This window comes from Flavobacterium chryseum, from assembly GCF_004362015.1.
Lineage (GTDB): Bacteria > Bacteroidota > Bacteroidia > Flavobacteriales > Flavobacteriaceae > Flavobacterium.
In genome coordinates, this window is the sequence record NZ_SNWW01000005.1 from 57,672 (window position 1) to 173,014 (window position 115,343).

The following is a 115,343-nucleotide window of genomic DNA, read 5'->3' on the forward strand; positions in this document are numbered from 1 at the left end:
CATCAAATAAGGGATGCCTGTTGCGACTCATTTTAAGATCTAAATTGAGAACAAGTTCATCAAAGGCAACCATTTGATTCTCTTGTGCATCTATAACACTTTTCTCTACTTTATGCAGTAAACTTATAAAATCACTGTTTTCATTGAATACAGTACGCAAAGGAACCGTATTGATATAAAGTCCGATTTGGTCTTCAAGATCTGTATGTATTCTTCCTCCAATTGGTGTTCCTACAGTAATATCCTGTTGATTGGTATATTTGTATAATAGAGTTTTAACCAAAGATAGAAGTCCCGTAAAAACGGTGATGGAATAGCTCTCACAGAATTTTTTGAATTTTGAGAAAGTTTCTTTTTCTATTATAAAATCAACCGAATCTCCCTGATAGGCATTAATTAATGCTCTAGATTTATCTGTTGGAAAGTCTAATACTGGCACTTCTCCTTCAAACTTTTTCAGCCAATGCTGCAGCTGATTTTTATAATCGTCTGTTTGAAACTGATCTGTTTGCCATTGCGCGTAATCTTTATACTGAATTTTTAAATCATTATTGGCAACTGTGTTTTCTTTGCTTAGCGTTTGATAATTAGATACAAATTCTTTTGTCAAAACATTCATAGACAATCCGTCGCTTATTATATGATGCATCACGAAAGAAAACATCCATTGATTGTCTTTTATCTGATATAACTTTAATCGCAATAAAGAATCTTCTTCCAGATTAAAAGACTTATCTATTTCCTGACCAATTTTATTATCTATAATTTCTTGAGAATATTGATTTTGTGTGAAATCTTCAATTGTCAAATTCAGTAAACCTTGATTAAAAGGTTGAATGTATTGCTTAACAATGCCATTTTTATCTAATCTAAAAACGGTTCTTAAGCTTTCATGTCTCTTTATTACTGCGAGAAAAGCTTCTTTAAATACAGAAATATTTAAAATTCCGTTAAACATAAAAACTTTGTACATGTTTAGCGCCACACTGGCATCATCTAAGTGAGACAACAACCATAATCTTTTCTGGCCAGACGAAAGCAGGTAATTGGTACTTTCCGGAACTTTTTTAATTTCCTGAAAGATAGTAATATTAGACTCGCATATTTTTGTTGCTAAACTCTGAATATTTCTGTTTTCGAAAATATCTCTCAGATTAATTTTTACATTAAATTCTCTGTTTATTACATTTGATAAATGTGTCGCACTAAGACTGTGTCCGCCCAGTGTAAAAAAGTCTTCGAGAATACCAATTTTAGAGTTGTTTAGCATTTCTTCCCAAATAGCGACAAGTTTTTGCTCTGTATCATTTTGGGGAGCAACATAAGCAACTGTTGTTTTGATACTTATTCCTTCAATACTGCGTAATTTGTTTCTATCAACTTTGCCGCTATTGGTTAACGGAATTGCATCAACCACAACAAAATTAGACGGAATCATATAAATAGGAAGTTTATTGCCCAACCATACATTAAGTTCTTCCTTAACCAGTTCAGTATTGGCAACAAGATATCCTACAAGATATTTATCACCATTTGTTTCGTGTGTATGATCTAAAACTACCGAATTTGTAATTTGAGGATGCTTGTTTAGGGCCGTTTCTATTTCTTCGAGTTCGATTCTAAATCCTCTAATTTTTACCTGAAAATCTTTTCTGCCCAGATATATTATATTTCCATCTGGAGACCACATTCCGAGATCTCCGGTTTTGTACATTTTTTCTCCGGGATGAAACGGATTGTCTACAAATTTTTGATTGGTTAACTCCGGATTATTTAAATATCCAAGAGCTAATCCTTTTCCTGCAAGGCAAATTTCGCCCGTTAAACCAATTGGCTGAACGGTTCCTAAATCACTTAAAATATAAATCTGCGTATTCCAGATTGGTTTCCCGATTGGGATAATTTCATTGCCTTTGGCCGTATTAAAATACGTAACGTCTATAGAAGCTTCTGTTGGTCCGTAAAGATTATAAATTGGTGCAGCAGCTATTTTGATGTACCAGTCATTAACCGTTTTTGGTGTTAAAGCTTCTCCGCTGGTTATAACCGCACGCAAACTAATTAGTTTATTGGCTATTTTATCTGTATTTTCCAAAGATGTTATAAACGTATTAAGCATACTTGGAACAAAGTGCAGCGAGGTTACAGCATGAGTTTCTATCAAATTTAAGATGCGGTGAGGAGATGAAATATCTTCCTGCTCGCAAAGTACCATTTTGGTTCCCCAGCACAAAGGCATAAAGATTTCCCATACAGAAACATCAAAAGTAAAAGTGGTTTTTTGTAAAATAACATCATTATAAGAATAGTTATATTCGTTCCACATCCAGTCTATTCTATTGGTAACTCCTTCATGCGTAATCATACATCCTTTAGGGTTTCCCGTAGATCCTGATGTATATAAAACGTATGCTAAATCAGTAATTGTATTCGTGCTTTCAGGATTTTCTTTTGGGAAAGAAGCCAATTGTTCTGAAATTTTTTCTAATATCTCCTCATCAATTACAAATTTGCATTGACTGTCTTTTACGATAAATGTTATTCTTTCTTCCGGATATTGTGGTTCTACCGGAATGTAAGTTCCTCCTGCTTTGATTATGGCCATAAGGGCAATAATCATGTGCTCGCTTCTTGGTAATTTTACCACTACAAAATCACCTTGTTGAATGTTTTTTACTTCACGTAAATAATACGCCAGCTGATTTACTTTTTCGTTTAATGCTGTAAACGTAAATTCTTTGTCTTTGAAACTAAGTGCTGTTTGGTTCGCTAACTTTTCTACCTGTTTTTCAAATAAAACATTTAAGGGAGTGCAAACCTGATCATTGTATTGCGTGTTATTAAAATCTACGATTAGTTTTTTCTTTTCTTCATTACTAAGAAGAGAAAGATTTTCGATTGTTTCTACAGGAAATGAAGTAATTAAACTTAATAAATATTCAAAATGAACCGTCATTTGATCAATAAAAAAAGTATCATACAAATCTGTATTATAAACAATACTCAATTCTAAATTTTCATCAACCTCAACAAAATTAAATAGTAAATCAAATTTGCTTGTTTTGTTTTCTGTTTCTAAAGCATCAACTGTTAAATTGTTTCCAATCGTTTTTACATTTACATTTTCGGTGTTTTGTAAAATCAAGAAGATATCAAACAACGGATTTCTACTTAAATCTGTTTCTAATTTTGCATCTTCTATTAATTTATCAAAAGGATACGATTGGTAATTATAAGCTTTGAGCGTTGTGTCTTTGATTTTCTTTAAAAACGATTCAAAATTATCTTTGGCATCTATATTAGAGCGTAATGCAATGGTATTTAAGTACAATCCTAATTGATTGTGAAATACTTGTGTCTCACGTCCGGCAATAGGAGAACCAACAATAAGATCTGTTTGACTGGTATATTTATAAAGCAATATTTTTAAGGCTGTCAATAACCCCATAAATAATGTACTTTCGTTATCAAGACAAACTTTCAGGAACTTCGCACTAACATTTTTGTCTATTTTTCTATAAACCGTGTCACCGTTATAGGTTTTTAATACAGGTCTTCTTTTACCAAAAGGAAAATCAAGTTTTGGAATTTCTCCTGAAATCTGCGATGTCCAGTACTCTTTATGTGCTGCAAAGTAACCGTCATTCAGTAATTTTTGCTGCCATACTGCGTAGTCTTTGTATTGTATGTTTAATGGTTCTTTAGCAACTGAATTTCCTTTTTCTAATGCTATATAATTTTCTAATAATTCGCTTATTAGTACACCCATAGACCATCCGTCACTAATAATGTGATGAATCATAAAAAAGAAAATCCATTTATTATCAGCGATTTGATAAACGGTACTTTTTAAGAGAAAATCTTTTTCTAAATCAAAAGAATAAGACAGTTCACAGCTTATTAATTCATTTACATTAGTTACTGCATTTCTAAGATCAATGTTGGCTACCTGAAATTTTACTTCTTCAAAAGGAATTATTTTTTGTGCAACGGTGTTTTCGTTGTTTACAAACTGAGTTCTTAAAATTTCATGACGTTCTATAACAAGCTGAAATGCATTTTCTAAAGTTTTTACATTCAGATTGCCTTCAAAAGTATATATAGCTGGAACATTGTACGCTAAATTAGATTCCTGCATCTGGCTTAAAATCCACATTCTGTATTGAGAAGAAGATAATGGATAGCATTCTAAATCGGCTGATTTTAAGATTTCGGGCAATGCAGGTTTTAATGACTGTAGGTTTTTATTGCTAAGCAAAAATGCTGTCAGCTCTTCTTTATGCTTTTTTATTTCTTCAATGAGACTATTGTCTATAGTAGATTTTTCAGCAAAAACTTTCAGCTTATGGTCAACCATTTCAAGTAAAATTCCTTCTCCCTGTAATTTATCAATTAATTTTTTCATTGTTTTATTTTAATTTTCAGAGGATAATTTTCAATTTTAAAGTATAATGTAGGGTATGATTATCGGGCTTTATATTCTCGACAGTATTATAGGTCGATATCTATTTCCTGAAGATCTTTTTTGTTTGCCGTTAACTGCTCTTGTTTTTGGCTGAAATTAAGCTGTTCGGCCATTGTTTCGATAGTTCTAAATTGAAATACATGTCCGATACTTATTTCAATACCAAAACTTTCCTGAATCATATTGGCTAATTTTACGGCTCTCAAACTATGCCCGCCTATTTCAAAGAAATCATCTGTTATGCTGATTTTTTCGATACCAAGTACTTCGGTCCAAATTTCAGACAGCGTTTTTTCGATTTCGTTTCTGTGCGATACATATTCCCTTTCTAGCTGGGTTAAATCAAAATCCGGAAGAAGGTCTTTATCAATTTTTCCATTTTTATTTAAAATGAAATCATCTACCTGAATAAAATAGGTTGGAATCATATAAAAAGGAAGCCTGTCGCCCAAATAGGCTTTAAGATCTTTTTTATTTATTTCATCATCTGCCTTTACGTAAGCAATGATAAATTTTTCTTCGACTGCTTCAGCTACTTGCTTTAAAACCACTACAGCTCCATTTATATTCGGATGAGTGCTTAAGGTTTTCTCAATGTCATTCAATTCAATTCTATATCCGCGAAGTTTTACCTGACTATCTTTTCTTCCAAAAAATTTAATATTACCGTCTGGCAGCCATAATCCTAAATCGCCTGTTTTATAAACCCTTTCATTGTTTAAACTACCCGGATTAAGGAATTTTTCATGATTTAATTCTTCTGCATTTAAATAGCCTAAAGACAAGCCATCACCTGCCAGATATATTTCTCCAATAACTCCTAAAGGGCATAAATGCAAATTCTGGTCTAAAATATAAGCCTTAGAATTGTTGATTGGTTTGCCAATCGGAATATCATCTCCTACGGGTGATGTAATTTTGTATGTTGCCGAAAACGTCGTGTTTTCCGTAGGTCCATAACCGTTAATTAGGTTTACTGCAGGGAAAGTTTCGAGTAATTTACTAATGTGTTTAGATGATAATTTTTCGCCTCCTGCAAGTATATTTGTCAGGTCTTCAAAAAGCATTATATCCTGATCTACAAACTGGTTTAATAATCCGGCTGTAAACCACATAGTATCTACTTTTTCTGATTTTATTAATGCCGAAAGTTTTTTTGTATTTAATAAATCTTCTTTATCACATAAGACTAACTTTTTACCATTCAGCAAGGCTCCCCAAAATTCGAATGTAGAGGCATCAAAAGATACTGAGCCTGTGGACAATATGGCGTTTACAGTATTAAAATCAATATAATTGGTGTTCTTAACCAGTCTAGTAACGCCTTTATGTGATACTAAAACCCCTTTTGGATTTCCTGTAGAACCGGAAGTATACATTATATAAGAAGGGTCTTCAGGCTGATTTTTATTTTGCTGAACTAAAGCACTTTCTAAAGAATCTAACTGAACGTCTATGGCGACAATATTTCCATCAAAAAAATCAAGATCAAACATATACTCCATTTGAGTAATGATTGTGTTGGTATCAATATCGTTTGCAATAAATTTTTTTCTAATCTGAGGACTTTCTACATCAATAGGAACATATATGGCGCCTGCTTTTAAAACGCCAAGTATGGTCGCAATCAAAAGCTCTGATTTATCTAAGATGATTCCGATTTTGTCTCCCTTTTTTACTCCATATTCTGTACTTAATAGATGAGCTACTTTATCAGAATTGTAGTTTAATTCCTGATAGGTTAATTGTGTGTTTTTATACACAACTGCGATATGATCAGGAGTCTTATTTACCTGTTCCTGAAATGCATCAATAATATCCAGACAAACTTCAGGGTTAAAAACTCCTGAACTAAAGTTTGATGAAAGAAGCTGTGTTTCGCCAATTGATAAATAAGGAATCGCTGCAATTGTGTGATTTGGATTAACTGCTGCTGCCACCAATAAGCTTTCGAAATGTTTTTCAATTTGATGAATAAAAACTTCATCAAAAATATCTGTATTGTAAACTAAAGTAAACTCCAGCCCATTTATTGTTTCAACAAAATTGAAAGAAATATCAAATCGGCTAACTGATGCTTTAATCTTTTCATACAATGCTATTTCAAGACCTTCACTACTTAAAGCATTTATTTTTTTATCTAAATCGGCATTTTGTAAAACAACCGTTGAATCAAACAAAGGATTTCTGCTAATATCATGTGTCAGGTCAAGATTTCCAATTAATTTATCGAAAGGATAAATTTGATGTTCGTATGCTTCCTGAGTCAGCTTCTTTACATTCCGGAATATGTTTACTAAAGAATCTTCCCCTGAAAACTGGCAACGCAGTGGCAGTACATTAATAAAACATCCAATTTGTTTTTCTAAGTCGGCATGATTTCTTCCTGTAATCGAACTTCCCAGAATAATATCTTCCTGATTAGTATATTTATAAATCAATACGTTTACCATAGATACGAGTCCCATAAACAAAGTCAGGTTTTCGCTATCTAATACATTCTTGAAATTTTGTAAAGTTGTATGATCAATGTTTACAGTAAGAGTCTCGCCGTTATATGTTTTAATTTTAGGACGAATTTTACTTTTTTGAAGATTTAAAACTGGTAACTCGCCAGAGAATTTTTCGATCCAGTAAGCTTTATGAACCTGTAAAGTTTCATCCTTTAATTCTTCATTTTGCCACGCTGCAAAATCTTTGTACTGTATTCTCAGCGGTTTTAAATTTGTTGGAGTATTATTTTTATGAGCCTGATATAAATGCAACAGTTCTTCAATAAAAACCTCCATAGATAATCCGTCACTAATAATGTGATGCATAACGCATACCAGAATCCATTTGGAATCCTGCACTTGCACTAAACTCACTTTTAAAAGCGGTCCTTCGGACAAATTAAAAACTACCTGAATTAAATTACGAATTGTATTTTCTAATTCATTTTCTGTACGATCTCGCAAATCAATGCAATCAATAGTAAAATTATCGTTTTCATGTGATATAATTTGTCTTAATTCCTGATTTTCATTTTCTTTAAAAGAGGTTCTAAAACTCTCATGTCGTGCTACTATTGTTTTAAAAGCAAAAAATAAGGCAGGCTTGTCCAGATTTCCTTCAAAAACGTAAGTACTCGGAATTGTATAGGCTTTGTTGGCTTCATGAAATTGACTTAATGCCCAAAAACGTTGTTGAGATGATGAAAGCGAATAACTTAGTTGCTCCTGTAAAGCTTCTATTTCTTTAAAATAACTTTTCTTGGCTAATAATATGGTTTCTGAAATTGCTTTAATATTTCTGTCTTCAAAAACATTACCGATATCAATTTTCACATTCAGGTTTTTATGGATCATTGATACCAGATTCATCGCTTTAATACTATGTCCGCCAATATCAAAAAAATCATCTGTAATGCTTATATCTTCTTTATCAAATAGTTCTGTCCATATTTGATATACAGCTTTTTCAATTTCAGTTGTAGGCAAAACCAATTCTCTTGTTGCTTCTTTCTTAGATTTTGCCAGTTTGACTAATTCTTTTTCATCTGTTTTCCCGTTTCTGTTTAATGGTATTTGCGGCACTTGTGTAAGATGCGACGGAACCATATATTTAGGAAGTTTTTGAATTAGATAAGAATGAAGTTCATCGGTACTGATATTAATATCTGCAACAAAAAAAGCACTCAAAAATTTGACATCATGAAGGTCTTTGTTTACCAAAATCACAGCTTCGCAAATGGTGCTAAAACTCGTTATTTTACGTTCTATTTCTCCTAATTCTATTCTGAAACCTCTAATTTTCACCTGCTTATCTCTTCTGCCTAAGATTTCTATACTACCATTTGACAGCCATTTGCAGATATCTCCTGTTTTATACAATAAAGAATTTTTCGAATACGGATTTTCGATAAAACTTTTTGATGTAAGTTCTTCTTTATTTAAATATCCCGCTGCAACTCCTTCTCCGGAAACATAAAGTTCACCTGAAATACCAATAGGCTGCAATTTCAAACTTTCATTAAGAATATAACATTGTGTATACGAAATTGGTTTTCCTATCGGAATGTTTTGTGCTTCTTCCAAAACTTGATCTACAGTATGAAATGTTGAGAAAGTGGTATTTTCGGTAGGACCATAAACGTGTATTAATTTTCCACTTCCGTTATGATTGATAAATTTTCGAACATGCGATACAGAAACCATTTCTCCGCCAAAAAGAATTTTTCTCAATTTTTTAAGGCTTTCAATATCAGTATCAACCATGGAATTGAACAAGGCAGTAGTCATAAAAACAACCGATATTTCGTTTTGTGTAATGGTCTGAAACAGTAACTCAAAATTTAATACCAGATCTTTCTCCGGAATGTGTAAAGTAGCTCCATTTAATAATACACCCCAAATATCAAATGTAGAACCATCAAAAGCAGGATTTGAAATGGCCAAAATACGATCCTGAGGTTCAATTTTGATGTAATTGGTTTCTTTTACAAGTCTTACAATGCTTTTCTCTTTTACCACAACACCTTTAGGCACCCCCGTTGATCCTGATGTGTACATAATGTAGGCAATGTCTCCTTTAACATTTATGTTTTCCCGATTTGTGTTGGGAATATTTTCTTCATTTAGCATCACATCTACACTAAATAAAGGAATTGAATAATTAATAATATGGCTTAAATATTCTAATTGAGTTATAATAACTTTAGGTTGGGTATCAGACAACATATAATCCAGTCTTTCTTCTGTAAGATTATAATCTAAAGGCAAATACGCCGCGCCGATTTTTAAGGCAGCAATAAAAGCGAGGATTGTATAATCCGAGTAATCTGTCATTACTCCAATAATATCACCGGATTTAATTCCGTAATCTTCCTGCAGACAATACGCCAAATGATTGGCTTTGTGGTTCACCTCTGCATAAGTATATTTTTTTCCTTTATGCACTAAGGCTATATTACTTGGCGTTGTCAAAACCTGCTGGTGAAAAACAGTTATAACACTTTCTTCAATTCTTTTTTCAGATTCTCCCGAAAATTCAAGTAATTGCTGTTTTTCAAAAGCCGTAATAAATTCAATTTCACTGATTTTAGTATCAATTATATCGCTTATATTTTCAAGTATATAATTGTAATGATGTGTTAGGTTCTCGATAAAAAACCTGTCGTATTTTGCAGTATCGTAATGGATTTTTATTGATAATCCCTTAACATTTTTATCATCTATTTCCAGGCAAAGTTTTGCCTGAGCCGTTAGCGTATTTTTACTGTTTAGTTCTTTATAGATAAAGGCATAATGAAGGTATTCTTCCTGAGTTACTTCAATATTCGAAAATTCATTATGAATTAATTCAAAGGAAATAGCATCATAAATAAGCGTTTCTTCGATTTCTTTTTTGGTCGCATTTACAATATCTTTTAGCGAGTTTTCATTAGATACCGGTGTCTGAAAAAACACTACTGTATCTTTTTCGAGTTGTATTTTCTGTAAATGAAAAGGAGATGAAGCCACCCAAATTACCTCATTATTGGTGTATCTTTTTAGTAAAGCATCAAAAACAGACAGATAAATGGTACCAGCAGCAATGGCGTTTCCTCCTGATAATTTATTGACTTTATCTAAACATCGGTCATTTAAAAAAATACTATACTCACCAGAAGGTGTTTGCTCATATTGGCTAAGTAAATGATTGATATCATTACTGTATTGCTTTATTTTATTAAACCAATAATCTTGTATGATCTTTTTATCCTTCATGATGTCGTATTATTAATGGAATTAAAAACAAAAGGTTTGTTAGGTATGTACTAATGAGGTGAACTATGTTCTAAAAATTTATTTCGATATTTATTCTGGAAGATTCTAATTGCTTTTCGCTTTGGGTTTTAAAACTGTATGAGGCTATTTCTCCTGCTGTGTTTTTTGATAATGCTTCTAAAAACACTAAATATCGTTCTACAAGCAAGTCTATACTATCTCTGCTAAAAAGATCTTTTCTATATTCAAGGATAAAATTTGAACCGTTTGATATTATCCACAAATCATATTTAACCTGTTCTGTAAATACATTTTGAACTTTTGCAGTAAGATTTTCGTTGATTCTAAATTCATCATGGGCAAGGTTATTCCAGGTAAAACCAGTATTGATAAAATTGGTTCCTCTTTCTCCCCTTTCAAATTCTAAATCTCTTAAAATTAAATCGATAGGGTACATTTGATTTTCGAAAGCATTTGATAATTTATCCTGAACCATCTTAATTATAGTCTCGAAATTTTCATTTTCATGAAGATGTAATCTTATCGGCAACAGATTTACATAATAGCCCAATTGATCTTCTAAATTGGCATGAGCACGACCCGCAAACGGAACGCCTAATATGATATCTGTTTCTGCTGTTTGTAAGTTTAAAAAACTGAAAAATGCCGCTAAGTGAAATGTAAATTCAGTAACATTAAGTTTTTTAGCAATTTTTTTGATAGACAAATTAGCCTCCGTATTCAGGAAAAAATCTACTTTTCCGCCCTGATTATCAGCGTTCGTTTGTGGCAAATAATCATAATTAAGTTTTAATGGTCTTAAATATCCCTGCAATTCATTCATCCAATAAGTATTGGTAATCGCATTTGTTTTCATTTCATTCTTCAACCAATAGCTATACTCTTTATATTGAATAGCCAATGGAGAAGAATCCACAACTTGTTTTTTTAATATTGAATTATAATTAGCACTTATTTCTTCTATCAGAAGCTGTAGTGACCACGCGTCTGATATTATATGATGGATGACGAATAAAAAAGCATAATGTTCATTACCTAAACAGACTAATTTTGCTTTGAATAATGGACCTCTAAATAAATCAAATGCAAAACCGGCTGTTTGCTGAATTTCATTTTTTAATAGTAATTCTTTATCGGTATTAGTACTAAAATCTTCATATCCTACTGAAAATTGAAATGCTGAAGATGGAATAATAAACTGTTTGATGTTTTTTTCTTCATCTTCTTTAAAAACGGTTCTTAATATTTCATGTTTTAGGATAACGAGATAAAATGCTTCTTTAAAAGCCTCAATATCAAATTTTCCATGAAAATGATATGCTGCCGGAATATTATAAGCGATCTCTTTTCCTTTAAACTGGCTCACCATCCAAAGGCTCTTTTGAGCATATGACATTTCATAGGAAGTCTCATTTGGCACAGCATCAATAGACATGTAATTATTTGAAAACGAATTTTTTATCAGTTCAGCCTGATCTTTTAAAACCGAGTATTCAAATAATTTTTCAAAAGAAACAGTAACCTGAAATTGTTCATTTATTTTATTAATTAACTGACCTAATTTAAGACTATGTCCTCCTAAACTAAAAAAATCATCTGCTGAACTTATGGTTTCAAGTCCTAAAACATCTTTCCAGATAAGAGCTAATGTTTTTTCGATTCTTCCTGTTGGAGCAATAAGTCCATTACTAATTTCTGTATTTCCATCAATATCCGGAAGTGCTTCTTTGTCTGTTTTTCCGTTTGGTGAAAGCGGGATAAACGGAACCTCAACATAATATTGCGGAATCATATAACCGGGCAATATATTTTGTAGATATTTTTTAAAATCATTTTTAGAAATACCTTCACCTCCGGTATAATAAGCCACCAGAATATCAGTGCCTTTAAAATGCTTTACAACGACGACAACTTGTTTTACAGTATCTGAAATTTGTAATAAACTATTTTCTATTTCCTCCAGTTCTATTCTGTATCCTCTTAATTTTACCTGATGATCTTTTCTGCCCAAATATTCGATATTTCCGTCAGGAAACCATTTTACCAGATCGCCTGTATCATACATGATACTGTCTTTGATAAATGGATTTTTTATAAATTTAGTAGCGGTAAGTTCTTCTTTGTTAAGATAGCCGAGCGCTACTCCTTCACCTGCTAAATATAATTTACCAACAATACCAAGAGGTATTAACTGCAAATTTTCATCTAATATATAGGCCTGTGTATTAGCAATAGGTTTGCCTATAGGGATTGATTTATATATTTTGTCTTTTTCTAATTTATAAGTTGTACTGTAAGTTGTATCTTCAGATGGTCCGTACAGGTTTCTAATTTCTGCCGCAGTATTTAGTAATTCTCTGGCGATATCTACAGGAAATGGTTCTCCTGCTAAATTGATAATGTTTGCATTTTCTAAAGCTGAAAAATCTTCCGCAATCAGACTTCTGATGCTTGAAGGAACTGTGTTGATTAAAACTCTTTTATCCTTTTTTAATTCTTTGCTTATTTCCAGAGCATTGCCTAATAATTTTATCGTTTTTCCAACAGATAAAGTAAAAAACATTTCATAGGCAGAAAGGTCAAAACAATGGGATGTGGCAGCATAAACTAAATCAAAACTACCGGTATTAAATTCTTTTTTGGCCCAGTATAAAAATGCTGTAACATTTTTATGGGTAATAAGAACTCCTTTTGGTTTACCCGTAGTTCCCGAAGTATAAATAACATAGGCCAAATCTCCGGCTTTGTTTATTTTTTGAAGATTTTCTTTAGCGGAATTTTGCTTTTTTACAAGAAACTGATCCAATTCTTTTTCATCAATTACAACTTTGCAATTGCTATCTTCTATAATATAATTGATGCGTTCAACTGGATAATTAACATCTATTGGCACATAGGCTGCTCCTGATTTAAGGACCGCTAAAATGACAATTACTAAATGTTCATCTCTTTTTAAACGTACTCCTACTAAATCATTTGGTATGATATCATAATTTTCTCGAAGATAATACGCTAGTTGATTTGATTGCTCATGAAGTTCTTTGTATGTCAATTGTACATCATTAAAAATCAAGGCACAATAGTCTGGTGTTTTATCTGCCTGTAATTCTAACAAATCAACAATAGTAGCTTCTTTTGGAAAATAGATTTCATTTTCGTTGAATATCTTTAGCAACAATTCTTTTTCACTTTCCTCTAAATATTCTATGGCATCAATCGTAACATTGGCATCGTTAAAGGCAATAGTTAAAAGGTTTTCAAAATGTTTGAATATGGCATTAATCCAAAACTCATCATATATATCTGTATTGTATTCAAGGCTTAAAAGCAGTTCTTCTTTTTTCTCTGTAAAAACAAAACTAAGATCAAACTGAGATGTATTTCTTTTAATTTCAAATGGCTCTACAGCAACTCCTTCCATCGGAGCATTTGTGTGTATAGTTTTTAATTGTGCCTGATTTTGCAACACGACAAACACATCAAATAAGGCAGATCTTGAAGCGTCTCTTTTTAGATTAAGCTTATTTACTAAACTGCTAAAAGCATAATTTTGATGTTCGTATGCGTCGATTAACGTTTTTCTTTGTACATCTAATAATGCCGAAAAGCTGTCAGTTCCTGTTATTTTGGTTTTAATGGCCAAAGTGTTTAAAAATAAACCAAGCTGATTTTCCAGATCCGGATGTTCTCTTCCTGCCATTGGAGTTCCCAAAATAATATTATTTTGATTGGTATAGCGGTATAATAAAGCATTGACTCCGGCCATTAAAGTCATAAACGGCGTTGCGTTATTCGTTTTAGAAAATTGCTTTAATTTTGATAAAAAAGCTTCTGAAAAGGAATATGTTAGCGTATTACCACTATAGGTTTGTTTTGCCGGTCGGCTCTTATAAATTGGTAATTCTAAAACAGGAATTTGTTCTTTAAACACAGATAACCAATATTCTTCTGAATCTAAAACTGATTTTTCGTTTTCCTGAGATTGCATCCATACGGCATAATCTTTGTATTGAATTGTTATTGAAAAATCAATTATATTTCCCTGAACCAGATTATTGTAAGTCGTAACAATTTCAGAAATTAATAATTCTAAAGACCAGCCATCTCCAATAATATGCTGCATCACCAAAGAAAGGATATGTTCGTTTCCTTCGATTTTTAAAAGAGCTCCTTTTAGTAATGGCGCATTTGTTAAATCAAAAATGGTAGCTTGTTGCTCATTTAAATATTGAGAAAGTTCTTCTTTACCTTTATTTGAATAATTTTCCTGAATAAGGTTAAATTTCCATTGTCCTTCTTCTAAAATATATTGGCTTATTTCTCCATCATAACCTGCTTTAAAATAGGTTCTTAAAATTTCGTATTTAGCAATCAAAAGATTAAAAGCTTTTTCTAGTTTTAAAACATCTACATCGCCTGTTAATTTTACGGCACCATGCATATTATAAGCACTATTACCGCCTTCAAACTGACTCAAAACCCACATTTTATGTTGTGACGCTGTTAGCGGATAATAGTTTTGAACCTCGGTTTTAGGAATTGACTGATAGTTTTCTTTTCTTATTTTTTGACTTATTTGTGCAATAGTAGGTGCAAGAAAAAGCTCTTTATAAGAAATCGTACCGTTAAGTCTTTTGTAAATATTGTTGATCACCTGCCCTATCATTAAGCTGTGACCTCCTAAATCAAAAAAGTTATCTTCGATTCCTATTTTTTCAATACCCAGAATTTCCTGCCAAATAGCAACTAATGTCTTTTCTATTTCATTTCCCGGAGCTACATAATTAGCATTTGATAGCTGATGAAGCGGCAAACTTTCCAGAACTTTTCGATCTGTTTTTCCATTTGGTGTTAACGGAATTTTATCTAAAGCGATAAAATAGTTCGGCACCATATAAGCAGGCAGTTTTTCTTTCAGATAACTTTTTAGTGTTTCTTCATCAATTCTTTTGTTTTTAGTGAAATAAGCAACTAAATTTTGTACTGCATTATTTTGCAATACCAGAACAACAACCTCAGTTACGTTTTCTGAAAAAGATAGAATTGCATTTTCAATTTCTCCAAGTTCAACTCGATATCCTCTTAGTTTTACCTGATAATCTTTTCTTCCTAAAAAGTCAATAGTACCATCCGGAAGCCATTTGGCCACATCTCCAGTATCGTACATTAAAACGCTGTCACTAAAAGGATTTGTAATGAATTTTTCTGCCGTTAATTCAGCACGATTAAGATATCCTTTTGATAAACCATCTCCTGAGATATATAATTTTCCGGCTACACCAACAGGCAATAATTCCAGATTTTTATCTAATATGTAAACCTTCGTGTTCGATATGGCTTTACCTATCGAAACTGATTTCGTGTATTCTTTTTGTGCAGATAATTTATACACCGTACTGTAAGTCGTATCCTCAGAAGGTCCGTATAGATTTCTTATTTCAGCATTTGTATCCAGTAATTTTTTAGAAAGATCAACCGGAAATGGCTCTCCTGCTAAGTTGATTATAGTAGTATTTTTTAAACTATATCCACTTTCAATAATATGCCTGATACTTGAAGGAACCGTATTGACCAATACTTTTTTATCATGCTGAAGCGCTTCTCCTATTTCCAAAGCATTTTCAAGAATTCTTATTTTTTTTCCGATAGATAAAGGATAAAACAATTCATAAACAGAAAGATCAAAACAATACGAAGTTGCCGCATAAACAATCTCAAAAGCGTCTGCATTATATTCTTCCTGAGACCAGTAAATCAAAACAACCGCATTTTGATGCGATATCATAACTCCTTTTGGATTTCCGGTTGTGCCAGAAGTGTAAATAATATAAGCTAAATCTCTGTGGTGATTTATTACTTTAGGATTATCTGTGTTATTAGAATGGTCTGGATCATTAAGATAATTTCTTAAATGATTTTTATCAATCACCAGTTTACACTGACTGTCTTTTTCTATGTATTGAATGCGTTCTTCAGGATAATTAATTTCAATAGGCACATAAGCAGCTCCCGATTTAAGTATTCCTAATAAAACTATTGGTATAAATTCGTTTCGCTCCAATTTTATTCCTACCAGATCATTCGGCTGGATGCTGTATTTTTTTCTTAAATAATGCGCTAATTGATTGGCTCTTTGATTAAGTTCTTTATAAGTCAGTTCTTTATTTTTAAAAATAATAGCCGTATTATCAGGTGTTTTTACTGCTTGTTCTTCAAATAATTCAACCAAAGTTTTATTTGCATAATCTTTTGCAGCAGGATTAAAATCATGAAGTAATTGCTCTTTTTCTAATAACGAAACAATGGCTATTTTATCAACAGTTTCGTTAATATAAAGATCCAGATGCAATAACCAATTTGCATAAGAATTTAAAAAATGATCTGCTACACTGTCTTCTACAAATGAAGAATCATACGAAATTATTAATTCTAATGCTGTATCGTTTTTAGTTACTGATAATGAAAACGGAAAATTGTGGTTTGTTTGCGCAGTTTTCGAATTATAGAAAAAACCAAAAAGCGCATATTTAGAAAAGGGATAATTTTTCTGTAATTTATCTTCGTATTCTGAATAGGTGTATGCTTCCTTTACTTCTTTTTTAATTTCCTGCAAATAATCCTTAAATGACTTGCCAGACGCTTCAGTATTTTTGTACAACAAAGTTATTTCATCGTTATTAACCTTCGATGAAAAAATAAAACTTTCAATTTCAAAATAGCGTTCTAATAAAGCATTAAAAACGGCCAGTAAAACAGTTAATTCTGCTGTAGTATTTTCATTGGTAAGCTTGCTGAAAAATGAAATACTATTACGATCAACTTGTATACTCTTAATTTTCGGGTTTTCTATCTCAACACTATTAACCAGAGGACTATTTTTAACTTTTTTTATCCAATAGTTCGAAATGCTTTTTTGTTCTATGTTTGTCATTTAAAAATCTTATAATTAGATAAACATTCAACTTCTTCAAAATCTTATGAAGGAATTATTGTAGTACTTTTTTGTTGTAAAAAATATTTTCTTTAAAAAATAACTGAAAAACGTGTAATGGTTTTAAAGTCGATTATCTACATAGAAAATATAGATATTATAAATAGTATTTTTCCCTATAAAATAGTAAGTCCCTAAAAATTAATTTGATAAAATTTATCTACAATGCTAAAGCCGGGTTTTATAGCTTTAATTTTGTAAATAATAGGAAGGAATCGTAGCGGTGATATTTTTTTGTAAGGAATCGATTCTAACAACAATTTTATTGATATTATTTGTATTTAAAACCTGGCATTCTAATCCGCTTAATGCACCGTAAGAGATTGTTTTAAAGTCACCAACTCTGAAATTTTCAACATTTGTTTCAATCTCAGTTAAATCATTACCTAATAGAAAAAGTTGAATTTTTTTAATTTCTTCGTCACTTACTTTGGCATACTCCATTCCAAAACGTATGTACATGCATGCTCCATTAACCGCAAGTGTTTTGTAAAAGTCTAGTGAAGAATTAATCTTTACAAAAATATAAGACGGAAAAAGTAATTTCTGAATATTCTTTTTTCTGTCTGTACGCTTACTCTCAACCTCAATTGTGGGTAAAAAAGCCTTAATAGACAACTGTCCAAGTACATCAAATACTTTTTTTTCATGATGGCATTTTACATATAAAACATACCAACCATTGTGAGCTGATTTCATAAATATTAAGGTTCTTTTAATAGCTACGCTGTTCTCGGTTACGAGAATCTTTTTCTAATTACTGGTTTGAAAAACTAAAAAACGCATCAGATTTATCGCTAAATTAAGAGGAGTGTGAACATAAAAATTACGGACTTTTCAGATAAAAACTACGGACTTTAAACAAAAACATAAAATATTGATAATAAAACAAATACGTATGTTATTTTAATATAGAAGAGAATATTTTATATTAAAATAACAAAGATTAACACGAACGCCGTTCTAAATAAGACATAAAGATTTATATCTTTTTAAATCAGTTAATGAAATAAAACATGTGGAGTTTACAAATGAAAAATTACCGCAGAGAACATTACGTTTTTACTCTTAACTTTTATAAAAAGACAAAGTTCGCAAAGCTTTGTATTGATTTAGCTTTGCGAACTTTGTCGTTTCGAGGTAAAAAATAATTAGTAATTATATTTTTTTTTATGTTTCTCTATAACATTTAGTATTATTGATCTCAAATTAAGTTAGTTCCTCAAGATTAAATATAACTTCTATTTTTGTTCCTTTTCCTATCTCTGATTCTATATTAAAATAACCTTTTAATGAGTTTGCCCGCTCTTTCATATTACTTAACCCAATACCCTCTTTTTTGCTTTTTATATCAAAACCTTGTCCATCATCAATAATCGACATTTTTAAAAGTCCATTTTTTTCTGATTGAATTTTTACTTCGCAATTTAAAGCACCAGCATATTTGTTTAAATTTAAAGTAGCCTCTTGGATAATGCGATATAAGTTGATCTTATATACATTTTGAATAGTTGACCATTCTAGGTTTTCATCGGTTAAATATGTAAATTGAGTATTACCTGTAACGTTTTGATTTTCTACTAAAGTTGATAGCAGAATATTAAAATCATTACCATCTAAAAAAGAATTACGGCCTAAGTCATGTGATATCGTTCTGATTTCATTTTCTATATTCTGAAGTTCAAAAATATACTCTTTTCTTTTTTCGATTATTTCATTTTCTACTTTCGAATTAAAAAATCCCAGATTCATTCGAACACCATAAATTCTATTCATTATTCCGTCATGCAGTTCTTTTGCAATTTTGGATTTTTCATTCTCTTTTGCATTATTTATTTTTTCATGCTGCTCCATTAACAGCAGGTAAATTTCCTCGTTTGCTGATTTCTGTTTCTTTAAAAACTGCAATTCTTTATTTTTATATTTCGAATATCTCAATATAACAATGATAAGCAATAGAAAAACTAATGCAAATGAAATGGTTAAAATATAGAAGTTTTTCGTCGTCAAAATTTTATTTTCATCTTCAATTCTTGAAGTTTCGTATTCGATTCTTGCATATTTATTATGTGCATTTTTTTGAACAACATTAATACTGTCACTCAAATTAATGTATTCATTTGCATAATAAAAACTATTCTTTTTATCTAGAGTATAAAGCAGTTTTAATGACGTTAAAATTTCATTACTATTCTTAATTCTGGTTGCCAGAACATTGGCTTCCTTAAGAATATTAATTGCTCTAAAAGTATCTTTTTGTGTTAAGAAATATTCGCCAATATGGATTTTTTTGTATAGAATATCTGATTCATTTCCGTTATTTTTTAAAATTTCTAATGATTTTGAAAACATTGCGTAAACATTGCGATAGTCTCCATTTTTCATCTTAGAATACGCTAGATTACTAAGAACATTGGCATATAATCTAGGCCATTTTTCTTCTAAATTGTTAGAAAGTAAACCTTGTAATTTTGCGATAGATTTTGAGTATTCCCCTTTTAAATCATAAAGATTACAGATATTGATACTGGATGCGATATAATAATTATTCTCTTCTTCTTTATCAATACCTGTAATCTTCATTTTTTCTAAATTATTTAAAGCTTGCTGGTGATACCATAATGCCTTGTCATAATTGGCCAGCTTTTCTAAACATGTCCCCATCAATGTATTGCAGGAATAGCTTAACCTCTGATCCTTAGAATCTCTTAAATAATGAAGGGCCTTAGAAATTTGAACTTCGCATTCTGTATAATTTCCGTCATAAAACAAAACATACGCTTTATTAAATAACATTCGTGCCATATTACTATAATCAGATAACTTATAATATAATTTTTCTGCCTGTAAATAATAAAAATAGGCGCTATCTTTTTTTACACTTCCATAACTATCTCCGATATAATAAAATGCTTTGGCCATTCCCTCTTTATCATTAACCTGTTTTGATAATTTAAGAACCAATAAGCTTACATCCAAAGATTTTTTTAGATTGTTATTATAGTAATACTCAGTAGACAACTTAAAATAAAAGTTTCTAACAACAGAATCATTCTCCTGAACCCGCAATACATTAAATATTGAATCTAAGTATTTTTCTTTTTTTTTGCTTTCTAAATGAGTATTGTCAAATGAAAGAGTTGTTTTAATTTTTGAACTCGTTAATTCTGTTTTCTTACATGAAAAAAATATCAGTACCAGAATTAAACAAATTATTTTATAAGGTTTCGCCAAAAGTTTAAGTATTATTTTACAATTTCAAATATAGCGTTTTGAAATAAAAAGACTATAAAATTTAAAAATAATAAAACACTACTTCTTAAAAATAATGGCAATTAATCTTTTCTTGGTGGTCTTGGAATAATAGGATCTCCTTCTGTAAGGTTATTTACTTGCGGAAACGTATCATTGCTGATTGAGTCTCCAACTTTTGCAGTTGCATTCAATTTTTGTAATTGCTCTTTTGTTACCGTTTTTGATTGGTTGCCGCTATTTGTTTCAACTTCGTAATCATCATTTGTACATGAAAAAGTTAACAATGAAATAGAAATAAGTAAACCTGGAATAAAAAATTTGCTTTTCATAAAAATAATTTTAATTTGTTGTTAAGACAAAAAAACAGCTTACTCCGAATTAAAATGTACGGTAAATCCGTAATATTTAGTTTATTATATAATAAAAGTAGGATTTAAACTAATTGTAAGTCAATACGTAAACTTCATTGTAAAACAATTAAATCCCTATTACGGAAAATCCGTAATATTTCTTACATTTGTTCAAATCGAATTTAATAAATTATGGATCTTAATATTTTGATCGTCGACGATCATCCGATGACGGTGGATAGTTATGTTAACCTTTTATCTGATGGGGAGTTTCAAGAAAATATTCCAAACTTTATAAAGAGTCATAATTGTGAAGATGCTTATAATAAGATTATATTTCACCTCAAGCAAAATATTAATATTGATCTTGCTCTTCTTGATATTAATTTACCTCCTTATAAACCATTAAATATCAATAATGGTATTGATTTGGCATTTCTACTTAAAGAAAAGTTACCCAATTGTAAAATAGTACTTCTCACAATGCGTAGTGAACCATTGACAGTAGATAAAATAATAAAAGGTATACAGCCTGAAGGTTTTATATCAAAAAGTGATATCAATTTTGAATTATTTCCTGTAATCTGTAAAAACATCATTAATGGTGAAATATTCAGAAGTAATACAATAGTAGAATCACAAAGAGAGCTATTTAAGAAAAATATAAATTGGGATAATCATGATAATCAAATTTTAATATTAATTTCTGAAGGTGTAAAAACGATAAACCTTCCTGATTATATACCTCTTTCGATGAGTGCAATTGAAAAAAGAAAAGCAAACATAAAAGATCAGTTACTAAAAGGAAAAGGAAGTGATAAAGATTTGATTGAAAAAGCGAAAGATTTAGGATTATTGTAATTTGTTTTTATGTGTAAAATTCAATGATGTTGACCATCTGTTTACAATTTAAAGTGACCAACTAGTTTAGATTTGAATTGTCCATCAAATTTCGTGCAAACTGAGCAACTCGATTTATTTCAAAAAACCTCTAATAATACTAGTGTTCAGTAAGATCCTTTTCTGTTCCATTCCTGTTAAATAGATATTATATCCAAGATGTTCTATGTAGTTTTAAAATTATAAATCTTAATGTGAAGTGCGCGTTTACAGGCATTCACTAATTTTTCTGTAGCTGCTTTTTTTTCAAAAGATAATGTCCCTAAACAGCTTTTACAGGTCTGCTCCGGGTGATTCCTTTTATCTGCATAATATATTCTCCTACAGCCGAATCAATACTATTTGCCCAATCAATAAATCTTAAGGCGTGCCATTGAGATACAAATTGATGTGTGCTTCCCAGATGTTCAGGATTTGTAGATGTAGGCTTGTGATTTCTGATGTGAGTAGCTATACGATTCTATTTGAAGTAGATTTATGCTCTAGAGTTTGTGTACAACAGTTTTACTTTTTTCTTTAAATATTGATAAAATTCACTGTAATAATTCTTATCTTGACTTACTTGAATATGTTCATTCTGCATAACTGTTGCCAGAGACTGGTATTTAATCTCAAAGCGTTCCATTTTTGAAAATCAGATTGCAATATCTAAAAGCAAAATTTCAAATAAAAAAAATCCCAAATTCCAATTATGAAATTGGAATTTGGGATTTATAAAAATTGATTTTTATACGTCTTTAATCTAAAACAAAACTAACACTTACGTTTGCTGTAACTTCAATTTCTCCAATTGCTAAAGTTTCGTTTGTTGATTCTGCATTGCTATCCATCGACATAGATTTCATAGCATACATTGGTTGTGGGTGATAAACCTGAGTGTTATCAGAAATCGTATACGCTTTACCCACTTTTTGTCCCAAAACCGAAACATAGTCTTCTGCTTTTAATTTCGCGTCTTTAATGGCTAATTTTCTAGCTTGTGTTTCAATTTGAGCTAATTTAGATGTTTCAAAAGAAACTTTGTCTATGCGGTTAATCCCTTGCTGAACCAGACCTTCCATTAATTCATCATATTTTGATAAATCTTTCAAGATTACTTCTACTGTCTGAACAGCATTGTAACTGGTTTTCTTTTTCTCATAATCGTATTGCGGATTAAGAGCAACTTGTTTTGTTCTGAAATCTGCTGCCGGAATATTCATTTTTTTGATGAATTTTAAAACAGCATCCATTTTTTCGTCGTTTTGCTTTTTGACGTCTTTAGCATTATTTCCTTTTGTTTCAACAGTAGCTGAAATACAAACCTGATCAGGTGCTACTTTTACTTTTCCTTCTCCATTTACATTGATTTGCGGAATTTGTTTGGTTTCTTGGCCGTAAGACATAGTCATAAACATGATTGTTAAAAATAATACTAGTTTTTTCATTTTTGTTATATTTTAAATTGTTTGATAAAGGCTTTTCAAAAGTTATGCCAGCATTATAATTTCCCCAATTTTGCCATTACAAAAAGTATTACAATTGGAATTGCCAATAAAATAACCATTAGGCTATGATCAACAATTAATGAAGGTTCTTTTACTAAGGTAATCAAATAACCGCCTATAGCGCCACCAAAATGAGCGGTATGACCAATATTATCATTTTTGGCTTTCATTCCATAAATTGAATATAATAAATAAAGAATTCCAAAAAGATAAGCCGGGATTGGAATAATACCAAAAATGCCCAACATCATATCCGGTTGTAATAAAATCGCAGAATACAAAACGCCTGTTACCGCGCCCGAAGCACCAACTGCTCTGTAACTATAATCGTTTTTGTGGAAAAACATCGTAAGTAAACTTCCGAAAATCAAACTTCCGAAATAAACTAAAACAAAGGAAAAATTGCCTAACCAATTTAAAACAACAGGGGCAAAAAACCAAAGTGTTAGCATATTAAAAATTAAATGCATCATATCGACATGTAAAAAACCGGATGATAACATTCTGATTTGTTCTCCGGAACGAATGCTTCCTACATGAAATTCGTATTTTCTCATAAAAGAATAATCTTCAAAACCTTTCCAGCTAATCAATACATTGGCGACAATAATCCCAATTAAAATGGTATTCATAAAAAATATTTAATGTGAATTGTAAAGATAGTCAATCTTAAAGATATGTTAGCGTCAATCCAAAATATCAATGGTTATTCATTTTTCTTTTATATTTGTAAAAAAATTTAGATGCAATTTCTCGTTTATATATTAGCCTTCCCTATTCTTTGGCTTATTTCTATTCTTCCTTTTCGAGTATTTTATTGGTTTTCAGATTTTGTGTATTTTATTATTTATCGAGTTGTAGGATATCGCAAAAAAACAGTGCGTGAAAACTTAGCACTGACTTTGCCGCACTTAAGTAATGCCGAAAGAAAAGACATCGAAAAGAAGTTTTACCATCATATGTGTGATATGTTTTTGGAGATGATCAAAACCATGAGTATTTCACCGGAAGAAATGGAAAAAAGATTTACTGTTACCAATATTGAAGTTCTTAACGAATATGCAAAAAAAGGTAAAAGTATTGTTCTTGTTGCTTCGCATTATGCGAGTTGGGAGTGGCTTTTGACTATTAACAAACGTATGGCTTTTAGAGGAATTGGTGTTTATAAAAAAATAGCAAATCCTTATTTCGATAAATTAATTAGAAGAATAAGATCTAAATACGATGCTGAATTAGTCGAAACTAGAAAAACGATTCCGATGATGGCACAAAACCAACGCGACGGAATTTTAAGTCTTTACGGATTAGCAAGTGATCAGTCACCAAAACTGGATCGGATTTTTCATTCGATGAAATTTATGGGAGTTGAAGTTCCTGTACACACAGGAGCCGAAATGCTTGCTAAAAAATACGATTTGAGCGTTGTTTTTGTTAAAGTAAAAAAAGTAGCGAGAGGTTATTATGAAGCAACAATTATTCCTATTGCAGATAATTCTAAAGAATATGAAAATTTTGAAATTACAGAAAAGTATTTGAGAGAAGTAGAAAAACAAATTCTTGAAGCTCCTGAATATTATTTATGGACTCATAAAAGATGGAAACACAGAATTGAAAAATAATTCTGAAACAAATTAAAATCCAAAAGACAGTAATTGTTTTTTGGATTTTTTTCATTTAAAGCAAATCATTAAAAACATAAAAAAGGTTATGATGGGTTTTTGTAATATTTTATTTTGATAAGATTTATACGATAGATTGTATAAAAACATATATTTGAAATTAGAATTAACCCAAATCTAATTTTACCTACTTATGATTAAAAACCTATGTTTTTCAATTTTAGTAGTTTGTTTTTCTATAACTTCTTCTGCGCAAAGCCCAAAACGCGGAATAGCTTACGGAAACAATTCTACTGCCGATTTATTAGCGCTAAAACCCGGAATTTCTTGGTGGTACAACTGGGGATCATCTCCGGAAAATGACACAAATGACAATTATGAATCTATTGGAGTAGAATATGTTCCGATGGCGTGGCGAGAAGTTAATGATGCCGATGTACAGGCATTTATAAACAAAATAAAGCCCGGCGCGAAATACCTTTTAGCTTTCAATGAACCCAATTTTAATGATGGCTCAAGATTAACGCCTATAGATGCCGTAAATGCCTGGAAGAATATCGAGAAAATAGCCGCTGCAAAAAATTTAGAAATTGTAAGTGCCTCACCGGCGTTTAATGGTCCTAAAAATTATGGCGGTTATTCGAGCCCAATTGCGTGGCATGATGATTTTTTTCTTTTATGCCCTAATTGCAAAGTCGATTATATTGCTTTTCATACGTATGACAGTTCTTCCGGTTCTGTTATTGGCGTTACTGGACTTCTAAAAAAATACAATCGGCCAGTATGGGTAACTGAATTTGCCAACAGAGTAATTCAGACTGCGGATCAAAAAACGACGTTTATGAAAGAGATCATAACTAATTTTGAAAATGATCCTGATATTTATCGTTATTCATGGTTTACCGGAAGAATTAAGCCTGAATGGACAGATATGGCGGAAGGCCCATTATTAGATACACAAAGCGGTGTTTTAAGACCTATTGGAACTGAATATATAAATACTACTTATACATCTAAAAAGATGAATGTTCCCGGCAGAATTACAGCCAACAAACATTATCGCAGAAAAGGTACCAGCCTGCAGAACACAACAGATTCCGGAACAACTCAAAATGTAAGTTTAATAAATGAAGGGGACTGGAACGAATTTCTGATTAATGTTGCTAATGCCGGAACTTACAAACTTACTTTTAGAGTTGCTTCAGCAACTATTCCTGGAAAATTTGACATTCTTGTAAATGGAGAGACAGTAAAATCAGATGAAACCTTTGCTGCAACTGGCGGATTGCAAACTTTTACTGATAAAGTTGTTAACGGAGTTACATTACCAAAAGGAGAAGTTTTATTGAAAATTAAATTCAAATCGAATGATATGAGTTTTAATTTTATTGATGTTGCCGTTTCGAATTTAGGTGTAAACGATCCAACAATTGAACAAGATTCTTTTACCGTTTATCCAAATCCAATTAAGCAACAATCTATACTTCATATAAAATCATCAATTACAGAACCTGTGAATTTAAAAATAGTCGATATGAAAGGAAGTATTTGTTATGCTTCTGATACTTTCAACACTAATGAAGATATTAAAATTGGAGAAAAACTTTCGAGCGGAATTTATATTGTAACGGCAGTTTATGGTTCTATTACAAAATCAATCAAAATTATTAAAAATTAAAAACTTCAATTTTAGAATAAAAAAAAACTCTTTCAAATTAATGAAAGAGTTTTTTTTTTATTGAAAATGCTGAAAATTAAATTCCCGCAATTGCTTTTATTTCGTCTATAATTCGAAGTGCCAAAACATCTGCTTCTTCCTGAGATGGAGCTTCAGTATAAATTCGGATAATAGGTTCTGTATTTGATTTTCTTAAATGAACCCATTCCGTAGCAAAATCAATTTTTACACCATCAATTGTGGAAATGTCTTCATTTTTATATTTTTCAGTCATTGCAACCAAAATTGCATCAACATCTATTTGAGGTGTTAATTCAATTTTATTTTTGCTCATATAATATTCAGGATACGAAGCTCTCAATGCCGAAACTGACATTTTTTTATTCGCTAAATGCGTTAAAAACAATGCTACTCCAACCAAACTATCACGTCCGTAATGCGATTCAGGATAAATAATTCCGCCATTTCCTTCACCACCAATAATAGCATTATTTTTTTTCATCAATTCAACTACATTCACCTCGCCTACAGCGCTGGCTTCGTAATTTCCTTTATGACCAACAGTTACATCGCGCAAAGCACGTGATGATGACATGTTCGAAACAGTATTTCCGGGAGTTTTACTCAAAACATAATCAGCGCAAGCGACCAAAGTATATTCTTCGCCAAACATTTCTCCGTCTTCACTGATAAATGCCAAACGATCTACGTCCGGATCTACAACAACTCCTAAATGGGCTTTTTCTTTTACAACCAACTCAGAAATATCCGTTAAATGTTCTTTTAAAGGTTCCGGATTGTGAGGAAAATGTCCGTTCGGTTCGCAATATAATTTTACAACTTCAACGCCCATTAATTCTAATAATCTCGGAATAATAATTCCACCAGATGAATTTACTCCATCAACAACAACTTTAAATTTCGCCGCTTTTACAGCTTCAACATCAACTAAAGGCAAATTTAAAACCTCGTCAATATGAATATCCATGTAAGCGTCGTTTACGGTAATTTCACCTAAATTGTCAACATCAGAGAAATCGAAAGCTTCTGCTTCAGCAATTTCAAGGATTTTAGCTCCTTCTGCACCGCTTAAGAATTCACCTTTTTGATTCAATAATTTCAATGCATTCCATTGTTTTGGATTGTGAGACGCTGTTAAAATAATTCCACCATCCGCTTTTTCTAACGGAACAGCAATTTCAACCGTTGGCGTTGTCGAAAGTCCAAGATCAATTACATTAATTCCTAAACCGATTAATGTATTTACAACCAGATTGTGAATCATTGGTCCGGAAATTCTAGCATCGCGACCAATTACAACCGTTAATTTTTCTTTTGAAGTATTATTTTTCAGAAAGGTTCCGTATGCCGATGCAAATTTTACAGCATCAACAGGAGTCAGGTTATCTCCTACTTTACCTCCAATAGTTCCACGTATTCCTGAAATTGATTTGATTAAAGTCATTTTAATGAGTTATGGTTATTTATTACAAATATAAAAAAGTTACTAAGGTTCTGAGGTACTAAGGCGCTAAGATTTTAAAAAAAGTTGTTAAGATGCTAAGAGACTAAGTTACCGAGATTTTTAATAAAATTAAGTATCGAAGCCGTACATCACTAAAATGGTATGAAAAAGTTTTCATACTTTTACTAAAACAACTTAGTGTATAAGCTGCTTAGCAACTCTAAAAAACTTAGAACCTTAGCAACTTAGAACCTTAGCACCTTAAAAAAATGAATTTCCTAGCACACATATATCTTTCTGGCGATAATGATTTAATAAAAATCGGCAATTTTATGGCCGATGGTATTCGTGGAAAACAATTTGAACATTTCCCCGAAGAGGTTCAAAAGGGAATCATTTTACATCGCGCCATAGATACGTATACAGATTCGCACGATATTTTCAGACAGAGTACCAAGCGTTTGCATGACAGATACCATCATTATTCGGGAGTAATTGTAGATATTGTTTACGATCATTTTTTGGCCAAAAACTGGACTTCATATTCTGATGAAAAACTGGAAGATTTCATTAACCGATTTTATAAATCATTGCATGAAAATTATGCTATTCTTACTGAAAAAACGCAAAGTATCATGCCGTATATGATTGAGCGAAACTGGCTTTTAAGCTATCGAACAGTTGAAGGAATTCATCAAATTTTGACACAAATGGATCGAAGGTCAAAAAATGCATCAAAAATGCAATTTGCAAATGAAGAATTGGTAGAATTTTATTCTGAGTTTGAAGAAGAATTTACAACCTTTTTTGAAGATCTAAAACAGCATTCAAAACAAACATTACTTTCGTTATGAGAAAACTTTCACTTCTATTCACCCTTGTATACATAAGCTGCACAGCACAACAAACTTTACCAAAACCAACCGGATTGGTTACGAATAAAGCAATGGTTGTTTCGGCACGTGAAGAAGCTTCAAAAATTGGAGCAGATATCATGAAAAAAGGCGGTAATGCGTTTGATGCGATGGTAGGTACGGAATTGGCTTTGGCAGTAGCTTTTCCGTATGCAGGAAACCTTGGTGGTGGCGGTTTTATGGTGTACAGAAAAGCAAATGGTGAAGTTGGATCTATAGATTATCGTGAAAAAGCGCCCTTGGCAGCCACAAAAGATATGTATCTGGATAAAGAGGGAAATGTAATAAAAGGAAAAAGTACAGAAACCGCTTTAGCAATTGGAGTTCCGGGAACTGTTGCCGGAGTTTTTGCAGTGCATAAAAAACTAGGTTCTCTGCCAATGTCAGAAATATTAAAACCTGTTATTGCCCTTGCAGAAAGAGGCGTAATTGTAACTATCAAACAGCAAAAACAACTCGAAGCTTATCATGATGCAATCGTAAAAGTAAATGGACCAAATACGCTTATGGCGGGAAAATTTAAAGAAAACGATACCATAAAATATCCGGCTCTTGCCAGTACTTTAAAACGAATTTTAAAGAACGGAAAAGACGAATTTTACAAAGGTGAAACGGCTAAAATTTTAGTAGACTATCTAAAGAAAAAAGGTGGCATTATTACGCTAAAAGATTTGGCAACCTATGAAGCAAAATGGAGAAAACCGCTTCAGTTTGATTATAAAGAATTAAAAATCACTTCGATGTCGCCTCCAAGCAGCGGAGGAATTTGTCTGGCTCAAATTATGAAAATGATTGCGCCTTATGATTTATCGAAAATGGGACATAATTCTGAACAATCGATTCAGGTTATTGTTGAGGCAGAACGAAGAGCTTATGCTGACAGGAGCCAGTTTCTGGGTGATCCTGATTTCGTTAAAATTCCGATTAAGGCTTTATTAACTGATGCTTATTTAAAAGACAGAATGTCAAATTTCGACCTTAACAAAGCCAGTTTATCCTCTGAAATAAAAGAAGGAAAAGTAACCTATAACGAAAGCCTTGAAACAACACATTATTCTATTGTTGATGCGCAGGGAAATGCCGTTGCAGCCACAACAACCATAAATGATGGTTTTGGGTCTAAATATTATTGCGATGAGTTAGGTTTCTTTTTAAATAACGAAATGGACGATTTTAGTGCAAAACCGGGATCTCCAAATATGTTTGGACTTGTTGGAAATGAAGCCAACAGTATTGCGCACGGTAAACGAATGTTAAGTTCAATGACGCCAACAATTGTCGAAAAAAACGGAAAACTATTTATGGTTGTTGGTTCTCCCGGAGGATCAACTATAATTACAAGTGTTTTGCAGGCTATTTTAAACGTTTATGAGTATAAACTAAGCATGCAGGAAGCTGTAAATGCCCCACGTTTTCACCATCAATGGTTGCCGGATTTAATAACTTTTGAACCAGATGCATTTGATACTGCCACAATTGATAAACTTAAAGCAAAAAGTTATTTGATTAATGAAAAAACAACTCCTGTAATTGGTAAATTAGACTGTATTTTGGTTTTACCGGATAATAATCTTGAGGCAGGCGCCGATTTTCGTGGTGACGACAAAGCTGTCGGATTTTAAAATAAAAACATTTACGCCCGAAAAATGGCACAAATTTGAATTTTAAAAACTAAATTTGCAAATTCCCTAACTTTTTAAAGAGATAATGTTAAGAAAACTTTTTCGAAGACTAGAAAGCATTATTGCTTTAGCACAATCCATATTGACGCCAAAGCAGTTCATTTTTTTATCAAGCGTTTTAGTTGGTATTTCGTGTGCTTTTGCTGTAATTATTCTAAAGACTTTTGCGCATAGTGTTTTCTCTTTTGCTACTTACATCAACGGAGTTTTAAAATTAAACTTCATTAATGGGATCTTACCTATTATTGGTATTGTACTGACCGTATTTGTAGTTCAAAAAGTTCTAAACGGAAGTATTCAAAAAGGAACTTCTCAAATTTTATATGCAGTTGCCAAAAAAGCAAGTATCATTCCGAAGAAACAAATGTACGCTCAGATCGTTACCAGTTCCTTAACGGTTGGACTTGGTGGTTCGGCAGGACTTGAGAGCCCGATTGTAATTACCGGTGCGGCCTTTGGATCTAATTATGCCCAAAATTATAAATTAGCTTATAAAGACCGAACGTTACTTATTGGTTGTGGAGTTGCAGCAGGAATTTCGGCAGCTTTTAATGCTCCAATTGCGGGCGTTCTATTTGCTATTGAAGTTTTACTGGTTGATGTTAGTATTTCGGCCTTTACTCCCATTATGATTTCGGCTGCGACCGGTGCGTTGGTTTCTGCCATTTTATTAGATGAAAGCATTTTATTATCCTTCAAACAACAGCAAACATTCAATTATCATAACATTCCTTTTTACATCCTGTTAGGAATTCTAACTGGTTTTGTAGCGGTTTATTACGCCCGAAATTTTCAAAGAGTTGAGCATTATTTTTCTAAATTAAAAATGGGTCCGTATAAAAAAGCACTAATTGGTTCTTCTTTATTAGCATTACTTATTTTTATTTTTCCAACGCTTTTTGGAGAAGGTTATGAAAGCATTAAATCCTTATCTGAAAACGATCCCGGGCAAATATTAGACAATACTTTATTTGCCGATTTCAGAAACAATCAATGGATTTTACTTCTGTTTGTTGGATGTACGATGATGGTAAAAGTTTTCGCATCCGGGCTAACACTTGGAAGTGGAGGAAATGGAGGAAATTTTGCTCCTTCTTTATTTATGGGATCTTATTTAGGCTATTTCTTCTCAAAATTTATTACTTTGATTGGTTTATCAAAACTACCAATTAGCAATTTTACGATGGTTGGAATGGCGGGTATTTTAAGTGGATTATTTCATGCGCCGCTTACTGCTATTTTCTTAATTGCAGAAATTACCGGTGGTTATGGTTTGATGATTCCGCTTATGATTGTTTCTTCTATTAGTTTTGCGATTTCAAAACGTTTTGAAAAATATTCTCTTGATGTTAAAAATCTGGCTAAAAAAGGACATGCTTTTACCAGCAATAAAGATTCTAATATTCTCTCGACTTTAGATATTGACACCATCATTCAATGCGATTATCTAACCGTTCATCCTGACGAAAATTTAAGCAAATTGGTTGATTTGATTTCACATTCAAATCAGGTTGTTTTTGCCGTGGTAAATAATGAAAGAGAACTTGTGGGAATTATTCATTTTAATGATATACGAGAAATTATTTTTAACTCTTATCGCGTAAAATATACGTTGATTAAAGATGTTATGAAAACCCCTCCCGCCACTATATCCTCTTTTGATACCATGGAAATTGTTATGAGTAAGTTCGAAAAATCAAAATCGGCTTTTCTTCCTGTTATACGAAACGAAAAATATCACGGTTTCATTTCCAAGTCTATAGCGCTCGAAGCTTACCGAATGAAACTGCGTTCTATGACAATTGAATAGAGCTTAATATCGGATAGGTTAATATTTTGGATTATCCGATATTAAGAATTACCTTTGTCGTATCATGTGGAATATAGACCTAACGTACAGAACAGAATCTCAATCAACATTTGATCGATTATATCAAAAAAGGCTTGATTTGCAAAATAGCAGACCATTGCCCAATATTGCTTTGCATAAAATTCGCGAGAGTTTATCTTTAGAATGGACCTACAATTCGAACAGTATTGAAGGAAATACAATGAGTTTGCGCGAAACCCAAATGGTTATTCAGGAAGGTATTACCATTAAAGGAAAATCACTTCGAGAACATTTTGAAACCCATAACCACGACAAAGCAATCGATTATTTATATTCAATTGTTGATGATAATTACAAACTTCGAAGTATTGATATTCTTTCACTTCACGGATTGGTTTTGCGTTCTATCGAAGATGATTTTGCAGGACGATTACGAAATGGAGGCGTTCGAATTTCTGGAGCTAATTTTATGCCTCCAAATGCCAATAAAGTTTCAGATTATCTCGATGAATTAATTGATTTTATCAATACAAATCCTTTAGGTTTAAACGATATTGAACTTGCCACAATTTACCATCATAAATTAGTCTGGATTCATCCTTTCTTTGATGGAAATGGCCGAACTGTTCGTCTAAGCATGAATCTGTTGTTGATGCGTTGTGGTTTTCCGCCGGCAATTATTCTTAAAAATGACCGAAAAAAATATTATGAAGCACTTAATCAGGCTAATAATGGTAATTATCAAAAACTAATACTCTTGATGTGTCAGGCTTTAGAACGAACACTTAATATCTATTTAAGTGCGATGCCTGGAAGCAGTTATGATTATCAAAGTATTGCAGATATTGTGAGCGAGCCACAAGCTCCATACGGCCAGGAATACGTAAGTTTACTCGCCAGAACAGGAAAAATTGATGCTTATAAAGAAGGCCGAAACTGGTACACAACCAAAGAAGCAATCGAAGAATATATGGCAACCAGAAAGAGAAAACGCTAGTGAAAGCTAGCGTTATTTTGTTACAATTTTTAACATAAACTTCTATTCTCTAGTACTAAAAGAACAAATCAAAGTGGTAACTTTGCGTTTTGCTCAAATTTATGCTAGATAAAGACAATACTATTGAAGTTCTTGGTGCAAGAGTTCATAATCTAAAAAATATCGATATTTCTATTCCGAGAGAAAAACTTGTAGTAATTACAGGTCTTTCCGGTTCGGGAAAATCCTCTTTGGCCTTTGATACTATTTATGCCGAAGGACAGCGTCGTTATGTCGAAACTTTTTCGGCCTATGCCAGACAATTTCTTGGAGGTTTAGAGCGTCCGGACGTAGATAAAATCGACGGACTTTCGCCAGTAATTGCCATTGAACAAAAAACAACCAGTAAAAGTCCTCGTTCTACCGTTGGAACTATTACTGAAATATACGATTTCCTGAGACTTTTATACGCTCGTGGCGCTGACGCTTTTAGTTACAACACAGGCGAAAAAATGGTTTCTTATTCTGATGACCAAATTAAGGATTTGATCATGGAAGATTTTAATGGAAAACGTATTAATATTTTAGCGCCAATTATTAGAGCCAGAAAAGGGCATTATGCTGAATTATTCCAACAAATTACTAAACAAGGATTTCTAAAAGTCCGTGTAAATGGTGAAGTTCAGGATTTGGTTTCAGGAATGAAATTAGACCGTTACAAAACCCACGATATAGAAATTGTCGTTGACAGAATGTTAATTGAAAACACCGAAGACAATCAAAAAAGATTATCAGAAAGTATCAATACAGCGATGCATCACGGCGAAAATGTTTTGATGATTTTAGATCAGGATACGAATGAAGTTCGCTATTTCAGTAGAAATTTGATGTGTCCTACAACAGGAATCTCCTATCAAAATCCGGAACCGAATTTATTTTCATTTAACTCTCCAAAAGGAGCTTGTCCGCATTGTAACGGATTAGGAACGGTTCATGAAATCAACATTAAAAAGATTATTCCAAATCCTAAATTATCGATTAAAGGCGGTGGTTTTGCTCCGCTTGGCGAATATAAATCTTCCTGGATTTTTAAGCAGTTAGAAGTTATTGGAGAAAAATTTGGTTTTAAAATCACAGATCCGATTGAGAAAATTTCGGAAGAAGCCATGAATATGATTCTTCACGGAGGAAAAGATAAATTCACTGTAAACTCAAAAGATTTAGGCGTTACCCGTGATTATAAAATAGATTTTGAAGGAATCTCGCATTTCATTAAAAATCAATATGATGAAAGCGCTTCGACCACTATAAAACGTTGGGCAAAAGATTTTATGGATGAAGTAAACTGTCCCGTTTGTGATGGTTCTCGTTTGAAAAAAGAAGCACAGTTTTTTAGAGTAAACGGCAAAAATATCACCGAATTGTGTGATATGGATATATCTGATTTAACGGCTTGGTTTGCAGATTTAAATAGTCATTTATCAGACAAACAGCTTTTGATTGCTTCAGAAGTTGTAAAAGAAATTAAAGATCGTTTGAACTTTTTGATGAATGTTGGTTTGAATTATTTGGCTTTAAGCCGAAGTTCAAAATCACTTTCTGGCGGAGAAGCGCAACGTATTCGTTTGGCAACACAAATTGGTTCGCAATTGGTTGGTGTTCTGTATATTTTAGATGAGCCAAGTATTGGCTTACACCAAAGAGACAATGAAAAACTGATTCATTCGTTAGAGCAATTACGCGACATAGGAAACTCGGTTATTGTGGTCGAACATGATAAAGACATGATCGAACGTGCCGATTATGTAATTGATATAGGCCCAAAAGCGGGAAAATACGGTGGCGAAATCATTAGTATTGGAACTCCTGCAGAAACTCTAAAATCGAACACAATTACTGCTCAATATTTGAATGGTAAAATGAAATTAGAGATTCCGAAAGAGCGTCGTAAAGGAAACGGAAAGTTTTTAAAACTAACCGGAGCAACCGGAAACAACCTGAAAAATGTTTCAATCGAATTGCCTTTAGGACAAATGATTTGTGTTACAGGAGTTTCGGGAAGTGGAAAATCGACTTTGATAAATGAAACGCTCTACCCTATTCTAAATGCTTACTATTTTAATGGCGTAAAAAAACCACAACCTTATAAAAAGATTGAAGGTTTAGAACATATTGATAAAGTTATTGATATAGATCAAAGTCCGATTGGGAGAACGCCACGTTCAAATCCGGCGACTTATACAGAAGTTTTTACCGAAATTAGAAACTTGTTTACCATGACTTCTGAGAGTATGATTCGTGGTTATAAAGCCGGACGTTTTAGTTTTAACGTAAAAGGCGGACGCTGCGAAACCTGCGAAGGTTCCGGAGTTAGAACTATCGAAATGAACTTTTTACCTGATGTTTATGTGGAATGTGAAACCTGTCAGGGAAAACGTTTTAACAGAGAAACCTTGGAAATTCGATACAAAGGAAAATCAATTTCGGATGTATTGAATATGACGGTTGACGAAGCAGTTCCGTTTTTTGAAATGATTCCGAAGATTTACCGAAAAGTAAAAACGATTCAGGATGTTGGTTTAGGTTATATTACACTTGGTCAGCAAAGTACAACACTTTCGGGCGGAGAAGCGCAACGTATAAAACTAGCGGGAGAATTGTCTAAAAAAGATACCGGTAATACTTTTTATATTCTTGACGAACCTACTACAGGTTTGCATTTTGAAGACATTCGTGTTTTGATGGATGTCATCAATAAATTAGTCGATAAAGGAAATACAATCCTGATTATCGAACATAATATGGATGTTATTAAACTTGCTGATTATATCATTGACATTGGCCCTGAAGGTGGAAAAGGCGGCGGACAATTAATCGCAAAAGGAACCCCTGAAGAAGTAGCTAAAAATAAAAAAAGCTATACGGCTAAGTTTTTGAAAAAGGAATTGGAAGCGTAAGATGTTTGCATCGACACCTTTGTCAAAGTTTTAAAACTTTGACAAAGGTTCAAACAATTATTATTCAATCTACAAATAACGCATCAAATCCTTCTCTAGGATACCTCTCTAACATCTGACGGATTAAAATCCGTCTCTACAATATAGATCAAGCCGAAGGCTCTTTAAGTTAAAGTTTATAACAAAATCATTTAATGATCATGAAAGAAGACATTGAAATTCCTATTGAACATCAAAAAATAGTTTTAAGCAGAATTGGAAAAAGTAAAACTTCACCCAAAAGAATGTTAGATTGGGACGAGGTTTCAGATGAAGTTATTAAATATAAATAATCCCTATCAAGGACAATTCTATAAGAATAGATCTTAATTCTATGATGCGTTTTGCTTTGCAATAAAAAATTCAACACGTTGATAATATAATTTCAACAAAGATGCAATTCCACAGAAACACATATATCTTATTGCTGTAATGAAATATCAGATTTAATACGTTGATAATGAAATCCTAATCAAAACCAAACGTTTAAAATTGTTACATTTCAATTAATAAGTGCGCATTTTTGTGTCAATTCTTAAAAAAAGCACTAATTTAGTACGCCCTTTTTGTCAAAGCTTTTTTGATTTTGAAAGGTTAAGAGAAACGCTATGAATCTAAAAGAAAAATTAAGTAATGTTGACCACTATTTTTCGCCTAAAATAATTGATGAAGTAAACGATCAATATATTAAAGTCGCTAAAATAAAGGGTCAGGAAGTGCCCTGGCATAATCATGAGAATGAAGACGAATTATTTTACATTGTCGACGGTGAACTTTTAATGGAAATTGAAAACGAACCTTCATTTACCATGAAAAAAGGCGATTTATTTGTCGTAAAAAAAGGTGTAAATTACAGAGTTTCATCTGTTGAAGAATGTCACATAATGCTGATTGAATCTAAAACTACTGAACATACCGGAAAAGTAAAAAGCAACATTACTAAATCTATTGAAGACCAAACGTATTAATTAAAAGAGATTTTTTCCTTTTATAAAATAATGTTTCAATTGAAAACTGATGCCCTAGCCCTGATGGGAGCGGCATCCTTTTTCTGGCTTCTTTAGCCAGGAAAAGATATAGCGGACAGCAGGAAACAGCTCCTTCTCTGACTTCGCTCAGGAAGACAACTTTAAAAGACACAACTTAAATAAAAATATAAATAAATTAAAATACCTAAAATGAGATTAGAAGATTTTGATAATGATGAAGATAAAGTAATTCAGGATCGTTTGAAGCAAAAAACGTGGAATGAAATTAGGACTAATGACAGCTGGGCGATTTTTAAAATCATGGCCGAGTTTGTAAACGGTTACGAAAGCATGGGAAGAATTGGTCCGTGTGTATCGATTTTTGGATCTGCGAGAACAAAACCGGACGATAAATATTATTTATTGGCAGAGAAAATTGCTTATAAAATCAGTAAAGCGGGTTATGGTGTGATCACAGGAGGTGGTCCCGGAATCATGGAAGCAGGAAATAAAGGTGCGCATTTAGGCGGCGGTACTTCGGTTGGTTTAAACATCGAATTGCCTTTTGAACAGCATTTTAACCCTTATATCGATCACGATAAAAACCTGAATTTCGATTATTTCTTTGTGAGAAAAGTAATGTTCGTTAAATATTCACAAGGTTTTGTAGTAATGCCGGGAGGTTTTGGAACGCTGGATGAAATGTTTGAAGCGATCACTTTGATTCAGACGAAAAAAATTGGAAAGTTCCCAATTATCCTGGTTGGGGTTGAATTCTGGTCAGGACTGATTGACTGGGTAAAAACGGTTTTGGTTGAAAAAATGCAAACGGTTAGCCCTGATGATTTAAACTTATTCAAGATTGTTGATACTGAAGATGAAGTAGTTGAAGCTTTGGATAAATTCTATAAAAAATACGATTTGAGTCCGAACTTCTAATATTTTTTTTAACCATATAAGTCATGTAAGATAATTTAAGCTGACGTTAAGTAACGCTTAAATAATATGAACTTATATCACTTATATGGTAAAATTACATTAAGTATTACAAAAAATGAAAGCTGTTTTTTTAAACAGCTTTTTTTGTAGTATTTTTACAAAAAACCAAAACAACTTTATACTCGTAACTTAAGATATAGCCATTAATTTTTAAGCCATCCTTGAAATCATTTTATAAAATTATATTCTTCATTTTAGTTTTATTGAGTTCGATAAAACAATACGCGCAGCATCAATCTAAGATGGAAGTTGCGGTAAATCTCGAACTTAAAACTTTGAATGTAAAACAGGATATTACGTTTTATAATACTTCTACTGATTCATTGGCTACAATTGTTTTGAATGATTGGAACAATGCTTTTTCTGCTAAAAATACGCCTTTGGCAGAACGTTTTTCGGATGAATTTTACAGAGGTTTTCATTTGGCTAAAACCGAAGAAAGAGGAAATACAACCATTTTGAATTTGACGAATTCTGAAAATTTAGCTTTAGAATGGGAAAGAACAGATAGAAATCCAGATTTTATTGTAATACGATTAAATCAGAAGTTAGCTCCTGGTGAAAAATTCGATATTCACCTTACTTACATTGCTAAAATTCAGAGCGATAAATTTACTCATTATGGTTACACGCAGAATGGCGGAATGAATTTAAAAAACTGTTTTTTGAGTCCGGCGCGTTATGACAATCATAAGTTTACAACTTACAATAATTTCAATCTGGAAGATATCGCAAATGCCAGTACTGATTATGAAGTTGAAATTAAAGTTCCTGCTAATTATTCGATAACGACTGATTTAAATTCGGTTTCAACAGATACGAACCCTAGTTTTAGTACATATTCTTTTTCAGGAATCAATAGAAATGATTTTAATTTGATTATTGAAAAACAGAATAGTTTTAGGAGTTATAACAACGGATCATTAGAAGTTTTATCAGATTTAAAAGCTAAAAAACTGACCGAAATTCAAAGAGCGATAATCATAAATCGGGTTACTTCTTTTGCAAATAATTTCATTGGAAAATATCCACATCAAAAAATAACAATTTCTCAGGCAGATTATGATCGAAATCCTTTTTATGGATTGAATCAATTACCGTCATTTTTTAGTCCGTTTCCGGATGAATTTATCTTTGAAATTACATTTTTAAAAACGTATTTGAATAATTATCTAAAAACCAGCCTTCGTTTAGATCCGAGAAAAGACAATTGGATTTATGACGGAATTCAGATTTTCACGATGATGAAATACATGGAAGAAAATCATCTGGACAAAAAAATGCTTGGCAGGCTTTCTCAAATGAAACTGTTTAAAAGTTACAACATTACCAATCTAACTTTTAACGAGCAATACAGCTATTATTATATGTTAATGGCTCGAAAAAATCTGGATCAGCCGCTTGGAGACCCAAAAAATACGCTCATAAAATTCAATGAACAAATTGCCAGCAAATACAGAGCGGGCTTAAGTTTAAGTTATCTGGATGATTATTTAGATCAGAATATTGTGCCTCAAAGTATTCAGGAATTTTACAATTTAAATAAAACAGAACAGGTAAATCGTTATGATTTTGAAAAAATACTGAATAAAAATACGACCAAAAATATCGATTGGTTTTTTGAAACTATAATTGATTCTCGAGATATAATCGATTATAAATTTTCGAATGTTTCGAGAACAAAAGATAGTGTGCAATTTTCGATAAAAAATAAAACAGGAATATATGCTCCGGTTCCGGTTTATGGCCTTAAAAAAAATGAAATTGTTTTTAAGGAATGGATTGAACCTAAAACAGCAGATTCTGTTTATCATTTTGACAGAAAAAATGCGGACAAAATTGTTCTGAATTATAATAATGAAGTTCCGGAATACAATCAGAGAAATAACTGGAAATCACTGAAAAATCTGGTGATTACAGAGCGTCCGATAAAATTTAATTTTGCTAAAGATCTGGAAGATCCGTATTACAATCAGATTTTATATATTCCAACGCTTACCTATAATTATTACGATGGATTCACGCCCGGATTTCGTTTTCACAATAAAACGATATTAGACAAACCGTTTACTTTTGATATAAATCCGGCTTATTCTTTAAAAGCGGGAACAATCTCGGGATCATCTGCTTTTTCGTATAGTCAGTATTATAGAAATAGCACCTTATATAATGTAAAATATTCTATAAGCGAGAATTATTACCATTATGCTCCGGATGCCACTTATTTAAGATTGAATCCGATGGTTCAGTTTCGAATTCGTGAAGAAAATTTTAGGGATAATCGAAAACAGCTGATATTATTTCGCCAGATAATTGTAAATCGTGAAGCCAGTCAGTTTATTACGGATAACTCAAAACCGAATTATTCTGTTTTTAATGCCCGATATATGAATACCAAAACGGAACTGATTAACCACATAAATTTTATGGGTGATGTTCAGTTTGGAGGAAATTTTGGAAAACTATCCGGAGAAATAGAATACAGGCATTTATTTGAAAACAATCATAGATTGAATTTAAGACTTTATGCCGGAAGTTTTTTATACAACAACACAAATTCTGACTATTTTAGTTTTGGTTTAGACCGACCGACTGATTATCTTTTTGATTATAATTTTCTGGGAAGATCAGAAAGCACGGGGATTTTCAGTCAGCAATTTATAATGGCCGAAGGTGGTTTTAAATCAAAATTAGAACCATCCTATGCCAATAAATGGATGACAACGCTAAACGCGAGTTATGCAATTTGGGACTGGATTGAAGCTTATGGAGATGTTGGTGTGATGAAAAATAAGCATGAAAAAGAATATTTTGCGTATGACAGCGGTATTCGATTAAATTTTGTTCCGGACTACTTTGAACTCTATTTTCCTATTTATTCTAATAATGGATGGGAGATCTCTCAAAATAAATATAACGAAAAAATAAGATTTGTGATAACTTTTTCACCTAAATCATTAGTTACACTTTTTACCCGAAAATGGTTCTAATTGAATAAATTTTAAATAAAAACGTAAATTATTTTTAATTAAAACAGAAAAACCTTAAATATTCAATAAAAAATATACGTAGTTTTAGCAATTTACTTATAGATAATTAAATTATATTTATTTTAATGAATTATGATTATTGATACTTTTTAAGTAATTTTGCCGCATAACATGACCCATTCCAGATTATGATTACAGAAAAAAACAATACTACATTAACATTCGAAGATTTCAAAACCGAAGTATTAAGCGATTACAGAATTGCTGTAACGAGCCGAGAATGTAGCCTGTTAGGACGTAAAGAGGTATTGACAGGAAAAGCCAAATTTGGAATATTTGGTGATGGAAAAGAAGTGCCGCAGCTTGCTATGGCAAAAGCTTTTAAGAATGGAGATTTCCGTTCTGGTTACTACCGCGATCAGACTTTTATGATGGCGATTGGTGAATTGACACCAAAGCAATTTTTCGCAGGTTTATACGGTCATACTGATTTAGATTATGATCCGATGTCTGCAGGAAGACAAATGGGCGGGCACTTTGTAACGCACAGTCTGAACGAAGACGGTTCATGGAAAGACTTAACAAAACAAAAAAATTCAAGCGCAGATATATCGCCAACAGCCGGACAAATGCCAAGATTATTGGGATTGGCTCAGGCTTCTAAAATTTACAGAAATGTTGATGGAATTACCATTAAAGACAAATTCTCTGTAAACGGAAATGAAGTGGCCTGGGGAACTATTGGAAATGCCAGTACATCTGAAGGTTTGTTTTTTGAAACTATAAATGCTGCCGGAGTTTTACAAGTTCCGATGGTGATGAGTGTTTGGGATGATGAATACGGAATTTCGGTTCATGCTAAACATCAAACTACTAAAGAAAATATTTCTGAAATTCTAAAGGGATACCAACGTGATGAAGATTCTAACGGGTATGAAATTTTCAGAGTTAAAGGCTGGGATTATGCAGAACTGGTTTCTACTTATGAAAGAGCTTCTGCCATTGCCCGCGAACAACATATTCCTGTTTTAATTCACGTAAACGAATTAACGCAGCCGCAAGGACACTCTACTTCTGGTTCTCACGAACGTTACAAAAATGGAGACAGACTGGCTTGGGAAAGAGATTTTGACTGTATTCGCCAAATGCGTTTATGGATGATTGCTATTAATATTGCATCGCCGGAAGAATTGGCTGAAATTGATTTTGAATTGAAAAAAGAAGTTCTTGAAGCTAAAAAAGAGGCCTGGAATTCTTTCATCAATCCGATAATTGAAGATCAAAAAAATCTTTTGGTTTTATTGGAACAAATTGCTGAAGCAAGCATCAACCATAAAGAAAGAATTAGAAAATATATTTTTGAATTAAGCGCCATTAAATCGCCGCTTAAAAAAGAAATGCTGGTAATTGCAAGAAAGATTCTTCGTTTTATTGAAGTTCCAAACAGCAAGGTTTTACTTTCAAACTGGATTACCAATTATATAGAAATTACGCAACCAAGATTTAGCAGTAATTTACATTCTGATTCAGATCAAAATGTATTTTCAGTTGAAAAAGTACTTCCTAAATATGCTGAAAATGCCAAACCGGATTTAGACGGACGTATGATTCTTCGTGATAACTTCGACGCTTTGTTTACCAAATATCCTGAAACTTTAATTTTTGGTGAGGATGTTGGAAACATTGGTGATGTAAACCAAGGTCTGGAAGGAATGCAGGAAAAATACGGAGAACTTCGTGTTGCCGATGTTGGTATTCGTGAAGCTACAATTATTGGTCAGGGAATCGGGATGGCTTTAAGAGGTTTACGCCCAATTGCTGAAATTCAGTATTTAGATTATTTATTATACGCAATTCAAATCATGAGTGATGATTTGGCAACGTTACAATACAGAACTGTTGGAAAACAAAAAGCACCATTAATTATCAGAACTCGCGGACACCGTTTAGAAGGTATCTGGCATTCTGGTTCTCCTATGGGAATGATTATCAATGCTATTCGCGGAATCCACGTTTTGGTTCCGAGAAATATGACTCAGGCTGCAGGTTTTTACAATGCGCTGTTAGAGACTGATGAACCGGCTTTGGTAATTGAATGTTTGAATGGTTACCGTTTAAAAGAAAAAACTCCTTTGAATTTTGGTGAATTCAAAACGCCAATTGGTGTTGTAGAAACGCTAAAAGAAGGTACGGATATAACGTTAGTTTCTTACGGATCGACATTAAGACTGGTAGAACAAGCAGCAATTGAGTTGCAAGAATTAGGAATTGATTGTGAAGTAATTGATATTCAATCACTGCTTCCGTTTGATATTAATAAAGATATTGTAAAAAGTATTGCCAAAACAAACCGTCTTTTAGTAATCGACGAAGATGTTCCTGGTGGAGCTTCGGCTTTTATCCTGCAACAAATTTTGGAAGAACAAGATGCTTACCAATATTTAGACAGTAAACCGCAAACTCTGGCTGCAAAAGCACACAGACCTGCGTACGGAACTGATGGCGATTATTTCTCTAAACCTTCGGCAGAAGATATTTTTGAAAAGGTTTACAGTATGATGAATGAAGTTAATCCTTCTAAATTTCCTGATTTGTATTAAGGATTTAGAATGTTTTAGATATAAAAAAAGCTTGTAAACAATCGTTTACAAGCTTTTTTATTTTGTCAATAACATCAAATCAGTATTAACATCTCGTTTGTCATCCTGAGCGAAGTCGAAGGCGCACCAATTGGAACGTGGGCTTCGACTTCGCTCAGCCTGACAAAAAATGCGCATAAAATAATCCGTGTAAATCCGCGTTTTCGCGTTAGCGAATCCGCATCATCCGCGTTCTATTCTCAAACTAAGACTTTAAAATAGCCCTGGCCTTTTCTAAATCTTCTGCCGTATCAATTCCAATTCCAACATGTGTGGTCTCCACCATTTTAATACGTTTTCCGAATTCTAAATAACGAAGTTGCTCTAGCTTTTCAGAAGCTTCTAAAGATTTCATTGGCAAGCTGTAAAAATCTAATAAAGCCTGTTTTCTAAAAGCATAGATCCCGATGTGTTGAAAATAACGAACACCAACGTCCTTATCTCTTGGATACGGAATTACAGATCTTGAAAAATACAATGCAAATTGCGATTGATCTACAACCACTTTTACGTTATTCGGATTATTGATTTCGTCTTCATCTGTGATTTCCCGCATTAATGAAGCCAAATCAATCTTTTTATCTTCATCATTTCTAAAAACAGATAAAACCTGTTCTAAAGGTCCGGCTTCGGTAAAAGGTTCATCGCCTTGTACATTTACAACAATATCAACATCTAAATTGGCAACGGCTTCAGCAATTCGGTCGCTTCCTGATTCGTGTTCTTTGATGCTCATAATGGCTTTTCCTCCATTTGAAACAATTTCATCATATATCAAACTAGAATCGGTTACTACAAAAACATCATCAAATAATTTTGTAGCTACAGAAGCTTCGTACGTTCTTAATATTACAGTCTTTCCTCCCAAATCCTGCATTAGTTTTGCAGGAAAACGTGTTGATGCGTATCGCGCTGGAATTACAGCTATTATTTTCATTCTACTATCTTTAATTTATTATTTTTTTCTCTGTGACTCTTTGTGTAATTCCTTTGCGAATCTCTGCGGTAAAATTATAACGCAAAGTTGCACAAAGATTTACGCGGAGATTCACGAAGTTTTTACATGATTTTTACCGATGTCATACTTAATGAACCAGCCAATAATTTATCATTAAACAAACTTAATTCTTCTGAATCTTTTTTTAAACCTAAAGTATACAATAAAGGCAAATAATGATCAGGCGTCGGAATCGCCAATTGAACCGCTTTATTCATTCTTTCGAAATCAATTAACGGCTGAAAATTTTCGTCTAATAAATAATTATTAACAGTTTCACGAGCTTCAATCGCCCAATCGAAACCATAATTATCTTTATCAAAATTTCTAAAATCTACTAAACGTAAATTGTGCACGATATTTCCGCTTCCAATAATCAAAACACCTTTGTGACGCAAGGATTGTAACTTCTGAGCCAACTCAAAATGATATTGACCTGATTTTGTATAATCAATACTCAACTGAATTACCGGAACATTTGCTTCGGGATATAAATGTTTGATGACGCTCCACGCACCATGATCTAAACCCCAATGTTCATCTAAGTCGACATGAACAGGTTCTAATATATTTTTAGTTTCAATTGCTAATTCAGGGCTTCCTTTTGCAGGATACTGAACATCAAAAAGTGCTTGCGGAAAACCTCCAAAATCATGAATAGTTCTCGGCATTTGCATCGAAGTAACTTTGGTTCCGTTGGTAAACCAGTGCGCCGAAATACACAAAATAGCATTGGGTTGCGGCAGTGTTTTAGCCAAATCCCGAAAACCCGCAACAAACTGATTTTCTTCAATGGCATTCATTGGACTACCATGTCCTAAAAACAAAACCGGCATTTTATCTGTATTCGAAAACGTTGACGAAATCGAATGTAAGTCGTTTAGTGTTGTCATTGTAAATTGTTTTCTTTTTCGCCACGAATTACACGAATTAGCACAAATTCTCTTGTATAGATTTAGTAATTAGTGAAAATTCGTGGCAAAAAATTATTCCTCAAAACTCTCATCTTTAAATCCTATCAAATATAATTTATTTTTGGCACGCGTCATCGCCGTGTAAAGCCATCTAATGTAATCGCGATCAATTCCGTTTGGCAAATACGGCTGCTCGACAAAAACCGTATCCCACTGCCCTCCTTGCGATTTATGACACGTAATGGCGTATGAAAATTTCACTTGTAAACCGTTAAAATATTCGTTGGCTTTTACTTTCTGGAATTTCTGGTATTTCGTCGATTCACCTTCGTAATCTTTCATCACTTCTTCGTACAAACGATTTGATTCTTCGTAGGTTAATGATGGAGATTCACTTTTTATGGTATCTAAAATCAAAACCGTTTCAAAAGGTTTTTGGTCCGGGTAATCTACCATTCTAATCTTTACTTTGGCAAAATTAAATCCGTATAATTCTTTGATTCCGAAGAGTTCCAAAACTTCAATAATATCTCCATTGGCAATAAATCCCGCTTCGTCTGTTTCTTTTAGCCAGAAATAATTATTCTTTACGACCATCAAAAAATCACCAACCGAAAGTTCACTTTCTTTAAATAAAATCCTGGTTCTTATTTGTTCGTTATACTGATTTGCCCTTTTATTCGAACGAACAATAAATGCTGTATCTTCAATACTATAATTGCTGTACGCCGTATTTATGGCATCCTGAATATCATAACCATCGGTTAAACGAACGATGTCTTTGAATTTTTTTACTTTGAATTTAAACTCCGTTATAAAAGTGTCTTTCAGCAATTCGCGCAATTCAGTCGCGTTAAACAAAATCCCTGAATTTTCTTCCTGACGCATTACTTCATCAAGTTCGATATGCTCGATTTCTTTGTCATAATGAACGCCTAAGGTTTGCACATCAAGCGCTGGACTAATATCTAAATTTACGGGAGGAAGCTGCGCTGTATCTCCCAATAAAATCATTTTGCAATTGGTTCCGGAATAAACATACGAAATCAAATCGTCTAAAAGCGATCCGTTATCGTACAGTTTCGAATCAGAATTGCTGTCTGAAATCATAGACGCCTCATCGACAATAAAAATGGTGTTTTTATGTTTGTTGATTTGTTTAGTAAATGCTACGCCTCCACTAGCTGATTTCTTCGGAAAATATATTTTTTTATGAATGGTAAAAGCAGGCGTATTCGAATAATTAGCAATTACTTTTGCCGCGCGGCCCGTTGGTGCCAGCAAAACAAATTTCTTATTGATATTGCCCAGATTATTTACAATTGTCGAAATTACCGTTGTTTTTCCCGTACCTGCATATCCTTTCAATACAAAAATTGTATCGTTATGGGTATCAGTTAAAAAAATAGCGATTTTTTGAAAAAAGATATCTTGTTTGTAAGTTGGTGCAAATGGAAATCTTTTTTGTAAAACGCCGTAAAACAGGGATGAATTCATAGGGAAAAATTGAAATACAAAGTTCGGCTTTTTTAATGGCATTGTCAATGGCAAAAATCAATTTCAAAAATCAATATCAATTTTAATTGCTGCACTTTACAAACTATCGGCATTGATTTTTGATATTGCAATTTATATTTTCATTGCTATTGAATTTTTGAAATTGAAATTGATTTTTGATATTGACATTGACTTTTGACATTGATAATTGATATTGAAATTATTATTTGTAAGTTTGTGTTCGAATTAAATTCTTTCCTGACACTAAAGCAGGTAACGAATTGAAAATCAAATTATGTCATTGCAAAACACCAATATAACATCAAAAAAATACAAAAAACTTTCTATTCAGGTTTCGCTGAGCGGATTCTCATTTTGTTGTTTTGATACCTTAAATAATACGATTACTTCCTTTAATGAAGTCTTGTTCGATCCTTCAGTAAAAAACATAAAAATTGAAGATTTGTATCATGATAATTTCAAAAAATACCCTGAATTAAAAGATACTTACGATGATATTATGGTTATTCATAATAACAATCTTTCGACTTTTGTGCCTACAGCACTTTTTGACGAGCATTATCTTGGAAGTTATTTACAATATAACACTAAAGTTTTTGAAACTGATTTTTTTACATACGATCAGATTTCAAATTACCAGATGAATTCCGTTTACATTCCGTATGTAAACATCAATAATTTCCTGATCGATCAAGTTGGCTCGTTTGATTACAAGCATTATAACAGTATTTTGATCGAGAAAATTCTGGAAGGTTCAAAGAATAATGATGATAAAAAAATGATTGTCAATTTCAACGTTGGCCATTTTGAAATTATCGTTGTTCAGAATCAAAAATTGCTGTTGTTTAATTCTTTTGAATATCAAACACCGGAAGACTTTATTTATTATTTGCTTTTTACAGCCGAACAATTGAGTTTAAATCCAGAAAGTTTTCCACTCGAATTATTAGGCACTATAACACAAAACGATGCTTTTTATGCCATTGCATATAAATACATTCGTAACGTTTCTTTTTTGGATGTAAGCACCTTACAACAAAAAAACAGCTTTTCAACTGCTCAAAATCAAAAACATTATATCTTATTTCAATCATGAGAATCATTTCAGGAAAATACAAAGGGCGCCGCATTTTTCCACCAAAAAACCTTCCTGTAAGACCTACGACTGACATGAGTAAAGAAGCATTATTTAATGTTTTGAATAATCATTTTAGTTTTGAAAGCTTAAAGGTTTTAGACTTATTTTCGGGAACCGGCAATATTAGTTTTGAGTTCGCTTCACGCGGAAGTGCTCCTATCACCTCTGTCGATGGCGATTTTGGATGCGTAAAATTTATCAAACAGGTTTCATCAGAATATGATTTTGATATTGCAGCGACCAAAAGTGATGTTTTTAAATTTCTGGAAAACTGCAAAACGTCTTACGATATTATTTTTGCCGATCCGCCGTACGGATTGGATCAGGCTACTTTTGAAAAAATTGTTTTATTGATTTTTGAAAGAGAATTATTGAATGAAGACGGAATGATGATTATCGAACATTCTAAATATACAAAAATGGAGCATTTGAGTAATTTCTCTTTTCAGAAAAATTACGGTGGTTCCTTTTTTAGTTTCTTCGAATTGAATTCTACTGATGACGACGAGGAACTTGATAATTTATCAGCTAAAGCTACAGAAGAAGACGAAGGATAATTTCGTTTTATTACTAAGCATTTTTTTACCGCAAAGAACGCTAAGTTTTTATGTAAAAGACATCCCGAAGCCTCGGGACGCAAAGCTTTGTGGACTTAAATTGTGTAAAGACAACTTAAACCTTAGTGGAACTCTGCGAAAAACCTTGTGTTCTTTGCGGTAAATTAATCCTAATTAACTCTATGTTGATTTTCGTCGTTGTTTTTTTCTTTAAATTCGGTTTTTATATTCCCGAAAGAATAGCGAATTGAGAACGAGATTTCATGATTATCGACCACATATCTTGCATTAGAATTAATAGTATTGATCGTGAATTTTTCTGTTTGAATATTATTTTTAAAAACATTATTAAAGCTTAATGTACAATTCCATTTTTTTGAAAATGTTTTTGAAACCGCCATATCAACTCTAAACATGGGATTTGTTTCGAATACGCCGGTATTTTGCTTTGTCAATCCCCAAAAATTGAACATAAAAGAATATTCTTTCGGAAGTTTAAATTCATTATTTGAAATATAATATAAGTACGGTTTTGAAGCCATAAATACAGCAGATTCATCTTCGATTTTTTCTAAAATAAAAATCAAAGAATTCGTTGTTGTCCAGAATTTATACGTGAAAGGCAATGCAAAATCAACTGTAAATCCGGAACTTTTATCAAAATTAATGTCTTTAAAAGTCATGATATTATTTTGATCATCAAAAGAAAAACTATTATAAACCGGGTCTTTCGCCTGGTAGAAACTCAACTTAACCGACTTATCATGATATTGAAAAGTAGTCGAAATTTCATCCGTAATTGTTGGTCCTAAATTAATATTTCTGGCATATAAAAAATACGGATTAATATAAGTCGAACCTTGACTTAAAGATGAATAATTGGGTCTCGAAATACTTTTCGCGTAGTTTACAGAGATATTTTTAGTGCTGTCAATTGCAAATGATAATTGCATTTTCGGAAAGAAATTCGCGTAGTTTTTATCCAATAATGGTAATTCATCTGTTTTAAATTTCCCTAAAATAGTTGAGTTTTCAACTCTAAAACCAAGTGAGAAATCGACCTTTTTAATTTTCCCTGACAATTGACTATATGCAGCTAAATTCTCTTCTCTAAAATCATAAAAACTTATTTCATTTTGATTGGTTGCATGGTAAAAAATGTCAACATCTGATTTTGAATTTGCCGATGAATATAATCCGCCGATTTCAAATTTCATTTCATTTTTAAACTTTTTCTCCACATCAATTCTTCCTGAAAAGTAATTAATTTGAAATTTCTGATCTCTTATTTGTGTCAATTCAGATTGTGTGTTATTATAATTATCATTTACTTCCGTAAATAATCTTTGATCGAAATTAAAATATTGAAAGCCCGTAAAAACCTGTGTATCAATCGATTTTATTTTATTTTGATAATTTAAAAAGGAGTTAACGAAATTCTTTTTACTATCATTATCAGTCAAAGTCAGAACGTTATTGATGTCATCTTTATTCTTATTATATGTGAATGTGTTAATGTCAAAAGTATCATTTTGCAGTTTGCTGTTGATACTAATCGAAAAATAATCATCTTCATTTATTTTATAAAATAAACCTCCGCCAAAAACAAATTGATTTCTTTTTGTAGAAGCGCTAACATCATAATCTGACGCAATATTCGCCTGTGGAATTTGATATTTAATACTGTGACTTTCCCAAGGCTGCAATTTATTGTAGTTGAAATTCGCTTTCCATTCCAGTTTATTTTTTTTGAAATTTGAATTGAATCCGAGGTAATTGTTATAGTCTTTTTTGAAAGAGGCAACTTCAGAAATTTCAGTTCTAAAACTGTCTTTTTTACTAAATTTTCTGGTAATCAAAATTACCGCGCGACCGTCAGCTTCATATTTCGAAGACGGATTCTGAATAATTTCGATCGATTTAATATCGGCGACAGCCAAAGCATTCAAATCGTTAATTCCAACTTTTTGATTGTCAATATAAATAAGCGGATTTCCTTTTCCGATAAGCGTAATACTTTCTTTATCAGAACTAATTTGAACCGTTGGCAGCTTTGATAGTAAATCTAAAGTATTCGGAATTGAATTGTAAATTGAATTGGCAACATCTAATTTTATATTTCCGTTTTGGTTTGAAAATGCTTTCTTATTTTGGTTAACAACAACTTCATTCAATTCATTTGAAATGCTGTCTTTTGGTGTTTCATTTTGTGCGTTTGCGACTAATGAAAAACAAAAAAGGAACAGAATAAGAAAAAGCTTTACAGGCAAATAAACATTCATTTTAAAAAAGTTTTTAGTTTGAGATGCTGCAAAAATGCTTCTAAAAAAGTGTTGCGAAAGTTAATTGGAGGTTAATGCGGAGTTAATGCCTTATTTGTATCATAAAATCTTTATTTTTGAATGGAATTATTTTGCTGTATGAAACAAAGAATCAATTTATTAATCGCTTTTTCCGTTATCGCCCTGATCGTTTTATCGACTGTGCAATGCTATTTGGTAAAAACAACTTACGATTATAAAGTGGCGCAGTTTCATACTGAAATCAAAAATGAAATTGGTCAGATCTCGAACAATTATAGTGATATTGATTCGGTTATAGTTTCAAAAAAAGAAGCACTTTACAAGCAATTGACAGAAAATTATATCCAGGGAAAAAATACTAAAGCTGACATTAAAAAAGGTGTTCTTGAAAATGCATTTCGAGATGCTTTAACGCTAAAAATTCAGCAGAAGTTTGAAAGAGAACTTCCTAATCTTAAAATTGATTTTGCGATTGTACTCAATAAATTTATCCTGTATCAAAACACCAAAAAAACAGATACCATTTTCTCTGAAAAGCCTTTTATCCAAAATAAATTATACGGCAATCTGGCTTCGTTAAATCATGCTTTTCTGGTTCGGAATTATGTTGGAACGACTAATGTAACCTATCAAAATCAGGAGTATAAATTATTGACCGAAGATTCGATGTACGTTTCTGTTATCGATTGGGAAATGATTATTTTAAAACGAATGGCCTTTATTCTCGTTTTGTCTTTATTATCTATTTCAACGCTCATTACACTTTTTGTAATCGCGCTAAAAGCTTTAATAAAACAAAAGAAAGTGAGCGATATTAAAACCGATTTCATCAATAATATTACGCACGAACTCAAAACGCCTTTGGCGACTTTAAGTATTTCGACTAAAATTTTAGAGCAGAAAGACATCCGTGAAAACGAAGAGAATTTCAATGCTATTATCAATACGATTTCACGTCAGAACAATCGCCTTCAGCATTTAATCGATCAGGTAATGGCAAATTCATTGGCTGAAAATGAAATTGAATTACAGAAAGAAAAGATCAATACAGAAGCTTTTCTGCTTTCCATCGTTGAAGATTTTAGAATTGCTAATCCAAAAATTACAATTGAAACTAATTTTCAATCCGAGAAAACGATTTTGGTTTTGGATAAATTTCATTTAACAACGGCCATTTTAAATGTATTGGAAAATGCTGTAAAATACGGTTCAAGCAACATTTGTGTAAAAACTAAAACTATTGAAAATCAATTTTCTGTAAGTATTGAAGATGATGGAATTGGAATTTCTAAAAACAAACAATCGCTTCTTTTTGAAAAATTTTATCGCGTAGAACAGGGTAATCTTCACAATACAAAAGGACTTGGACTGGGGCTTTATTATGTTGACCAGATTATAAAAGCACATCAGGGTTCGGTTGCTGTTATCAGTGAATTGGGAAAGGGTGCTGAATTTACTTTTATGTTTAAAGTTTAATTGATTTTCCATTGAAAAAGATTCTTTTAGCCGAAGACGATACCGATTTTGCCAATGTTTTAAAGCAATATTTAGAACTTTATAAATATGAAGTTACTTGGGCCCAAGATGGCGAAATAGGTTTGGAATTCTTTAAAAATCAAACTTTTGATATTTGTGTTTTTGATGTCATGATGCCTAAATTGGACGGCTTTTCATTGGCAGAAAAAGTCATTAAAATAAACCCCGAAATTCCGTTTATCTTTTTGACTGCCAAAAAATTAAAGGAAGATAAAATCATAGGTTTAAAATTAGGCGCTGATGATTATATCGTAAAACCTTTTGAAGCGGAGGAATTGATTTTACGCTTGCAAAACATCTTAAAAAGAAGTCAGCAAAAAGATATTTTGACTCAAAATACGATAATCGAAATAGGATTATATTCTTTTGATACCAAACGGCTTTCTTTAAAAATCGACAATAATACGCAGCAACTTACAGAGAAAGAAGCGGCATTAATTCATTATTTTTATCTGCATCAAAATCAATTGCTTAAAAGAGAACAAATCTTAAAAGCCATTTGGGGAAATGATGATTTTTTCTCGGGCAGAAGTATGGATGTTTATATTAGTAAGATTAGAAAATATCTTAAAGCTGATGCTGCTATTACTATTGAGAGTCTCCGAAATATTGGTTTGGAATTTAAAATACAAAAATAATCTACTGCAAATCATATAAGATTTATAAGCAATTGTATAACATTGAAAAAGTATTTAGTAAATACATTTGTTATCAACCTTAAAAACATAAATCATGAATCTAAAGAGATTATTTGGAGGACTACTTACCCTGTTGGGGATTATAGGACTAATTTATACTGCTGTAATTTTTGCCGGAACTTCTGGAGAAACGAGAGATATTAAGTCGCTAATTATTTACGGAATATTGGGAATTGTATTTTTCATGTCCGGAATTAGTTTAGTTCGTGCTACAAAAGACGAATCGTAGATGCTACAATAAAGTATTTGCGATTTTTTCATAAAGTGGAGTTTTCACATTATGCTTTATTCCTTCATTTACAACAAATTGCGTTAGTGAAATAGCTTCAATATTTTTGCCGGCTAATAAATCTCTGTGCATAGACGAAGTCGCTTCTTTAGGCGATTTTTCTAATTTCAAAATAGTCTGGTTTACAATATCCTCTGGTAATTGTAAACCTTTCGCTTTTGCAACAGCTTCGATTTCATGTAACAATTCGATATAAATCTTTTTCGATTTTGGGTTACTTATAATTTCACCAATATTTTGATTTAAATAAGATGTTGCAGAAGCTAATGCAGAAATAAAAATAAATTTCTCCCAAACGGTTTCTTCGATATTTTCAACTAGATAACTTTCTATTTTAGCTTTCTGAAAAATCGCATTCAATTCTTCAAGTTTTGTAGCTGAAGCTGTGTTTGAACCAAAAAACAACTTTTCGAAAAAACCAATCTTGCGAATCGTTCCCGGCGAAAAAATCATCGAAACAATATAAACACATCCTTGCAGAACAGTACTTTTAGGATAAATTTTCTGGATTCTTTCCGGAGCGTCAACTCCATTATACAAAGGTAAAATTACCGTTTCCGGCGTAATGCATTTTTTCAACGAAAGTAAACTTTCTGCAATATCATACGTTTTTGTGGCACAAATTAAATAATCTAATACACCAATTTCTTCGGGATTATTTGAAACTAATTTAGGAAAAACAATTGTTTCAGAAGTATCTGTTACGATTTTCAAACCGTTTTCTGCAATTGCTTTTTGAGTTTCACCACGCGCAATAAAAATTACTTCAACTTCACTTGATTTATAATATGCTTTCGCTAAAAGTCCGCCAAAATAACCACCTACTCCACCTAGTCCTAAAATTCCTATTCTCTTCATAAATTCTAATTAAAAAATTCCAAATTTCAATAAATAAAGTAACCATTATTTGTCATTTCGACGGAGGAGAAATCACATCCAGAGAGCAACGAAACTGAATTCCGTTATGTGATTTCTCCTCCGTTGAAATGACATAAAATGAGGTTAAACTTAACTTTTCGTTATTCGCAATCAGCGTTATATGATTTACTTCGTCTGTTCGCTATCGCTCGAGTCTCGTTCCTCGTAATGACACAAAATCAGGATAAAAATCCGTTTAAATCTGCGTCTTCGCTTTAGCGAATCCGTATCATCCGCGTTCGATTACCCGCAAAACAATTCACTCCTCTACAACAACATCCAAATTCAACTCCGTAAAATCATGTTCGGTTTTCGAAATAATAATCGTTGCAACCGTATTTCCAATCAAATTTGTTATTGCTCTCGCTTCGCTCATAAATTTATCAACTCCTAACAAAAAAGCCAAACCTTCTACCGGAATTTTATGCAACGCTGTTAAAGTTGATGCTAAAACGATGAATCCGCTTCCGGTTACGCCTGCAGCTCCTTTTGAAGTAATCATCAAAATTCCGATTACACTCAGAATTTCAAAGAAACTCAAATGAACGTCATATAATTGCGCCAGAAATATTACTGACATCGACAAGTAAATTGAAGTTCCGTCAAGATTAAAAGAATATCCGGTCGGGATCACTAAACCCACAACCGATTTACTGCAGCCCATTCTTTCTAGTTTTACCATAATACTTGGCAAAGCAGCTTCAGAAGATGAAGTTCCGAGAACTAATAAAAGTTCTTCTTTAATGTATTTTAAAATCGAAAGAATATTGATTTTGTAATAACGCAAAATAGTTCCCAGTATTAAAAATACAAACAAAGCCATTGTGAGATAAACACATAACATTAATTTACCAAGCGGAATTAAAGTTTCTAATCCGAATTTACCAATGGTGTACGCCATTCCGCCAAAAGCACCTAACGGAGCGAGATACATCACATATTTTAAACCGAGGAAAACTACTTTAGAAAATCGTTCTAAAACTAAAATTGTTTGTTCTCTTTTCTGATAAAAATTCAATGCAACACCACAAACAATTGCGGCCAATAATACCTGTAATGTAAAGTTTGAAAGAAAAAAATGCCACCACGAAAAGTGTTCCGCAGCGTTATTGGTATATTTACTCGGATCTTGCAAAGTCAAACCTGATTTGTCTATTTTTCCCGGCTGAAAAAAATAGGCAACTCCCACTCCTATTGCTAAAGCTACAGTCGAAACTACTTCAAAATAGCCTAAAGCTTTTATACCAATTCGGCCTACTTTTTTAAGGTTTCCCATTCCGGAAATTCCCAAAACAATCGTCAGGAAGATAATCGGACCAATAAAAAGTTTGATAATATCGACAAAAGTTTTCCCGATAATTTCCATTTTCACACCATTTTCAGGAGAAAAATGTCCGAGTAAAACGCCAGCGATAATCGCAATCAAAACCCAAAAAGTAAGATTGGTGATTACTGCCTTAAAAGTACTTTTCTTTGGTTTGTTAACAGGATTTGGGGTTGAAGGTATATTCATGAAAGTAAGTTAGTTTCACAAATATATAAAAAATGCAGACCTATAAGCCGGATTCTGTCCCTGATAAATCAGGGCCTTATCATTTATCTAGATCATGCATTACTGCATGACTCGAGCTACCCACCCTTCAACAACGGACGAGAAGCCCTTAAATGCTGATATACTTGGTATTTCACCGCATAGAGTTTACCTGGTTTCACTACAGCATTACCTGTACATACTTTCTGTTGCACTTGTCCTAATCCCGATAAATCGTGACCGACGGGTGTTACCCGCTATGCTTCTCTGTGGTGTCCGGACTTTCCTCCCCCCAACGAATTGAGCGACGATAAGGCGGTCTGCGCGGCAAAAGTAGCGATTTATGAACGAAGAAACGAGCTTTTAAATTTCTGTTTTTTATAAAATTTTCGTAATGATTTAATTTTAAATTGGTTACCTTTAAAATCCATAATTTTTAAATTCTTTTATTATGAATAAAATGTATCATTACGCAACTGTTTCAAAGGCTTTAGATGAATTGCACGAAAAAGGATTTACTTGCGATTTTAATATCAACTCTGATATGATTAAAAAAAATCCTGAGAAATTTGAAATTGTACATGTGTATCGATACGAAGGGGAATCTGACCCGGGCGATGAGGCAGTTGTATACGGAATTAAATCAACAACAGGTAAAAAAGGCGTTTATGTAGCAGGTTTCTCTGCTGATTCAGATCAGGAAACCGAGAAGTTTTTATTTGCTTTGAGTATTAAGGGGAGGTGAATTAAAAGCTATTCCATAAAGTGTGTCATTTCGAGGGACGAGAAATCACATAAAGTTGATTACACAATTTAGAATACTGGATGTGATTTCTCGTCCCTCGAAATGACACAAAAATCCGAAACAAAAAAAAGCCCATCACAAGGACAGGCTTTTCAAAACAACACAACTAAAAAATTATGCCGTTGGTATTTTCAAATTCCAACCTGGTTGAATAAGGTCTGGATTTTTAATAACATCTTTATTGGCTTCGTAAATTGCCTGCCATGAAACGCCGTGATCTTTTCCAATTTTAGATAAAGAATCACCGCTTTTAACAGTATATTGAGTTGTTGTTCCCTGAGAAACCTCAATATTCATCACAACATCAGCTGATCTAAATTCAGGATCAATTTTTCCGTAAGCATCCCAAAGTTTTTCTTTGTCATCTGCTGATTTCGCTGTTCCGTCAACGTATAAAACATTATCTTGTTCTCTTACTTGTAAATTAGCTATTCCTAAGTTAGAAGCCAAATCTGTTAACTCTTTGTATTTATCTTGTAAACTCATGATTTCTTATTTAATAGTTAACTTATTTTCCACTTTTTTAGGTTTCAATTCCTGAACACTTTTTATCAAATTTGGTAATTGATCTCTTTTGATAGTTCCTGAAAGCGTTACTACACCATTTGCAACAGTAGCAGTTACACCATCATAAGTTTTTACTACTTCATTTATCGAAGTATTTAAAACGCTATCTGTATTAATTTCAACTGGAGCTGCTGTAACTTCAGGTTCCGGAGCTGGAATTTCGCAGTTATTTACAACAGATTTAACTCCTTTAACTGATTGTACAGTACGTTCAACATTTTGTTTAACAGCATCGTCTTTACAAGTACCCAAAATAGTAGCAACACCATCAACAACAGTTACCTGAACTCCTGGAGTATCAGCAATTTTGGCAGCGATTTCTTTCTGAATATCTGCATCTTTCGGGGTACAAGCGAATAATGAAAAGGCCAAAACCGTTCCCAATAAAATAGATTTAATTTTCATAACGATATTTTTTAATTAATTTATAATAAAGTTAAAACGAATTAATTAATCAAATATTACAAAATAATCCTACATTTTTTACATTTTTCCCATTAGAAGGATTTGGGTTGGGAATTGAGATATTGTTTTAAAAAAAAATTTATTTTACTGTTAGCATATCCTGAAAATAGCCGATTAACTGATCCGGAATTTTAACCAATGCATTTTGATCATAGTCTGTTAGATAAACTTCGTTTTCCGTCATTCCGCTTTCAATCCCTTTTTTCATTGCTTTTATATCTCCCTTTTTTACTGCAATGATTTCATAATATTGATTATCGTTTTTCAAAGTTATTGTATTAAAATCAGATAATTGCGGGTCATTATTTATATTTTTTTGTCCAATGTCTGAAGCCAAGTAAACCTCAAACTTCTTAAAATCATAATACGGATTGTTATTGTCAAAATTTCTATAGGTCTTTTGATTTCCTTCTTTTAAAATAAAATTTTTAACACGCTCAAAATCTTGCACTGAAAATTGATTTGTAATTTTTATGAAATGATTTTGAGTTTTTGAATTCATTTTTTGGGCTGTAATTTCAGGAAAACTAATTACCATCAAGAAAAAAAGAAGGTGTTTTATTGACATGAGTTTAAATTTTTGATTGCGCTGCTATTTCAATACTCTTAAAATAAATCATTTATATTTTTGGTTTTTGGTTGTGATTTTTGATTATTATGACATTTTAATAAATATCAATTGTCAAATAAATTATTGCTAAAATAATCTTTTTCATGATAAACTATTCATCAACATTGATTATCTATTTGAACCTTAGTAAAAATCCAATCCCTTACTAGCGTTATAAGATTGCTTCGTTCCTCGCAAGGACTTAAATTGTCGATTATAACCTTCGATTATGATTGCGATCCTTCGACTTCGCTCAGGAAGACAAACAATGCTGTAAGAAAAAATCAGCTTAAATCCGCGTTTTCGCGATAGCGAATCCGTTTTATCTGCGTTCAATTCCGTCAACAAATTATTAAAATTTATCCATTTGAAACTCTTACTTTCTCATATTCAAAACACTCAAAAATCACCATCATAAATGTTGTTTTCAGATTTGTGATTTGGTAATTTTCAGCCTATATTTGCTATCGAATAAAAAGAATATGGAACAATTTGTAGTATCGGCTCGTAAGTATCGCCCACAGACCTTTAAGGATGTTGTAGGCCAGAAAGCCATTACCAACACTTTGCTGAATGCCATAGAAAGTAATCACCTTGCTTCTGCCCTTTTATTCACTGGACCGCGTGGCGTTGGAAAAACAACTTGCGCACGTATTTTGGCTCGTAAAATAAATCAGCCTGGATATGACGATCCAAATGAAGATTTTGCTTTTAACGTTTTTGAGCTAGATGCGGCATCCAACAACTCGGTTGATGATATTCGCAGCCTTATCGATCAGGTTCGAATTCCGCCACAAACCGGGCAATACAAAGTCTATATTATTGACGAGGTTCATATGTTGTCTTCGGCAGCTTTTAATGCTTTTTTGAAGACATTAGAAGAACCGCCAAAACATGCTATTTTCATTTTAGCAACTACAGAGAAACACAAGATTATTCCAACGATTTTATCACGTTGTCAGATATTTGATTTTAAAAGAATTACGGTAAAAGATGCTAAAGAACATTTAGCAGAAGTTGCAGCAAGTCAGGGAATTAATTTTGAAGACGATGCTTTGCACATTATCGCTCAAAAGGCTGATGGAGCGATGCGTGATGCTTTATCGATTTTTGACCGTGTAGTTTCATATTGCGGAACTAACTTAACGCGTCAGGCTGTAACTGAAAACTTAAACGTTTTAGATTACGAAACTTACATCAGCATTACTGATTTACTTTTAGAAAATAAAATTCCGGACCTTTTATTGGTTTACAATGATATTCTTTCAAAAGGTTTCGACGGACATCATTTTATTGCCGGTTTAGCTTCTCATTTTAGAGATTTATTAGTTAGCAAAACTCCTGCTACACTAAGTTTACTAGAAGTTGGCGAACAAGCACAGCAAATGTATGGTGTACAAGCTCAAAAATGCTCGAAAGACTTTTTATTAAAAGGAATTGACATTGCAAACGATTGTGATTTAAAGTATAAATTAAGCCAGAATCAGCGTCTTTTGGTCGAATTATGTTTGATGCAATTGGCCTCTATCAACTTTGATGGAGAAAAAAAAAAAGTTGAGCAATTCATAATTCCGCCTACTTATTTTAAAAATAGTGGTTATTCTATAGTCGAAAGTCCAAAGGCGAAAGAATCTGAAATTCCAAATATTAAATCCCAAATTCCAAATGCGGAGCAGAATGTTAATGTCAATCAAAATGACAATGTCAATGTCAATGTTGAAATAAAAAATGAAACTACTACAGTTGAAACTCCAAAGGCTGAAACTCCTGTAACTCCACGAGCTGAAATTAGCGGCGAACCGAAAGTTTCTGCGTTTTCTTTGGCGAGTATTCGTGCGAAGAAGGCAATGGAAGAAAGCAGCAAGTCTTATGTAAAACCTTCTACTGTTTTACCCACGGAAGAATTTACAGAAACTGAAATGTTAGTGCAATGGAATAAATATGCGCAGCGTTTAGGAGACAAAGGTTTGAAAATTATGGAATCGTTATTGTTGATAAACGATCCAACTTTGAACGGAACCGTAATCACACTTCAATTGCCAAACGAAGGTTCTAAACTAGATTTTGAAAGTCAGGTTAATGGACTTTTAGGCCATTTAAAAGGACATTTACACAATCATGACATTACTATTGAAGTTGTAGTAAATGAGGCTGTTGAAAGCAAAAGAAGTTTCAACGATCAGGATCGATACAATCGTTTACTAGAAATTAATCCAAATATTGAACTTTTGCGTTCCACTTTTGGACTGGATTTACATTCTTAATTCTTTTTACAGATTTTATTATCTACTAAACAAAAATCATTTTTTTTGAATTTCAATCGTTTAACAAAATAATCATCTAAAATAATCTACTAAACTTTGAGTTAAAAATTTAGTAGATTATTATGTTAATAATAAATTCTAATTGAAAAATTATTGCTTTAAAATCTTACCAGTAAATATTTCATTATTAATATTCTTAAGAATATAAACATATAATCCACTCATTAAATGAGATGGCAAATCCCACTTATAATTAAATTGTTCGTTTTCAAAATTAACTGAATCAATTTTTAATCCAATTATATTATACACTGATATTTCCTTTAAACCTATTTTACTTTCAAAATTTAAATAGTTTCGCATTGGATTTGGATAAACAATTAAACTATTATTTTTGTAATTATTATCAATGACAGATAAAGTTTGTCCATAACTTCTTGCACCAATATCAACTATACTTTCATCTGAATCTTTACGCCCAGGATCTCCAGCATTAATAGCTTTGGAAGAAGATAATAACTCACAAAAGGATTTATCAAATGGGGAAGTAGAAGACAATTCCGGATTAGAAATTAAATTGAAATATGTATCTGAAGGAGTCCCATTCTTATTTATTGTAATTATTGTACCAGTACCTATTGGTAAATTATTATTACCTATTAAATTATTTCCATAAAATAAATTATAAATAACCTGAGAAGGTTTTGGTTTACCTTCCGAATAAATTGCATATTTAGAATTATAAGCAATAATATTAGAGTTTATTTTGGGAGAAGTATTTGCTATTTCATTGTCATTCAAATAAATTCCAAAATCGCAAGAAATTATAGTATTATTAATTATATTAGGGCTATTTTGACCTGAATAAATTCCATAATAAGAATTGTATACAATGTTTTTTTCTATAACAGTATTATTTCCAATGAGCCAATACATTCTTGCCCACAATTTCCAAGAATATTATTTTTTAATGTGGTATTTTTAGTATCACTTCTATCTAAAATCCCTCCAAGTCGTGTATTACTAATTTTGTTATTAAAAATATTAAAAACACCTGAACCCGCTACTATACTTGCCCAATCTGAATTATAAATTTCATTATTACTTATAATAACATTTTCACTAGAAGAGGCTCCAATTGCTGTACCATTAGTTTCTCTAATTATAGAATTTGTAATTTCTGCCTTCCCTCTTATCTGGAGCATTCCATTCCAATCTGAGTTTTCTTTTCCATATTCTATTATAGAATAGTTAAACATAGCTTCACCACCTTGATCAACTACAACCTGATTCCAATCATCTTTAGTTGGAGGATTTTTAAATGATGAGAATTTAATATAACTACCTGTTTTTCCATTTGCAAATAATTTTCCATTTATAATCAGAGAATATTTACCAGCAAATTTTATTTCTGTACCTTCTTCAATTGTCAAAACTTTACCAACAGCAACAGTTGCATTTCCAACAATTTTATAAGTATTTTCTTTTGTCCAATTACCCTCAACATTGCCCGATATTTCAATTAAAAGGTTTGAAGATAAAGTAGCATTATCCAAAATAACATCTGTGCTAACAAACACATTATTAATCTGAAGGTTTTGATATTGATCTTTTGAATAGATTATATTGTAAATTCCATTATCTACTTGTGTTGTAAAACTTCCATCATTTTTGGAGTAGATCTCTTTAAAAACTGCACTTGGAGAAACTGGCGAGAAAGTAATTTTTATATTTTCAAAATTTGAATTATTGTCTAAATAAACATTTCCTGATACTTCAGAAGAATAGACGTTTAAACAAATAAAAAATGTAATAATGTAAAGTATTTTTTTTTTCATATTTAAATTTTATAATGGTTCTATAATTAAATTAGGCTATTAATTACTTTTTCTTATCAAAAGCTCTTTCAATTCTTTTATCGGGAATTAACCAAAGCATAGCAACAATAAAATAGGCAGCACCGGAAATCCATTCGTTATAAAAAGACAAGATGATTCCAACAAGATATAAAATCGATGACGCCTTTCCTTTTAGATCTTTACCAATAGCTTTTGCCAATATCGAATTTTCGCCTTCATTAACGATTACAACTCTTTGCAAAATAAAATAAGCTATTGAAGATAAAAACAATACAACGCCGTATAAGGTCATTGATGCTTTCGCAAAATTATGTTCGCCCATCCAGCCTGTTGATACGGGAATTAAAGACAGCCAGAAAAGTAAATGCAAATTGCTCCAAAGTACTTTTCCGTTTACTTTTGTCAAACCGTGAAAAAGGTAATGGTGATTGTTCCAATAAATTCCAACGTAAATAAAACTTAAGATATAACTTAAAAACTTAGGTATAAGTGGTTTTAAATCCGCAAACTCGTGTCCTTCAGGAACTTTAATTTCTAAAATCATAATGGTTATTATAATCGCTAATACACCATCACTAAAGGCTTCGAGTCTTGTTTTGTTCATTTATTGTTTATTAAAAGTTTACCACGAATTTCACGAATTTACACGAATTATTATTTTATTATGCATAAAAATTTGTGTAAATTCGTGAAATTCGCGGCAAAAAAAATATTAAATTTTACCGTAGTACATTGCTTTTACAATTCCGTCTGAAAGCCCGATTTTAGGAACGTAAATTTGGCGTGCTCCGCTCCATTTCATTGCATTCAGGTAAATTCTGGTGGCATGAATAATTACGTCGGCACGGTCAGAGTTTAAACCTAATTCGGCGATTCTTTGTTCGTAAGTTAAAGAGTTTAAAAACGCGTATTGTGAATTGATATAAATATATGAAAGCGGTTTTTCCTGTTGCTTTCCAGACATTTTAAACAATTTATTAATGTTTCCGCCAGAACCAATTAAGGTAACTTCATCATAATCTGCCGTGTTGGTTTTAATCCATTTTTCAATTTCATCCCAAACAACATCGTGAACCATATTGTTTAATAAACGAACAGTTCCAGCTTTGAAGGATCTGGAATTGATTAATTTTCCATCAGAAAATAAAGTAAATTCCGTACTTCCACCGCCCACATCAACAAAAAGATACGTTTCGTCTGATTTTAATAAATGATGTAAATCTGTTGAAGCAATAATTGCAGCTTCTTTTTTACCATCAATAATTTCAATTTTAATGTCGGCTTTTTTCTTAATCAAAGCCACAACTTCTTTCGCATTGTAGGCTTCACGCATTGCCGAAGTTGCAAACGCCATATAGCGTTCTACTTTATGTACTTTCATCAAAAGGTTAAATGCTTTCATGGCATCAACCATTCGATCTATATTTTCTTCTGAAATTTCACCTACCGTAAAGGCATCTTGTCCCAAACGAATTGGTACACGAACAAGCGAACTTTTATTAAATTGGGGTTCTTTTCCATCTTGTTCTACAACATTGGATATCAGAAGCCTCATAGCATTTGAACCGATATCTATTGCTGCAAATTTCTTTATATTAATCATGCTCACTTATGATTTGAAATTGTTTTTTTTATTTTATTACTCTATTTTCTGCGGAACCTCTTCTAACATCAAGATTTTGTTCTGATAATATTTATAGGTTTCCAATTGAGCTCTAAATGGGGCATGATGATTTCTAGGCTTATATTTATTATCTAATTTATAGGAATGATATCTCACTTTAACATTCCCTTTCCATGCAATATTAAAATTATCTATTAATTCTTTTTTGATTTCAAGATCATATATTGGGCAGGTTACCTCAACTCTTCCATCCAGATTTCTGGTCATAAAATCGGCAGATGAAATATAGACTTCGGTTAAACCAGCGTTTCCAAAAATATATACTCTCGTATGTTCCAGATAATTATCGACAATACTAATGGCTTCGATGTTTTCGCTCATTCCCGGAATTCCCGGAATCAAAGAGCAAATTCCTCTTACCTGAAGCTGAATTTTTACTCCGGCATTACTGGCTTCATATAGTTTATCGATCATTTTAAAATCAGACAAACTATTCATTTTAAGTTTTATATGCGTTTTTCTACCGGCTAAAGCATGCAGAATTTCGCGATCTATCAACTTAATAAATTTTGTTCTCGTATAATGTGGCGATACGATTAAATGCTTGTATCTGTGTACTCTATAATTTATGTCGAAAAATTCGAATATTTTAGAAATATCTTTTAGAATTCCCTGATTGCATGTAAACAGCGTAACATCGGTATAAATTTTTGCGGTTGCTTCGTTAAAGTTTCCGGTAGAAATAAATCCGTAGCGACGGCTTTTACCGTCTTCTACTCTTTCGATTACACAAATTTTACTGTGAACTTTCAGCCCTTTAATTCCAAAAATAAGTTCAATTCCTTCGGTTTGCATTTGTTCGGCATACGAAATATTAGATGCTTCATCAAAACGTGCCTGAAGTTCGATTTGTACGGTTACTTTTTTACCGTTTTTAGCCGCATTAATTAAGGAACTAATAATTTGAGAATTCTTAGCTAAACGATATAATGTAATTTTTATACTAGTTACTTTTGGATCTAAAGCTGCTTCACGCAAAAACTTCGTCAGGTATGAAAACGACTGATACGGAGCATGTAATAAATAATCTTTTTTGTTGATTTTCTCTAAAATACTTCCTCCCAAACTCAAGCCCGGAATTGGTAACGGATCGTTTGTTTTATAAAGCAGATCGTATCTTCCTAAATTTGGAAAACTCATATAATCACGACGGTTATGGTATCTTCCTCCCGGAATGATACTGTCTGTGGCTACAATTTTCATTTTATCTAAAAAGAAACGCAACGTATCATCTTCGATCAAGCTGTCGTATATAAAACGAACGGGCTCACCTATTCTTCTGTCTTTTACTGATGTTGCGATTTTTTCGAGCATACTTTTACTCAAATCGCTATCGATATCTAACTGTGCATCTCTGGTAATTTTGATCATGTGTGCTGAAACACTTTTATAATCGAAAATATTAAAGATGTTTTTCAGGTTATGACGAATAACATCATCTATTAAAATAACATAATGTTTTTCATCGTGCGATGGCAATACAACAAACCTGTTTATGGTTTTAGGAATTTCGATAACGGCGTATCGAACCTCATCGTTTGTATTCATTTCTAAACGAATCGCAAGGTATCCTAAAGTGTCTTTAAGAACCGGAAATTCTGCTAAATCGTTCAAGATAATAGTCACTAATTCCGGACTTAATCTTTGAACAAAAAAGTCTTTTAGAAATATTTCCTGTTCAACGGTAATTTGATCTTCATTAATAATAAAGATATTTTCGGCTTCTAATTCAGATTCGATATTGCCTAAAATTCGTAAACTTTCAGATTGTTGCTGAATTACGATTTCGGTAATATCCTTAATTAATTGATGCGCTGAAACTCCGCCAAGATATTTTTCACCAGAAATCCCGGAAAGGCTTAATCTCCGAATAGCGGCATAGCGAACTCTAAAAAATTCATCTAAGTTGTTAGAAAAAATTCCAACAAAACGCAACCTGTCTAAAAGCGGCACCGTATTATCTCCAGCTTCCTGAAGTACTCTTGCATTAAACGCTAACCAACTTTTCTCTCTATCGATATATTTCTGCTCGTACACTATATTTATTTTAAATCTTTGGGGAAAATAGTTTTTTGGGTTTTGCCTTTCTCGATTGTATTCCAGGCATCGCTGTCAAATTTAAGTGAAACGAAGCCGGAAGTAGGTACATTTTCGATAAAAACATCCCCAAATTTATTAACAAAATTTGTAATAGCCTCGTTATGTCCAAAAAGAATAACGCTTTCTAAACTATTATCACATGATTTGATAATTTTTTCGAGCTGTTTATCATCAAAAGTATAAAGATCGTCTTTGTAAATAATGCTTTCTATAGGATAAGAAAGATTTTGAGCAAAAATAAGCGCTGTCTCAGAGGCACGTGCAGCAGTACTACTCCAGATTATATAGGTTTTAGGTAGAAATTTTGAAATATTGGTTGATACTTCGTGTGCATCTAAGATTCCTCTTTTCATTAAAGGTCTGTCAAAATCCTTTAAAGGTGCTTCCCAACTCGATTTTGCATGACGTATTAAAATTAAATTTTTCATAAATGGACGGATTTAGAAACTTTAATAAGAAGTTTCTCTTTATTGAAGTTCTAATTTACAAAAGAATTTCTAATACTTCTCCATTTTTTGACTCTGTTAACATTAAAAGAGTTTTAACAGGATTATAAAAAGTCTACTGCTCAAAAATATAAACAAACAAGAATTAAATTTTTTAACAATTTGTGTACTTCATCTGCTAAAACCATCACTTAGTCGATTTTTATGGATTATTAAAAAATTAACTAATTATCTGATTATTAGATATTTATAATATTTTAAAAAGCACTTTTTCCGTCAAAAAATTAAAAAAATGACGATTTTTTATTTGTTAGAAATCACATTAAAAATCATTTTTCAGACATTTTCGTAACAAAAAAGGACGTTTCAACGGTTTTTCAGGTTAGTTGCAGATAAAAAAAATCAATATTAAACTGGCGACATAACTTTGATTATGTTAAAATTTTAAAAATAATGCAAAAAAAAATATTAAGTTATGAGAACAAAATTTACTCTTAGAAAAGCACTAAAATTTTTAAAAAATTGTAAGTCTGTTTTATCTTCCAGAAAAGCGATATTTCAAAAAAATATTTTTCCTATACTGTTTTGTTTAGCATTAAATATTTCATTTGCTCAATCCGGTTGTAAGGCTACTTTGATTGTTGAAAATAATGGAAATGTAAGAAGTACGCCTCTGGATGGAACTTACTACTCGATGGTTCTGACAAATAACGGTTCGTCGGTCGATACTTATTTTCTTAGTTCAAAAAACATTAATTCTTCGTGCAGCAATACTGATGATAGTGCTGTAACATCAAATGTAATTCTTACTGCTGATTTCATCGATTCTGAAAAAAACGCCATTAGTGAAATCACTTTAAGTGCAGGACAAACCCTGAATTTTTATGTACACATTATAGTGCCCGTTGGTACGGCTGTAGAAAAATGGTCCTGCAATCAGATTATTGCCTCCTCAAAAAACTGTACCAATTATTCGGTAGAAACTGTTTTACACACGTACATCATTAATCCGGTTAATGATTAAATTTTATATCAAGCACGATCTTAAAATAATTTAAAATGAAAATAACTATACTCGCCTTTAGCCATTATTTATGTGATATAAAAAGAATATCTTTTGCAGTATTACTCCTTTTGGTCAGTTCATTAGGTTTTGCGCAAACGGTTACCACTAACAAAACAGTAACTGCAAATACCAGTAGTTGCGGCATTGTAAATGTAAAAGTTGATATTACAGGTTCTGACCCAATCACAAGAAACTCTGATATAATTTTAGTTATTGATGTATCCGGAAGTATGGGAAATACAATCTCTGGCGATACAAAAACATCAATGGATTATGCTAAACTAGCTGCAAAATCTTTTATTACGCAGGCATCAGCCAACACCAATAATCGAATTTCAATTGTTTCATATACTACAAATGCAAAACTCGAAATTGGATTAACGTATTTGAATGCTGTAGGTGTTACTGCCTTGAATGCAAAAATAAATGCACTTACTGCGACTAACAATACGAACATTCAGGATGGAATTGTAAAAGCAGAAAAGGAATTAGAAACGAACGGCCGTTTTGATTGTGCTACCGGAAGAAGTATTATTTTACTAACTGACGGAGTTGCAAACCGAACCGGAAGTGTTGGAAGTACTTCGACTTGTAATAATGTAAGTACTTCATCTACTTGCGTTACTTCTGCTATTACTGCTGCAACCAATGCAAAAACAACTGTAAAATCGAGTATTACTTATAACAATCAGATTTTTTCTGTTGGTTTATTTGGCGGAATTCCCGGTAATATCAATACGGTTGGAAGTGATAAATATGTTGCCAAATATACTTTGGATGGCATTCAGGGAAGTCCATCTTATATTACTCAAAATGGTGCCAACTTAACGGCTATTTACAATCAGATTGCTACTCAAATTTCGTGGATTGCCCAAAGTTTGATTGAAAAAGAAACTATTATTCCGGGTTTTACAATAGGTTCAATTTCGGTTAGTAAGGGTACAACTTCTGTTTCCGGACAAGTAATTACGTGGAATACTGATTTCTTGAATTCAGAAACTATCACATTAAACTATCAATTAACACCAACCGGAAGTGCTTGTGGCAATCAGACGGTTAGTACATCTACTTTTAGTTATCAAAATACATCTTGCTCCAGTGATTCGAAAACTATTACAAGCCCGAGTTATTTTGTTCCTTGTTTGCCTTTAATAACGGGAATGCTAACTGCATGCGGATCGACAACATTAACGGCTTCTACAAATGCAGCTTCTCCTACGTACGTTTGGTACAAAGATGATGTTATTATAACAGAACAAACGGCACCAACACTTGTAGTAACCGCAAGTGGAGCGTATAAAGTAACAGTAAAAAATGGAAGTACAAATTGTGAATTAACTTCTGCCGCATCTACCATAACCATTACTCCGGCAGCGGCTCTTGTTGCACCGAATAATGTTACGATTGAAGGATGCAGCACAGCTTCAATTACGGGATTGGTGTACAAAACGACAGATACTGCTATTACCTTAGCACAATTAAATACTGCAGGAGGCTCTCTTGCAAACAGTGCAAGCCTGGGAACTTATACAATATCCTATTCTGATACTGCTTCCGGAACATGTCCGATTGTGGTAAACAGAACATTTAAAGTTACAACTGGCTGTGGCATAATTACAAAAAATCAAATAATTACAATTCAGGATACGACTGCACCAAATTGGACAACAACTGCAAATGCTCTAAACGTAACTTTACAATGCAGCGATTCAGCAGGATTGGCTTCAGCTCAAAACCAAGCGTCAGTTGCAACCGATAATTGTGGAGGAACAATAATCTACACCAAAACAAGCGGAACTTTTGTTGCAGGTTCTTGCGCCAATTCTGGAACTTATACCAATACGTGGATTACGAAAGATGTTTGTTTGAATTCTTCTACTACTTTCACACAAATAATAACTATTCAGGATACAACCGCTCCAACCTGGACAACAACTGCAACTGCTTTAAATGTAACTTTACAGTGCAACGATTCAGCAGGATTAACTTCCACCCAAAAACAAGCGCCAGTTGCGACCGACAATTGTGGAGGAGCAATAATCTATACCAAAACAAGTGGTACTCTTATAGCTGGTTCTTGCGCCAATTCCGGAACTTATACTAATACGTGGATTGCTAAAGATGTTTGTTTGAATACTTCTACAACTTTTACGCAAGTTATAACAATTGAGGATACAACCGCGCCAATATGGACAACTAATGCAACTGCTTTAAATGTAACTTTACAATGCAACGATACTTCAGGATTAGCTTCGGCTCAAAAGCAAGCGCCCGTTGCAACGGACAATTGTGGAGGAACAATAACCTATACCAAAATAAGCGGAACATTCGTTGCAGGTTCTTGCGCCAATTCCGGAACTTATACCAATACCTGGATTGCCAAAGATGTTTGTTTGAATGCTTCTACCATTTTCACTCAAGTGATCACAATTATTGACAATACTGCGCCGACATGGACAACTACTGCAACTGCTTTAAATGTAACTTTACAGTGCAACGATTCAGCAGGATTAGCCTCGGCTCAAAACCAAGCGCCAGTTGCAACCGATAATTGTGGAGGAACTATAATCTACACCAAAACAAGCGGAACTTTTGTTGTGGGTTCTTGCATTAATTCCGGGACTTATACCAATACGTGGATTGCCAAAGATATTTGTTTGAATTCTTCTTCAGTTTTTACGCAAATAATAACTATTCAGGATACTACTGTGCCAACTTGGACAACAACTTCTTCAGATTTGAATGTAACTCTGCAATGCAGCGATTCAACAGGATTAACTTCAGCACAAAACCAAACGCCAGTTGCAACCGATAATTGCGGAGGAACTATAACGTACACCAAAACAAGCGGAACATTCGTTGCTGGTTCTTGTGCTAATGCCGGAACTTATATCAATACGTGGATTGCCAAAGATGTTTGTTTGAATACTTCTTCAGCTTTTACTCAAGTGATAACAATTGAGGATACTGCTGCGCCGACATGGACAACAACTGAAACTGCTTTAAATGTAACTTTACAATGTAGTGATTCATCAGGATTAACTTCTGCTCAAAACCAAACGCCAGTTGCAACCGATAATTGCGGAGGAACAATAATCTACACCAAAACAAGCGGAAGTTTTATTGAGGGTTCTTGTTCAAATTCCGGAACGTACACTAATACGTGGATTGCCAAAGATGTTTGTTTGAATACTTCTACGACTTTCACGCAAATAATAACTATTGAGGATACAACCGCTCCAACTTGGACAACGACTGCGAATGCTCTACACGTAACTTTACAGTGCAGTGATTCAGCAGGATTAACTACTGCTCAAAATCAAGCACCAGTGGCAACTGATAATTGTGGAGGAACTATAATTTACACTAAAACAAGCGGGACTTTTGTTGCAGGTTCTTGCGCTAATTCCGGGACATATACCAATACCTGGATTGCAAAAGATGTTTGTTTAAATTCTTCTACAGTTTTTACGCAAGTGATAACAATTGAAGATAATTCTGCACCAACATGGACAACAGCTTCTTCAGATTTGAATATAACTTTACAATGTAGTGATTCATCAGGATTAACTTCAGCTCAAAATCAAGCGCCAGTTGCAACTGATAATTGTGGAGGAGCAATAACATACACTAAAACAAGTGGAACTTTTATCGCAGGTTCTTGTGCAAATTCTGGGACTTATACCAATACGTGGATTGCAAAAGATGTTTGTTTGAATACTTCTACGACTTTTACGCAAGTGATAACAATTGGGGATACTGCTGCGCCAACATGGACAACAACTGCAACTGCTTTAAATGTAACTTTACAATGTAGCGATTCAGCAGGATTAACTACTGCTCAAAACCAAGTGCCTGTTGCTACTGATAATTGTGGAGGAACAATAACATACACCAAAACAAGCGGAACTTTTGTTGCGGGTTCTTGCGCCAATTCCGGAACTTATACCAATACGTGGATTGCGAAAGATGTTTGTTTGAATACTTCTTCAGTTTTTACGCAAGTAATTACAATTGAAGATACAATCGCGCCAACATGGACAACAGCTTCTTCAGATTTGAATGTAACTTTACAATGCAACGATACTTCGGGATTAACTTCAGCACAAAATCAAACGCCAGTTGCAAATGATAATTGTGGAGGAACAATAATCTATACCAAAACAAGTGGTACTTTTATAGCTGGTTCTTGTGCAAATTCTGGAACTTATATCAATACCTGGATTGCGAAAGATGTTTGTTTAAATTCTTCTACAGCTTTCACTCAAATAATTACAATTCAGGATACTGCTACGCCTACATGGACAACAACTTCTTTAGATTTGAATGTAACTTTACAATGCAGTGATTCAGCAGCATTGACTTCAGCACAAAACCAAGCGCCAGTTGCAGCCGATAATTGTGGAGGAACGGTAACCTATACTAAAACCTCAGGAACTTTTACTGCGGGTTCTTGTGTCAATTCCGGAACTTACACTAATACATGGATTGCGAAAGATGTTTGTTTGAATACTTCTACAGTTTTTACGCAAATCATAACTATTCAGGATACAACCGCGCCAACTTGGTCAAATCAAACTGCTTCTTTAAATAAAACTATAGAATGCAACAATCAGGAAGCTTTGGCATCGGCACAAGACTTATTTCCAATTGCAACAGATTCTTGCGATTCTGACGTTTCGAATCTTGTGAAAGTAAGCGGAAGTTTTGTAACTTCTGAAGGATGCTCAAATGCAGGAACTTATACCAATACCTGGACTGTAAAAGACGATTGCGGAAATACTTCACAAACTTTCACGCAAATAATTACAATTCAGGATACAACCGCGCCAACTTGGTTAACTGAAACTACTTCTTTAAATAAAACTATCGAATGCAGTAATCAGGAAGCTTTGGCATCGGCGCAAGCTTTGTTTCCAACTGCAACAGATTCTTGCGATTCTGATGTTTCGAATCTTGTGAAAATAAGCGGAAGTTTTGTAGCTTCTGAAGGATGTTCAAATGCTGGAACTTACACCAACACTTGGACTGTAAAAGACGATTGTGGAAATACTTCACAAACTTTTACGCAAGTAATTACAATCCAGGACACAACTGCGCCAACTTGGTCAACTCAAACTGCTTCTTTAAACAAAACAATCGAATGCAACAATCAGGAAAGTTTGGCATCGGCGCAAGCCTTATTTCCAACTGCAACAGATTCCTGCGACTCGGATGTTTCGAACATTGTGAAAATAAGCGGAAGTTTTGTAGCTTCTGAAGGATGTTCAAATGCAGGAACTTACACCAACACCTGGACTGTAAAAGACGATTGTGGAAATACTTCTGAAACTTTCACGCAAATAATTACAATTCAGGACACAACTGCTCCAACTTGGTCAACCGAAAATGCTTCTTTAAATAAAACTATCGAATGCAGCAATCAGCAAGCTTTGGCATCGGCGCAAGCCTTATTTCCAATTGCAGCAGATTCTTGCGATTCTGATGTTTCGAATCTTGTAAAAATAAGCGGAAGTTTTGTCGCTTCTGAAGGATGTTCAAATGCGGGAACTTACACCAACACCTGGACTGTAAAAGATGATTGTGGAAATAGTTCTGAAACTTTCACGCAAATAATCACAATTCAGGATACGACCGTACCAACATTTATTGGTGAGTTGCCGCAGAATAGTACCGTTTCCTGTGATGCCGTTCCGCAACCTGCCAATTTACAGGCTTCTGATAATTGCAATGGAGCTTTACCAATAGTATATTCTCAAACTAAAAGTGCAATTCAAAATGAATGTGATACAAATTACACTTTAATCCGTAAATGGACCATTAGCGATTGTAGCGGAAACACCGTTTCACATACTCAGATCATAACGGTAAGAGACACTACTCCTCCTACAGGAACAGCTCCTGCGAACATTGTTGGTTTAGTAAGTATTGCTGATATTCCGATTGCAAGCACTGATGATGTAAAAGATGTTGCTGACAATTGCAGTAATAATGTAAGCATTACTATAAGTGAATCAAACAATGGAGGAAGCGGTTGCGAGGGTAATCCTTACATAGTAACAAGAACCTATACTTTAACTGATTGTGCTGGTAATTCAACAAATTTAGTACAAACCATTACTATCGAAAATCAAGTTCCTCCTATTAGTATTATAAATAGTGAGGCTTGTAATGATGATGCTACTCTTGTTAACCTGCTTAATTTGTTGCCAGCAAATACAACAACTACTGGAATCTGGGTTGACACCAATGGAACAAATGCACTACAAGGAAACATATTCAATCCGTTTGGTCTTGCATTGGGCAATTATACATTTGAATATAAAATTAATCATGCAAATTGTCCAAGAAGTATTCTGCTTACTATGGAAATTAATGATGACTGCATCGTGTTAGCCTGCGGAAATGTCCTCATACACAATGCTTTCTCTCCTAACGGTGATGGAATGAATGATATTTTCAAAATTGATAATATCGACGAACTAACCTGCTATCCCGGAAACACTGTTGAAATTTACAATCGCTGGGGAATATTAGTATTCGACACCATTGATTACAATAATACGACGAATGCATTCGACGGAACTTCCAGAGGCAGAACGACTATTAAACAATCGGAAGGCTTACCAACGGGAACCTACTTTTATATTGTCAATTACCAATCTTTAGACGTGAATAACGCAATTCAAATGAATAAAAAAGAGGGTTATCTGTATTTATCAAAATAAGCTTATCAACACCATTCATAAAATCAATAAAAATGAATGGTGATATTAGAAAGTCCTTGATTTTGAGTAAATACGAATTGGCTTAATGTTAGGATTTCATTTCTGAAAAAATCATTAGTAATAATTGAAATAATAATACTATGGGAACAAAATTATTTTCCTTCGCTATAATGTTGGTTACCATTGCAGGTTATGCACAACAAGATGCACAATTTACGCAATATATGTACAACACTATCAACATAAATCCTGCTTACGCAGGTTCTCGTGGAGCCTTAAGTATTTTTGGCTTATATCGTACGCAATGGGTTGGGCTTGATGGAGCACCCGAAACCAGCAGTTTTTCTGTCAATACACCTATCAATAACAGTAATGTGGGAGTTGGAGTTTCTTTGGTCAATGATAAAATTGGGCCAACAAACGAAAACACTTTTTCTGTAGATCTGTCGTATACCATTCAGACATCGGCAAGCTTTAAACTTTCTTTTGGTATTAAAGGAACAGCGAATTTATTCAATCTTGATGTTGATAAACTAAATCCGGAATTTCAGGGAGATCCTCAATTTCAGGATCTCGACAATAAATTTTCTCCTAATGTTGGAGCCGGAATTTATTGGCATTCTGATAAAGCATACCTCGGTTTATCAATTCCGAATTTTATCGAAACCGATCGTTACGACGATAATGATATTGCCATTTTTAAAGAAAAAATCAATTACTATTTTATGGCAGGTTATGTATTCGATTTAGACAAATATCAATACATAAAATTTAAACCGGCCGCTTTAGTTAAAATGATTGAAGGCGCGCCATTGCAAGTTGATGTTTCGGCCAATTTTATGTTCATCGATAAATTTGTAGTGGGTGTTGCTTACAGATGGAGCGCTTCTTTGAGCGCAATGGTAGGTTTTCAAATTACAGACGGCCTTTATTTAGGATACGGATACGATCGCGAAACCACAAACCTAAATAATTATAATTCAGGATCGCATGAAATATTTATGCGTTATGAATTCTTAACAAACAATAAAAAATTGTCAAATCCACGTTTCTTCTAAAAATAATTATTATGAAAAATCATATTCTCTTTTGCATAACAATTGTTATCGTTTTTACATTTGACATCTATTCGCAGCAATCAAAAATGGATAATGCCGACAAAAAGTACGAAAGCTACGCTTATATTAACGCTATAAAAACATATGAAAAAGTGGCCCTTAAAGGATACAAATCTGAAGATCTTTTTAAGAAGCTGGGCAATTCTTATTACTTTAATTCACAATTTGAAAGTGCTGCAAAATGGTACGGCGAATTATTTAAAATGAATACAGCTGTTGAATCTGAATATTATTACAGATATGCACAATCTTTAAAATCGATTGGAGAAACGGCAAAAGCCAACAAACTGATGGATGAGTTTAATGCCAAATTTAAAGATGATACGAGAGGAATACTTTATAAGGAAAATGTAAATTATCTCGACCAGATTAAAGCAAATTCCGGGCGTTATAACATTGAAGATGCCGGCGTAAATTCTCCATATTCAGATTACGGATCTTTTGTTTACAATAAGAAACTATACTTTGCATCGACAAGAGATACCGGAAATTTTTCGAAGCGAAAACACACCTGGACTGGTGAATATTTTTCTAATTTGTATGTCGCCGATATTGATTCTGCTAAAGTAAAAAGGTTCAAAGCTGCTTTAAACTCTAAATTTCATGAAACCGCACCCGTTTTTACAAAAGATGGAAAGACAGTTTACTTTACAATAAACAATTACCTAAACGGAAAAAGAGGAAAAAATGAAAACAAATTTACTTTAATAAAAATATACAAAGCAACGCTGGAAGATGATAAATGGACTAATATAAAGGCGCTTCCGTTTGACAGCGACAATTATATTACGGCACATCCTGCACTAAGTCCCGACGAAAAAACATTATATTTTTCGTCTGATATGCCGGGAACTTTCGGAAATGCTGATGTTTTTAAAGTCAGTATTAATAGTGACGGAACTTATGGCCCTCCTCAAAATTTGGGAAAAACAATAAATACCGAAGGTAAAGAAACCTTTCCCTTCATCACCAGCGAAAACGAAATTTACTTTGCTTCAGACGGATATCCCGGGCTTGGCGGTTTAGATGTTTTTGTGGGGAAACTTGAAGAAAACGGAACGGTAAGTAACATTCAAAATGTTGGTCAGGATATCAATTCTCCGCAGGATGATTTTGCTTATATAATCGATCCCGTTTCACAAAAAGGCTATTTTAGTTCTAACAAAACCGGAGGAAAAGGTTCTGATGATATTTACAAGTTTCTGGAAACTAAAAAGCTACAATGCATTCAGGAATTAAGCGGCGTTATTACTGATGCAGAAACAGGAATTATTCTGCCTCAGGCAAAAGTAACGATTTATGAAGGACAAACGTTAATAAGCACCGCTATTGCTGATGCAACGGGAATTTATAGTTTTCCGGTTTACTGCGGAAAAACATATATTGTAAGAGCAGAAAAAACAGATTATACAACTAAAGAAGTAAGTGTGACGATTGCAACAACAAGCGGAAAAACCGATTTGCCAATTGCTTTAGACAAGGCGATTTGCAAAGTTACAGTTGGAGATGATTTAGGAAAATGTTTTGGTATAAAAATGATTTATTTCGATTTGGATAAATCTAACATTCGCACAGAAGCAGCAATTGACTTGGAAAAAATACTCGACGTTTTAAATGATAATCCAACCATGAAACTTGATATTCGTTCGCACACTGATAGTAGACAAACGTTTAAATACAACGAAGCTTTGTCTAACCGAAGAGCGCAATCGACTATGAAATGGTTAATTAAAAACGGAGTTAATTCAAACCGATTAACCGGTAAAGGTTTTGGAGAAACACAGCTTGTTAATGAATGTGCAGATGATGTAAAATGTACAGAACAGCAACATCAGGCCAACAGACGAAGCGAATTTATTATCACTGCATTGTAATCCTGTTTTAAAATAGTAAAGCTGTCTATTTCGAGACAGCTTTTTTCTACATTCAAAACAAATCGTTGTAACCCAAAAGAGTTACAACAACTAACTAAAAAACCAGTCCAATAATTCTTTAAAGTTTTACAAATATATTTGTGTAATATTTTTTTCCGGAAGCATCAGTAGTAACCGATAAGCCAAAATGAGTATAATCTCCTTCGATATTTTCTTTATGGCCTTCGCTATTTAACCAACCGGTTAAAACTGCTTGCGCTGTCTTATAATTGTAAGCAACGTTTTCACCAATCTTTTTTGCACTAAGCGCTTTCATAATATCTTCAGATCGCGCTACAAAACCATTATGGCTAATTGCATTAACTGCGATCATATCTTTATTATGTTCTTCGCACTTATAAGAAATATAATTTATTTGTTGTAAAGCATTTAATCCAATACTTACCCGGTAGTCATTTATTAATTTCATGGTTTCTAACTCCGAGTCATTGTAATTGTAGTTCGTACTTGGAGTTGCTACTGTGATAGTATCATCAGATGCTTCTGCAGTGTCTGCAGAACATGAGTTCATTGTAATAAGCATTACAACGAACATCATGACGCTCATTATCTTTTTCATAGTCATTAGCATGTTAATGTTTAAAGTAGATGTTGGGGCAAATCCTTTAAATTTTTATATAAAATCGTTTGTTTCTTGGATCAAACATATTCAATATATCGGTAAACTACAAAAAAAGTCGATGAACGACATGGTAATTATGTAAATAAAAATAAAAATCTTACAACTATGATGACAATCTTTCTATTTTCCATGAAAAATCAGGCTGGCTGGAATAGCGAATTCTGTCGTGTAATCTGTTTGGTCTGCCTTGCCAAAATTCTACTTCTAATGGCGTTACTAAAAAGCCTCCCCAGTTGTCCGGTCTAGGAATCGGCTTTCCTTCAAAGGCTTCTTCTAGTTTTTTTAAGTTTTCTTCTAAAAATGTTCTCGACGGAATTACTTCACTTTGATTGGAAACAATGGCGCCTAACTTGCTTCCATCGGGACGGGAATCAAAATAATTATCAGATATATTCTCAGAAGTTTTTTGGGCAATTCCCTTTATAATAACCTGACGTTCCATTTCCTGCCAAAAAAAAGACAAGCAAACATGCGGGTTTGCGGCAATTGCTTTTCCTTTTTCTGAATTATAATTGGTGTAAAAAATAAATCCCTCTTCAGAAAATTTCTTTAATAGCACAACTCTAGATTTCGGAAAACCATCCAGACCAATTGTTGAAACGGTCATGGCATTAACTTCTCCGCTTGCGCCGAAATCTTCTACTTCGTGAAACCATCTGTTAAACAAATTAATCGGATCTTCAGGAATATTGGTTTCTAATAATTCGCTTTTCTCGTAAGACTTTCTATAATTACTTAAATCGTTCATGATTTATTATTTTAGATTGTTGATTTTTAGATTTTAGATTATTGGATTTTTAGACTTCTTAGATATTAGATTGTTAGATTTTTTGAATAAAAAACTTAGCAACTTAGTGTCTCAGTACCTTAGAACCTTTACTACCATTCAAAAGAAACCCCGTCATTTCCTGAAAGTACATTTGGAAAAACGGTTTCTGCCTCAGCTTTAAAACGCTCAATACCATCATATCTTGTCGAATAATGGCCTAAAACTAATTGTTTTGCATTTGCTTTTAATGCTATTGTTGCAGCTTCAATTGCTGTTGAATGCAATGTTTTTAAAGCCAGCGCTTCTTCAGATTGCAAAAAAGTAGATTCATGATATAAAACATCTACATTTTCTATGATAGGAATAATGGCTTCGTGATAAACGGTATCGGAACAAAACGCATAACTCATGGGCGGAATCGGATCGAACGATAATTTTTCGTTTTCAATTATAGTTCCGTCATCAAGCGTAACATTTCCTCCGTTTTTTATTTTTTGATAATACGCCGTGTGGATATCATATTTTTGAACTGCTTCTACATTTAGTTTTCGTTCTCCCGGTTTTTCCTGAAATAAAAATCCGTTGGTGTAAACGCGATGTTTTAACGGAATCGTTTTTACAATAACGCGGTTATCTTCAAAAATAACTTCACTTTCAGTCGATTCTAATTCGTGGAAAAACAAATCATAAGTTGTCCAGGAATTTGATAATCTCAATTGTAATGTAATGATTTCTTTTACTCCTTTTGGTCCGTAAATATGAAGATCTGTTGTGCGTCCTAAAAGTGCAAAAGTCGAAATGGTTCCTATTAATCCAAAGAAATGATCACCATGCAAATGCGAAATAAAAATGTGATTAATTTTTGAGAATTTAATCTTGTTTTTACGCAATTGAACCTGAGTTCCTTCACCACAATCAATTAAAAACATTCTGTTCTTAATTTCTAAAACCTGCGAAGTCGGGTTGGTAATCGTTCTGGGAGTTGCGGCGTAACAGCCGAGTATGGTTAATTTCATTTTAGATTTTAGATTGTTGATTGCAGATTTTAGATTGTTGAAGTAGATTTAAGATTGGAAAAATTTTAGCATTAAAAAATCTACTATCTAAAATCAGAAATCTAGATTCGAGCATTAAAAAAATCTAAAATCTGAACTCTAAAATTAAAATCCGAGGTCGCGCTCAATTTCTTCCATTTCGATAATATCGTTAGCTTCTAAAAGAGAAGGAACGACAGTTAATTTATCAGAAACAGCATTAAAATCAAGTTCAGAAACCACAATTAAAAAAGATTTTTTGGCTTTTTTGTGTTGCTTCGAAAGTGGTAAAAAAAGTTTCAAATCATTTTCAGATAAATCAGCATCCGAAGACAAATCGATTATAATATTTTGTTTTTCAAAGGTTTTAAACTGCTTCGTCACTTTCTCCAAAAAAGAATTGACATCTCCCTGAGTATTTTTAATGATAACGGTATGTCCTTTTTGATCTACTTTCATTTTATAATGTATGTGGGCTCGTATAAAAATAATAATTTCAAGAGCTAAGGTACGAAGTTTTTTTATTTATTGTTTGAAGGTTTTAGTTTCAGATTTCAAGTTTCAGATTTGTCAGGCTGAGCGACGTCGAAGCCTCTTTCACAATAAACAAGCCTTCGACTTCGCTCAGGATGACACTTGTTTTCAAAACTAAAAACTGTTACTGCGACTAAAATCTACTGAATCTTAGAAGCCAGCAAATAAATAACCGCCATTCTAATTGCTACACCGTTTTCTACCTGATTCAAAATCACCGAATGATTAGAGTCAGCCACTTCAGAAGTAATCTCTACTCCTCTGTTGATTGGTCCCGGGTGCATGATGATGATTTCTTTTCCCAAAGAATCCAAAAGTGGTTTGTCGACTCCGTATTGTTGTGCATATTCTCGTGTTGAAGGGAAAAAGTTGACATCCATACGTTCATTCTGAACCCGAAGCATATTAGCAACATCGCACCATTCTAATGCTTTTCTTAAATTCGGTTCAACCGTAACTCCAAGCGATTCAATATATCTCGGAATCAGTGTTTTTGGTCCGCAAACTTTAACCTCAGCACCTTGCATTTGCAAAGCATATATGTTTGATAAGGCAACTCTCGAATGCAGAATGTCGCCTACAATAACTACTTTTTTTCCGGCTACATCGCCTAGTTTTTCTCTGATCGAATAACTGTCTAATAAGGCCTGTGTAGGGTGTTCGTGTGCTCCGTCGCCGGCATTTACGATACTTGCTTTGACATTTTTAGATAAAAAATAAGCCGCTCCGGGATTGGAGTGGCGCATTACAACCATATCAACTTTCATTGATAAAATATTATTTACAGTATCGATTAACGTTTCGCCTTTTTTAACTGAAGACTGAGCGGCCGAAAAACTGATAACATCTGCAGATAAACGTTTCTGCGCTAATTCGAAAGAAAGTTTTGTCCTGGTACTGTTTTCGAAAAAGATATTGGCAATGGTAATATCTCGTAATGAAGGAACTTTTTTAATGGGTCTGTTGATGACTTCTTTAAAATGATCGGCAGTTTCAAAAATCAGGTTAATATCATTCTCGTTGATGTATTTAATTCCTAATAAATGATTTACGCTTAATTCTTTCATTTTTATTTCTTTAATATTTATTTGTCAAATTCTTGAATTTCTGAAACATTCAGTCCTTCAATGCTTCTTTTATGAGCAGCTACTCTATCGAATCATTCTTTCTACAACTTCGCTGTAATCCTGCAAATCTCTTCCGTCTTCATCAAAAATATGCTGCCATCTGAAACCCGGAATTTCTATTTTTGTTTTCGGAGATTCATTCCAGTTTACTTCAAAACCGTTATTTCTTAAAACTTCTGCAACTTTTTTTCCCACCTCGATTGTCGTTGCAGCATCCTCATTATCTACTTTTTGAAAAGCGATAAACAAACCCGGATCTTCTACAGATACGGCTCTCGCCAAATCCTGTTCGTGATAAAAACAATAACCATCAGACTCTACTTCATTTTCACGCAGTTCGCTTTCAACCTCAACTACTTCACTTTCGCCATCGCTTGTCGTATAACCCGCATTGTGAAGTGCAATGATATTCTCTTCACACAACTCATCAAACGCTTTTATTAGCTTTTCAGTATCTGTTGGACTTTTCCATTGTTTACTTTCTGAAAGTAATTTTTGGTATTCTTCTCTTATTTTATCAAAGGCCCATTCTTCTGAAATTTCATCTTCAAATTCATTGTCTTCAATTTCTTCTATAATGTTTTCTTTAATCTCATCAACAGAAAGAAATCCCATTCTAACCTGATTAAAAATTGATTCATAAATAAACGCTTCGTTCTCTGTCATGATTTATTGTTTATTCGTTGATTTGTTTAACCGTTGATTTGTTTGATTGTTTAATAGTCTGGTTTTGCGATTAAACTTTCTAATTCGTTACTAAATGCACAACGTCTTCACCTTCATTTTCTTTCCAGCTTACTTTTACTTTTTCATTATTAATGGCATCTACCTGACGGCCTCGATAATCGGGCTGAATTGGCAGATTACGGCTAAAACGTCTGTCGATTAACACTAACAATTCGATTTCTGACGGTCTCCCGAAAGACTGAATTGCAGTTAAGGCAGAACGAATGCTTCGTCCGGTAAACAAAACGTCATCTATAAAAATAACTTTTTTGTTTTCGACTATAAAATTTATTTGTGTTTTATTGGCTTCAAGCGGTTTATCTGTTCGGCGAAAGTCATCTCTAAAAAAAGTGATATCAAGATATCCTAACTGAATTTCAGGTGTTTGATATTCGCTTTCTAAGATTTGTTTTAAACGTTCTGCTAAAAAAACGCCTCTCGGCTGAATTCCGACTAAAATCGTATCCGAAAAATCAAGGTGTTTTTCAATCAATTGACAAGCCAAACGATGAAGTATGATAGTAACTTCTTTTGAATTAAGTAATACTTTCTGGCCCATAATTAAGTGTAGTGTTTGCTTGAGCAAATATACAAAATCAGAATTTATTTGTTGTGGTGTTGGGCGGGGAAATATCTATTTTTGTATTGAATGAAATTTCATACATAAAATTAAGCCTAAATAAAATTATCATATTACTCATTTCTAAAAACATAATCTTCTTTTGAGCGTAACTTTTAAAAACATATTTTTGCAAGAAAAAATTCAGAAAATAAGAAAAATCACACTTTAAATATTAAATTCAAATATGAAAAAAATCTTATTTGTTGTAGTTCAAGTTCTATTACTAAACCAAGTAAATGCTCAGAATTTATTGTCAGATTGGCAAAAAATGCGTTTAAAGGGAACAATAGATAAAATCGTCGAAATACACGAAAGGTGCCCTTCTATAATGGCAGAAGGAGGTTCATTTTACTGTCCAAAAGATACTATCACTTATAAATTTACTGAAAAAGGATATTTAACAAATTCTAATTCTGAAAATGAAAATGTAAAAAAAACAACTTTAAACGGATTTCAATATGTTACAACCTATGAAAATGTAAAAGGTTTAAATAAGAAAAGTTTTGAAGATGTTTACAATGTCAAAAAACAATTAATAAAACAATCAAGTTATTATGTTCATGATACAGAAGAGCGAATATTAAATCAATGGGAATATTTTTATAATAAAAATGGAAATAAAGTCAAGGAAAAATCTACAGAATGGTGGAATAATATCGCAACTGTTGTATTAAGTGATTTAAATGAATATGGAGATATCATAAAAAGACAAACTATCAGGAATGATAAAATTACTAATGAAGAAGAATTTAATTACAAATACACAAATGATAAATATGGCAACTGGATAAATAAAACATCATCAGGTAGTTATAATGAAACCTGGACCAGAAAAATCACTTATTAAAAAAAATAAGTTCTTGCCCCAAAATAGATCAACTTCAAGAATAAAAGCAAACAACGATTTACCCCGATACAGAGCAATCTAGATATTATTTGGAAGAAAGTAAATTTTAGTTTTATGAAAGTAAAAATCATATCAATACCGGTACAAAAACACCATCGCCTAAATATACACAACGATAGCGCGGAAATTTCTTTCCGTGCTCGCAAAGTAGATAACCTTAAAAATTCCTTCCAATTTCTTATATTTAATAAAACAAAAAACTTACTACTATGAGAAAAATAATCGTCATATCAATGATTACAATCGATGGAGTAATGCAAGCGCCGGGCGGACCTGAAGAAGATACATCAAATGATTTTGAATATGGCGGTTGGGTAGCGCCATTTGGTGATGAAGAATATGGCAATGTCATGCAAAAACAAATGGAGCCTGCTGATGTTTTATTAGGAAGAAAAACATTTGATATTTTTGAAGATTATTGGCCAAAACATGCAGAGGGCTGGCCAGGAATTAATGAAGTTACGAAATACGTTTTGTCATCCACCAGAAAAAACTCAGATTGGGAAAACTCCGAATTTCTTTCCACTATAGAAGACATCAAAAAACTCAAAAATTCAGAAGGTGGCGATATTAAAGTTTGGGGAAGCGCAACACTTGTTCAGCTTTTACTTCAACATGATTTAGTTGATGAACTAGGACTCTTAATTTATCCTATAATTCTGGGCAAAGGGAAGAAACTGTTTGATGATGCTGCGATTCCCGCAGGGTTTACATTACTAGAAAGTACGGTTACACCAAGTGGCGTAATTGCTGTTAGTTATAAACGAGCTGGAGAAGTTAAGACTGGTACTATTGGAGAGTAATAGATTGTTTTTACTAACAATATTGCTTATTCATAAAACCTCCCCTGCTCTCCAAAGTGTTCTAAATTACTATGATCGTACCCGCTCCAACAAGCAATAATTTGAACGAAATATATTCTTAAAAGCAAATTAAAAAGAAATTTGCAACGGAAAATCGTAACGGGTACGAAGTCGGGAGACTTCGCACAGGCAGGAGCTTATAAAATAATAACAACGATGTCTAAAAATTTATGATTTTAAAACTATTTGTACTGATAAAAAAGCCATTATTACTTTTACTCTTTTTTCTCTTCCTAATATCATGTGAAAGAGAATGCAAATTATCACCTATTCCTAGTAACCTTTTTGAATTAGAAAATTGTAAAAAAGAGTACATATTTCATTGCGGTAATGATACAGTTCATGCAAAAATTACTGATAAGTATGATTATTACGAAAAAACTTCATTTAAAAGTCCAACAAACATTCGGAGATGTGAACACTACAAATCTTACGAATTAGATTTTAAAGGCCAAAAAATATTAGTGTCTGTTCGAAAGAAAGTTAACGATTCTTTGGAACTTGATGTTTTGGCATTTGGCAATTGTATCAAATTTTCAAGTGAGAAAAAAATTATGCAAAAAGAATTATTACAAAATAAATATTACCTTTTTGAAAGAGAATCAGATTGCGACTCTAGTAATAGCATTTTCAAAAAAGTGATATTAAAAGGATATCTTATTACATCAATTACTACTTCCAACAATAAGATCTGGACAATTAAATAGATTTTAAAATTCCGTACCAGTAAAGTTTATCAAGTTTATCAAAGAAAAAGAAATTAATATTAAAGTCCAATAGCAATAAATTAATATTCATACAATTAATAAATTATGATAATCGGAAATAAAGAAACTTTTGCAGTTGAATTAACTATAGATGAAAATAATCCTAAAATGGGTTACGCAAAATTATGGCTTCAAAATATTTTTTTAGGAACCAATGAAGATCTAATTTACTTAAATGGTTATCTAATTTACTTAATCGATGAACTTCTTAATTCAAAAAAAATCAATTTGGAAGTTGAAAAATTAACCAAAATTGAAATTTTTAATCTACTAAAATCCAGCCTGAAAAAACGCTCCGATTATGCGATTATAGGATCAACATTTACAGATGATTTTGAAATTTATTCTTACAGCAAAAATGATGATCTTTTTGTGTTATGGAAATTAAACGGTCACAATGATATAATATTTAGTGATCTAGAAAAATATGGAAATGAAATTCAGTTTGCGTGTATCTCACAAAAAGAAGTTGAACAGATAAAGGAAAAAACATTAGAAATAATAAAATTAAGCATCTGATAAAAATCCGATAGCTCCGATCCCGAAGATACACAAAACAATAGCGCAGAAATTCTTTCCGTGCCCACAAATTGAATAACTCAGCAGAAATTAATATAGATTCAGTAATTAAAACGAATGATTCATATCGATAAAAACACATTTCCGTATTGTTATATTGAACAAAAGAAATTTGATTGTGGAGAACCATACGATACCATAATACCAATTTTCAATTTATCAATTAATCCTGAATTGTCAGATATTGAATATACAATTGAAGTACTTGGTAAAAATAATTTCAAAATTAATTTAGAAAAACTATACAATATCATACTTAACAATGAGGAAAATGATCGTGTAGAAAATTTTAATACAATAATTTTTAATCGCGATTTTATCTTAAATAATATCAATACATATTTAAGCTCTAATTCGAATAACATTTCTCCATGGAAACACTATAATGAGGAACATCTTGAGCATTTTTTCGAAAATCATTATTTGGAATCAATTGAAAAAGATCTAGATAGAATATTATTATTTGACAGAAAAGCATACTAATTATATTTTACTTTAATAAAACCTCCCAAAAGAAAAATCAACCTTCCACATCTCTATTTCATTCTTACTAGTTTCCAATTGCGCTTCTCCTGCATAAACAAACATTTGCTGTTCGTAATCTTTTATAGCCGCTTCTATCGTTTCAAATTTTCCATTAGTTAAATTCTCAGATAAAATTAAAGCATCTTTCAGTCCTGTATTTACACCTTGACCTGCGAAAGGCGGCATTATGTGCGCGGCGTCTCCAATAAGTGTTATAGGCAACGCGCGATTACTTTTCCAGGGTTTATCTAAAGGTATTTTTCTGGTTTTCAATACAACAAAAGAAGACGTTGAACGAAATAATTCCAGATACGATTTGTGCCAATGAGAGAATCTGGTGGAAAGGAATTTAATAATACTTGGATTGTCTTCAAGGTTCAATTCTGTTTCTTCGGGCTTTTTAAAAATTACGCTGTAGGTTAATACGTTGCTGTTTTTAGGATTTGCAACTAACAGATTTCCTTCTCTTGCAATCATTAGAATAGTTTCATTGCAAAGTTGGTAGAATGCTGTACATTTTGTTTCCGCTTCGTGAACTTCACCTTGAATCATAATCGTTCCGGTGTATTCAATTTCTGCATCTGTAACATACTGTCTTGCTTTAGACATTCCGCCATTTGCACCAATAATTAAATCTGCGGTTTCCTTAATTCCATTTTCAAATTGCAAAAGCCATTTTCCGTTATCTTCTTTAATATCAATAAATTTTCTGTCCCATGCAACTGTGTCGGTTTTTAAACTATCAAGCAATAATTTCCTTAGATCATTTCTGTTTATTTCAGGGTTCTCATTTCTATTTTCTTCTGTTGGTTGTCTGGAGAATAAAATTTTGCCTTCCTTATCAGCAATGGTTCTTCCCATTGATAATGCCATTGCATAATAGTGTTTTAGTAATCCCGCTTCTTTCAAAGCATCTTGTCCAGAACCTTTATGCAGGTCTAGCGTACCGCCTGAAATTCTGGTTTCTGCGTTTTTATCTCTTTCGTAAACGGTAACTTCTATTCCTTTTTGCTGTAGTAATCTTGCCATTGTCAAGCCAACGGGTCCTGCGCCAATAATGGCTATTTTTTTATTTTGTAATAACATGAATCTGTGTTTAATTATCAGACACAAAATTCTGGTTTACTAGTGCTTTAGGATTGTATAAATGCGACAAAATTGTTTTTAAAAATTTGTTACTTTTTGGCATTCTTTGCAAATGCCGATGGCGTCGTTCCGCTATAGCGTTTAAATTCTTTATTAAGATGCGATTGATCTGTGTAGCCTAAATCATGCGCTAAAGCTGCGAGGTTTGCATTGGGATTGAGCATTAATTGGTTTCGCACTTGCTCAAAACGGATTAACGCAGACACATCTTTAACCGTATATCCTGAAGATTGTTTAAATTTTCTTTCTAATGTTCGGACTGTGGCGTGAGCCGCATCTGCGACTTGACTTACAGGCATTGAGCCGTTTGTTTCCCGCATCGCAATTCCGGCTTTGAACAACATACTCTTATCAGAAATTGATAAATGCAGATTTAGGAAATAGTGTTTTACCTCATCAATTGCTTCCTTTATATTTCCCGCTTGAATCAATTGATGCAACTTTGATTGAAGTTTTGAAATAGGATGATCGAATTCCTGCACTCCGCCTTTACCCGATTCCAGTCCGAGTAAACCAAAAATGGTCCAGGGAAAACAACGGATACCAATAATTTCTAAACTGTTTTTGGAAAAAAAAGTAACGGGTTGATTTAGCAATCCTATCATAAATGGCGATGGTAATTGCTGTAAAACTCCGTTGTAAGAAACGGTGCAATAACTTCCAAAATAAAAAATAATTTCAGCGTAACCATCAGGCACTACTTCAAAACCTGATTCCTCTTCTCCGTATTCGATTCGATCGTACCAAAAACACTTTATGGTATCACGTAGTTCCGGAGGAGATTCAAATTCCTGATGCATATTTGAAGTTGTAATAAGTTAATGCATTGCGTGTAATTATTTTAACACATAGAAACATAGATTTGATTATGAATAAAAGTCGTTCCACTTAAAATAAAACGCATAGCTATGTGTCAATACTTTTTTGACAACTGTACCTAACGGTATTACATTCAAAATTACGAAATTCTTTTTAATCTTAACAAATCAATAAATATTAGAACTTTTATGCAAAATTATATAAGATGCTTTTTTGATGTTTGAAGTACTTTTATTTTACGATAATTAGAATACAAAATTCTTTTTAAAACAATTAAAAAAAGCAAAATCATGCAAAAGATCATTACACGTTTGTTGATGGTATTCGTAATACTATTTTCATTTACAAGCTGCGAACTAGTTGGAGATATTTTTAAAGCCGGAATGGGAGTCGGAATATTTATTGTGATTTTTGTAATCGCTATAATCATCTGGATCTTTACCCGATTTTTCAGAAAATAAAAAACATAAAAAATCCCGTTAGCTTTTGGTTAACGGGATTTCTTTTTTATCTAAAGCTATTTTTTATTTAGCATACATTTTTGTTCTTAATTCCTGTACTTTTTCATCATCCAGGTATTCATCAAATGTCATGTAGCGGTCAATTGCTCCGTTTGGTGTAAGCTCTACTACTCTATTACCTACAGTTTGTGCAAACTCGTGATCATGTGTTGTAAAAATTACAGATCCTTTAAAGTTTTTCAACGAGTTATTAAAAGCTGTAATTGACTCCAAATCTAAGTGATTGGTTGGCTCGTCCAGCATTAAGATATTAGCGCGTTCCATCATCATTCTCGATAACATACAACGTACTTTTTCTCCTCCTGATAATACACGGCTTGTTTTTAAAGCTTCTTCTCCGGAGAAAATCATTTTCCCTAAAAATCCTCTAATAAAAACCTCATCTCTTTCTTCTTCCGTTTTTGCATATTGACGTAACCAGTCTACCAAAGTCAAATCGTTTTCAAAAAAAGAATGATTTTCTGCCGGTAAATAGGCTTGGTTGGTTGTAATTCCCCAATCAAAAGTTCCGGCGTCTGCTTTTTGTTGATTGTTTAAAATTTCGTAGAATGCTGTTGTTGCACGTGAATCTTTTGAGAAAAGCACAATTTTATCGCCTTTTGCCATATTCAAATGAACACCTTTAAACAAAAGATCTCCGTCTACAGAAGCTTCTAAATTTTCAACATTCAAAATCTGATCTCCGGCTTCACGATCCTGATCAAAAATAATTGCTGGATAACGACGGCTTGAAGGTTTGATATCTGAAATATTCAATTTAGAAATCATTTTTTTACGAGAAGTTGCTTGTTTCGATTTGGCAACGTTCGCACTAAAACGACGGATAAATTCTTCTAACTCCTGTTTCTTTTCTTCTGCTTTTTTGTTTTGCTGTGCACGTTGTTTCGCCGCTAATTGGCTAGACTCGTACCAGAACGTATAGTTTCCTGAATAGTGATTGATTTTTCCAAAATCGATATCAGAAATATGTGTACAAACCGAATCTAAAAAGTGACGGTCGTGCGATACTACAATTACTGTATTTTCATAATTTGCCAGGAAATTTTCTAACCATGAAATGGTTTCAAAATCCAGGTCGTTGGTAGGCTCATCCATAATAAGTAAATCAGGGTTTCCAAAAAGTGCCTGCGCCAAAAGCACACGAACTTTAATTTTTCCCTCAAGATCGCCCATTAAAGTATAATGATGTTCTTCGTTGATTCCTAAGTTAGACAACATCGAAGCGGCATCAGAATCTGCATTCCATCCGTTCATTTCTTCAAACTGAACCTGAAGCTCTCCAATTCTGTCTGCGTTTTTATCGTTGTAGTCTAAATAAAGTTCATCCATTTCTTTTTTAACAGCGTACAACACTTTATTTCCCATCAAAACTGTTTCCAAAACCGTATGTTCATCGAACATATTGTGATTTTGGTTTAAAACCGACATACGTTTTCCCGGTTCTAAATGAATATGTCCTGAAGTTGGGTCTATATCGCCTGAAATGATTTTTAGAAAAGTAGATTTTCCAGCACCATTGGCTCCAATAACGCCGTAAATATTTCCGTGAGTGAATGTGGTATTTACTTCGTCGAACAAAATTCGTTTGCCAAATTGAACTGATAAATTATTGACTGTTAACATGAATGTCTTTTTAATTAATTTGGTGCAAAAGTACGGAAAAAGGTTCAGAGTTGCAAAGGAACTAAATGGCTAAGTTTTTTATGCAAACGAGATTTTTCTCGCAAAGACGCAGAGGCGCAGAGAAAACAAACTTTGTCTGTAAATTTCTACCATGTAAGTGATATAAGTTCATTTAAATTCAAAGAATTAACTTCTATAAAGGACAGTTTTAATACAAACGATACCAATTCCGCATTAACAAAAAAAAGAAATTGAAAAATAAGATATATACATAAATATTTCTTTTGTCATTTTTAATCATATAAATACTCATAAAATAAAAACTAAATTAAAAATTGAAAAAATAACATTGGTAATATTTATTAAATAATACACCTTTACTATGCCATAATTAGTCTTATAATAGACATCTAAAACACCAAAGAGAATGGGAAAAACTAATCCCAGGTAAAGCGTCCATTTAATACATTTAATCATAATTTAAAGTATAGTCTTTTTATTCAAATACAAATATCACAGTCTGCTTTCCTTCTCCAAAGCAACTTCTAAACTTCTGAAATTAGGTAAAACTTTCGCAATCATACCTTCTTTATTGAGAATAAAATGCGTTGGAAAAGCATTCAATTGTAATGTTTCATTCATGTAAATTTTCATGTTTGGAATTACGGAATACGAAAGTGGTTTTCTCGCCAGGAATGTTTTTAATTGCTCCGGCGTGTCTTCGGCTAAACTTAAAAAAACAATATCTTTTCTGTTTTTGTATTTCTCAACTAATTGATTTACTTCGGGAAATTCTTTAATGCAGGCGGCGCAATGAATATACCAGCATTTTATAACGATGATTTTTCCTTTCATTGATTCGTTTGAAACAACATTTCCGTCTAAATCTTTAAATGAGAATTTAGGAAAAGGCTTTCCTTCCATTTCGAAGTTTTTCAATGCATCAAAAGCTTCCTGATTTATGGTTGCTTTTATACTGGTATCTGATTTTGGAAGAATTTTAAATAACTTGTAATAATAAATTAAATCCTTTGATTTTAATCGGATTGGGATGTTATTTCCATTTACCAATTCCTTTAAAAATTGCTCTTTCGAAATTTCTTTAGATTGAAGATCAAGCGCCATAAAATCTCTTGAAAGCATCATGTTTTTGCTTTGATAATTCCACCAATCGCTGTACTTATTTTGAATTTGAATGGGATCGACTTCAGGATTTCTGTATTTGGTTTGGCTGTTGCAGGAAGTGAAAATTAGAAATATTAATAGGAGAGTGATGGATTTCTTCATGAAATTATAGTGCAATAATTGGGATTCAAAAGTACAGATTTTTTTTAAATCGTAAAGTTTGTCGTTATGAACGCGGATGATACGGATTCGGCTTGCGGAAACACGGATTAACGCGGATCTTTCTTTTCTGTGTGTCATCCTGAGCGAAGTCGAAGGAACGCTAGTTGCTCGACAAAGATTAGTAAGTATATGCGGAGTTTCTTGCGCACCTTCAACTTCGCTCAGGATGACAGAAGATGCGTGATTGTGATAGTATTATTTGAAACCGAGTTATTAGTCACAGAGATTTTTAAAAGTTTTATTTCTTAAAATTAATTATTCAAGAGGCAAAAAAGAAACATCCATTACATATTTATTTGGATTATTTCGATCAATCAAAACATTAATTTCATCTGTTTTTATAAACTCTGTTGGATCAAACCAAATATTATCGCTTTCAAAAAGATGAATTTTGTTTGTTTTTGGGTCTAGCCATTCCGTGCAAATAAAATAAGGATTGCTGTCATTTAATGATACGCCTAAATCAATCTGTACATCGATAAATTTTGTTGTAATACATGTACCGCTTTGTTGTAAAAACTCTATTTTCCTTTGTTTGGAATGATTGGATAGAAAAAACGAGAAACCTGTCAAAAAGAAAACAGCTCCTAAAAATCCTAAAACTGATACTCCTAAATATTGAGTATAAAAATCATTGATACTAGCATTATTCGGATTCTCGGGATCATACAAAACTTCAACACTTTCGCCTTCGTTGTAGCCTGATGGATTATTACCAGTATTAGATGAAAATTTAATTTGCCTACCTTCTTTAGTGACAAAAGACACAAAAGTTCGATCATTTGTCGAGTTACTTAAAACTGTACCCGATACAACATTTGCTTTTTCTATAAAAACCCTATCTTGCTGATAAATGTAAAAGACTTGTACCCATATTACTAAACCAATTATACAGAAAATATATTTCATAACCGAAATGCTATTTTTCATCCTTTTAAAGTATTAAATTTTTAATGCAAAATACTTCTAAAAGAAATTACAAGTACTATAGATTCAGTTTTTTTTATTACTATAAAAACAAAAAAACCCGACAATAAATTGCCGGGTTCATAATGCTTTCCTTCAGATGAAAACCAAATAACAAATCACCTGAATTCTATGCATTTTTCGAAATAAAAATTAGATTAAAAAATAAATAACCAAACTCAATTTTAACCGTCCCATTTTCTTATTTCTAGATTTTTCATTCATTGTAACTTAGTTTAAAAAGTTCATTACTTTGAATGATTTTTTGTTTCCTGCTTTGTCTGTTACTACTACTAAAAATAATTGTTTAGAAGAGAAACTTTGGCTTTGAAGGAGTACTTCTTTATTGTTTTGAACATTTCTGTGACTTACTAAATTTTGTCCCAATACGTTGAATACATCAACCTGAGCAATCTCTTCGTTTTCATTTGAAACTGATAATGCATTGTTTTTAAAATACGCTATCGTTGCACTGCTTTTTGAAGAAATATCATCAAGCGCTAATGTTTTTGCTGCTGATTGCGAAGCAAAATAAGCGGCATACGCTTTAGACAATTCAGATGAATTACCACAAGATGAAGCATCCCAGTTTACAGACCAGGTCATTAAACCTCTTAAAGAAGGATATGGTCCGCCTGGCTGCATAGTATATGTTCTTCCTGAAAAAGTGGTTCCGGTTCTTAAATAATGCATCGCACTAATTCCTTCTGCCGGCGTTAAATAACCGCTACCTGCTGCACTTGGACAAGCTGGTAATGCAATAAGAACTTTTGAGGGTGGTAAACCATCAAAACGCATTCCTGTTGTCGCAATATTATACCCTTTTATTATCATATCAGTTAGGGCTGTTACCATGTTTGCTTTCTTAGCTGAACCATAATATTGACCATCTAATCCGTTTTCTCCTCCTGTATTATACAATTGTACAGCTAACAAATCCAATTCATTACGTAAGTTTTGAATGATTGGCAGGAAAGAACCAAAAGTATCCGTATAGGTAGAATATCCTCCTTGTACGTATTGTGTCTCCGGAGCTGCAGTTAATAAAAATCCAGGGCCATAGTGAGCTTTTAATTCTTTGAAAGCATCTACTACGTTTTTTAATCTTGGATAAGCAGAAATACCCGCATAAGAAATATCTCTTAAACCTCCTGCATTAAAATTCATCGATCCGCCTTCAAAATCAATATCAACTCCATCAAATTGATACTCATCAATAATTGCTTTCAGACCATTAACAAAAATATTTTTTTGAGTTACATTGTCTAACACAACATGACCATTTTGACCTCCGATAGAGACAATAACGGGAACGCCGCTATCTCTTAATGATTTTATATCATTTTTCAACAATTGCTTATTGAAAACACCGTTTGTCAGATATCTAGTGTCATTTGTAGTTAATAATGGTGTATAACCATCACGATTTACTGTTTCTACGAAAGAATAATCAACTACGTTAAACTTACTTCCCACCATTTGAGAAAAATATAAAAATGGAGCACCTGCATTTTCCCAGGAATGTGCATATCCTAAAATAATTTTAGATGGAAGCGGAATAAATCTATTACTGCTCACTGGAGCAATTTTAATGGTATTGTTTAATGTAGTTACACCAGATTGATTATCAGTTGCTTTAATTACAACTGGATAATCCTGATAAGCAGATGGTGTAAAATTATACGTATAGGTATTATTTGCACCTGCTGTCATGTTAAATGTACCTCCATTTATTGTAATAGTAACGCCTGAAACTGATCCGTTACTATCAACAGCTGTAACTGAAATTGGCACAACCTGGAAAGAACTTTGGTTTACAGTTGTATTCGAAGGTGAATTCCAAGTAATTACCGGCAGTGAATTTGGGCAGTTTGAACCTGAACAATTTAATGTAAAACTATATGTTTTTGAATCTGTTGTTCCGTTTGATGCAGTAGCCGTAACGGTTAATGTATGAGCAACCGAAAACTGATTTGCTGCTGGTGTCCAAATCGCTGTATAAGTTCCCGAAGAATTGGTAGCACTCAGGCTTTGTCCATCTAAACTAAATACAACAGATGAGATTGTAGTTGCATCAACAGCACTTAATCCAACACTTGCAACAAAATTAATTGATGATCCTAAATTTATAGCAATCGCCGAAGCTGTTGGCGCTGTAATGGTAACTACTGGCTTAGTAGCAACCACCGCTTGTCTGTTAAAATTATAAACCGTTGGAGTAGTTGGAACTGCAAAGTTGGTTAAGTTATTTGGATAATAAGTCACTTCACCGTTTTCCCATGAATTTAATTTCAAACTTAAAATTTGTGTATAACCTGCGACAACTGAATTATCGAAAGTATAATTTCCTGATGCATCTGTTGTTGCTAAAACACTTTTCCAGTTATGTGTATTATCTGTCCAAGGTAAAACGATTTCTACTTTTGCACCAGCAACCGGAGTTGTTCCATTTTTAACTGTTCCGCTAATTAAGTTTACGGCTGCAGCCAATGCTGATTTTGCAGTAGAACTTGTGTTGAAATTGTAAACGGTTGGATTTGCAGGAACTGCAAAGTTGGCCAGATTATTTGGATAATAAGCTACTTCTCCGTTTTCCCAAGAGTTTAATTTTAAACTTGTAACGGTTGTATAACCTGCTACAACTGAATTGTCAAAACTGTATTTTCCTTGTGCATCTGTTATAGCAATAACGCTTTTCCAGTTGTGTGTACTATCTGTCCAAGGTAAGACGATTTCTACTTTTGCACCTGCAACCGGAGTTGTTCCGTTTTTAACTGTTCCGCTAATTTTACTTGAAGGAACTACAATAATATCTTGCGTAAAGTTTAAAGTTTTGTTGGCCGTTAAATTCGTATAAACTGTTGAAGCCGGCGTATAAGTTTGTCCTGCTAAAGCTGCAGTTACTGTATAATTTCCGCCAGAAGGCAAACTAAGCGAATAAACACCGCTTGCATTTGTAACAGCCGAATAGCTTCCTCCTGTAAAAGAAGCAGTAACGGTTACACCAGAAACCGGAGTTGAATTATTTAAAACTGTTCCGCTTACAGTATAATTTACAACTGCTGCACCTTGTGCAAAATTCAATGTTTTATTTGCATTAATTGCAGTATAAACTGTTGAAGCAGGCGTATAAGAGAATCCTGATTTTGCAGCTGTCACAGTAAAGTTAAGTCCTGCTCCTAAACCTGCAATGCTATAAACACCGCTTGCATTAGAAACTGCTGTTAATGTTGTACTTCCTGAAACTGCCGAAACTGTAACCCCTGAAACCGGAGTTGCTCCGTTAAGAACTGTTCCGCTAACGGTGTAAGTTTGTTGAGTTCCATTAATAACAACGGCAGTTTGATTCACTGTAACATTGGTTAAAGTTACCGGAGTAAAAGTATAAGTCGCTTTTAAAGCTGTTAGTGTATAATTTTGTCCCGAAGTTAAATTGCTGAATGTAAAATTACCACCTGTAGAAACTACTGTTTGCAATACTACATTACTAGCGTTACGCAATTCAACTGTAACATCCGGAACTAAAGCTGCTCCGTTTTTTACAGAACCTGAAATGCTTACTGTTCCCGGAACAACACTTCCAAATGAAGTATCAACCTGAGTTAATAATGCATTAGGAATTGAACCTCTGGTATCCTGAGATAATTCCCAAACCATACCTCCTGCAAGATTTCTTGATTTAATGTATTGCACTTTTAAATCCATCGATTGTTTATCTTCATAAGAGATAAACTGTTTTAAAGTAGCATTGTATAAATAAGGAACTTTTGTTGTGTTATCAAAATAGCGTACCCATCCTGCAGAAGCTGCGGCTGGTGTAACTAACATTGTATTTGGATCTAAATAAGGATGTGAATTCGTAACCGGATTTCCGACTAAATCGCAAATTTCGATACTTCCTGATTTTTCGCAAGCTGCAGGTCCATCCCAGGTTCCCGTTGGATTTTGTGGATTTGTACATCCTGAAACTATATATCTTGGTGCAGAAACGAATAATCCGTTTGTGGAATTAGTGGCAACATTATCGAATTTTTTTCCATAGAAAGGCAATCCCATGATTAATTTATTAGCAGGAAAACCAACAACATTCAGAAATTGATTGGTTAATTCATCTAAAGATTCTGATTGTGTTGCACCATATAAGGGATCATTTGGATTTCCGCTTGCGTATAGTGGCGCATTGTAGCATGTTTTATCATACCAGTTTCCTCCAAAATCATATCCAAAATAAGTGATATAATCACAATAAGTCGAAATGTCTTCTGTCATTCCGTATTGTGCTCTGTTTGTTGGTCCTAAATATTGAGACGCAACTTTACGAACATTGTTTCCGGCAGCAATTGTAACTAATTTATTCGGCATTGCCTGACGCATTGCTTTCAATAAATAAACTAAATTTTTGTTGTCGTCCGGGCTGTATTTTTGTGGAGGAATTGGGGCTCCGTTAATCACTTCGGTACCGTCTGTTCCTCCGGAAAGAGGATATTCCCAGTCGATATCAAATCCATCAATAAATGGATACGTAACAATAAAGTTTGCCATGTCTGCAGCCAAAGCGGCTCTTGCTACAGGACTTGCAGCAATTGGAGAAAGATCCTGACCTTTTGTCCATCCTCCAACAGAGATTAGAATTTTTAAATGCGGATACTTTTCTTTTAACTTTTTCAAGTCATAAAAATTTCCTTTTACCGGAGCATCCCACGGGATTCCGCCTTCCATATGCTCAAAATCAGCATAGGTATCCAAACAATGCAATTTGGTATTCTCCGGATGGGCAGGATCAAAAGTTGTCCCATAAAAAGAATAATTCAAATGCGTTATTTTACTTCCATCTATCTTCGGGACATTAAAATCCCGGGCATAAATAGACCATTGCGCATAATACCCTACTACTTTTTTTCCGTGAGCCGGTTGGGCCAACGCGAGTAAGGGAAACAGTAACAATAAAAGCAATCTGTAATAATGTTTCATAATTAATTAATATTGGTTAATAGAAAATAAATAGTCCAATTACAATAGATTACATGTCAATAAACACATAAAATACAACAATCGGGGTTCAATAATTTGCGAATAAAAAACATCGCAACTCATTGGAAATTAATTCATATTATTTCTATAAATAAATATTACTATTACTGATCTGCCATAATCATTAGTAAATAGTAAGTAGGCTTATTTATATACTTTTAAAAATTAGTTGTGGAACATAAAATGATGAATTTGGAGAACTCATCAATCTAAATACTTTAATGGTCATGTTTTTATTCTGCTATTTGGTTTTAAGTGTTAATACTCTTTTGATGGTTATTTTTTTAATGATTTGGTTATTTTTAAAAGGCTGAAAAAGTATTTTAGAAGTTTTATAATTACCTCTACCAGAATTTCTGATAGAGATAATTAAAACACTAAAACAAATGGTAACTTAAACTTCTATACTAATTCAAACCAAACTTTTATATTAATTTCTTTAAGCTATTATAAACTGCTAACTCCACATCTGCATGTTCTTTTGTGTTACATTGCTCGATTAAGTTTTTTAAATCTTCTGATTTTAAAGTCGATTTATTATCTAAAACAAACAACAATTCCTGCGAAGCATCAGTTAATTTTTTTGATAAAGGTAAAAGCGCCTGAACTAATGGTGCGTTTGCACTTAGCTCAATTAAACCTTTGTTTACGGCAATCCATTTATTAAAAAATCCTATAATTCGTGTTTTATTTTCAGGCGTTTTATTGGCTAAATATTTTGTTACAGCTTCATCAAAAGCTAAAGCGTCTTTGGCATCGGGCGTGCAGGCATCTGCAAAAAGTGTCAACGGAGAATACATTTGATATTCTGTTCCACCTTTATTTCTGGTATATCCTTTTAATGGCTCACAAACATTAGAAAATTCGTTAAGCGATTTTATATTTTGATTATTTGCAATGTTTCTTAAGATAACAGCTCTGTTGCGAATGTGCGTTAATCCTAATTCTTCTAATCTAAAAGAAACGGTTTCAAGACGTTTGCGCATGTTGGCTACATCTTTAACATCTTCTGCTGACCAAAGTCTTTCTGCAATGGCAGCTGTTCTTGGCCAAACTCTTGAATCTAATGTTGTTGGCGTTGCAAGTTCTGTCCACATTGTAGCTTCTCCGCCCAGAATTCTCGCTTTTTCTTCTGCAGATAAATCAGCTCCTTTTGGCATCGGATCGTTTAAATAATGGCTTTCAACCGGATACATTAAGTCAATATAATAACCGTTTGACAATACTGTTTTATAACCTTTTTTAACGGCATCTACTAATGATTGTCCTGGAGCAACACCTTCATTAGGACCTCTCCATGAATGAATAATAGCTTCTTTTGACATGTTTTTTGTCAAAATTTCTTCCCATCCCATCAATTGTTTTCCGTGTTTTTTAAGCATCGGAACCAATTGCATTGTAAAATACGTTTGCAATTCGTGGTTTGTCGCTAGCTTATTTTTCTTTTTAAATTCTTGTATTTTTGGATTTGCGTCCCAATCTTTCCCTTCGTTTTCATCTCCCCCGATATGAAAATAAGACCCGGGAAATAATGGGCACACTTCATCGAATATTTCACTCAATAATTGATATGTTTTAGGATTTGAAGGATCTAATGTTGGCGAAAAAATACCTGCATTTCTTTCAATTCCATAGGTCGCAATTGCGGTTCCCTGAATATTTTTTTCCTGAGTTCCTCCGTTTATTGTCATCACTTTGCTACCTATTTCCGGGTAAGCGGTAAGTATTGAAGAGCCATGACCGGGAACATCTATTTCCGGAACGATCAAAATACCGCGCTCATCAGCATATTTTACGATATTTTTAATTTCCTCTTGTGTGTAGTATTCTCCATCTGAAGCTAATTCTATTAGCTTTTTGTGTTTTTTCATTTCGATTCTCCAACCCTGATCGTCTACTAAATGCCAGTGAAAGACATTCATTTTCATGGCAGCCAATGCATCAATATTTCTTTTAATAACATCTACAGGCTGAAAATGTCTTGCGGCATCGATCATTAAACCTCTCCATGTAAATCTTGGAAAATCTGAGATTTGTGCATTCGGAAAATAAAATGAAGTACTGTTATTCTGCAACATTTGCAATAAGGTTTCAAGTGCGTGTAAGGCGCCTAAATCGCTGGTTGCATTTATTGTAATTCTATTTTGTTTGATGTCTAAATGATAACTTTCATCTTCGTATAAACCAATTTTACCACTTTTAGTACAATTTATTTGAACCTCAGCTGTTGGAACTTCATTTAATTTTTGAATAAATCCCTGTTCGAAAAAAATACCGGTTCTACCATCTAAGCGACGTAAAAAACGAGTTACTCCTCCAAAAATTCTTGGGTTTGGGTTTCCGGTAATGTTTACTTTAAAATTTTTAGTTAAAGCAAAATTCCCTTCGTTTAATACAACACTTTGCGGCCAAGGCATAAGATTTAGCTGCTCTTTTTGAATTTGAGCACTAGAAGTTAAACCCGCTAATAGTAGGACTAATAAATATTTCATTTGATTTTTTTTGAAAGATGTTATCCGGAGACAACATTAATAATGTGTAAAGAAAACAAGTTCAGAATGATTTATATTGAATCTCACTAATCGCAATAAGATCATTCTGAATTTTGTAGTTTGATTCGCTCTCACCCGAATCGGTTTTAAAACAACGCTAATAATCAAAACGCTTAAACGCCTCGATAGCTTCATATTCAGCCAAACCTAATTCATCGTATAAGATGGCTGTATTTTTATTACGGTCTTCTGCCCTAACCCAAAACTCTCTTGAATCGTTTCCTTGAAACATAACTCTGTCTTTTTGAGATTGATGGTATAAAATGGCATGACGTTTCAATAATACTTCTGATGGAGAAAGCGGCACTGCCATATCAATTTCATTAATATCCCATTCCTGCCATGCTCCTCTGTACAACCATAACCAGCAATCATCCATATAAGATTGTGATTTTAGTTCCTTCATTGCTGCAAATATGGCGTTTAGGCAAACTTCATGCGTACCGTGCGGATCAGCAAGATCGCCTGCAGCAAATACCTGATGCGGTTTTATCTGATCAATTATATTTTTTACAATAGCAATATCTTCGGCGCCTAAAGGGTTTTTCTTAACTTGTCCTGTTTCGTAAAAAGGAAGATCTAAAAAGTGCGTATTTGTATCTTTTAATCCAATATATCTTGTTGCAGCATACGATTCTCTTCTTCTGATAAGTCCTTTTAATTTTCGAACTTCTAAAGAATCAATTTGATTTTCTGATTTATTATTCAAAAAATCAATTACAGATTTAAAGTTGATTCCGGTGGCTGCATCGCCAACAAAATCTTTAGCAACCTCAGCAAATTTTAATGCTTCGTCATCTGTAACTGCTATATTTCCGGAGGTTTGATATACAACGTGTACATCATGACCTTGTTTTATCAATTTTGAAAAAGTTCCTCCCATAGAAATCACATCATCATCCGGATGCGGACTAAAAAGAATTACTCGTTTTTTTGCAGGATTGGCTCTTTCCGGTCGATGTGAATCGTCTGTATTTGGTTTTCCACCCGGCCATCCTGTAATGGTATGTTGCAATACGTTAAACATATTGATGTTCAAATCGTAAGCAGAACCTTCTTGTGCCAATAGATCAGACATTCCGTTGTTATTGTAATCTCTGTCTGTTAATTTTAATATAGATTGTTTCGTTTTTTGGCATAACCAAACAATCGCTTTGCTTTTTAATTCTTGTGTCCAAATACATTCTCCTACTAACCAAGGCGTTTTAAAACGCGTTAATTCTGTAGCTGCAGACTGATCTAAAACGAAAGTTGCATTAGGGTGATTTTGTAAAAATGTAGCAGGAACTTCTGAACTAATATCGCCCTGAATAGTTCTTTTGACGATATCGGCTTTGTTTTGTCCCCAAGCCATTAATACAATTCTTTTTGATCTCATAATGGTAGAAACTCCCATGGTAATTGCTCTTTTCGGAACATTATCTATACCATTAAAGTCAGATGAAGCATCTACTCTTGTAATGTGATCCAGTGTAATAATTCTGGTACCCGAATTTATGTGCGATCCCGGTTCGTTGAAACCTACGTGACCTGTACGTCCGATACCTAATAATTGAAAGTCAAGGCCTCCAACGCTTTTAATATTCATTTCATAGTCGATACAATACTGATTTAATTCATCAATAGCTATATTACCATCCGGAATATTAACGTTTTCAGGTCTAATGTCAATATGATTAAAAAGATGCTGATGCATGAAATAATGGTAGCTCTGATTGTTCTCTTTTGTCATTGGATAATATTCATCCAGATTAAAAGTGATTACATTGCTAAAACTCAAGCCCTCTTTTCTGTGCATCCTAACCAGTTCCTCATAAACTTTTATAGGAGAAGATCCTGTAGCTAAACCTAATACGCAAGATTTACCTTTCTCTTGTTTGGTTCTAATAAGTTGTGCAATTTCCTGCGCAACAATTATTGAAGCTTCGGCAGAACTTTTGAAAATTTCATTGTGGATTTTCTCAAATCTGGTTTCTTCAAATTTCCCCGCACTTTTGTAGCTGATATCAGGTTTTATTTCTAAAGCACTTTTCATTTTTTTCTTTTTTGCTATTTACAATTTTGGTTTTTGAAATGGTATAAACAATTTGCATTGCTTATACCATTTACTAACCAAACTTAAATTCTTATAATCTTTTGATATTGTTTTTTAGAAATTTGGAGCTGTAGTATCCCACCAAAGTCTTGTTCCTCCTGTATCAGGACCACCTAATTTTGCAATTCCTGAATCGACACCTCCTTTATTTAAAGATATTTCAGATTGTACAAAATTGATTCTTCTGACACCAAATTCAGTTGTAATTTTACCTCCACTTGTATTTTTAAGAACCGGAAATAATTTAGGATATCCAGTTCTTCTGTAATCAGACCATGCTTCTTGTCCTTCCGGGAAACCAGCTATCCACTTTTGAGTAATAATTTTTTGTAATTTAACTTCATTAGTTGCCGCGGCATCCCAAGCAATAGTAACATTATTTACTGCAGCAGAATTATTTATAGGGAAATTTGGATCAACATACGCTTTTGGCATTTTTACATTGTCTGTAATATATGCAGCTGCTCCTGAAGCTCCTCTTTGTTCAAATGAAGTTGTAATTCCTAATTCATACAATGATTTAGCATCTCCATCCATATTCCATCCTCTTAATGCTCCTTCTGCTCTTAGAAAATAAGCCTCTGCAGTTGTCATCAAAACAATATTTTTAGATTTCACAACAGCTCCGATAGCTGAAAAATCCTGGTGATCTCCTTTAGCAGTAATTTCTATACCAGTACGTACTCCTTTATATTCTCCTGGAAATTGAGCCGAAGTATCAAAATAAGTTGCAATCCTAGGATCACTATAACCTCCTAAAATTGATTCCATATCGGCTCCCATACGAATATCTAACCAAGAACCACTAATAGTAGCAATAGGATTTGTATTAACAGGAGATTGAATCTGAAATAAATCAGCATTTGTTTTCATTACTCCAAATTTTTGAGCAACTGCTTTTTCAGCTTGAGTTTTAGCCAATGCCGGATCTACTTTTACAATTCGCATTGCTAATCTTAAACGTAATGTATTAGCAAACTTAATCCATTGTTCAAATTTTCCACCATAACCTGATAGATCTGTTTTACCAAAAGACGCAGTTCCGTCATCACCAGCGTCGACTCTTTTTGTTAATTCAGCAACAGCAATATCTAATTCGGTAAACATCTGATTGTAAACTTCTTGTTGAGAATCATAACCAATTGTAGGATCCGTGGTTCCATACTTTGAATATATAATAGGTCCAAAAGTATCTGTTACTCTATGCATACCTTCAACTTTTAATATCAGAGCGAGTGCATAAAACTGATCGTATTTGCCTTTTGATAACTGTTCAATATTGTATGCATTAAACATAACATTTGAATATGCAATACTCCAAATAAAGCCATTCCAGTTATCATTCAAATTATAAGTTGTATTGTTTGACCCTCCAAAAGGAGTAGGTGTAGCCATGTATCCAGACCAGATATCACTATTTAAACCTTGCTGTAACTGATATTGCCACTCTAATTGACTTGTTATTGTTTGAATATTATTAAATATTGGAGCAAAACCACCTTTGATGTGATTAAAATCCTGTTGAAATAATTCAGGCGTAATACCATTATTATTGGTATTAATCTCCTCAAAATTATCTGTACAACCTACTGTTGCAAATAATGACATGCAGACAGCTACTTTTGTTATATTATTTAGTTTCATGTTTTTAATTTTAGAAAGTTACATTTAAATTAAGACCGATACTTCTAGTAGATGGTAAACCATAAATATCTACTCCTTGTAAACCTTGACCTGTACTTAATGCAATATTCGGATCAAATGGTGCATCTTTATATATAAAGAATAAATTTCTAGCTATTAACGAAATTGTAGCTGTTTGTATAAAAGGTAAATTTTTCGGATTAAAATTATAACCTATAGAAACCTCTCTTACACTCACATTTGTTGCGTCATACATATATTCTCCTGTTGCACCTTCTCTACCTGCTACACCTTGAGTAAAATAATATGATTTAGCATCTATTGTTGTTACAGCAGTACCGTTAGGCATAACAGCATTTACTTTAACTCCACCCTCATTTCTTGCATCTCCTGTAGCTTTAGAAACTCCGAAAAAATCATTTTGAGATTCTGTCAAACTCATCACATCGCCACCAAAACGTCCGTCAATTAAGACATTTGCAAAGAAAGATCCTATTTTGAATGAGTTTGAAAAGCCTAGCATAAAATCAGGATTAGCATTTCCAACTTCCTGAAATCCCGTTTTTTGAATTTTTCCATCAGCATCTAATAAAATTCTACCCTGGTCATCTCTCAATATATTTTTACCTTCAATTATCCCAAATGGTCTTCCTTCAACAACAGCATATTGATAGCTGTTTACACCAGGATCAGTAAGGTTAACTCTTCCTCCTAATTCTTCTGGAATTTCTTTTACTTTGTTTTTATTTTGTGAGAAGTTAATTGACGAATCCCAAGAAAATTTATCTCCTCTAATAATACCAGCATTTAAAACAACTTCAAAACCTTTATTTTCAATACTTCCTGCATTAATACCGTAGAAGCTATATCCATTTACATTTCCATCCAGCGCTTTTACCTGTATATATTGGTTTTTAGTTTCAGAGCTATAATAAGAAACTTCAAAACCTAATCTATTATTAAACATTCTCCACTCTGTACCAAATTCAACTTCGCTTTTTAATTCTGGTTTTAGTGTTTCTCCCGGTTTTGGTCCAACAAATGGTTTTGGGTCTTCAAATCCCGGTCTGTAATAATTTGTAGGAGAAGTTATAAAAGGATAAATATCATTACCAACCTGAGCATAAGTTGCTCTTACTTTACCGAAGTTAATCCAATCTGGTAATGTTGTCATTTCACTAATAAGAGCTGTTACACCAACAGATGGATAAAAATATCCTGATTTATCAGTATTAACCAATGTAGATGACCAGTCATTTCTTGCCGAAACATCTAAAAACAACATATCTTTATATCCAAATGTAGTAGCAGCAAATACAGATTGTACTTCTTTTTGAGAATCTACAGTTTGATAATTACCTGTATTAGAATTGAAGTTATGCAATGTAAACCAGTTTGCATATTTTAGACCTGTACCAATTCCTGAATCTAAAATTGTTTTTTGATTACTTAGCGTATTGGTTATACTTGTACCAATGTTTGCTGTAAAATTAAAATTAGTACTGATATTGGTATTGATTGTAGCTATTAAATCTCCATAACGCTGTGTACTTAAAGCATTTTCATTTATGTATCTACCGTTTTCGTGAGATAGGGTTCCTTGTGTTGTAGCATATATTTTTTTCTCAAAATTGCTTTCAACTCTGTTATAGCTATATCTTGAGGCAATAGTTAACCAATTATTAGCTTTATAGGCTACTGCTATAGCACCATTAAAATAATTATTTTTATCTTCAGATTTATTTCTGTTAATTGCCCAATATGGATTTTGCATAATATCTCTATTAGTCATCCAGTTTTGAGCCATTAAGTTTCTTGAAGAATCAAAAACCTCATAATTATTTTTGTAATAGTCAAAGTCGTTTCCTCTAGGCATTAAATAAACTCCAGTTAAAGGATTAAAATAAAGACCATTAACAGGCTTGTTAATAATACTTTGGCTTGTGTAGTTTGCATTTGCAGCTATACTTAATTTATTGTCAAAAAACTTAGCTATCTGACGAATACCAAAGTTATTTTTCTTGATACTGTTTCCTGGCATAATTCCAGTTCCTGAAGTATTAGCGTAAGAAAGTGACGTAGATGAATTTTCAGAACCTGCAGAATATCCAAGAGATGTAATTTGGGTTGTACCTGTATCAAAAAAATCTTTAACATGATCGTTTGATTTTCCTGCTGCTCCCCATGTTTCATCTGCTCCTGAATCAGCAACGTAATCTGTTTGAAATTTTGGTAGATAAGCCGCTGTTTCAAATGTTGTTACTGATGAAGCAGTAATATTCGATTTACCAGTCTTAGCTTTTTTAGATGATAGTAAAATTACACCATTTGCTCCCTGAGATCCATATAATACAGAAGCAGCAGCACCTTTAAGAACTGTCATACCTTCATAGTCATCCGGATTTATTAAAGATACTACATCACCACCATCACGGTTACCTCCGGATAAACTTCCAAAAGTGTCATTTGGCTGCCCTGAACCTGAGTTCAACATAGGAATACCATCAATAACGTAAAGTGGTTGGCTATTTGCCAAAGATGAATTTCCACGAATAACCACTTTTGTTGAACCACCTGTACCACCAGAACTTTTCGTTACGGCAACACCAGCAATTTTACCGGCAATTGTATTAATAAGGTTGGCATCTTTTACACGAGTTAACTCTTCACCTTTAAGTTCCTGAGCAGCATATGTCAAAGATTTTCTTGTTTTCTTGATACCTAATGAAGTTACTACAACTTCGTTAAGTGCATTTGATTTAGCTTGTCCCATTTTTACATTAATTGTAGTTTCATCGCCTACAACTACGCTTTGTGTTTCAAGACCTACATAGCTAAAAAGTAAAGTCTGTCCTTTTTGTGCTTCAATTGTATACAAACCGTCAAAATCGGTAGTACCACCTTTTTGACCTCCTTGTACAGCGACAGATGCCCCTGGTAACGGCATCCCATCAGAATCTGTAATCACACCTTTGATATTTTTTACCTGAGCAAGCGAAACTTGCGCGGTAAAAACAATAATAAAGATTAAGAAAATTTTTTTCATGTTTATTTATTTTGTTAGTTATGGCGTAAATTTATTCTTAACGTATTGTTAAAAAAAATAAATTATACAAACGACTTTATTTTTTAAACCAACGACATAAAACATTCAATAATGCGTTTTACGAAAACGTTTTCCAGTTAAAATAGTAATGCATTTTATAATTTTAATGATATTTTATTTAACGAATAAGCTAATTCACTGAAAAATTATCATATATAGTAAAAATCGAATAGTATCATATTTAATTAAAAAATCGCATCTAAAGACTTGTTTTACTGTTAAGTAAAACAAAAAAAAGAATGAATTCAGACTTTGGCATTTTAAGTATTTAATTACCACACAAACTTGTTGTCTTCACTTTTAATGCTGTGTATTTTTTATGAATTACATCTAATAAAGAATAGGAATCAAAAGAATCTTGTGCAATTTCCCAAATCATAATTCCGCCTGTATTTTGCGAGGCGTAGATTACTTTTTGTTCAATGGTTGGCCTTCCGTTATAATAAATTTTGCCTACTTCATCCTGATCTGCAAATTGTGTTCCTGCGGCTACAATTTGACCATAAGTAGAACTTGTAACTTCCTGATAAGTAAAATTATAACCGTAAAAAGGTACACCAAGCGTTAATTTATCTGATGAAACATGCTGCAGTTTGATCCAAAATTCAATTCCAGCTTTTGCATTTTCAAATGAGCTGTGTTGTCCGGGATTATTTGGTGTCCACGGTCCGGTACTATCATATGACATGATATTTAAAAAATCAAATGCATTCAAAGCTTCATCACTTATATTTTCAAATCGGGAATTATTGGGTAAAGCTGCCGTTAAAAGTTTATTCTTTTTTGTTGTTTCTTTTTTTAATTCAATAATAAAACCGCTATATCCGGTAGTTACAGCATCCCATTCGAGGTCGACATCTACACCATCTAATTTGTGCAGTTCTGTAAAGTTTATTATGTTTTGAATTAAATTTGGCCGATTCTCCGGGTTATCAATAAGAAATGACCAATTCGCTGCAATTTCAGGAGATAAAACTCCGCCTGCGAGTGAAATACTAATTTTAATATTCGGATTTACTGATTTCACATATTGAACTAAAGCATCAATATCTCCATTAAAATTCAGATTTCCATTTTTATCGGGATTTGCAAATGCCAGGTTAAGATGCGTTAATTTACAAAACTGAATGGAATTCATTTTATCGAAATTATCCGATGATAAATAACCAACAACTCTGGCTGTTTTAGTTTTTAAATCTTCTGGTTCATTTTCTTTTTGAGGAGAACAACTGTATGCAGAAAATAGAGAACAAATAAAAATAAGAATGCCTAATAAGGCTTTATTTTGTATCATAATTTTTAATTTTAATTAGAATGAAAATAACACCTTATTAGGCATAAATTATATTTGAGATTTATTTTTTTAGTTTACATCCCACCAAACTTTACCTAGCCAGTCATTTTTTCCTCCTATTCTGGAGACTGCATCTAAATAATTTTTTTCATTTTTTTGCAATTCATCACTAGGATAATACAAACGTGTTGGCACAACACCGCCTGTTCCGGAATCAGAATTTGTAATTGGCACTAAATGCGGATAGCCAGTTCTTCTCCAGTTTGAATAGGCTTCAATACTATTAAACAAATAAGTAATCCAAATTTGCGTACCAATTTGCTCCTTCTCTGTTCCTGCTACTAACGGATGTGCATTTACATAGGTATCAATATTTGCCTGAGTTGCAGGTGCGGCTCCATAAATCTCCATTTGTTTTATACCTGCTGCAATTCCTTGTTTATAATAATCTGCGGCAGTACCTGACACCCAGCCTCTAACAGCTGCTTCTGCCAATAACAATTGGGTTTCTGAATAACTTACGTGCAAAAACGGAGTAGTTCTTAATTTTAAATAAGACTGTATACCAGAGGCTGAATTTGATCCTCCGGCAAGCTCCCATCTAAACACTCCCGGTTTAACACCTTCATATAATGTTTCACCCGGTTGAATTGGTGACCATGGCACCACGCTGCTGCTTGTTTTAGGTGTTGCAATCATAGTTAATCTGGGATCGCCATTATCTCTTAAAAAATCTATCAATAAAGAACTAAAATGATCTCCTTGTTCATTTCCTATAAAACCATAAGACAATCCATTTCCTCTATAATCCAGCCTGGCAGGATCATCACTAAACGGAAAATCTAAATGCTGCATAATACAGTTATCAGCATTACTTTCAAAAACTCCATTTTGGAATGCTGCCTTTGCTTGTTTTTCTGCTTCGGCAGGATTTACTTCAGAAATTCTCATTGCCGCACGCAAACGCATGGTATTGGCTAATTTTTTCCATTTCGAAACATCTCCTTTATAAAACAAATCTCCTTTTATCAAATCTTTTCCAGCATTTAACTGATTAAAAGCTTCGTCTAATTCTCTAAAGAAAGAGGCATAAATATCTTGTTGTTTATCATATTTAGGCGTTACAATTCCTTGAGAAAAAGCTAAACCTGCTTCTGAATAAGGGACATCTCCATAAATATCTGTTAATCGCTGTGCAACCATGACTTTCATAATTTTAGCAACAGCATTCATGTTTACAGCTGAAGGATCTTTATCGGTTACAGCAAGAATATCTACAATGCTTTTCATTTCATGGGCATAAACGTTTCTCCATAAAGCTACTGCATATTCCTCAGAATTAATAAATTTATTACCATATTGCGTTACTGCCCACGAACCAGCATAATGCTGTACAAAACCTCCGGCATATATTAAATTAGTTCTATGTTGGTAGTATCCATCTCCAGACATACACAATTGGGTAAATGTAAGCTGGCCTGCCGGGTTTGCGGATAATGCCACCGGATCTTTTTCCAGTTCGTCAAAATTTTCTGTACAGCCAACTACCGTAAATACTGCAAGTATGGCTATTATATATTTGATTTTCATAATTTACTTTTTTAGAATGTAATTTTAATATTAAAACCATACGATTGTCTTGATGGTAATGAACCATATTCAAAACCTTGTCCGTTTCCTGAAGTATACATCGACTCTGGATCAATGTTTGGTAAATCTTTATTGAATGTCAATAGATTTCTTGCAAATACAGAAAGATAGATTGAATTTATTTTTGCTCCGCTAAAAACACTTTTAGGAATAGTATATCCTAAACTTATCTCTCTTAGTTTAACATATGAAGCATCATAAATAAACGGTGCAGGAGTATTTTCTGTAACATCTCTCCAATATTCCTGAGGATCTACAGGTTTTGTATTTTTTACATAATTAGGATTATCGGCTGTTCCTGTATTTACTACTCCATTTGCTATATAACCACCCGTAGGAACCCAGGTTGCTGCATTGAAATTAGGATCACTTGCAGCGGCTTGTGTTCTTGCAGCAATATAAGCATCTCTTCCTTCTGTGGTAATATCTAATAATCCTTTTGTTGCCGCAACAGAGTTTGTCATAGAATACACATCCATACCAAATTTCATATCTAATAAAAACTGAAGTGTAATTCCTTTATAAGAAAATCTATTGGTTAAACCAGCTGCCCAATCCGGAAGCCCTTTTCCTAAAGCAACCTTTGTATCTGTATATAAAGGCATACCATTTGCACCTACGATCATTTCTCCTGAAGGTGTTTTTTGAAAATCTTTTCCAATAATAGTTCCGTATTGTCCGCCAACCTGCGCTACAATTGAAGCTCCGGCCCAGCGAGCCTCAGAAATAGTATAGGTATTAATATCCGGATGTAAAGAAAGAATTGAATTTTTATTTTTAGAGAAGTTCAAATCAATTCCCCATTCAAAATTTTTAGTCTTGATTGGTGTACCTGATAAAAATATCTCAATACCTTCGTTACGCAGTACTCCGGCATTTACAGAAAGGAATTCGTATCCCGATGTTGCAGAAGATGCCAAATCAAGTGTCTGATCTGCAGTATCTTCACGATAAACTGTTATATCGGCTTTTAATCTGTTTTTAAAAAAAGCAGTTTCTAATCCGAATTCGATTCCTGTTTTTGATTGAAAAGTCAAGTTTGCATTTGGTGCCGATGTATTCTTAACATTTACCACACTTTGTCCATCGTAAGAAGAATACGTAGTGTAGTTTAATGCATTTTTGTAAGCTCCCGGAGCATTAGAAACTTTTGCCCAGGAAGCTCTTAATTTTCCATAAGAAAAAGTATCACCCTGAATATTAAATGCATCTGAGAATATAAAACCTAAAGAAGCTCCCGGATAAAAAGCATCATTATTAATAACGCTAAACCAATCGTTTCTTCCTGTAAACTCAGCATATAAATAGCCTTTATAATCAAACTTTGCAGAACCGTAAACAGAATTTGTTCTTGTTCTTGTTTCTACTGGTGCATTTATTGTCTGAGTTGAAAAATTACTCATAAATTCTGTTCCCGGCTGAATTATATTTGTTCCCTGGCTCGAATTTTCTGATCTTCTAAAATCTCTTCTGTTTGCTCCTAAAATCCCTGATAATGTCAAATTAGTACCTAATTTAATCTCGCTAAAAGTAGCAATAACATCGGTATTCATTTCAGAAACAGTGATATCATTCAATCCAAGATAACCCATATCTCTTCCTGGCCATGTACTTCCTGGCACCATGAAATCTTTAGAATCAAAAACATAAGTATCTAAACCAGTTCTAAAAGTCAATCCAACCCATTTTTCAAGCTGATATGTTCCCGCAACATTCCCCGTAAAGCGATTTTTTTTAGAGGAGTTGTGGTTTGCATTTACTGTTAAATAAGGATTCAATTGATAAATATTGCTATTCCATTTGTATATTTCTTCTGTCTCGGAATTTTTATAATTTTTCAACCATGCCTGATCAATATTTGGTGCGAGACCACTTAGAGAATAGCCAACATTGTTTGGTGAATCACCTAAGCCAGGTCGATTATTTGTAGTTTCCATCATGTAATTTACATTAGCATCTAAAGTAAATTTATCCGATTTTAAAGTAGCATTTAAAGTAGCATTATTTCTTTCTAATCCTGAATTGGGAACAACATCATCATTTTTCATATTATTAAATCCAAAACGAACGAATGCATTTTCACTTCCGCCAGAAAGTGCAATTCCGTTTGTTGTTGTAACTCCGGTCTTAAAAAAACTCTGAATATTATTATCAACCTTAGCGTATGGTCGCATAGAACCATCAAATATTTTTACCTGTGTTCCTACGTTATCTGAGAATTTAGGTCCCCATGCAACTGTCGTATATCCGTAAATTTCAGTAGGCGCTTTTGAAGGATCAGGCAAAATTCCGTGACCTCCCGTACCATAATCACTTTGAAAATTATCATATTTCGCATTTACGTGATCAAAACTAACACCGCTCGTTAATTCTACTTGCAATTTCCCTTTGCTTCCTTTTTTGGTTGTAATTAAAATTACCCCGTTTAAAGCTCTTGAACCATATAAAGCTGATGCAGCTGCACCTTTTAATACTGTAAGGCTCTCAATATCATTTGGGTTAATACTTGAAATTCCGTCACCGTTATCTCTTCCATCAAACCATTTACTAGCTGCTGCACTATCATTAGATAAACCTGTATTATCAATAGGAACTCCATCTACAATATAAAGCGGTTGATTATTTTCACCTATACTCGAAATACCCCTAATAATAACTCTGGCACTTCCTCCAGCTCCTGTGGCTGGCATAGAAATATCAACTCCGGCAATTTTACCCGAAAGTGCTGACGCTACATTTGTTGTAATCACTTTATTTAACTGATCGCCTTTAATGTCCTGAACGGCATAACCCAGTTCTTTCTTTTGTCTTTTAATACCCAATGCCGTAACGACAACTTCACTTAAATTTTGTGCATCTTCTACTAAAGATACATTTACCTGAGGTGAATCTGAAACAGTTACCGTTTGAGTTTTAATTCCGATGTATGAAAATACAAGGACATCACCTTTAGATGCCTGAATTGAATACACTCCATCATAATCTGTTTGGGTTGCTTTTGCTGTTCCCTGGATAAGAACAGTTACACCCGGTAGTGGCAATCCTTTTTGATCGCTCACTAAACCTTTTATTGTTTTTACTTGCGCAAACGTGAGTTGCGTAATAGAAAAAACAATGAAAATTAACATTAATTTCTTCATTTTAGTCATGGTTTTGGTTGTTAAGCGATAAATTTATTGTTAAAATTAACATAAATAAAATATTTTAAACAAACAGCTAAAATACTTACACAAACGACTTAAAATAATCAACATTACGTTTTACGAAAACGTTCTATTCTAAAAATAACACACGATTTGCCTTTTTTTTCAAAATTTTATTCAAAAGAATTGCGTTTTACCAAGTAATTGTTTAAAGTTGCAGAATATTTATGTTTGCGCATAAATAGCAACAAACCCCTAATCTAAAATTGAACGAAATTCAAAAATTAAAATTTGACATCAAACTTCAAAATCACATTTGGTTTTGGGGAAGCTATTTTACTCTTAATTTTCTAAGATGGGGAGCTTACTTTAATGATTATCCTTATTCATTTAAATCGAATCTGATTGAATTTTCGTTACACATTCCGTTAGTGTATTTCAATCTTTTTGTACTTGTTCCCAAATTTGTTTTAAAACAGAAATACATTCAATATACATTTGCTTTGCTGTTGAGTTTGTTTGGAATTTATTTACTAAAAACCGCGCTTACTTATTATATTATTTCTGAAAATATTTGGCCAGAAGCAAATAGAGAATATCATCCTTTTGAAATTAATCATATCGTAGCGGTTTGTATTGGAGAGCTTTATGTTTTAGCAATGGCTTCTTCTGTTTACCTTACTTTGACCTGGCTGCGAGAACGCGAAAGAAACAGATCGTTAAGAGAAAATCAGTTTAAAATCAAATTAAAATATCTTGAAAATCAAATTCAGCCGCATTTTTTCTTCAATACTTTAAACAATCTGTACGCGTTATCATTAGAATCTTCAAATAAGGTTCCGGATGTAATTATTAAATTGTCAAATTTAATGGAGTACGTTTTATACGATGTAAAAGGAACCAAATTTGTACCTCTGATAAAAGAAATAGATTACATTCAGAATTATATTGAAATTGAGAAGTTACGCTTTGAAAATGTAGAAGTTACCGTTAACCTTGAGTCTGACATTGAAGATGTTGTCGTTCCTCCGTTAATTTTTATTTCATTGGTGGAAAATGCTTTTAAACATGGTGGTTTAAATAATCCGAATTTAAAAATTAAAATCAACTGTAAAGTTATAGACAATAAATTGTTAGATTTTGAAATCCTAAATAATTTTGTAATTTCACAAAGTCTTAATCCAAAAAGTGGTATTGGTTTGGTCAATACCAAAAAAAGATTGAAATTAATCTATAAAAACAATTTCAGCCTAAAACATAAAACTAAATTAAATTACTATATAATCCGTTTGCAAATACCAATTCATAATGAA

76 protein-coding genes and 1 other RNA gene (3 of these 77 running past the window's edge) are annotated in these 115,343 nt (G+C 33.0%); 32 read left to right on the forward strand and 45 right to left on the reverse strand.

The window, feature by feature from the left end; translation table 11 throughout:
* From EV143_RS11065 to EV143_RS11090, 6 genes are all read right to left on the reverse strand, one after another.
* On the reverse strand, positions 1–4,405 hold the 5' portion of the coding sequence (locus EV143_RS11065; protein ID WP_133508008.1) for a non-ribosomal peptide synthetase. It extends 2,105 nt beyond the left edge of the window; the window shows 4,405 of its 6,510 coding nt (coding positions 1–4,405); the start codon lies at positions 4,403–4,405; its stop codon lies beyond the left edge, outside the window.
* A gap of 86 nt (positions 4,406–4,491) precedes the next feature.
* Positions 4,492–10,212: a non-ribosomal peptide synthetase gene (locus EV143_RS11070; protein WP_133508009.1), complete on the reverse strand. Its 5,721-nt coding sequence runs from the start codon at positions 10,210–10,212 to the stop codon at positions 4,492–4,494.
* Positions 10,213–10,282: 70 nt separating this feature from the next.
* Positions 10,283–17,164: a non-ribosomal peptide synthetase gene (locus tag EV143_RS11075; RefSeq protein WP_133508010.1), complete on the reverse strand. Its 6,882-nt coding sequence runs from the start codon at positions 17,162–17,164 to the stop codon at positions 10,283–10,285.
* 249 nt (positions 17,165–17,413) lie between these two features.
* A complete protein-coding gene (locus tag EV143_RS11080) occupies positions 17,414–17,923 on the reverse strand; it encodes a UpxY family transcription antiterminator (protein WP_133508011.1) in 510 nt (169 codons plus the stop codon).
* 510 nt (positions 17,924–18,433) lie between these two features.
* Positions 18,434–20,458 (reverse strand): tetratricopeptide repeat-containing sensor histidine kinase, encoded by a 2,025-nt coding sequence (locus EV143_RS11085; protein ID WP_243739848.1) that lies wholly within the window; start codon positions 20,456–20,458, stop codon positions 18,434–18,436.
* 101 nt (positions 20,459–20,559) lie between these two features.
* The gene (locus tag EV143_RS11090) at positions 20,560–20,808 is read right to left on the reverse strand and encodes a hypothetical protein (protein WP_133508012.1); all 249 of its coding nucleotides are present in this window, start codon (positions 20,806–20,808) and stop codon (positions 20,560–20,562) included.
* 213 nt (positions 20,809–21,021) lie between these two features.
* Between EV143_RS11090 and EV143_RS11095 the strand changes: the two genes are divergently transcribed.
* The gene (locus EV143_RS11095; RefSeq protein WP_133508013.1) at positions 21,022–21,690 is read left to right on the forward strand and encodes a response regulator; all 669 of its coding nucleotides are present in this window, start codon (positions 21,022–21,024) and stop codon (positions 21,688–21,690) included.
* A gap of 776 nt (positions 21,691–22,466) precedes the next feature.
* On the opposite strand, the gene EV143_RS11100 is transcribed toward EV143_RS11095, so the two are convergent.
* Complete coding sequence (locus EV143_RS11100) at positions 22,467–23,156, reverse strand: SIMPL domain-containing protein (protein ID WP_133508014.1); 690 nt, start codon at positions 23,154–23,156, stop codon at positions 22,467–22,469.
* Positions 23,157–23,209: 53 nt separating this feature from the next.
* Positions 23,210–23,848, reverse strand: coding sequence for a rhomboid family intramembrane serine protease (locus tag EV143_RS11105; protein ID WP_133508015.1), 639 nt, complete (start codon positions 23,846–23,848; stop codon positions 23,210–23,212).
* Positions 23,849–23,959: 111 nt separating this feature from the next.
* Between EV143_RS11105 and EV143_RS11110 the strand changes: the two genes are divergently transcribed.
* Positions 23,960–24,835, forward strand: coding sequence for a lysophospholipid acyltransferase family protein (locus EV143_RS11110; protein ID WP_133508016.1), 876 nt, complete (start codon positions 23,960–23,962; stop codon positions 24,833–24,835).
* Between the two features lie 193 nt (positions 24,836–25,028).
* Entirely contained in the window at positions 25,029–26,513 is a 1,485-nt protein-coding gene (locus EV143_RS11115) for a glycosyl hydrolase (RefSeq protein WP_133508017.1), read from the forward strand.
* Between the two features lie 76 nt (positions 26,514–26,589).
* Here EV143_RS11115 and glmM read toward each other — a convergent pair whose 3' ends face one another.
* Positions 26,590–27,978, reverse strand: a complete 1,389-nt coding sequence (gene glmM, locus EV143_RS11120; protein ID WP_133508018.1) for a phosphoglucosamine mutase — start codon at positions 27,976–27,978, stop codon at positions 26,590–26,592.
* Between the two features lie 269 nt (positions 27,979–28,247).
* Here glmM and EV143_RS11125 point away from each other — a divergent pair, with 269 nt between their 5' ends.
* The 10 genes from EV143_RS11125 to EV143_RS11165 all read left to right on the forward strand — a co-directional run bounded on the left by EV143_RS11125 (position 28,248) and on the right by EV143_RS11165 (position 43,934).
* Positions 28,248–28,832: an acyl carrier protein phosphodiesterase gene (locus EV143_RS11125; protein ID WP_133508019.1), complete on the forward strand. Its 585-nt coding sequence runs from the start codon at positions 28,248–28,250 to the stop codon at positions 28,830–28,832.
* Positions 28,829–30,514 (forward strand): gamma-glutamyltransferase, encoded by a 1,686-nt coding sequence (ggt, locus tag EV143_RS11130; RefSeq protein ID WP_133508020.1) that lies wholly within the window; start codon positions 28,829–28,831, stop codon positions 30,512–30,514. Before EV143_RS11125 ends, ggt begins: the two co-directional genes overlap by 4 nt.
* An 85-nt stretch (positions 30,515–30,599) precedes the next feature.
* Entirely contained in the window at positions 30,600–32,384 is a 1,785-nt protein-coding gene (locus EV143_RS11135; RefSeq protein WP_133508021.1) for a chloride channel protein, read from the forward strand.
* Positions 32,385–32,448: 64 nt separating this feature from the next.
* Positions 32,449–33,402 carry a Fic family protein gene (locus tag EV143_RS11140; protein WP_059115185.1) on the forward strand — a complete coding sequence of 318 codons (954 nt, stop codon included), beginning with the start codon at positions 32,449–32,451 and terminating at the stop codon, positions 33,400–33,402.
* Between the two features lie 101 nt (positions 33,403–33,503).
* Positions 33,504–36,338, forward strand: coding sequence for an excinuclease ABC subunit UvrA (gene uvrA / locus EV143_RS11145; RefSeq protein ID WP_133508022.1), 2,835 nt, complete (start codon positions 33,504–33,506; stop codon positions 36,336–36,338).
* A gap of 200 nt (positions 36,339–36,538) precedes the next feature.
* Positions 36,539–36,670 carry a hypothetical protein gene (locus EV143_RS21905; protein WP_262710977.1) on the forward strand — a complete coding sequence of 44 codons (132 nt, stop codon included), beginning with the start codon at positions 36,539–36,541 and terminating at the stop codon, positions 36,668–36,670.
* 315 nt (positions 36,671–36,985) lie between these two features.
* Complete coding sequence (locus EV143_RS11150; RefSeq protein ID WP_133508023.1) at positions 36,986–37,345, forward strand: cupin domain-containing protein; 360 nt, start codon at positions 36,986–36,988, stop codon at positions 37,343–37,345.
* 210 nt (positions 37,346–37,555) lie between these two features.
* On the forward strand, positions 37,556–38,284 hold the full coding sequence (locus tag EV143_RS11155) for an LOG family protein (protein ID WP_133508024.1): 729 nt from the start codon (positions 37,556–37,558) through the stop codon (positions 38,282–38,284).
* 302 nt (positions 38,285–38,586) lie between these two features.
* On the forward strand, positions 38,587–41,334 hold the full coding sequence (locus EV143_RS11160) for a gluzincin family metallopeptidase (protein WP_133508265.1): 2,748 nt from the start codon (positions 38,587–38,589) through the stop codon (positions 41,332–41,334).
* Between the two features lie 188 nt (positions 41,335–41,522).
* Complete coding sequence (locus EV143_RS11165) at positions 41,523–43,934, forward strand: alpha-ketoacid dehydrogenase subunit alpha/beta (protein WP_133508025.1); 2,412 nt, start codon at positions 41,523–41,525, stop codon at positions 43,932–43,934.
* 244 nt (positions 43,935–44,178) lie between these two features.
* Here the strand turns inward: EV143_RS11165 and kdsB are convergent, their stop codons facing one another.
* The 3 genes from kdsB to EV143_RS11180 form a co-directional block, all read right to left on the reverse strand.
* On the reverse strand, positions 44,179–44,910 hold the full coding sequence (kdsB, locus tag EV143_RS11170) for a 3-deoxy-manno-octulosonate cytidylyltransferase (RefSeq protein WP_133508026.1): 732 nt from the start codon (positions 44,908–44,910) through the stop codon (positions 44,179–44,181).
* A gap of 122 nt (positions 44,911–45,032) precedes the next feature.
* Positions 45,033–45,863: a 4,5-DOPA-extradiol-dioxygenase gene (ygiD, locus tag EV143_RS11175; RefSeq protein WP_133508027.1), complete on the reverse strand. Its 831-nt coding sequence runs from the start codon at positions 45,861–45,863 to the stop codon at positions 45,033–45,035.
* 93 nt (positions 45,864–45,956) lie between these two features.
* Positions 45,957–47,381, reverse strand: a complete 1,425-nt coding sequence (locus EV143_RS11180) for an ATP-dependent DNA helicase (protein WP_133508028.1) — start codon at positions 47,379–47,381, stop codon at positions 45,957–45,959.
* A gap of 295 nt (positions 47,382–47,676) precedes the next feature.
* Here EV143_RS11180 and EV143_RS11185 point away from each other — a divergent pair, with 295 nt between their 5' ends.
* Both EV143_RS11185 and EV143_RS11190 read left to right on the forward strand, forming a co-directional pair.
* Entirely contained in the window at positions 47,677–48,498 is an 822-nt protein-coding gene (locus EV143_RS11185; RefSeq protein WP_133508029.1) for a DUF3822 family protein, read from the forward strand.
* Positions 48,495–49,097 carry an RsmD family RNA methyltransferase gene (locus EV143_RS11190; RefSeq protein ID WP_133508030.1) on the forward strand — a complete coding sequence of 201 codons (603 nt, stop codon included), beginning with the start codon at positions 48,495–48,497 and terminating at the stop codon, positions 49,095–49,097. The genes EV143_RS11185 and EV143_RS11190 overlap by 4 nt, the downstream gene beginning before the upstream one ends.
* A gap of 170 nt (positions 49,098–49,267) precedes the next feature.
* On the opposite strand, the gene EV143_RS11195 is transcribed toward EV143_RS11190, so the two are convergent.
* Complete coding sequence (locus EV143_RS11195) at positions 49,268–51,379, reverse strand: outer membrane beta-barrel family protein (protein ID WP_133508031.1); 2,112 nt, start codon at positions 51,377–51,379, stop codon at positions 49,268–49,270.
* A gap of 138 nt (positions 51,380–51,517) precedes the next feature.
* On the opposite strand from EV143_RS11195, the gene EV143_RS11200 reads away from it, so the two are divergent.
* The 3 genes from EV143_RS11200 to EV143_RS11210 all read left to right on the forward strand — a co-directional run bounded on the left by EV143_RS11200 (position 51,518) and on the right by EV143_RS11210 (position 53,863).
* The gene (locus EV143_RS11200) at positions 51,518–52,876 is read left to right on the forward strand and encodes a sensor histidine kinase (protein WP_133508032.1); all 1,359 of its coding nucleotides are present in this window, start codon (positions 51,518–51,520) and stop codon (positions 52,874–52,876) included.
* A gap of 11 nt (positions 52,877–52,887) precedes the next feature.
* Positions 52,888–53,574: a response regulator transcription factor gene (locus EV143_RS11205; protein WP_133508033.1), complete on the forward strand. Its 687-nt coding sequence runs from the start codon at positions 52,888–52,890 to the stop codon at positions 53,572–53,574.
* A gap of 94 nt (positions 53,575–53,668) precedes the next feature.
* Positions 53,669–53,863, forward strand: coding sequence for a hypothetical protein (locus EV143_RS11210; protein WP_127338798.1), 195 nt, complete (start codon positions 53,669–53,671; stop codon positions 53,861–53,863).
* Positions 53,864–53,866: 3 nt separating this feature from the next.
* Here EV143_RS11210 and EV143_RS11215 read toward each other — a convergent pair whose 3' ends face one another.
* The 3 genes from EV143_RS11215 to rnpB form a co-directional block, all read right to left on the reverse strand.
* A complete protein-coding gene (locus EV143_RS11215) occupies positions 53,867–54,781 on the reverse strand; it encodes a ketopantoate reductase family protein (protein WP_133508034.1) in 915 nt (304 codons plus the stop codon).
* 319 nt (positions 54,782–55,100) lie between these two features.
* On the reverse strand, positions 55,101–56,354 hold the full coding sequence (locus tag EV143_RS11220; protein ID WP_133508035.1) for a cation:dicarboxylate symporter family transporter: 1,254 nt from the start codon (positions 56,352–56,354) through the stop codon (positions 55,101–55,103).
* 27 nt (positions 56,355–56,381) lie between these two features.
* Positions 56,382–56,699: RNase P RNA component class A (rnpB, locus tag EV143_RS11225), an RNA gene on the reverse strand.
* A gap of 124 nt (positions 56,700–56,823) precedes the next feature.
* Between rnpB and EV143_RS11230 the strand changes: the two genes are divergently transcribed.
* A complete protein-coding gene (locus tag EV143_RS11230) occupies positions 56,824–57,117 on the forward strand; it encodes an SH3 domain-containing protein (protein ID WP_133508036.1) in 294 nt (97 codons plus the stop codon).
* Between the two features lie 174 nt (positions 57,118–57,291).
* Here the strand turns inward: EV143_RS11230 and EV143_RS11235 are convergent, their stop codons facing one another.
* The 3 genes from EV143_RS11235 to EV143_RS11245 form a co-directional block, all read right to left on the reverse strand.
* Positions 57,292–57,663 (reverse strand): LysM peptidoglycan-binding domain-containing protein, encoded by a 372-nt coding sequence (locus EV143_RS11235; protein ID WP_133508037.1) that lies wholly within the window; start codon positions 57,661–57,663, stop codon positions 57,292–57,294.
* A gap of 6 nt (positions 57,664–57,669) precedes the next feature.
* Entirely contained in the window at positions 57,670–58,149 is a 480-nt protein-coding gene (locus EV143_RS11240; RefSeq protein ID WP_133508038.1) for a BON domain-containing protein, read from the reverse strand.
* 139 nt (positions 58,150–58,288) lie between these two features.
* Entirely contained in the window at positions 58,289–58,777 is a 489-nt protein-coding gene (locus EV143_RS11245) for a hypothetical protein (protein WP_133508039.1), read from the reverse strand.
* 524 nt (positions 58,778–59,301) lie between these two features.
* On the opposite strand from EV143_RS11245, the gene EV143_RS11250 reads away from it, so the two are divergent.
* Complete coding sequence (locus EV143_RS11250; RefSeq protein ID WP_133508040.1) at positions 59,302–61,083, forward strand: DNA polymerase III subunit gamma/tau; 1,782 nt, start codon at positions 59,302–59,304, stop codon at positions 61,081–61,083.
* Positions 61,084–61,233: 150 nt separating this feature from the next.
* Here the strand turns inward: EV143_RS11250 and EV143_RS11255 are convergent, their stop codons facing one another.
* The 6 genes from EV143_RS11255 to EV143_RS11280 all read right to left on the reverse strand — a co-directional run bounded on the left by EV143_RS11255 (position 61,234) and on the right by EV143_RS11280 (position 67,154).
* Positions 61,234–62,019 (reverse strand): T9SS type A sorting domain-containing protein, encoded by a 786-nt coding sequence (locus EV143_RS11255; RefSeq protein WP_133508041.1) that lies wholly within the window; start codon positions 62,017–62,019, stop codon positions 61,234–61,236.
* A complete protein-coding gene (locus EV143_RS11260; RefSeq protein WP_133508042.1) occupies positions 61,986–62,921 on the reverse strand; it encodes a right-handed parallel beta-helix repeat-containing protein in 936 nt (311 codons plus the stop codon). The genes EV143_RS11255 and EV143_RS11260 overlap by 34 nt, the downstream gene beginning before the upstream one ends.
* A 43-nt stretch (positions 62,922–62,964) precedes the next feature.
* A complete protein-coding gene (locus EV143_RS11265; protein ID WP_133508043.1) occupies positions 62,965–63,546 on the reverse strand; it encodes a TMEM175 family protein in 582 nt (193 codons plus the stop codon).
* Between the two features lie 108 nt (positions 63,547–63,654).
* Positions 63,655–64,545: a Ppx/GppA phosphatase family protein gene (locus EV143_RS11270; RefSeq protein ID WP_133508044.1), complete on the reverse strand. Its 891-nt coding sequence runs from the start codon at positions 64,543–64,545 to the stop codon at positions 63,655–63,657.
* A gap of 36 nt (positions 64,546–64,581) precedes the next feature.
* Positions 64,582–66,663, reverse strand: a complete 2,082-nt coding sequence (gene ppk1 / locus EV143_RS11275) for a polyphosphate kinase 1 (RefSeq protein WP_133508045.1) — start codon at positions 66,661–66,663, stop codon at positions 64,582–64,584.
* 5 nt (positions 66,664–66,668) lie between these two features.
* Positions 66,669–67,154 (reverse strand): SixA phosphatase family protein, encoded by a 486-nt coding sequence (locus EV143_RS11280; RefSeq protein WP_133508046.1) that lies wholly within the window; start codon positions 67,152–67,154, stop codon positions 66,669–66,671.
* Between the two features lie 493 nt (positions 67,155–67,647).
* Between EV143_RS11280 and EV143_RS11285 the strand changes: the two genes are divergently transcribed.
* The 4 genes from EV143_RS11285 to EV143_RS11300 all read left to right on the forward strand — a co-directional run bounded on the left by EV143_RS11285 (position 67,648) and on the right by EV143_RS11300 (position 77,958).
* Positions 67,648–68,196, forward strand: a complete 549-nt coding sequence (locus EV143_RS11285) for a hypothetical protein (RefSeq protein ID WP_133508047.1) — start codon at positions 67,648–67,650, stop codon at positions 68,194–68,196.
* 35 nt (positions 68,197–68,231) lie between these two features.
* The gene (locus tag EV143_RS11290; protein WP_133508048.1) at positions 68,232–74,966 is read left to right on the forward strand and encodes an HYR-like domain-containing protein; all 6,735 of its coding nucleotides are present in this window, start codon (positions 68,232–68,234) and stop codon (positions 74,964–74,966) included.
* A gap of 140 nt (positions 74,967–75,106) precedes the next feature.
* Positions 75,107–76,024 (forward strand): PorP/SprF family type IX secretion system membrane protein, encoded by a 918-nt coding sequence (locus EV143_RS11295; protein ID WP_133508049.1) that lies wholly within the window; start codon positions 75,107–75,109, stop codon positions 76,022–76,024.
* An 11-nt stretch (positions 76,025–76,035) separates the two neighbouring features.
* Positions 76,036–77,958: an OmpA family protein gene (locus EV143_RS11300; protein WP_133508050.1), complete on the forward strand. Its 1,923-nt coding sequence runs from the start codon at positions 76,036–76,038 to the stop codon at positions 77,956–77,958.
* A 118-nt stretch (positions 77,959–78,076) separates the two neighbouring features.
* Here EV143_RS11300 and EV143_RS11305 read toward each other — a convergent pair whose 3' ends face one another.
* The 7 genes from EV143_RS11305 to pyrR form a co-directional block, all read right to left on the reverse strand.
* A complete protein-coding gene (locus tag EV143_RS11305; protein ID WP_133508266.1) occupies positions 78,077–78,577 on the reverse strand; it encodes a CAP domain-containing protein in 501 nt (166 codons plus the stop codon).
* Positions 78,578–78,743: 166 nt separating this feature from the next.
* The gene (gene pdxH / locus EV143_RS11310; protein ID WP_133508051.1) at positions 78,744–79,388 is read right to left on the reverse strand and encodes a pyridoxamine 5'-phosphate oxidase; all 645 of its coding nucleotides are present in this window, start codon (positions 79,386–79,388) and stop codon (positions 78,744–78,746) included.
* A gap of 131 nt (positions 79,389–79,519) precedes the next feature.
* On the reverse strand, positions 79,520–80,425 hold the full coding sequence (locus tag EV143_RS11315) for a ribonuclease Z (protein ID WP_133508052.1): 906 nt from the start codon (positions 80,423–80,425) through the stop codon (positions 79,520–79,522).
* Positions 80,426–80,569: 144 nt separating this feature from the next.
* Positions 80,570–80,902, reverse strand: coding sequence for a ribonuclease Z (locus EV143_RS11320; protein ID WP_133508053.1), 333 nt, complete (start codon positions 80,900–80,902; stop codon positions 80,570–80,572).
* A 215-nt stretch (positions 80,903–81,117) separates the two neighbouring features.
* Positions 81,118–82,044, reverse strand: coding sequence for an aspartate carbamoyltransferase catalytic subunit (locus EV143_RS11325; RefSeq protein WP_026984442.1), 927 nt, complete (start codon positions 82,042–82,044; stop codon positions 81,118–81,120).
* A gap of 84 nt (positions 82,045–82,128) precedes the next feature.
* Positions 82,129–82,770, reverse strand: coding sequence for a DUF6891 domain-containing protein (locus EV143_RS11330; RefSeq protein WP_133508054.1), 642 nt, complete (start codon positions 82,768–82,770; stop codon positions 82,129–82,131).
* 79 nt (positions 82,771–82,849) lie between these two features.
* Complete coding sequence (gene pyrR, locus EV143_RS11335; RefSeq protein ID WP_133508055.1) at positions 82,850–83,389, reverse strand: bifunctional pyr operon transcriptional regulator/uracil phosphoribosyltransferase PyrR; 540 nt, start codon at positions 83,387–83,389, stop codon at positions 82,850–82,852.
* Between the two features lie 247 nt (positions 83,390–83,636).
* Here pyrR and EV143_RS11340 point away from each other — a divergent pair, with 247 nt between their 5' ends.
* The 5 genes from EV143_RS11340 (at position 83,637) to EV143_RS11360 (ending at position 87,051) form a co-directional block, all read left to right on the forward strand.
* Entirely contained in the window at positions 83,637–84,299 is a 663-nt protein-coding gene (locus EV143_RS11340; protein ID WP_133508056.1) for a hypothetical protein, read from the forward strand.
* Between the two features lie 269 nt (positions 84,300–84,568).
* Entirely contained in the window at positions 84,569–85,162 is a 594-nt protein-coding gene (locus tag EV143_RS11345) for a dihydrofolate reductase family protein (protein WP_133508057.1), read from the forward strand.
* Positions 85,163–85,392: 230 nt separating this feature from the next.
* On the forward strand, positions 85,393–85,929 hold the full coding sequence (locus EV143_RS11350; RefSeq protein WP_133508058.1) for a hypothetical protein: 537 nt from the start codon (positions 85,393–85,395) through the stop codon (positions 85,927–85,929).
* A gap of 105 nt (positions 85,930–86,034) precedes the next feature.
* Complete coding sequence (locus EV143_RS11355; RefSeq protein WP_133508059.1) at positions 86,035–86,508, forward strand: Imm42 family immunity protein; 474 nt, start codon at positions 86,035–86,037, stop codon at positions 86,506–86,508.
* A gap of 117 nt (positions 86,509–86,625) precedes the next feature.
* Complete coding sequence (locus EV143_RS11360; protein ID WP_133508060.1) at positions 86,626–87,051, forward strand: hypothetical protein; 426 nt, start codon at positions 86,626–86,628, stop codon at positions 87,049–87,051.
* Positions 87,052–87,063: 12 nt separating this feature from the next.
* Here EV143_RS11360 and EV143_RS11365 read toward each other — a convergent pair whose 3' ends face one another.
* Together EV143_RS11365 and EV143_RS11370 are read right to left on the reverse strand one after the other, a co-directional pair.
* Positions 87,064–88,179 (reverse strand): FAD-dependent oxidoreductase, encoded by a 1,116-nt coding sequence (locus EV143_RS11365; RefSeq protein WP_133508061.1) that lies wholly within the window; start codon positions 88,177–88,179, stop codon positions 87,064–87,066.
* 89 nt (positions 88,180–88,268) lie between these two features.
* Positions 88,269–89,039: a helix-turn-helix domain-containing protein gene (locus EV143_RS11370; RefSeq protein WP_133508062.1), complete on the reverse strand. Its 771-nt coding sequence runs from the start codon at positions 89,037–89,039 to the stop codon at positions 88,269–88,271.
* 309 nt (positions 89,040–89,348) lie between these two features.
* On the opposite strand from EV143_RS11370, the gene EV143_RS21460 reads away from it, so the two are divergent.
* A complete protein-coding gene (locus EV143_RS21460) occupies positions 89,349–89,519 on the forward strand; it encodes a hypothetical protein (RefSeq protein WP_166638142.1) in 171 nt (56 codons plus the stop codon).
* A gap of 63 nt (positions 89,520–89,582) precedes the next feature.
* On the opposite strand, the gene EV143_RS11375 is transcribed toward EV143_RS21460, so the two are convergent.
* The 11 genes from EV143_RS11375 to EV143_RS11425 form a co-directional block, all read right to left on the reverse strand.
* Positions 89,583–91,202 (reverse strand): ABC-F family ATP-binding cassette domain-containing protein, encoded by a 1,620-nt coding sequence (locus tag EV143_RS11375; RefSeq protein ID WP_133508063.1) that lies wholly within the window; start codon positions 91,200–91,202, stop codon positions 89,583–89,585.
* A gap of 513 nt (positions 91,203–91,715) precedes the next feature.
* Positions 91,716–92,489, reverse strand: a complete 774-nt coding sequence (locus EV143_RS11380; protein WP_133508064.1) for a TlpA family protein disulfide reductase — start codon at positions 92,487–92,489, stop codon at positions 91,716–91,718.
* Positions 92,490–92,804: 315 nt separating this feature from the next.
* On the reverse strand, positions 92,805–93,479 hold the full coding sequence (locus EV143_RS11385; RefSeq protein WP_133508065.1) for a DUF3592 domain-containing protein: 675 nt from the start codon (positions 93,477–93,479) through the stop codon (positions 92,805–92,807).
* 267 nt (positions 93,480–93,746) lie between these two features.
* Positions 93,747–98,486, reverse strand: coding sequence for a T9SS-translocated chitinase ChiA (gene chiA / locus EV143_RS11390; protein WP_133508066.1), 4,740 nt, complete (start codon positions 98,484–98,486; stop codon positions 93,747–93,749).
* Between the two features lie 485 nt (positions 98,487–98,971).
* Complete coding sequence (locus tag EV143_RS11395) at positions 98,972–101,038, reverse strand: beta-N-acetylhexosaminidase (RefSeq protein WP_133508067.1); 2,067 nt, start codon at positions 101,036–101,038, stop codon at positions 98,972–98,974.
* 157 nt (positions 101,039–101,195) lie between these two features.
* Positions 101,196–103,133, reverse strand: a complete 1,938-nt coding sequence (nagB, locus tag EV143_RS11400) for a glucosamine-6-phosphate deaminase (RefSeq protein WP_133508068.1) — start codon at positions 103,131–103,133, stop codon at positions 101,196–101,198.
* 114 nt (positions 103,134–103,247) lie between these two features.
* On the reverse strand, positions 103,248–104,837 hold the full coding sequence (locus tag EV143_RS11405; protein WP_133508069.1) for a RagB/SusD family nutrient uptake outer membrane protein: 1,590 nt from the start codon (positions 104,835–104,837) through the stop codon (positions 103,248–103,250).
* A gap of 10 nt (positions 104,838–104,847) precedes the next feature.
* On the reverse strand, positions 104,848–107,883 hold the full coding sequence (locus tag EV143_RS11410; RefSeq protein ID WP_133508070.1) for a SusC/RagA family TonB-linked outer membrane protein: 3,036 nt from the start codon (positions 107,881–107,883) through the stop codon (positions 104,848–104,850).
* Positions 107,884–108,211: 328 nt separating this feature from the next.
* Positions 108,212–109,237, reverse strand: coding sequence for a glycosyl hydrolase family 18 protein (locus EV143_RS11415; RefSeq protein WP_133508071.1), 1,026 nt, complete (start codon positions 109,235–109,237; stop codon positions 108,212–108,214).
* Between the two features lie 69 nt (positions 109,238–109,306).
* Positions 109,307–110,827 (reverse strand): SusD/RagB family nutrient-binding outer membrane lipoprotein, encoded by a 1,521-nt coding sequence (locus EV143_RS11420; protein WP_133508072.1) that lies wholly within the window; start codon positions 110,825–110,827, stop codon positions 109,307–109,309.
* An 11-nt stretch (positions 110,828–110,838) separates the two neighbouring features.
* Positions 110,839–114,027 (reverse strand): SusC/RagA family TonB-linked outer membrane protein, encoded by a 3,189-nt coding sequence (locus EV143_RS11425; protein ID WP_166638143.1) that lies wholly within the window; start codon positions 114,025–114,027, stop codon positions 110,839–110,841.
* Between the two features lie 269 nt (positions 114,028–114,296).
* On the opposite strand from EV143_RS11425, the gene EV143_RS11430 reads away from it, so the two are divergent.
* On the forward strand, positions 114,297–115,343 hold the 5' portion of the coding sequence (locus EV143_RS11430; RefSeq protein WP_133508074.1) for a sensor histidine kinase. It continues 6 nt past the right edge of the window; only the first 1,047 of its 1,053 coding nucleotides appear in the window; the start codon lies at positions 114,297–114,299; its stop codon lies off the right edge, out of view.
* Positions 115,339–115,343, forward strand: partial view of a LytR/AlgR family response regulator transcription factor gene (locus tag EV143_RS11435; RefSeq protein WP_133508075.1) — the start only. Its footprint extends 697 nt past the window's final position; the window shows 5 of its 702 coding nt (coding positions 1–5); it begins with the start codon at positions 115,339–115,341; the stop codon falls past the right edge of the window. The genes EV143_RS11430 and EV143_RS11435 overlap by 11 nt, the downstream gene beginning before the upstream one ends.

What these genes read in the sequence shown, in the direction of transcription:
- EV143_RS11235 (WP_133508037.1), bottom strand. Translation starts at nt 57,663, where the DNA reads ATGAGTTTACAAGATAAATACAAAGAGTTAACAGATTTGGCTTCTAAC.
- EV143_RS11295 (WP_133508049.1), top strand. Translation starts at nt 75,107, where the DNA reads ATGGGAACAAAATTATTTTCCTTCGCTATAATGTTGGTTACCATTGCA.
- EV143_RS11165 (WP_133508025.1), top strand. Translation starts at nt 41,523, where the DNA reads ATGATTACAGAAAAAAACAATACTACATTAACATTCGAAGATTTCAAA.
- EV143_RS11135 (WP_133508021.1), top strand. Translation starts at nt 30,600, where the DNA reads ATGTTAAGAAAACTTTTTCGAAGACTAGAAAGCATTATTGCTTTAGCA.
- chiA (WP_133508066.1), bottom strand. Translation starts at nt 98,486, where the DNA reads ATGAAACATTATTACAGATTGCTTTTATTGTTACTGTTTCCCTTACTC.
- EV143_RS11240 (WP_133508038.1), bottom strand. Translation starts at nt 58,149, where the DNA reads ATGAAAATTAAATCTATTTTATTGGGAACGGTTTTGGCCTTTTCATTA.
- uvrA (WP_133508022.1), top strand. Translation starts at nt 33,504, where the DNA reads ATGCTAGATAAAGACAATACTATTGAAGTTCTTGGTGCAAGAGTTCAT.
- EV143_RS11090 (WP_133508012.1), bottom strand. Translation starts at nt 20,808, where the DNA reads ATGAAAAGCAAATTTTTTATTCCAGGTTTACTTATTTCTATTTCATTG.
- EV143_RS11410 (WP_133508070.1), bottom strand. Translation starts at nt 107,883, where the DNA reads ATGAAAAAAATTTTCTTAATCTTTATTATTGTTTTTACCGCGCAAGTT.
- EV143_RS11420 (WP_133508072.1), bottom strand. Translation starts at nt 110,827, where the DNA reads ATGAAAATCAAATATATAATAGCCATACTTGCAGTATTTACGGTAGTT.
- EV143_RS11370 (WP_133508062.1), bottom strand. Translation starts at nt 89,039, where the DNA reads ATGCATCAGGAATTTGAATCTCCTCCGGAACTACGTGATACCATAAAG.
- EV143_RS11270 (WP_133508044.1), bottom strand. Translation starts at nt 64,545, where the DNA reads ATGATTAATATAAAGAAATTTGCAGCAATAGATATCGGTTCAAATGCT.
- EV143_RS11250 (WP_133508040.1), top strand. Translation starts at nt 59,302, where the DNA reads ATGGAACAATTTGTAGTATCGGCTCGTAAGTATCGCCCACAGACCTTT.
- EV143_RS11255 (WP_133508041.1), bottom strand. Translation starts at nt 62,019, where the DNA reads ATGTATTGGCTCATTGGAAATAATACTGTTATAGAAAAAAACATTGTA.
- EV143_RS11245 (WP_133508039.1), bottom strand. Translation starts at nt 58,777, where the DNA reads ATGTCAATAAAACACCTTCTTTTTTTCTTGATGGTAATTAGTTTTCCT.
- EV143_RS11405 (WP_133508069.1), bottom strand. Translation starts at nt 104,837, where the DNA reads ATGAAACTAAATAATATAACAAAAGTAGCTGTCTGCATGTCATTATTT.
- EV143_RS11260 (WP_133508042.1), bottom strand. Translation starts at nt 62,921, where the DNA reads ATGAAAAAAAAAATACTTTACATTATTACATTTTTTATTTGTTTAAAC.
- EV143_RS11070 (WP_133508009.1), bottom strand. Translation starts at nt 10,212, where the DNA reads ATGAAGGATAAAAAGATCATACAAGATTATTGGTTTAATAAAATAAAG.
- EV143_RS11380 (WP_133508064.1), bottom strand. Translation starts at nt 92,489, where the DNA reads ATGAAGAAATCCATCACTCTCCTATTAATATTTCTAATTTTCACTTCC.
- EV143_RS11345 (WP_133508057.1), top strand. Translation starts at nt 84,569, where the DNA reads ATGAGAAAAATAATCGTCATATCAATGATTACAATCGATGGAGTAATG.
- EV143_RS11110 (WP_133508016.1), top strand. Translation starts at nt 23,960, where the DNA reads ATGCAATTTCTCGTTTATATATTAGCCTTCCCTATTCTTTGGCTTATT.
- EV143_RS11305 (WP_133508266.1), bottom strand. Translation starts at nt 78,577, where the DNA reads ATGAAAAAGATAATGAGCGTCATGATGTTCGTTGTAATGCTTATTACA.
- EV143_RS11385 (WP_133508065.1), bottom strand. Translation starts at nt 93,479, where the DNA reads ATGAAAAATAGCATTTCGGTTATGAAATATATTTTCTGTATAATTGGT.
- EV143_RS11075 (WP_133508010.1), bottom strand. Translation starts at nt 17,164, where the DNA reads ATGACAAACATAGAACAAAAAAGCATTTCGAACTATTGGATAAAAAAA.
- EV143_RS11300 (WP_133508050.1), top strand. Translation starts at nt 76,036, where the DNA reads ATGAAAAATCATATTCTCTTTTGCATAACAATTGTTATCGTTTTTACA.
- EV143_RS11185 (WP_133508029.1), top strand. Translation starts at nt 47,677, where the DNA reads ATGTCATTGCAAAACACCAATATAACATCAAAAAAATACAAAAAACTT.
- kdsB (WP_133508026.1), bottom strand. Translation starts at nt 44,910, where the DNA reads ATGAAAATAATAGCTGTAATTCCAGCGCGATACGCATCAACACGTTTT.
- EV143_RS11340 (WP_133508056.1), top strand. Translation starts at nt 83,637, where the DNA reads ATGAAAAAAATCTTATTTGTTGTAGTTCAAGTTCTATTACTAAACCAA.
- EV143_RS11325 (WP_026984442.1), bottom strand. Translation starts at nt 82,044, where the DNA reads ATGAAAGAATTAAGCGTAAATCATTTATTAGGAATTAAATACATCAAC.
- pyrR (WP_133508055.1), bottom strand. Translation starts at nt 83,389, where the DNA reads ATGGGCCAGAAAGTATTACTTAATTCAAAAGAAGTTACTATCATACTT.
- EV143_RS11360 (WP_133508060.1), top strand. Translation starts at nt 86,626, where the DNA reads ATGATTCATATCGATAAAAACACATTTCCGTATTGTTATATTGAACAA.
- EV143_RS11285 (WP_133508047.1), top strand. Translation starts at nt 67,648, where the DNA reads ATGAGAACAAAATTTACTCTTAGAAAAGCACTAAAATTTTTAAAAAAT.
- EV143_RS11415 (WP_133508071.1), bottom strand. Translation starts at nt 109,237, where the DNA reads ATGATACAAAATAAAGCCTTATTAGGCATTCTTATTTTTATTTGTTCT.
- EV143_RS11365 (WP_133508061.1), bottom strand. Translation starts at nt 88,179, where the DNA reads ATGTTATTACAAAATAAAAAAATAGCCATTATTGGCGCAGGACCCGTT.
- EV143_RS11100 (WP_133508014.1), bottom strand. Translation starts at nt 23,156, where the DNA reads ATGAAAAAACTAGTATTATTTTTAACAATCATGTTTATGACTATGTCT.
- EV143_RS11375 (WP_133508063.1), bottom strand. Translation starts at nt 91,202, where the DNA reads ATGTTAACAGTCAATAATTTATCAGTTCAATTTGGCAAACGAATTTTG.
- EV143_RS11330 (WP_133508054.1), bottom strand. Translation starts at nt 82,770, where the DNA reads ATGACAGAGAACGAAGCGTTTATTTATGAATCAATTTTTAATCAGGTT.
- nagB (WP_133508068.1), bottom strand. Translation starts at nt 103,133, where the DNA reads ATGAAAAGTGCTTTAGAAATAAAACCTGATATCAGCTACAAAAGTGCG.
- EV143_RS11395 (WP_133508067.1), bottom strand. Translation starts at nt 101,038, where the DNA reads ATGAAATATTTATTAGTCCTACTATTAGCGGGTTTAACTTCTAGTGCT.
- glmM (WP_133508018.1), bottom strand. Translation starts at nt 27,978, where the DNA reads ATGACTTTAATCAAATCAATTTCAGGAATACGTGGAACTATTGGAGGT.
- EV143_RS11215 (WP_133508034.1), bottom strand. Translation starts at nt 54,781, where the DNA reads ATGAAGAGAATAGGAATTTTAGGACTAGGTGGAGTAGGTGGTTATTTT.
- EV143_RS11280 (WP_133508046.1), bottom strand. Translation starts at nt 67,154, where the DNA reads ATGAAAAATTTAATTTTAATACGTCATGCAAAATCGAGTTGGGAAGCA.
- EV143_RS11115 (WP_133508017.1), top strand. Translation starts at nt 25,029, where the DNA reads ATGATTAAAAACCTATGTTTTTCAATTTTAGTAGTTTGTTTTTCTATA.
- EV143_RS11155 (WP_133508024.1), top strand. Translation starts at nt 37,556, where the DNA reads ATGAGATTAGAAGATTTTGATAATGATGAAGATAAAGTAATTCAGGAT.
- EV143_RS11230 (WP_133508036.1), top strand. Translation starts at nt 56,824, where the DNA reads ATGAATAAAATGTATCATTACGCAACTGTTTCAAAGGCTTTAGATGAA.
- ygiD (WP_133508027.1), bottom strand. Translation starts at nt 45,863, where the DNA reads ATGACAACACTAAACGACTTACATTCGATTTCGTCAACGTTTTCGAAT.
- EV143_RS11355 (WP_133508059.1), top strand. Translation starts at nt 86,035, where the DNA reads ATGATAATCGGAAATAAAGAAACTTTTGCAGTTGAATTAACTATAGAT.
- ggt (WP_133508020.1), top strand. Translation starts at nt 28,829, where the DNA reads ATGAGAAAACTTTCACTTCTATTCACCCTTGTATACATAAGCTGCACA.
- EV143_RS11290 (WP_133508048.1), top strand. Translation starts at nt 68,232, where the DNA reads ATGAAAATAACTATACTCGCCTTTAGCCATTATTTATGTGATATAAAA.
- EV143_RS11315 (WP_133508052.1), bottom strand. Translation starts at nt 80,425, where the DNA reads ATGAAATTAACCATACTCGGCTGTTACGCCGCAACTCCCAGAACGATT.
- EV143_RS11105 (WP_133508015.1), bottom strand. Translation starts at nt 23,848, where the DNA reads ATGAATACCATTTTAATTGGGATTATTGTCGCCAATGTATTGATTAGC.
- EV143_RS11125 (WP_133508019.1), top strand. Translation starts at nt 28,248, where the DNA reads ATGAATTTCCTAGCACACATATATCTTTCTGGCGATAATGATTTAATA.
- EV143_RS21460 (WP_166638142.1), top strand. Translation starts at nt 89,349, where the DNA reads ATGCAAAAGATCATTACACGTTTGTTGATGGTATTCGTAATACTATTT.
- EV143_RS11210 (WP_127338798.1), top strand. Translation starts at nt 53,669, where the DNA reads ATGAATCTAAAGAGATTATTTGGAGGACTACTTACCCTGTTGGGGATT.
- EV143_RS11195 (WP_133508031.1), bottom strand. Translation starts at nt 51,379, where the DNA reads ATGAATGTTTATTTGCCTGTAAAGCTTTTTCTTATTCTGTTCCTTTTT.
- EV143_RS11080 (WP_133508011.1), bottom strand. Translation starts at nt 17,923, where the DNA reads ATGAAATCAGCTCACAATGGTTGGTATGTTTTATATGTAAAATGCCAT.
- EV143_RS11095 (WP_133508013.1), top strand. Translation starts at nt 21,022, where the DNA reads ATGGATCTTAATATTTTGATCGTCGACGATCATCCGATGACGGTGGAT.
- EV143_RS11320 (WP_133508053.1), bottom strand. Translation starts at nt 80,902, where the DNA reads ATGAAAGTAGATCAAAAAGGACATACCGTTATCATTAAAAATACTCAG.
- EV143_RS11140 (WP_059115185.1), top strand. Translation starts at nt 32,449, where the DNA reads ATGTGGAATATAGACCTAACGTACAGAACAGAATCTCAATCAACATTT.
- EV143_RS11220 (WP_133508035.1), bottom strand. Translation starts at nt 56,354, where the DNA reads ATGAATATACCTTCAACCCCAAATCCTGTTAACAAACCAAAGAAAAGT.
- EV143_RS11180 (WP_133508028.1), bottom strand. Translation starts at nt 47,381, where the DNA reads ATGAATTCATCCCTGTTTTACGGCGTTTTACAAAAAAGATTTCCATTT.
- EV143_RS21905 (WP_262710977.1), top strand. Translation starts at nt 36,539, where the DNA reads ATGAAAGAAGACATTGAAATTCCTATTGAACATCAAAAAATAGTTTTA.
- EV143_RS11350 (WP_133508058.1), top strand. Translation starts at nt 85,393, where the DNA reads ATGATTTTAAAACTATTTGTACTGATAAAAAAGCCATTATTACTTTTA.
- pdxH (WP_133508051.1), bottom strand. Translation starts at nt 79,388, where the DNA reads ATGAACGATTTAAGTAATTATAGAAAGTCTTACGAGAAAAGCGAATTA.
- EV143_RS11150 (WP_133508023.1), top strand. Translation starts at nt 36,986, where the DNA reads ATGAATCTAAAAGAAAAATTAAGTAATGTTGACCACTATTTTTCGCCT.
- EV143_RS11160 (WP_133508265.1), top strand. Translation starts at nt 38,587, where the DNA reads ATGGAAGTTGCGGTAAATCTCGAACTTAAAACTTTGAATGTAAAACAG.
- EV143_RS11265 (WP_133508043.1), bottom strand. Translation starts at nt 63,546, where the DNA reads ATGAACAAAACAAGACTCGAAGCCTTTAGTGATGGTGTATTAGCGATT.
- EV143_RS11190 (WP_133508030.1), top strand. Translation starts at nt 48,495, where the DNA reads ATGAGAATCATTTCAGGAAAATACAAAGGGCGCCGCATTTTTCCACCA.
- EV143_RS11200 (WP_133508032.1), top strand. Translation starts at nt 51,518, where the DNA reads ATGAAACAAAGAATCAATTTATTAATCGCTTTTTCCGTTATCGCCCTG.
- EV143_RS11425 (WP_166638143.1), bottom strand. Translation starts at nt 114,027, where the DNA reads ATGAAGAAATTAATGTTAATTTTCATTGTTTTTTCTATTACGCAACTC.